At 74.9% G+C, this 115,343-nt stretch carries 85 protein-coding genes and 1 pseudogene (1 of these 86 cut by a window edge); 41 read left to right on the top strand and 45 right to left on the bottom strand.

Annotated features, from left to right (window positions below; translation table 11 throughout):
- Positions 1-249 precede the first annotated feature (249 nt).
- A complete protein-coding gene (locus tag OG767_RS11110; RefSeq protein WP_107156381.1) occupies positions 250-621 on the bottom strand; it encodes a helix-turn-helix transcriptional regulator in 372 nt (123 codons plus the stop codon).
- Between the two features lie 167 nt (positions 622-788).
- Between OG767_RS11110 and OG767_RS11115 the strand changes: the two genes are divergently transcribed.
- From OG767_RS11115 to OG767_RS11125, 3 genes are all read left to right on the top strand, one after another.
- Positions 789-1,940, top strand: coding sequence for a trypsin-like serine protease (locus tag OG767_RS11115; protein WP_405093322.1), 1,152 nt, complete (start codon positions 789-791; stop codon positions 1,938-1,940).
- 147 nt (positions 1,941-2,087) lie between these two features.
- Positions 2,088-3,224: a transporter substrate-binding domain-containing protein gene (locus tag OG767_RS11120; RefSeq protein WP_405093323.1), complete on the top strand. Its 1,137-nt coding sequence runs from the start codon at positions 2,088-2,090 to the stop codon at positions 3,222-3,224.
- Entirely contained in the window at positions 3,188-4,228 is a 1,041-nt protein-coding gene (locus tag OG767_RS11125) for a hypothetical protein (RefSeq protein WP_405093324.1), read from the top strand. Before OG767_RS11120 ends, OG767_RS11125 begins: the two co-directional genes overlap by 37 nt.
- Before the next feature lie 38 nt (positions 4,229-4,266).
- Here the strand turns inward: OG767_RS11125 and OG767_RS11130 are convergent, their stop codons facing one another.
- Both OG767_RS11130 and OG767_RS11135 read right to left on the bottom strand, forming a co-directional pair.
- Positions 4,267-5,010, bottom strand: coding sequence for an SAM-dependent methyltransferase (locus OG767_RS11130; RefSeq protein ID WP_405093325.1), 744 nt, complete (start codon positions 5,008-5,010; stop codon positions 4,267-4,269).
- Between the two features lie 44 nt (positions 5,011-5,054).
- On the bottom strand, positions 5,055-5,594 hold the full coding sequence (locus OG767_RS11135) for a phosphatase PAP2 family protein (RefSeq protein ID WP_405093326.1): 540 nt from the start codon (positions 5,592-5,594) through the stop codon (positions 5,055-5,057).
- 320 nt (positions 5,595-5,914) lie between these two features.
- Here OG767_RS11135 and OG767_RS11140 point away from each other — a divergent pair, with 320 nt between their 5' ends.
- Together OG767_RS11140 and OG767_RS11145 are read left to right on the top strand one after the other, a co-directional pair.
- On the top strand, positions 5,915-9,265 hold the full coding sequence (locus tag OG767_RS11140) for an ALF repeat-containing protein (RefSeq protein ID WP_405093327.1): 3,351 nt from the start codon (positions 5,915-5,917) through the stop codon (positions 9,263-9,265).
- 4 nt (positions 9,266-9,269) lie between these two features.
- On the top strand, positions 9,270-9,761 hold the full coding sequence (locus tag OG767_RS11145; protein WP_405093328.1) for a hypothetical protein: 492 nt from the start codon (positions 9,270-9,272) through the stop codon (positions 9,759-9,761).
- A gap of 57 nt (positions 9,762-9,818) precedes the next feature.
- On the opposite strand, the gene OG767_RS11150 is transcribed toward OG767_RS11145, so the two are convergent.
- Positions 9,819-10,802: an NAD(P)-dependent alcohol dehydrogenase gene (locus OG767_RS11150; protein WP_405093329.1), complete on the bottom strand. Its 984-nt coding sequence runs from the start codon at positions 10,800-10,802 to the stop codon at positions 9,819-9,821.
- 100 nt (positions 10,803-10,902) lie between these two features.
- Between OG767_RS11150 and OG767_RS11155 the strand changes: the two genes are divergently transcribed.
- From OG767_RS11155 to OG767_RS11170, 4 genes are all read left to right on the top strand, one after another.
- Entirely contained in the window at positions 10,903-11,610 is a 708-nt protein-coding gene (locus OG767_RS11155; RefSeq protein ID WP_405093330.1) for a TetR/AcrR family transcriptional regulator, read from the top strand.
- 297 nt (positions 11,611-11,907) lie between these two features.
- Positions 11,908-13,041 (top strand): hypothetical protein, encoded by a 1,134-nt coding sequence (locus tag OG767_RS11160; RefSeq protein ID WP_405093331.1) that lies wholly within the window; start codon positions 11,908-11,910, stop codon positions 13,039-13,041.
- 96 nt (positions 13,042-13,137) lie between these two features.
- Positions 13,138-14,139, top strand: coding sequence for a hypothetical protein (locus OG767_RS11165; RefSeq protein ID WP_405093332.1), 1,002 nt, complete (start codon positions 13,138-13,140; stop codon positions 14,137-14,139).
- A gap of 54 nt (positions 14,140-14,193) precedes the next feature.
- A complete protein-coding gene (locus tag OG767_RS11170) occupies positions 14,194-14,673 on the top strand; it encodes a cupin domain-containing protein (RefSeq protein WP_405093333.1) in 480 nt (159 codons plus the stop codon).
- Here OG767_RS11170 and OG767_RS11175 read toward each other — a convergent pair.
- Positions 14,652-17,954: a hypothetical protein gene (locus tag OG767_RS11175; protein WP_405093334.1), complete on the bottom strand. Its 3,303-nt coding sequence runs from the start codon at positions 17,952-17,954 to the stop codon at positions 14,652-14,654. The two genes, OG767_RS11170 and OG767_RS11175, sit on opposite strands and share 22 nt — an antisense overlap.
- Positions 17,955-18,226: 272 nt before the next feature.
- Here OG767_RS11175 and OG767_RS11180 point away from each other — a divergent pair, with 272 nt between their 5' ends.
- Both OG767_RS11180 and OG767_RS11185 read left to right on the top strand, forming a co-directional pair.
- A complete protein-coding gene (locus OG767_RS11180) occupies positions 18,227-19,129 on the top strand; it encodes a sulfotransferase domain-containing protein (RefSeq protein WP_405093335.1) in 903 nt (300 codons plus the stop codon).
- Positions 19,130-19,161: 32 nt separating this feature from the next.
- Positions 19,162-19,872, top strand: a complete 711-nt coding sequence (locus OG767_RS11185; protein WP_405093336.1) for a helix-turn-helix domain-containing protein — start codon at positions 19,162-19,164, stop codon at positions 19,870-19,872.
- Here OG767_RS11185 and OG767_RS11190 read toward each other — a convergent pair.
- The 5 genes from OG767_RS11190 to OG767_RS11210 all read right to left on the bottom strand — a co-directional run bounded on the left by OG767_RS11190 (position 19,854) and on the right by OG767_RS11210 (position 22,154).
- On the bottom strand, positions 19,854-20,432 hold the full coding sequence (locus OG767_RS11190; RefSeq protein ID WP_405093337.1) for a dihydrofolate reductase family protein: 579 nt from the start codon (positions 20,430-20,432) through the stop codon (positions 19,854-19,856). The genes OG767_RS11185 and OG767_RS11190 overlap by 19 nt on opposite strands.
- An 80-nt stretch (positions 20,433-20,512) precedes the next feature.
- The gene (locus OG767_RS11195) at positions 20,513-20,869 is read right to left on the bottom strand and encodes a nuclear transport factor 2 family protein (protein WP_405093338.1); all 357 of its coding nucleotides are present in this window, start codon (positions 20,867-20,869) and stop codon (positions 20,513-20,515) included.
- Complete coding sequence (locus OG767_RS11200; RefSeq protein WP_405093339.1) at positions 20,847-21,317, bottom strand: SRPBCC domain-containing protein; 471 nt, start codon at positions 21,315-21,317, stop codon at positions 20,847-20,849. The genes OG767_RS11195 and OG767_RS11200 overlap by 23 nt, the downstream gene beginning before the upstream one ends.
- A complete protein-coding gene (locus OG767_RS11205) occupies positions 21,314-21,637 on the bottom strand; it encodes an ArsR/SmtB family transcription factor (protein ID WP_405093340.1) in 324 nt (107 codons plus the stop codon). The genes OG767_RS11200 and OG767_RS11205 overlap by 4 nt, the downstream gene beginning before the upstream one ends.
- A gap of 91 nt (positions 21,638-21,728) precedes the next feature.
- Positions 21,729-22,154, bottom strand: a complete 426-nt coding sequence (locus OG767_RS11210; protein ID WP_405093341.1) for an iron chaperone — start codon at positions 22,152-22,154, stop codon at positions 21,729-21,731.
- A 217-nt stretch (positions 22,155-22,371) separates the two neighbouring features.
- Here OG767_RS11210 and OG767_RS11215 point away from each other — a divergent pair, with 217 nt between their 5' ends.
- The 6 genes from OG767_RS11215 to OG767_RS11240 all read left to right on the top strand — a co-directional run bounded on the left by OG767_RS11215 (position 22,372) and on the right by OG767_RS11240 (position 28,452).
- Complete coding sequence (locus OG767_RS11215; protein WP_405093342.1) at positions 22,372-22,911, top strand: DinB family protein; 540 nt, start codon at positions 22,372-22,374, stop codon at positions 22,909-22,911.
- Positions 22,912-22,997: 86 nt separating this feature from the next.
- Positions 22,998-23,612 (top strand): dihydrofolate reductase family protein, encoded by a 615-nt coding sequence (locus tag OG767_RS11220; RefSeq protein WP_405093343.1) that lies wholly within the window; start codon positions 22,998-23,000, stop codon positions 23,610-23,612.
- A 47-nt stretch (positions 23,613-23,659) separates the two neighbouring features.
- Entirely contained in the window at positions 23,660-24,520 is an 861-nt protein-coding gene (locus OG767_RS11225; RefSeq protein ID WP_405093344.1) for a hypothetical protein, read from the top strand.
- A gap of 91 nt (positions 24,521-24,611) precedes the next feature.
- Entirely contained in the window at positions 24,612-25,943 is a 1,332-nt protein-coding gene (locus OG767_RS11230; RefSeq protein WP_405093345.1) for a hypothetical protein, read from the top strand.
- Positions 25,944-25,984: 41 nt separating this feature from the next.
- Positions 25,985-27,217, top strand: a complete 1,233-nt coding sequence (locus OG767_RS11235; RefSeq protein WP_405093346.1) for an AAA family ATPase — start codon at positions 25,985-25,987, stop codon at positions 27,215-27,217.
- Positions 27,214-28,452, top strand: coding sequence for a DUF2201 family putative metallopeptidase (locus OG767_RS11240; protein ID WP_405093347.1), 1,239 nt, complete (start codon positions 27,214-27,216; stop codon positions 28,450-28,452). Before OG767_RS11235 ends, OG767_RS11240 begins: the two co-directional genes overlap by 4 nt.
- A 15-nt stretch (positions 28,453-28,467) precedes the next feature.
- On the opposite strand, the gene OG767_RS11245 is transcribed toward OG767_RS11240, so the two are convergent.
- Positions 28,468-29,364 (bottom strand): LysR family transcriptional regulator, encoded by an 897-nt coding sequence (locus OG767_RS11245; protein WP_405093348.1) that lies wholly within the window; start codon positions 29,362-29,364, stop codon positions 28,468-28,470.
- A 114-nt stretch (positions 29,365-29,478) separates the two neighbouring features.
- Here OG767_RS11245 and OG767_RS11250 point away from each other — a divergent pair, with 114 nt between their 5' ends.
- Positions 29,479-30,423, top strand: coding sequence for an FAD-dependent oxidoreductase (locus tag OG767_RS11250; RefSeq protein WP_405093349.1), 945 nt, complete (start codon positions 29,479-29,481; stop codon positions 30,421-30,423).
- Between the two features lie 92 nt (positions 30,424-30,515).
- Here the strand turns inward: OG767_RS11250 and OG767_RS11255 are convergent, their stop codons facing one another.
- The 6 genes from OG767_RS11255 to OG767_RS11280 form a co-directional block, all read right to left on the bottom strand.
- On the bottom strand, positions 30,516-30,956 hold the full coding sequence (locus OG767_RS11255; RefSeq protein ID WP_405093350.1) for a VOC family protein: 441 nt from the start codon (positions 30,954-30,956) through the stop codon (positions 30,516-30,518).
- The gene (locus tag OG767_RS11260) at positions 30,953-31,633 is read right to left on the bottom strand and encodes an HAD family hydrolase (RefSeq protein WP_405093351.1); all 681 of its coding nucleotides are present in this window, start codon (positions 31,631-31,633) and stop codon (positions 30,953-30,955) included. Before OG767_RS11260 ends, OG767_RS11255 begins: the two co-directional genes overlap by 4 nt.
- Positions 31,630-32,190, bottom strand: a complete 561-nt coding sequence (locus OG767_RS11265; RefSeq protein ID WP_405093352.1) for a hypothetical protein — start codon at positions 32,188-32,190, stop codon at positions 31,630-31,632. The genes OG767_RS11260 and OG767_RS11265 overlap by 4 nt, the downstream gene beginning before the upstream one ends.
- A 60-nt stretch (positions 32,191-32,250) precedes the next feature.
- Entirely contained in the window at positions 32,251-35,406 is a 3,156-nt protein-coding gene (locus OG767_RS11270) for a hypothetical protein (RefSeq protein ID WP_405093353.1), read from the bottom strand.
- 238 nt (positions 35,407-35,644) lie between these two features.
- Entirely contained in the window at positions 35,645-35,827 is a 183-nt protein-coding gene (locus tag OG767_RS11275; RefSeq protein WP_405094192.1) for a DUF397 domain-containing protein, read from the bottom strand.
- Positions 35,828-35,831: 4 nt separating this feature from the next.
- Positions 35,832-36,713, bottom strand: a complete 882-nt coding sequence (locus OG767_RS11280; protein WP_405093354.1) for a helix-turn-helix domain-containing protein — start codon at positions 36,711-36,713, stop codon at positions 35,832-35,834.
- Between the two features lie 297 nt (positions 36,714-37,010).
- Here OG767_RS11280 and OG767_RS11285 point away from each other — a divergent pair, with 297 nt between their 5' ends.
- Both OG767_RS11285 and OG767_RS11290 read left to right on the top strand, forming a co-directional pair.
- Entirely contained in the window at positions 37,011-37,994 is a 984-nt protein-coding gene (locus OG767_RS11285) for an FAD-binding oxidoreductase (protein ID WP_405093355.1), read from the top strand.
- 70 nt (positions 37,995-38,064) lie between these two features.
- Entirely contained in the window at positions 38,065-39,075 is a 1,011-nt protein-coding gene (locus OG767_RS11290; protein WP_405093356.1) for a sigma-70 family RNA polymerase sigma factor, read from the top strand.
- Between the two features lie 30 nt (positions 39,076-39,105).
- Here OG767_RS11290 and OG767_RS11295 read toward each other — a convergent pair.
- Positions 39,106-39,339, bottom strand: a pseudogene (locus OG767_RS11295) (hypothetical protein); the annotation flags it as partial.
- 330 nt (positions 39,340-39,669) lie between these two features.
- Between OG767_RS11295 and OG767_RS11300 the strand changes: the two are divergent.
- Positions 39,670-40,458, top strand: a complete 789-nt coding sequence (locus OG767_RS11300) for a winged helix-turn-helix domain-containing protein (RefSeq protein ID WP_405093357.1) — start codon at positions 39,670-39,672, stop codon at positions 40,456-40,458.
- A 150-nt stretch (positions 40,459-40,608) separates the two neighbouring features.
- Here the strand turns inward: OG767_RS11300 and OG767_RS11305 are convergent, their stop codons facing one another.
- The gene (locus OG767_RS11305; protein ID WP_405093358.1) at positions 40,609-45,000 is read right to left on the bottom strand and encodes a S8 family serine peptidase; all 4,392 of its coding nucleotides are present in this window, start codon (positions 44,998-45,000) and stop codon (positions 40,609-40,611) included.
- Positions 45,001-45,258: 258 nt separating this feature from the next.
- On the opposite strand from OG767_RS11305, the gene OG767_RS11310 reads away from it, so the two are divergent.
- Both OG767_RS11310 and OG767_RS11315 read left to right on the top strand, forming a co-directional pair.
- The gene (locus OG767_RS11310) at positions 45,259-45,825 is read left to right on the top strand and encodes a winged helix-turn-helix domain-containing protein (protein WP_405093359.1); all 567 of its coding nucleotides are present in this window, start codon (positions 45,259-45,261) and stop codon (positions 45,823-45,825) included.
- Positions 45,826-45,854: 29 nt separating this feature from the next.
- Entirely contained in the window at positions 45,855-47,318 is a 1,464-nt protein-coding gene (locus OG767_RS11315) for a cryptochrome/photolyase family protein (RefSeq protein WP_405093360.1), read from the top strand.
- 4 nt (positions 47,319-47,322) lie between these two features.
- On the opposite strand, the gene OG767_RS11320 is transcribed toward OG767_RS11315, so the two are convergent.
- From OG767_RS11320 to OG767_RS11345, 6 genes are read right to left on the bottom strand one after another with little or no spacing between them, the layout of a single operon-like run.
- Positions 47,323-48,495, bottom strand: a complete 1,173-nt coding sequence (locus OG767_RS11320) for a trans-sulfuration enzyme family protein (protein WP_405093361.1) — start codon at positions 48,493-48,495, stop codon at positions 47,323-47,325.
- Positions 48,492-53,756, bottom strand: coding sequence for an amino acid adenylation domain-containing protein (locus OG767_RS11325; protein WP_405093362.1), 5,265 nt, complete (start codon positions 53,754-53,756; stop codon positions 48,492-48,494). The genes OG767_RS11320 and OG767_RS11325 overlap by 4 nt, the downstream gene beginning before the upstream one ends.
- Complete coding sequence (locus OG767_RS11330) at positions 53,753-54,775, bottom strand: TauD/TfdA family dioxygenase (protein WP_405093363.1); 1,023 nt, start codon at positions 54,773-54,775, stop codon at positions 53,753-53,755. Before OG767_RS11330 ends, OG767_RS11325 begins: the two co-directional genes overlap by 4 nt.
- Positions 54,772-55,767 (bottom strand): TauD/TfdA family dioxygenase, encoded by a 996-nt coding sequence (locus tag OG767_RS11335; protein ID WP_405094193.1) that lies wholly within the window; start codon positions 55,765-55,767, stop codon positions 54,772-54,774. The genes OG767_RS11330 and OG767_RS11335 overlap by 4 nt, the downstream gene beginning before the upstream one ends.
- Positions 55,768-55,820: 53 nt before the next feature.
- Positions 55,821-59,033 (bottom strand): amino acid adenylation domain-containing protein, encoded by a 3,213-nt coding sequence (locus OG767_RS11340; protein ID WP_405093364.1) that lies wholly within the window; start codon positions 59,031-59,033, stop codon positions 55,821-55,823.
- Complete coding sequence (locus OG767_RS11345) at positions 59,030-71,086, bottom strand: amino acid adenylation domain-containing protein (protein ID WP_405093365.1); 12,057 nt, start codon at positions 71,084-71,086, stop codon at positions 59,030-59,032. The genes OG767_RS11340 and OG767_RS11345 overlap by 4 nt, the downstream gene beginning before the upstream one ends.
- A 927-nt stretch (positions 71,087-72,013) precedes the next feature.
- Here OG767_RS11345 and OG767_RS11350 point away from each other — a divergent pair.
- Positions 72,014-75,229 (top strand): hypothetical protein, encoded by a 3,216-nt coding sequence (locus OG767_RS11350; protein WP_405093366.1) that lies wholly within the window; start codon positions 72,014-72,016, stop codon positions 75,227-75,229.
- 62 nt (positions 75,230-75,291) lie between these two features.
- On the opposite strand, the gene OG767_RS11355 is transcribed toward OG767_RS11350, so the two are convergent.
- Entirely contained in the window at positions 75,292-76,338 is a 1,047-nt protein-coding gene (locus OG767_RS11355; protein WP_405093367.1) for a zinc-dependent alcohol dehydrogenase family protein, read from the bottom strand.
- Positions 76,339-76,493: 155 nt separating this feature from the next.
- Here OG767_RS11355 and OG767_RS11360 point away from each other — a divergent pair, with 155 nt between their 5' ends.
- The 12 genes from OG767_RS11360 (at position 76,494) to OG767_RS11415 (ending at position 90,140) form a co-directional block, all read left to right on the top strand.
- Complete coding sequence (locus tag OG767_RS11360) at positions 76,494-77,762, top strand: cytochrome P450 (RefSeq protein WP_405093368.1); 1,269 nt, start codon at positions 76,494-76,496, stop codon at positions 77,760-77,762.
- 144 nt (positions 77,763-77,906) lie between these two features.
- On the top strand, positions 77,907-78,356 hold the full coding sequence (locus tag OG767_RS11365; protein ID WP_405093369.1) for a helix-turn-helix transcriptional regulator: 450 nt from the start codon (positions 77,907-77,909) through the stop codon (positions 78,354-78,356).
- Positions 78,357-78,608: 252 nt separating this feature from the next.
- Positions 78,609-81,041: a nitrate- and nitrite sensing domain-containing protein gene (locus tag OG767_RS11370; RefSeq protein WP_405093370.1), complete on the top strand. Its 2,433-nt coding sequence runs from the start codon at positions 78,609-78,611 to the stop codon at positions 81,039-81,041.
- Between the two features lie 17 nt (positions 81,042-81,058).
- Positions 81,059-81,463 (top strand): roadblock/LC7 domain-containing protein, encoded by a 405-nt coding sequence (locus OG767_RS11375; RefSeq protein ID WP_107156703.1) that lies wholly within the window; start codon positions 81,059-81,061, stop codon positions 81,461-81,463.
- A gap of 49 nt (positions 81,464-81,512) precedes the next feature.
- On the top strand, positions 81,513-82,706 hold the full coding sequence (locus OG767_RS11380) for an ABC transporter substrate-binding protein (RefSeq protein WP_405093371.1): 1,194 nt from the start codon (positions 81,513-81,515) through the stop codon (positions 82,704-82,706).
- 3 nt (positions 82,707-82,709) lie between these two features.
- Positions 82,710-83,582: a branched-chain amino acid ABC transporter permease gene (locus OG767_RS11385; protein WP_405093372.1), complete on the top strand. Its 873-nt coding sequence runs from the start codon at positions 82,710-82,712 to the stop codon at positions 83,580-83,582.
- A gap of 11 nt (positions 83,583-83,593) precedes the next feature.
- Entirely contained in the window at positions 83,594-84,598 is a 1,005-nt protein-coding gene (locus OG767_RS11390) for a branched-chain amino acid ABC transporter permease (protein WP_405093373.1), read from the top strand.
- Positions 84,595-85,332: an ABC transporter ATP-binding protein gene (locus tag OG767_RS11395; RefSeq protein ID WP_405093374.1), complete on the top strand. Its 738-nt coding sequence runs from the start codon at positions 84,595-84,597 to the stop codon at positions 85,330-85,332. Before OG767_RS11390 ends, OG767_RS11395 begins: the two co-directional genes overlap by 4 nt.
- Entirely contained in the window at positions 85,332-86,105 is a 774-nt protein-coding gene (locus OG767_RS11400) for an ABC transporter ATP-binding protein (protein WP_405093375.1), read from the top strand. The genes OG767_RS11395 and OG767_RS11400 overlap by 1 nt, the downstream gene beginning before the upstream one ends.
- 33 nt (positions 86,106-86,138) lie before the next feature.
- A complete protein-coding gene (locus tag OG767_RS11405) occupies positions 86,139-86,972 on the top strand; it encodes a class I SAM-dependent methyltransferase (RefSeq protein ID WP_405093376.1) in 834 nt (277 codons plus the stop codon).
- Positions 86,973-87,057: 85 nt separating this feature from the next.
- A complete protein-coding gene (locus tag OG767_RS11410) occupies positions 87,058-88,725 on the top strand; it encodes an FAD-dependent oxidoreductase (RefSeq protein ID WP_405093377.1) in 1,668 nt (555 codons plus the stop codon).
- A complete protein-coding gene (locus OG767_RS11415; protein WP_405093378.1) occupies positions 88,722-90,140 on the top strand; it encodes an ATP-binding protein in 1,419 nt (472 codons plus the stop codon). Before OG767_RS11410 ends, OG767_RS11415 begins: the two co-directional genes overlap by 4 nt.
- A gap of 42 nt (positions 90,141-90,182) precedes the next feature.
- Here OG767_RS11415 and OG767_RS11420 read toward each other — a convergent pair whose 3' ends face one another.
- From OG767_RS11420 to OG767_RS11430, 3 genes are all read right to left on the bottom strand, one after another.
- Positions 90,183-91,010, bottom strand: a complete 828-nt coding sequence (locus OG767_RS11420) for a DUF72 domain-containing protein (protein ID WP_405094194.1) — start codon at positions 91,008-91,010, stop codon at positions 90,183-90,185.
- A gap of 278 nt (positions 91,011-91,288) precedes the next feature.
- A complete protein-coding gene (gene prfH / locus OG767_RS11425; RefSeq protein ID WP_405093379.1) occupies positions 91,289-91,894 on the bottom strand; it encodes a peptide chain release factor H in 606 nt (201 codons plus the stop codon).
- On the bottom strand, positions 91,891-93,009 hold the full coding sequence (locus OG767_RS11430; protein WP_405093380.1) for an RNA ligase RtcB family protein: 1,119 nt from the start codon (positions 93,007-93,009) through the stop codon (positions 91,891-91,893). The genes prfH and OG767_RS11430 overlap by 4 nt, the downstream gene beginning before the upstream one ends.
- 114 nt (positions 93,010-93,123) lie before the next feature.
- Between OG767_RS11430 and OG767_RS11435 the strand changes: the two genes are divergently transcribed.
- Together OG767_RS11435 and OG767_RS11440 are read left to right on the top strand one after the other, a co-directional pair.
- Positions 93,124-93,879, top strand: coding sequence for a peptidylprolyl isomerase (locus tag OG767_RS11435; RefSeq protein WP_405093381.1), 756 nt, complete (start codon positions 93,124-93,126; stop codon positions 93,877-93,879).
- Between the two features lie 85 nt (positions 93,880-93,964).
- Complete coding sequence (locus OG767_RS11440) at positions 93,965-94,942, top strand: DUF2804 domain-containing protein (protein ID WP_343442418.1); 978 nt, start codon at positions 93,965-93,967, stop codon at positions 94,940-94,942.
- 43 nt (positions 94,943-94,985) lie between these two features.
- On the opposite strand, the gene OG767_RS11445 is transcribed toward OG767_RS11440, so the two are convergent.
- The 12 genes from OG767_RS11445 to OG767_RS11500 all read right to left on the bottom strand — a co-directional run bounded on the left by OG767_RS11445 (position 94,986) and on the right by OG767_RS11500 (position 108,926).
- Positions 94,986-96,362: a glycosyl hydrolase family 18 protein gene (locus OG767_RS11445; protein ID WP_405093382.1), complete on the bottom strand. Its 1,377-nt coding sequence runs from the start codon at positions 96,360-96,362 to the stop codon at positions 94,986-94,988.
- 102 nt (positions 96,363-96,464) lie between these two features.
- Positions 96,465-98,141: a discoidin domain-containing protein gene (locus OG767_RS11450; RefSeq protein ID WP_405093383.1), complete on the bottom strand. Its 1,677-nt coding sequence runs from the start codon at positions 98,139-98,141 to the stop codon at positions 96,465-96,467.
- A 147-nt stretch (positions 98,142-98,288) separates the two neighbouring features.
- Positions 98,289-100,550, bottom strand: coding sequence for a catalase (locus OG767_RS11455; RefSeq protein WP_405093384.1), 2,262 nt, complete (start codon positions 100,548-100,550; stop codon positions 98,289-98,291).
- A 93-nt stretch (positions 100,551-100,643) separates the two neighbouring features.
- Positions 100,644-101,303, bottom strand: a complete 660-nt coding sequence (locus OG767_RS11460; protein ID WP_405093385.1) for a 4'-phosphopantetheinyl transferase — start codon at positions 101,301-101,303, stop codon at positions 100,644-100,646.
- Positions 101,300-102,133, bottom strand: a complete 834-nt coding sequence (locus OG767_RS11465) for a metallophosphoesterase family protein (protein ID WP_405093386.1) — start codon at positions 102,131-102,133, stop codon at positions 101,300-101,302. The genes OG767_RS11460 and OG767_RS11465 overlap by 4 nt, the downstream gene beginning before the upstream one ends.
- Positions 102,134-102,187: 54 nt before the next feature.
- A complete protein-coding gene (gene pip / locus OG767_RS11470; RefSeq protein ID WP_405093387.1) occupies positions 102,188-103,144 on the bottom strand; it encodes a prolyl aminopeptidase in 957 nt (318 codons plus the stop codon).
- Between the two features lie 43 nt (positions 103,145-103,187).
- Positions 103,188-103,562, bottom strand: coding sequence for a hypothetical protein (locus tag OG767_RS11475; RefSeq protein ID WP_357303829.1), 375 nt, complete (start codon positions 103,560-103,562; stop codon positions 103,188-103,190).
- A 92-nt stretch (positions 103,563-103,654) separates the two neighbouring features.
- Positions 103,655-105,187: a hypothetical protein gene (locus OG767_RS11480; protein ID WP_405093388.1), complete on the bottom strand. Its 1,533-nt coding sequence runs from the start codon at positions 105,185-105,187 to the stop codon at positions 103,655-103,657.
- 119 nt (positions 105,188-105,306) lie between these two features.
- Positions 105,307-106,266, bottom strand: coding sequence for an anti-sigma factor RsbA family regulatory protein (locus OG767_RS11485; protein WP_405093389.1), 960 nt, complete (start codon positions 106,264-106,266; stop codon positions 105,307-105,309).
- On the bottom strand, positions 106,263-107,090 hold the full coding sequence (locus OG767_RS11490) for an MEDS domain-containing protein (RefSeq protein ID WP_405093390.1): 828 nt from the start codon (positions 107,088-107,090) through the stop codon (positions 106,263-106,265). The genes OG767_RS11485 and OG767_RS11490 overlap by 4 nt, the downstream gene beginning before the upstream one ends.
- A gap of 23 nt (positions 107,091-107,113) precedes the next feature.
- Positions 107,114-108,223, bottom strand: coding sequence for a hypothetical protein (locus OG767_RS11495; RefSeq protein ID WP_405093391.1), 1,110 nt, complete (start codon positions 108,221-108,223; stop codon positions 107,114-107,116).
- 187 nt (positions 108,224-108,410) lie between these two features.
- Entirely contained in the window at positions 108,411-108,926 is a 516-nt protein-coding gene (locus OG767_RS11500; protein WP_405093392.1) for a 2'-5' RNA ligase family protein, read from the bottom strand.
- A gap of 89 nt (positions 108,927-109,015) precedes the next feature.
- On the opposite strand from OG767_RS11500, the gene OG767_RS11505 reads away from it, so the two are divergent.
- Complete coding sequence (locus OG767_RS11505; protein ID WP_405093393.1) at positions 109,016-109,525, top strand: DinB family protein; 510 nt, start codon at positions 109,016-109,018, stop codon at positions 109,523-109,525.
- Here the strand turns inward: OG767_RS11505 and OG767_RS11510 are convergent.
- Positions 109,509-110,486, bottom strand: a complete 978-nt coding sequence (locus OG767_RS11510; protein ID WP_405093394.1) for a glycoside hydrolase family 88 protein — start codon at positions 110,484-110,486, stop codon at positions 109,509-109,511. The genes OG767_RS11505 and OG767_RS11510 overlap by 17 nt on opposite strands.
- A gap of 134 nt (positions 110,487-110,620) precedes the next feature.
- Here OG767_RS11510 and OG767_RS11515 point away from each other — a divergent pair, with 134 nt between their 5' ends.
- Positions 110,621-111,004 (top strand): SCP2 sterol-binding domain-containing protein, encoded by a 384-nt coding sequence (locus OG767_RS11515; RefSeq protein ID WP_405093395.1) that lies wholly within the window; start codon positions 110,621-110,623, stop codon positions 111,002-111,004.
- Positions 111,001-113,073, top strand: a complete 2,073-nt coding sequence (locus OG767_RS11520) for a glycogen debranching N-terminal domain-containing protein (protein ID WP_405093396.1) — start codon at positions 111,001-111,003, stop codon at positions 113,071-113,073. Before OG767_RS11515 ends, OG767_RS11520 begins: the two co-directional genes overlap by 4 nt.
- Positions 113,074-113,093: 20 nt before the next feature.
- On the opposite strand, the gene OG767_RS11525 is transcribed toward OG767_RS11520, so the two are convergent.
- The 3 genes from OG767_RS11525 to OG767_RS11535 form a co-directional block, all read right to left on the bottom strand.
- Positions 113,094-113,801, bottom strand: coding sequence for a Pr6Pr family membrane protein (locus tag OG767_RS11525; RefSeq protein ID WP_405093397.1), 708 nt, complete (start codon positions 113,799-113,801; stop codon positions 113,094-113,096).
- Between the two features lie 23 nt (positions 113,802-113,824).
- A complete protein-coding gene (locus tag OG767_RS11530; protein WP_405093398.1) occupies positions 113,825-114,793 on the bottom strand; it encodes a hypothetical protein in 969 nt (322 codons plus the stop codon).
- A 116-nt stretch (positions 114,794-114,909) separates the two neighbouring features.
- Positions 114,910-115,343: the 3' portion of a DinB family protein gene (locus OG767_RS11535; protein ID WP_405093399.1), read on the bottom strand. 91 nt of this gene lie beyond the right edge of the window; only the last 434 of its 525 coding nucleotides appear in the window; the start codon falls outside the window, past its right edge; its stop codon occupies positions 114,910-114,912.

A 115,343-nucleotide genomic window follows, 5' to 3' on the forward strand; every position in this document is an offset into this window, starting at 1 on the left:
TGTTATCGCGAACATCGACGTGAGTAATTAGAACACATCGATGTCGACGACCGCGCGGCGAGCGGGCCGGGCATTCGGGCCGGAGCTTCGGGCACGGCTCGGGCAGGCCACGGCCCGAGCCGTCGCCCGGATCGGTCGAGCGACCCGCCCGGAGGCAGGGCGGACCGGTTCTCCGCCCTGGTCCGCATCAGGCTCGGCGCGCCTGTCACCCGGCGTGCACGGCGACTCCGCCGGGGGGCAAGACGGCGCTCAGCGCGTCCGCTTCGTCGCCCGCTTGCGCGGCGGGGTCAGCAGGTCGGCGATGGCGGCGATCGCGGACGGCACCACCCGGTAGTACGCCCAGACCCCGCGCTTCTCGCGTTCGAGCAGCCCGGCCTCGGTGAGGATGCGCAGGTGATGGCTCACCGTCGGCTGGGACAGCCCGAGCGGGGCGGTCAGGTCACTCACCGACGCCTCACCCTCCGGGGCGGACTGGATCAGACTGATCAGCCGCAGCCGAGCCGGGTCGGCGAACGCCTTCAGGACGCCCGCGAGGCGCTCGGCGTCGGCACGCTTGATCGGCTCGCCGGTCAGCGGCGAGATGGACGGCATCGCTGTTTTCGCAGTTCCCACGCCCTCCATAGTCGCACCGACACCATCAATGGGACGGCAAAACCGCCGACCATCACCGGCGGTGAATCTCCGCGGGACCGGGCGGAGCGCCGGACGGGACCACATCCGAAGATCGGATGACCTAGTCTCGGCCCTCCATGCCGGTCGATGAACACACCACGCGGGGAGTCAGGAAGATGCGATTCAAGCGACATGCGGCGCGCTGGGGGTCGGCCCTCGCGGTCGCGATCGTCGGTGCGAGCATGCTGAGCGGCGCGGCCGCGCAGGCGGTTGGCGGGGCCGCGCCCGTCGCGGACGGGACCTACGCGTTCACCGCCAAGGTGGAGAACGACCTGCGGGCCTGCACCGGGGCGCTGGTGGATCCGCTGTGGGTGCTGACCGCCACCACGTGCCTGGCGGAGGATCCGCAGACGGTCCCGGCGGGCGCACCGCCACGCCCCACCACCGTCACCGTCGGCCGGACGGACCTGTCCTCGACCGGCGGGCACCGGCTCGCCGTGATCAGCGTCGTGCCACACCCGACGCGCAACGTCGTCCTGCTGCGCCTGGAGAAGTCCGCCACCGGCGTCGCGCCGGTGACGATCGGCACCGCCCCGGTGGTCGACGAGCAGCTCACCGCGGCCGGATACGGCCGCACCGCCACCGAGTGGGTCCCGGACCGGCTGCACGCCGGCGACGTCACCGTACGGGGCGTCGCCGCCGCCTCGGTGGAACTCGACGGCACCGCCTCCGGAGCCACGCTCTGTCGTGGTGACGCGGGCGGCCCGGCCCTGCGTACGGCCGCCGGGGTGGTGACCCTCGTCGGCGTGCACGACCGGTCATGGCAGGGCGGCTGCCTCGGCGAGACCGAGACCCGCCGGACCGCCACCGCCACGCGGGTGGACGACCTGGGCGACTGGATCGTGGCCGGCAAGGCGACCGTCCCGCTGGTGATCGGCCTCCGGGCCCGGGTGAACTCGCGGTACGTCACCATGGGCGGGCACCTGACCACCCCGCTGATCGCCAGCCGCACCACCATCGGCGCCTGGGAGAAGTTCGACCGGATCGACGTCGGCGGCGGGTACGTCGCCCTCTACTCGCGGACCGTGAACCGGTACGTGACCGCGCCGGTCAACGGGGGTGTCGCGCCGCTGATCGCCAACGCCGCCGCGCTCGGCGCGTGGGAGAAGTTCACGCTCGTCCGGAACAGCGACGGCAGCACCAGCCTGCTGGCCAACGCCAACAGCAAGTACGTCTCCGCCGACAACGGCGGGGCGAACCCGCTGATCGCCAACCGGGCCGAGATCGGCCCATGGGAGAAGTTCGACGTGGTCGAGTCCGCGTACTGACGACCGACCGGCCGGCCAGGGGCACCGACATCTCCGGTGCTCCTGGCCGGTCGGCATCCCGACCCTCATGGCGGCTCGTCCCCGCCTTGCCACGGACCCGACAATGGAACCGCTGACGCCCACCGGGCGCAACGGGGGAGGGCACAGGTGAATCAGGCAGGCGAGCCGGCCCCGTCCGGGCCGACGCCGGGCGCGTCGTCGCGGACCACCCGGATCCGTCAGCTCCGGCTGGTGGGGCTGGTGGTCGTGCTGGCCCTCCTCGCGGCGGCGATGATCCCGATCGTGCTCCAGTTGGGCCCACCGACCCGCGACGACCTGATGGAGCGGGCCGGTCTCAAGGGCAAGGCGCAACTGCTCATCGGGCTCAAGGACGACCAACCCGGGGTCTCCCAGCGACTGTCGAACGACGTCTGGAAGGGTTTCGACGTCGACATCGCCTACCTGATCGCCGGCTACCTCGGGTTCGACCGGTCCCAGGTGCGGTTCCTGCCCATGGAGAGCGAGGACCGGGCCCGCCGCCAGGCCCGCGACCGCGACGGGTTCGTCACCGTCGACATGGTGATCGCCTCCTACAGCATCACGAAGGAGCGGGAAGAGGAGGAGGGGGCCGTCTTCTCCGCGGCCTACCTGCAGACCGAGCAGTCGGTCGTGACGCTGGCCAGCGACAAGGGCCCGGTGAGCAGCCTGGAGGATCTGGCCGGTCGGACCGTCTGCACGCTGACCACCTCGACCGCCATTCCGCGCCTGCGTCAGGCCCGGGCGAAGCCGATCGGCCGGAACCGGATCAGTGAGTGCGTGCAGGAGCTGCACGACGGCAAGGTGGACGCGGTCAGCAGCGACGCGGCGATCCTCGCCGGCTTCGTCACCGGCGACCGGTCGGGCGACGAGGGTCAGCGCTTCCCGAGCCTGCTCCGCAACGCCAAGCCGCTGCGGCACTGGGACATCGGCGAGTCGGCCGCGGAGAAGTGGGGCGTCAACACCGGCCCGAACGAGGCGCTCCGCGACCTGGTGGATCTCGCGCTCGACGACTCGGCCACGAACCCGCGGAACTCGGCCTGGGAGCAGGCGTACGACGCCAACTTCCGCTGGCAGCAGCGTTTCAACCTCCCGCAGCCGGTCGCGGTACAGCAGCAGCCCGACCCCAGGAAGGTGGAGGTACGGCAGTGGCCGTGGGAGAGGATCGCACTGCCGGCCCCGGCATCCTCCGGATCACCGGCGGCCCGGCCAAGAGCGGCCGGCCCCGCCGGATGGCCGGGGCCCGGCAGGCGCAGCAGTGGCTGCTGACGCTCCTCCCCGCGTTTCCCGTCCTGCTCCTGGTGCTGCGGCTGTGGCAACTCAGCCGCCAGGACATGTCGACGATGCTGCTGCTGGTGCAGTACGTCAGCCCGCTGGGCCTGCTCAGCGCGCTGCTGATCGCGTTGGTCTGGGCCTTCCCACTGGTCGTGCTGATGTTCGGGGTGCTCGGGCGGCTGCTGCGGCTCAGCGCCCCGGAGCGCTTCGACCCGGACCGGTCGCTGCTCGCCTCCTGGACGGCGCGTACCCCCGGCTGGGTGGCCACCGCGGCGGTCGCGCTCGGCGCGCTCACCTGGCAGCTCCGCTTCCTGCCGACCCTGCTGATGCTGGCGCTCTGCCTGCTCGCGCTGCGTACCCGCTACCTGTATCCCGACCAGCCGAACCGGATCCTCCTGGTCAGCGTGGCGATCCCGCTGGCCGTGGCGGTGCTGGAGTACGCCGCGCTGGCCCCGGCCGCGTGGGCGGCGCTGCACGTCGGTGAGCCGACCACCGCCGTGCTGCTGGTGGTGCCGCCCGCCGCCACCGTGCTGCTCACCGGCGCGATCCCCGGGTGGATCGCGCCGGCGGTCACCCACGGCCTGGCGTACGCGGTCGCGGCCGTGCTGCCGCTGGTGACCGGCGCGGTCTTCCTGGCGGCGCCGGTGCTGCCCACCACCGCGGTCGAGGTCGCCCCACCGGTCTCCGAGACCGCGACGGGGGGCGGCGAGGTCGCCCCGGAGGTGGTGCTCGGTGCGTTGATCACCGTCACCGACACCTCGACGATCATGCTGGACCGGGCGGCCGTCGTCCGGTTCCTGCCCAACGACCACGTGCGTTCGCAGGTTCTCTGCCCGCAGGCCCGTGCGGTGCCGTACGGCGTGGTGGCGGTGCACGGCTGGCCGGTGGAGGAGACCGTGCTCGACTGGATGATGCTCCGGCGGCCGGTCACCGTGCGGGACGTTCGCTGCGACGGCCGTCTCCCCGCCGGGGACCAGCGCGGCCGGGCCCCGCGTTGACGGTCGGTCCGTCCCCGTGGCGGTGTGGCGACCGGTGGTCAGGTGCGGCGCAGCACCAGGGTCGCGAAACCCAGCAGGTTGCGGTAACCGCGCAACCATCCGTCCCGGTGCGCCCGGGCGACCGTGAGCGCCTCGGCGGCGTCGGGGTGGCCGGGGTTGTCGAGCGCCCACTCGGTGAGCGAGCCGACCCACGACCATTCGTAGTTGTCCCACTCGGCGGCGTCGCTGAGGTGCGCGTACACCGGGGTCCAGCCGGCCTCCTCGGCGGCGTCCACCAGGCCGGCGAGGTCGGTGTGGTCCTCCGGTTTCGCCTCCAGCGCGGCCAGCGCCTCCGGCGTCGGCGGCGCCTGCCAGAAGCCCTCACCCACCAGCAGGATCCCGTCCGGGTTCACGTGCCGGCCGGCGGCCCGCAGCGTCCCGGCGAAGCCGTCGAAGATGTGCGTCGAACCCACGCACAGCACCAGGTCGTAGTCGCCGTCCGGCACGTAGCCGCGGGCGTCGCGTTCGTGCAGCGTCAGCCGGTCGGCGAGGCCGCGCGTCTCGGCCGCCGCGGCGGCGTGTTCGAGCGCGTGGTGGCTGACGTCGACGCCGTCCGCGTGGCCGTCCGGATAGTGGGCGAGGGCCTGCATGGCCCAGGCCGCCCGCCCGCAGCCGAGGTCGAGGATGCGCGCCGCCGGCCGCCGGTCCGCCCGGCGCAGGAGCCGGTTGACGTTGACGCCGGAGACCGGCGCCGCGATCGGGTGGTGCGAGTGCGCGATGTCACTGAGTCGTTGACGATCCACGGTTGACAGTGAACACCAGCGGCCGGGCGCGACGTCGGCACATTTCATGGGGCCGGGTCGGGGTGCGGCCGGAACCGGCGCGCGAAGCGGCGGGTCGTGACCGCGACCGTGACGACGGCGACGGCGGCGACGAGGGCGCCGGCGGCGATGTCGCCGGGGTAGTGCACGCCGGTCCAGACCCGGGCGAAGCCGATGACCACCGCCAGGATCGTGAGCACCGCGCCCCAGCGCCGGGACAGGAAGACGCCGACCGCGAGGGCCAGGGTGAACGCGGCGGTGGCGTGGTCGCTGGGCAGCGACGGACCGGTCGCGTGCGGGATCAACTGGTGCACGTGATGGGTCTGGAACGGCCGTACCTCGGTGCTGAGCGCGGCGGTCACCCGGCCCAGCGCGAACGCGAGCGCGAGCGCGGCGAGCACGCGCGCCACGGCGCCGGCGGCCGGCCGGCCGGCGCGGACCACCGGCACCACCGCCAACGCCCCCAGGAGGTAGATCAACCAGACCGCCGCCCACTCGAACGCGTCGTCGACGGCGTCGACCCGCCCCGCCCCGGCGTTGATCACCTGGAACAGGTGGTAGTTCACGACGCCACCGCCCCTCCTCGGCTGCCCGACCCGTGTCCGGGTGGGCTTCCACGCTCGCACACGGGCGTCGCCGCAGGCCGGGAAAGCGCCGAATTCCGCACGCCGGCCCGGGGGCGCGCCGCCGCGGTGCGCCCCCGGGACCGGCGGGTATCGACGATTGTGGTGGTTCGTCCACACGGGACATCGCGCTGCTCCCGGCGAACATAGCCTGGCCGCGCCGGAACTCCTTTGCCGGCGTTGCCAGTGGACGAACGGGGGAACAGGCCGTGAGAGGTCGCCGAAGGCGCCCGGGCGGGACGACACTACGTGCCGTCATCGCCATGACCACCACCATGATCGTGACAGCGACGACGTTCGCGTCACCGGCCAGCGCGGCGGATCCGCTGACGCCGGCGGACCGGGCCCGTTGCGTGGAGCTGATGCGCACCGGCGGCCCCGCCGTCTCGCGGGCGGCCGAGGTCGCGTTGACCGGCTCGGACGCGGACCTCCGCGAGTTCCTCGACACCGGCTATTCCGAAGCGGTGGCGCACGACAGCCGGGCCGTGGTGGAGCAGTACCAGGAGATCGGTGGGTCCAACACGAGGCAGGCGGCCGAGGCGGCGTTGGCCGGCACCCCGGCCGACGTGCAGCGGTTCCTGGAGAGCGGCTACGAGGCGCCGCTCGCCCTCGACCTGCGGGTCCGCGCCGCCCAGGTGATGACCGTGGGCGGTCCCCAGGTGAAGGCCGCGACCCAGCGCGCGCTGACCGGCACCCCGGAGGACCTGGAGCGGTTCTTCTTCCTGGAGCTGGGCAACGCGCGGATGCTCGACGACCGGGTGCGGATCGGCCAGATCATGACCGCCGGTGGTCCCGCCGTCCGCGAGGCCGCGCAGCAGGCGCTCGCCGGCACCGACCGGGACCTGCGTGACTTCCTGGTCCGCGGGCAGCACGTGGCACGGGCCCGGGACCAGGAGGTGAGCACGCTCACCCAGTTGGTCAGCCAGGCCAAGGAGGCCGGCGAGATGGCGGCCGAGGAGACCGAGGCCGCCAAGAACGCGTCCGCGCAGGCGGTGGAGGCGGCCCGGCTGGCCAAGGCCGCCGCCGAGCGCGCCAAGGCGGAGACCGAGGCGGCCCGCGAGTCGGCCAAGCGCGCGTCCAGCGCCGCCGCCCGGGCGGCGGACGCGGCGGCCCGGGCGGCCGACGCGGCCCGCACCGCGGTCGGCGCCGCGCGGGCGGCCAACAACGCCGCCCGGCTGGCGTCGAACGCCGCCGCGCGCGCCGCCTCGGCGGCCACGCTCGCCGGGCAGGCGGCGTCCCGCGCGTTCGGCGCCGCCGCCAACGCGGCGACCGACGCGACCAAGGCCGCGGCGGCCCGCACGGCCGCCGCCGAGGCACGCCAGGTGGCGGTCAACGCCCGCAAGGCGGCCGACGCCTCGCTCGCCGCCGGCAACGCGGCCCAGGCCGCCAGCGGCGCGGCATCCGCCGCGGCCAGCGCCGGCAACAACGCCGCCGCCGCGGCGACGGCGGCCGCGGCCGCCGGCAACTACTCCAACGTGGCGGCGGCGGAGGCCGCGCGGGCCCGGGCCGCCGCCGCGGCGGCCCAACGCAACGCCGCGGCGGCGACCCGCGCCGCGAACGCCGCCGAGCGGTTCGCGCTGAAGTCGGCGCAGGCCGCCCGGCAGGCGTACCAGGCGGCGTTGGACGCGGCGAAGCACGCGGAGGCAGCCGCGGTGGCCGCGGACGACGCCGCGGCGCACGCCGGCGAGGCCGCCACCGCAGCGGCTCGGGCGACGGCGGCCGCCACCGCCGCGACCACCGCCGCGAACACCGCGACCGAGGCGGCCAACCAGGCCGTGCAGGTGGAGGAGGACGCGCGCCTGGCGGACGCCGAACGCCTGGCCGACCAGACCGAGGAGGGCAAGGCGGACGCGGCCGAGGCGCGCGTCGCCGAGCAGGAGCGACTGGACCGGGCCGCGGCGGACGCCGCGGAGGAGGCGCGGCTGGACGAGCAGACCCGGCAGTGGCTGGCCGAGGCCAGCGCCCCCGGCGCCTCGTCGGAGGTCGTCCTGTCCAGCGGGCGTCGGGCCGCCGCGCGTCTGATGACCACCGGCGGCGACTGGACCCGGGCGGCGGCGGGCGCGGCGCTCGCCGGCTCCGAGGCCGATCTCCGCAGCTTCCTCGCCACCGGGCGGGAGGCCGCCGCCGAGGAGGACGACCGGATGAAGGTCCGGCACATCGCCGCCACCGCCGACAAGCCGGCGCTCAAGACGGCGGCGGAGACGGCGCTGACCGGCTCGCACGACACCGTGGTCACCTTCCTGGAGACCCGGGAGTACCCGGGCAAGGACACCGACGACCGGATCAGGATCGGTCAGTTGATGACCGCCGGCGGTACCCAGATGAAGGCGGCGGGGCAGGCCGCGCTCAACGGCACCCCCGCCGACCGGCACGAGTTCCTGACCACCGGGCAGTACGCCGCGGCCGAGCTGGACGACCGGGTCCGGGTCGGCCAGATCATGACCGCTGGTGGTCCGGAGGTGAAGTCGATGGCCCAGATCGCGCTCACCGGCCCCCGGTCGTACCTGAAGGACTTCCTCACCGACGGGCAGTTCCGCGCGCAGCGTCGGGACGCCGAGACGGCCACCCACATCGCCCGGGTCCGTGGTCTGGTCTCCGAGGCGCTGCGGTACGCCGCCGACGCCCGCCGGGACGCCGCGGAGGCGCAGCGGGTGGCGGCGGTCGCCCGCAAGGCGGCCCAGGACGCGGCGCGCTACGCCGAGCAGGCCGCCACCGCGGCCAGCCAGGCCGCCGGTTACGCCGACCAGGCCCGCACCTCGGCGCAGCAGGCGGCGGCGTCCGCGGTGCAGGCCGCGGCGTCGGCGCAGGTGGCCCGCGACGCGGCGGCCGCCGCGCAGCGGGACGCCCAGGCGGCGGCGCGGTCCGCCGCGACGGCCGACGCCGCCGCGGCCCGGGCCGCCTCCTACGCCGACGCCGCCCAGCGGGCTGCCGCGCAGGCCCGCGCCTCGGCGCTGGCCGCCGGCAAGAGCGCGCAGGAGGCGGCGGCGGACGCCCTGGCGGCGCTCGACGCCGCGGTGCGGTTGCAGCGGGAGGAGCAGTCCCGCGGCGGCCCCGAGCAGAGCCCCTGGGAGGTGCCGGTCCCGGGTCAGGACCCGCCACGGGACCCGCCGTTCCGACTGGGCAACCAACTGCTCGGCAACAACCTGCTGGCCCAGGCGGCCGTCAAGTTGTGGGGCGGCCAGTGCTTCGCCGGCCAGAAGCAGATGATCTGCTACGGCGTGCAGACCCCGAACGGGCGGCCGATCACGATCGGCGACTACCTGCTCTACCCGGACTCGTCGAGTGAGCTGCTCCAGACCGTGAACGCCGAGGCCGCCGAGCGGGAGGCGCTGCGCCAGGCCGGCGTGGACGCCGGGACGTACGGCCCGGACCTGCTCGAACACGAGGCACGACATTCCGATCAGTGGCAGCACTTCAGCCCGCCGAACTTCCTGGCGCTCTACTTCTCCGGCACCGCCCTGTCGTACCTGCTCACCGGCACCGACGGCGACGCCAACCCGTGGGAGATCGGGGCCAATCCCTGGAAGGGCGGATACTGGGAGCATGGCAAGGAACCGGCGCAACCCAGCTGGCTCGAACCGGTGGCCAAGTGCATGCTGGGTCTCTGCTGGTGAGCCGATGCTGAGGCCGTCCCGGCTGATCCGGGTGGCGGGCGTCCTCGCGACGCTCGCCACCGTGGCCACCGTCTCCGCGTGCTCGCCGGCCGCGAAGCGGGTGACCGCGGTGCGCCAGGTGGACGGGCAACCCACGATGCTGATCGTCGGCTGCGACACGTTCGACGCGGACCGGGTGAGCGTCTCCACCGAGGGGGTCTCCCCGCCGGTGCAGTGGGACGCCGACCGCGGCGCCGGCGGGGCCGTCGACGAGGTCCGGTTGTTGCAGTCGCCGTCGGGGTGGACGGTCGACGGGCAGACGCTCACCGCGTTCCAGCCCGGTACGGAGTACACCGCCTCCGCCTTCGACAGCGGGCAGGGCACCGTGCCGGTCCGCTTCACGCTGGCGGAACTGGCCGCGCTCCCGCCGGATCAGGTCCTGGTCGGCGAGCCCGGCGGCAAGCGGAAGGCGGTCACCGAGGACGCGTTCCGCCGCGCGGCGAAGAAGTCCTGCTGACGGCGGAGGAGTGCCGGTCGGGGCCCGGACGGGCCTCGTCCGGCACTCGTTCGCGGGTCAGCCGGTGATGACGACCTTCGCGCGGGCGTGCCCGCCTTCGAGGTAGCGGAGGGCGGCGGGCACCTCCGCGAGCGGACAGGTGCGGTCGACGACCGGTGTGAGGTGGCCGGCTTCGGCGTGGGCGCGCAGCGCGTCGAGGTGTTGCCGACCGGGTGTCGTGGCGAGGACGACGATGCGGTGCCGGACGAGCGGCGCCACCAGCCGGCCACGCGTGAGCAGCCAGACCGGTCCGACGAGGTGGCCGCCGCGGTAGACGCCGCCGCCGGAGAGCACCAGCGTCCCGGTCGGGGTCAGCGCGCGCCGCAGCGCGGTGAGCGAGCGGTTGCCGACCAGGTCGAACACGACGTCGTGGCGGCGCGGGTCGCGGGTGAAGTCGTCGCGGGTGTAGTCGATCACGTGATCGGCGCCGAGCGTGCGGACCAGGTCGACGTTGCGGGTGCTGCAGACCGCGGTCACTGTCGCGCCGAACGCCTTGGCCAGTTGGACGGCCAGGGTGCCGACGCCGCCGGAGGCGCCGTTGACCAGGACGCGCTGCCCGGGTTGGACCCGCCCGGCGTCGCGCAGCCCCAGCAGCGCGGTGGTGCCGGCCAGCGGCAGCGCCGCCGCCTGCTGCGGTGTCAGGTTCGCCGGCGCCGCCGCGACCAGGTCCTCGGGTACGCACACGTACTCCGCGAACGCGCCGTTGGCGTCGCCGAGGTCGCCGTAGACCGGGTCGCCCACGCGCACCTGCCGGACGTCGGCGCCGACGGCCTCGACCCGGCCGGCGAAGTCCCGTCCGCGGATGCGGGCCCGGGGCCGCGTGCGCCCCATCGCCAGTCGCGCCAGCCACGGGTCGCCGCGCGTGGCGTGCCAGTCGTACGCGTTGAGCGCGGCGGCCTCGACCCGCACGCGCACCTGGTCGGCGGTGGGTTGCGGCACCGGAACGTCCGCCAGCGTGAGCGTCTCCGGCGGGCCGTACCGGTCCTGGACGATCGCCTTCATCGTGCCTCCTAGGTGTACGCCGTACACCTATGGTCGGTGTACGGCGTACACCTGTCAAGACGGTTAGTGTTCAACCACCGCCGCCGGGAGCGAGGACGAGATGGCTGAGCAGGCCGACGTGGCGCGCCGGGCGCCACTGAGCAGGGCACGGATCCTGCGGACCGCCGTCGCGCTCGCCGACGAGGCCGGCATCGCCGCCCTCAGCATGCGCAACCTCGCCCAGGAGTTGGGCGTCGTGCCGATGGCCCTCTACAAGCACGTGGCCAACAAGGACGAACTGCTCGACGGCATGATCGACGCGGTCGTCGCCGAGATCGACCCGCCGGCCCCCGACGGCGACTGGAAACACACGATCCGCCGACGCGTGCTCTCCGCGCGACAGATGCTCCGGCGCCACCCCTGGGCGTCGCTGGCGATCGAGACGCGCGACGCCGCGACGCCCGGCGTCCTGGCCTACCTCGACTCCATGGTCGAGGTGTTCCGGGCCGGCGGGTTCTCCGTCGACCTGGCACACCACGTGATGCACGCGATGGGCAGCCGGATCCTCGGCTTCAGCCAGGAACTGTTCGACGCGTCCCGGCGCGCCGGCCGGTCCGGCACGTCCGGGCCCGAGCCGTCGGCCGCGTTCCCGCCGGAGGCCGCCGCGCGGTTCCCGCACCTCGCGGAGGTCGCCGGGGCGGCATCCCACGAGGACGGATCGGTGGTCGGTTCGGGCTGCGACGACCAGTTCGAGTTCGAGTTCGCGCTGGACCTGCTGCTGGACGGCGTCGAACGGCTGCACCGGCAGGGCTGGACGTCCTCACCCTGATCCGGCCGGCGACCCGCCCGGGAAGGGGCTGGTCCGGCCGGAAGCCGGCCGGCGTCCGTGTGCACCCCGGCTGGCACGCGGGGCTGGCGTGGCGGGAGAGGGATGTTCCTCACGAATGCGGGTATCCCGCCGCCGATCAGGCGCGGGAGACCGACGTACAGCCGAGAGTCGCGGGAGGAAGCGATGGAAACGGCGTCCTCACCGGCGGGGCGGACGGCTGAGACTCCCGAGGTGGACGTGCCGGGGGGCGAGGGGGAGAGTCGAGCGGCGTCGACCGCGTTCGACCTCGGCTGGTCGATGGCGAAGGCGTTCGAGATCGCCGTCAGCGGGACGCTGGCTCGGACCTGGGACAGCGACACCACCGAACGTGCCCTGCCAGGTCTTGGCGCACTCAGCCCTCGACAACGGCTGGAGGCGCTGCTCGACGAGATCAACATGGGGACGGAGAAGCTCCACCGGTCCGTGCCGGTTTCGTCAGTCGCGCCTACCCTGGATGATGTCCGGTCCGAACTGGAGGACGTCGGCCCCGGCGGGCCGGGCATGGACCGGCTCGTCGCCGCCCTGCGCCGGACCCACGTCGACCTCATGAGATGGTGCCAGGCGACGGATCGACGGTACGGCACCGCCTACCTGCTCGGCCGATCACTGGCCGACGCGGCGCGGCACCGGCGTCGGGAGGATCCGGCGAGCATCGAGAAATCGTTCAGCCATGGTCGTCAGCATCAACGTGGCCAGTGGCTCACCGAGCTGTCGAGCGCTCTGCCGGAGTACGCGGCGAGCGTGGTCCGGGAGTCCCTCATGTTCTGGACCGGTGCGGTGGCCGACGCCTGCCGGGATTCCCGCCGGAAGGCAGACCGCCTGTCGGCGCTCAACAATCAACTCAACGCGCAGGCCGACCTGTGGCGGAGCATCCTGACCGGGGTCCTCGATCCGCGTAACCTCCTGGTCGAGCAGAACAACGCCGCCATCCTCAGTCGGATGACGCTGACCTACCGCGATCTCCTCGGTCTCACCATCCGGAGACTGTGGTGGCCGGTCGTCCTGCCGGTGCTTCTGGTGGTGGGCGCGGTGGTGATCCTGATGGCTCTCACCTCTCAGGGATCTGCCGTCACCAGGACGGCCACTGCGCTCGTCGCGGTCGGCGGCGGGGCGTTCGCCGTTTGGCAGTCGGCCGCCCCGGCGACCGTCGCCGCCTTCGCCCGGTTCAACCGGCCGCTGCTCGATCAGGAACTGGTCGCGGAGATGTCCCGGCAGGCGAGTTGGCCCCTGGCCAAGGCGGTCGGCACGCGTACCGGCAGCGCGAGGCGGATACGTACCGGACGTCTCCGACGCCGGGCGGAGCGCGGCGGGGCCGTGCACGGGCCCGGCGACTATGTGCCGGCGCTGTCGGACGGCCGGTCCCCTCTCGGACGACCTGATCGGGACGGCTGATCCCGGGTCGTGGCGGGTTGGACCGGGATACCTCGGGTGTCGCACCCGCGACGTAGCCTCTCCCCGTCGTGGAGCGAGCTACGGGGAGGCTACGCGATGGGCGACTGGGACGGCGTCGGGCTGCTGCGCGGCGGCGACGTGGCACAGGTTCGGGCGCGGCTGGCGGCCGGGGCCGACCCGCTCGCGCCGTGCTGGCAGGGTGGCCGCACGATGCTGCACGAGACGGCGGAGTCCGCCTCGCCGGCGGTGGTGGCAGCGATGGCCCGGGCGGCACACGACCTCGACCGGCCCGCCGACGGGCGGTCGGCGCTCTGGCTCGCGGTGCACGCCGGCCGCGCGGACAACGCCCGGGTGCTGGCCGACGCCGGAGCCGACCCGTGGTTGCCGATGATGGCGGGGTGGTCGCCGGGGCGGCTCAGCCTCGCCGGTCCGGAGCCCGCCCTCTTCACCGGCCGCCCGGCGGATGTCGCGCTGACCCCGGCCGAGGCGGGGGTCGCGGCCCGGGCTCCGCGGCTGCGCGCCACGTTCACCGGGATCCATCTCGAGGGCACCGGGCTGCTCAGCGTCGCCGGCATCGACACCGCCGACGTGGTCCGGCGTCTGCATGCCACTACGGCGACGGAGGATGACCTGCTCACCCGCTACGACGTGGAGGTGGACGAGGACTTCGACCCGGACGCCGACCCCGACGCCTGGCGCTGGCTGGAGGACATCCACGATCCGCTGCTGATCGGGGGCACCGACGTGCCCGGCGGATGCGTGCTGACCCAGCCGTGGGGTTACCAACCGCAGACGCTCGTGGTAGGCCGGGCGGTGTCCGCCGGGACGATCGCCTACGGCCTGTTCGCGAACCCGAAGAGCGGCAATCAGGGCAGTGTCTTCACCGATGCGCCGACTCCGGCGAGGGACCTGCACCCCGGCGGCGAGCCGTGGGAGGACGCGACGCCCGACGAGATCCTACTGAGCTACCTGTACCGCGGCACCCCGGCTGCCTACGCCTGCGCCTACGTGGGCCTGGAGCCGAGGAGCGCACGCCCGGTCACCGGCCCGCCCGACACGTGGATGCTGGTGCCCGAGCGTGACCCCGAGCACCGGTGACACCGCCGGCTCAGCCCTCGCCACCCAGAACGCACCGAGTGACCGGAGACGCCGATGACCTACCCGCCGCCGCGCTACCTCGGGTCCACTGGCGAGGCCAACGCGACCTACCGCCCGGCCGGCGCCGCACCCGACCTGCGGCATGCGAGCGGCGGCGGGGCACACTACCTGGCCACCGGCGCGACCACGAACGGCCGGTTCGGCCTCTACCGGTGGGACATGGGCGCGACGCCCAGCGGCCCGGCGCCGCACTTCCACCGCAGCATCTCCGAGTCGTTCTTCGTGCTCAGCGGCGTCATCCGCATCTACGACGGGCGGCGCTGGATCGACTGTGGGCCGGGCGACTTCGTCCACGTGCCGGAGGGCGGGGTGCACGCGTTCCGCAACGAGTCCGGTCGGCCCGCGTCGATGCTGCTGCACTTCGCGCCCGGCGCACCCCGAGAGGGCTACTTCGAGGGGATCCGCGAGCTGGCCGAGATGAGCGAGGAGGAGCGGACGGAGTTCTTCCTCCGTCACGACACCCACTGGGTGTGAGCTGCCTCCCGCATGTCGACGCCGTACGCCTCCTCCCGCACGTCGGCGTCGGGGTGCCGGCGCAGCCCGGTCAGCAGGCCCCGCCACGGCTCCGGCCACCCGGAGACCGCCCCGTGCCGGACCAGCGCCACCGCGAACAGCCCGCCGGCCAGGTCACCCCGGCCGGCCAGCCGCGCCACCACGTCGTCGAGCCCGGTCAGGTCCGGCCAGTCCGGGAGGGCGCGCAGCCGCGCGCCGACCCGCCCGGCGGCGCGTACCGCGAGGACGGGCCGGCCCGCGCAGAGCGCCGCGACCTCGTCCAGGTTGTCCAGCCGGCCGAGGTCGACCAGCAGGCCGGCGGCCGTGCCGACGAAACCGGGCCGGCCGGCGAGCCATCGGGCGGCGTCGACGAGCGCGGTCCGTTCGGCGTCGGCCGGCCGGTGCGCGACCCGGACGGCAGCGCCGCGGGCGAGCACGTCGACGCGCCGCCGGGCGGGTCGGTCGGCGGCCGGGTCGCCGGGCCGGTCGTCGGCGGCGTCCCGGTCGACCAGCCGCGCCAGCGCGACGCCGAGCACCTCGTCGCCGCCGGCCCGCAGCAGGTCGGCCACCGCGAGGTCGACAAGCGTCTCGTCCAGGTCGGTGAGCCGGTCGACGACCAGGTCGGTGACGTCCGCCAACCAGGGCGCCCATTCCCCGAGCCGATCGAACGCGGCGCGCCGGACCTCCCGGTCGGGGGCGCGACACGCCTCGACGACGAGCGCGGCGTAGCGGGGCCGGTGGCGTTCCGGGAGCCAGTACGGATACGCGCCGAGGACCGCGCGTCGTTCCTCGCGGCTGCCGCCGACCGCGGCCCGCAGGACGGTCCAGCTCGCCTCCGGGGTCAGTCGCTGCCGGGCGGCGGAGACGATCGCCGCCCGCAGGTCCCGGTGCGTTCCCGCATCCAGGTACGCGTCGCGCAGCGTCGCCATCGCCGCGGGCGGCCCGTAGCGGGCCAGCAGCCGGGCGGCCTCCTTCCGGCTGGTGAGCTTCGCGGGCCCGGTCCGCAGCAGCGCGCCGAGCAGGTCGACCAGCCGGGACGGCGGGACGTGCCGGGCGGCGCGGGCCGCCGCGTACAGCGCGACCCGGGCCCGGTCGCCGTCGGCGTGGCGGAGCAGCACCGGCAGCGCCTCGTCCGGGCGGTCGGTCCGGACCAGCGCACCCAGCGCCGCCTCGGCAATCGGCACCTCGGGCGCGTCGAGGTGGCGCCGCACCAGCGTCCGCCCGGCGTCGCCGAGGCCGGCGGCGGCCCGGATCGCCGACGCGCGTTGCCACACGACGTGGCCGGTGTCGGCGACGACCAGCTCCTGCAACTCCACGAAGCGGGCCTGCTGGCGGGGCAGCCAGCGGGCGGCCCCCGGCGCGTGGCCGGGCACCCACCGGATCCCGGACTCGACGAACCGGCCGCGCGGGCGGCGGCCCAGCGCCCGGTCGAGCAGGTCGGTGCGGACGCGTCCGACCGTCTCCCAGACCACGTGCAGCGTCACCGCCGACGCGTCGACGCCGAGCACCTCGGCCACCCGCTCGGCGCGGGTGGCCGGGTCGGCGAGCCACAGCGCGATCGCCGTCCGCGCCACCGCGGGCAGCGTGTCCCGGGCGAGCGCCCGGCGCAGCAGCCCCTGGAGCGCGGGCAGTCGCCAGGCCCGCCTGCCCAGCGCGTACGTGAGCGCGAAGAGCGGAGCGTAGTTGCCGCGCCTCATGCCGGCCTCGACCCAGCCGCGCAGCCGCTCGAAGACCATGGTCTCCTGCCCGCGCCGCAGCACCTGGTCGAAGCGGCGCAGCACCGGCACGGTCGCGCCGCTGCTCACCCGGTCGACGGTGAGCAGCGCCCATCCGCGCAACGGCGCCACGTCGACGTGGTGCGCCAGCACGTCGACGGCGAGGTGGCTCAGCGCCGACGTGGTGGCGGCCGAGGCGTCCCGCGCGTCGACCGCGTCGGTGGTCACCCGCGTCAGCCCGTCGGCCGTGTCGGCGGTGAGCAGCGGCGCGACCCGGGACAGCGCGGTGAGCGCGGAGGCGCGTACCGGATCCTGCTCGTTGCGCAGCCGGGCGAGCCGGGCGACCAGCTCGGCCACCACGCGCGGGTCGCGGGAGCGGCGGGCGGCGGCCACCAGCAGCGCCCAGCCGGTGGCCCGCTCGTCCGCGTCACCGGAGCGCACCGCGCCGTCCAGCGCGGCGGACGCGTCCGGCCAGGGCAGGTAGGCGCTCCACGCGCGGACGTCGGCCTCCCGTTCCCGGATCCGGGGCAGGCCGAGTACCCGGGTCGCCTCCCGGACCCGGACCGTCGCCGGCAGCACGTCCATGACCTCGGCGGCCGGCACCAGCAGCGTGGTGTCGGTGCCGGCGAACGCCAGGTCGTACAGCTCGCCGCGCCGGTGCGGCGCGACGGCGTCGAGCAGCGCCGCCAGGCTCCGGCCGTGGTCCCGGAACCGGGCGGCGAGCGGTGCCAGCTCGTCGGTGGGCAGCACCGCGAGGCGTCGCAGCAGCGCCGGCGGCGGCGTGGTCCGGGCCACCCAGGCCGCGCGTCCCGGCGTGGCGAGCAGGCGTACGACGCGGGCCGCGTCGTACGCGGCGAGCCGCCCGTACGCGACCGGCGGGCCGGGCAGCGACCGCTCCGGCGCGTACCGTTCGAGCAGGTCGAGCGCTTCCGCCGGGTCGCATCGCAGTACCGCGCCGGCGACCTCGCCCCAGATCCGGGCGCGTTGCTCGGGCGGGGCCGCGGCCAGCCGCTCGCGGGTCCGGGCCAGCAGCGTGCCGGCGTGCCGCCGGACCAGCCGCTCCAGGCTGAGCGCGTGTTCCAGGTCGGGCAGCAACGCCCGTACCGTGTCGGTGCCGCAGGCCGGCAGCAACGCGGCGGCCTCCTCGTCGCCGAACCGGTCGCGTACCTCGGTGATCAGCGCGTCGGCGACGGCCGGCACCGGCCGGCGGCGCAGCGTGCGGTAGACCCGCCGCCGGTCGACAGCGGCCCGGTCGGTGAGGTCGCCGGCGGGTGTGCCGGCGCGCAGCGCCCCGGCGAGCGCGGTGGCCCGGATCGACGGCAGCGGGTCGTGGGTCGCGGCGGCGACGGCGGCGTCGTCCCGGACCACCAGGGCGGCGATCAACGCGAGCCGCCGGGCGTAGGCGTCCCCTCCGCGGAGGTCGGCGCAGACCCGGGCGCGGTCGGGCGCGGTGCGTGCCCAGTCGGCGAGGTGGCGCATCCGGGCCCGGTGGGGGAGTGGGTCGAGCGACGTCAGCAGCGCGCGGGTGGCGGTGAGCACGACGCACATTGTGCCGGTGGGTGTCGCGCCCCGGGTGCCGGCCCGACGCCGGGCGGACCGGAATCCCGCGCGCCCGCTATTCCTGCAATTCCTATGTAAATTGCGGATTTTCAGCTTACTCTCAGGTCTGCTCCGATTGACATTAATGGGACCGTCGGGGATATTCCTAGCGGCGCATCGGGGCGCGGGGCGAGCGGATGGAGTCTGCGGATTCCGGCTGTGCGACATGCGCGTAGGTGTCGGTATGCCCTGCTCCGCGGGGCGCGGATAGGTTTGGAAAAATGATCAATCGCGCCGTCGAATTCGCCAAGCACAATACGCCGAACTCCATGCGCGTCGCGGCTCGGCGGGCGCAGATGGAAACGCGCAACACCCGGATGCGGCTCACCGTGCCGGTCGTTTCCCGCAGCGAATTCGACAACATCTTCCACTGCACCGTCCGCAAGACGGGCAGCCAGTGGATCAAGGCGTTGTTCAGCGATCCGACCGTCTACCGTCATTCCGGGCTGCTGCCGTACGACCCGCGCTTCTACTCCGGCGGCGCGACCGCGCCCGTCCCGCGCGGCCGGGTCGGCCTCGCGATCTTCCTGTCCCACCGCCGGTTCGAGGCGGTGCCGAAGGCCGGCACGTACCGCGCCTTCTTCGTGATCCGCGACCCGCGCGACGTGGTGGTGTCGAGCTACTTCTCGCTGCGGAACTCGCACGCCCCGATGGGTGACATCCCGCAGGCCCGCAAGGCCCTCCAGGAGAAGTCGAAGAAGGAGGGGATGCTCTACGTCATCGCCCGCCTCCGCGACAAGAAGCAGTTCGGGCAGATGCGCTCGTGGGCGGTGGCCCCGCCCGCGGAGACGTTCCGCCTGTTCCGCTACGAGGACCTGACCGGCGACCGGCAGGCCGAAGAGGTGGACCGGCTGATGCGGCACTGCGGCATCACGCTGCCGCCGTCCGACCTGACCGCGCTCCTGGCCCGCTACAGCTTCACGAAGATGAAGAAGGACAAGGAGACGCCGGGCCGGATCTCCCACTACCGCAAGGGCGCGGCCGGCGACTGGCGCAACCACTTCGACGACGACATCTACGCCGCCTACACCGCGGCGGCCGGTGACCTGGCCGAGGTGCTGGGCTACCCCGCCCGCGACGCGGTCGCCGCCCGGCCCGACGGGCCGGACCCGGCGGCCCGGTAGGGGTTGTCGGCCGAGCGCCGTATCCTGCTGCCGTGGCACTGCGGTTCACCACGCGCGCGTCCGACTCCGGGTGGGTCGACACGGTGTGGACCTGCGCCAGCGGGCCGGTCACGGAGATGACGTCGGTGGCCACCGCGTGCTGGGGCCTGGTCTTCTGGCGGTGCGACGGCCGGCCGTACGCGAGCGTCTCCGGGCCCGAGACCGGCGCGGGCGTCGCGCCGGTGCCGGCGGGCGCCGCCTTCGTCGGCATCGAGTTCGCGGTGGGGACGTCGCTGCGCGTCCTCCCCGTCCCGGCCCTGGTCGACCGCGGCGCCACGCTGCCCGACGTCACCCGCCGGACGTTCCGGCTGGCCGGCGACCGGTGGGAGACACCGGGCCCGGACGACGCCGAGGCGCTCGTCGAGCGGCTGGTCCGCGCCGGCGCGGTGGTCCGCGACCCGTTCGTCGCCGAGCTTCGCCGCGGCCACCGCCCCTACGCGTCGCCGCGCACCGTGGAACGTCGGTTCCGGGCGGCGACCGGGCTGACCCAGGGCGCCGTGCGGCAGATCGAACGCGCCCGGGAGGCCGCGGCGCTGCTGGCCGCCGGCGTCGCGGTGGCTGAGGCGGTCACCCGGCTCGGGTACGTCGACGAGCCGCACCTGGCCCGCGCGCTGCGCCGGTACGTCGGGAGGACGGCGGGGCAGTTGCGCGCGGGCGGGGGCCGACCGATCGCGCTGGACCTGGGTCAGCGGACCACGTCGTAGATCAGCTTCAGCACGCCGTTCGAGTAGGTCTCGGACTCCCGCAGCCGCACCGTCTGCTTGTCCTTGTCGGCAGTGCTGAACAGGCGCTTCCCGGCCCCGAGCAGCACCGGGAAGACGAGCAGGTGGTACCGGTCGATCAGGCCGGCGTCCGACAGACGGCGGGCGAGTTCCGCGCTGCCGTGGATGAAGACCGCCCCGCCCTCGCCCCGTTTGAGCGCGGCCACGTCGTCGGTCGAGCGCAGGATCGTCGTCGGGCCCCAGCCGTCGACGAGCGCGTCGTCGGGCAGGCCGGACGAGACCACGTACTTCGGCAGCTCCCGGTAGTCGGCGTGGTCGTCGGAGTCCCGCCAGACCGGCGCGAACGCCTGGTAGCTGCGGCGACCGAACATCAACGCCGTGGTGTCGGCCAGCTCCTCGCCCTTGAGCGAGAAGGCCTCCGGCACGAACTCGATGTCCCGCACCACCCAGCCACCGCTGCGATGCTCCTCGCCCGGCCCGCCGCCGGGGGAGTCCACCACGCCGTCGAGGGACAGGAAACCGGTATAGACAAGATCACGCATGGGGGAATGCTAGGAATCCGGGCCGCCCACTGTCTTGTACGGAAACGACACGCCGCGCATCGGGCCGGGCCGGGCCGGTGTCAGGGCAGCGGGACCACGTAGGAGTCGACGCGGGCGATGAGCCCGTCGCGGAACGTGAACAGGTCGTTGAAGGCGAAGCGGAACGGCCCGTGCGCCACGCTGACCCCGCGCCCCTCGCCGGTCACCACGACGACGGGGCCGTCCTCGTGCACCCGCTCGACGTCGAGCCGCGGGCTGCCGGCGAACGCCGGGTTCTCGATCTCGCCGTCGAACTCCGCCCGACCCCGGGTGGTGCGGTGACCGTGGATGACCCATTCCACGTCGTCGGTGAGCGTCGCCAGGATGCGCGGGTGGTCGCTGGCCCGGAAGCCGGCGAAGTATTCGTCGACCAGGTCACGCTGGCTGATCTGCGGCACTGTCGGCTCCTTCGGCGGAAAGGTGGGCGGCGAGCGCGTCGAGGATCGAGGCGAGCCCGTCCGCGGCCCGGGCGGTCCGCAGCTCCGGCGGGAGCCGGCGCTGGTGGACGGTCAGTTCGGTGCCCTCGCCGGCGGGCCGGAGCGTCACGGTCGTGCGCAGGCCGGTCACCGGTTCGTCGAAGACGAGTTCACGTGGCGGGTCGAGGCGCACGTAGACGAAGCGGAGTCGGCGGGTCGCGCCGTCCGGGGCGCGGGTGTCGAGCGCGAACTCGCCGCCGGGCCGCGCGTCCACGGTCACCGACCCGGGTGGCACCTCGGCGTGTGAGCCGCCCCAGAACGCCGCGAGGCCCGTCGGCGTGGTGAAGGCGGCCCAGACCCGGGCCGCCCCGGCACGGAGGTGTCGACGGGCGATCAGTTCGTCGCCGTGCCGCTCGGCGCGGGCGGTCACCGGCTGCCCGCCCCGTCGTCGAGGTGGCGGTCGAGCGCGTCAAGTCGGTCGTCCCAGGCCCGGCGCTGCTCGTCGAGCCAGGCGCCGAGCGGCGCGAGCCGGTCGGCCCGGAGCCGGCAGGGCCGCCGGGTGCCCTCGCGGCGTTGCTCGACCAGGCCGCAGCGGCGCAGCACGCCCACGTGGTGGGAGATCGCCTGCGGGGTCAGGTCGAACGGCTCGGCCAGCTCGCCCACCGTGGCGTCACCGTGGGCGAGGCGGGTCACCAGGGCGCGGCGGACGGGGTCGCCGAGCGCGGCGAACGCGAGGTCGAGGTCGGACACGCCCCCACCCTAACGAAAACGACCGCTTTCGCAAGCATCTGTTTGCGAATGGGCGGCGGGGTGGCGGATCGACCACCCGTCGACGCGCACGTCAGGAGACCGCAGTCCGCACCAGCTCGGTGAGCTGCTTCTCCACCGCCGGGCTCCACCGCAGCAGCGCGAACGACGCCGGCCACATGTCACCGTCGTCGAGGTTGGCCGCGTCCTGGAAGCCCACCGTCGAGTAGCGGTAGTTGAACTTCCCCGAGTCCTGGAAGAAGACCACGATCTTGCCGGCCGCGTTCGCGTACGCGGGCATGCCGTACCAGGTCTTCGGCGACAGCTCGGGAGCGGCGGCGGTGATCGTCACGTGCACGCGCTCGGCCAGCTCGCGGTCGGCCGGCGCCATCTGTGCGATCCGGTCGAGGACCGCCTGCAACTCGTCGGCCTTCTTCCCGCCCTTCTTCCCCTCGGCGCGCAGCTCGGCGGCGCGCTCCTTCATCGCGGCGCGTTCCTCGGCGCTGAAGCCCTCGCTCATCTCGGTTCCCCCTCGTTCCCCGGCGGTCGACGTGACGTCGCCCCGCTCAGCAGAAACGCTACGACCGCCCCTACCCACCCCGCTTCTCGATTCCTGATCGCTTCCGGGAGCAAGGCCGGGCCCCCGCTTAACGCCTCCGGTATAGGAGGGGCCCCTTCTCACGCGTCAGGCGCAACGGGGGACAGCCGGCAGCGGCACGGCGGCCTATGATCCGGCGATGACTGAGGTGACGGCCACCCCCACCGAGGCCGAGGCGTTGCTCTCGGTCCTGGAGCGCAACCGGCGGACGTTCGCCTGGAAGACGTCCGGGCTCGACGAGAAAGGGCTGTGCGCGACCACGGCCGCCAGCTCGATGACGCTCGGCGGCCTGGTCAAGCACATGGCCCTGGTCGAGGCGGACTGGCTGGCCGTCAAGCTGGCCGGCGAGGAGCACGGCCCCCCGTGGGACGGCGTCGACTTCGAGGCCGTCCCCGACTGGGAGTGGCGCACCGGCGCAACCGACGCTCCGGGCGAGGCGCACGCGTTGTGGCGGGCCGCGGTCGAGCGCTCCTGCGTCCTGGTGGCGGCCGTGACCGAGGAGCGTGGCCTGGCCGGGCCGGCCTCCTTCACCTGGCCGGACGGTCGCACGCCCACCGTCCGCGCCATGCTCCTCGACATGATCGAGGAGTACGCGCGTCACACCGGACACGCCGACCTGCTCCGCGAGGCGGTGGACGGGCGGGTCGGCGAGGGCGCGCCGCCGGACTTCACGATCTGAGACGTGACCCGCCGACGAGCCGATGAGTTTGGCATGCGACGGCGGTCCACCCGTCGACATCACCTGGAACATGAAGGAGCACCACGATGGCGAAGGTCGTCTCCACGTTGTTCATCTCGGCCGACGGCGTCGCCGAGATCGACCCGGACTGGCACTTCCCCTACTTCGACGACAACATGGGCCGCGCCGTCACCGAGGACTACGACACCTCCGACGTCCTGCTGATCGGCCGTGAGACCTACGACAGCTTCGCCGGCGCGTGGCCGGGCCGGGAGGCCGAAGGCGGCGACGACGCGCCGTTCGCCAAGCAGCTCGGCGACATGCGCAAGGTGGTCGTCTCCCGCCAGCCGCTGGAGTTCTCCTGGCGCAACTCCGAGCTGGTCCAGGGCGACCTGGTCGACGCGGTGGCGGCGCTCAAGGCCGACGCCGGCATCAAGGGCATCCTCATCCCCGGTTCGATCTCGGTGGTGCAGCAGTTGCTCGCCGCCGGGCTGGTCGACGAGCTGCGGCTGCTGGTGCACCCGGTGGCGGCCCGCAAGGGACGCAAGCTGTTCGACGAGGGCGACCGCCCGTACCACCTCCGGGTGACCGCGACGGAGGCCTATCCGACGGGCGTCATCCGGGTCATCTACGCGCCGGCCGACGCACCGGGCCAGGCCGGTTACGACGACGCGAAGGAGCAGTTGGCCACCGGAAGCTGAACGCGCGGGGCAGCGGCGGGCCCGCACGCCGTGGCAAGATCCGCGGCGTGCGCCGCAGCCCGTTGCTCCTGACCGGTGCGGCGGCATGCGCCGTGCTGCACGCCGTCGGCGTCCTGGCGGCGCACCCGGTGTGGCGCGGCGCCGAGGTGCTGAGCCTGGCGTTGCTGCTCGCCTACGCGCTGGCCCGTGGCCTGCCGACCCCGCGCTGGCCGGTGCCGGTGGCGCTGGCGGTGCTGCTGGTGGACGCGGTCCGCACCATGCCGGCAGCGCCCGGCACGCAGGAGTTCGGCTGGACGGTGTACGGCCGGATCGAGCACGTCGACGTCACGGCCGGCTTCGAGGCGGCCCTCACCGCCTGCGGGGCGGCGCTGGCCGCGACCGTGCTGCTGCTGGTCGGGTGGCGAGCCCGCGTCACGCGTGGCCCGGTGGTGGCCGCCGCGCTGGTGGCGGTGCCGCTCCTCGGGTACGCGCTGGTCCGGGTCGTCGAGCTCCGGCGGGACCTGCTGGCCGAGCAGCGGTCGCGGCCGGGTGGTCCGGACGTGGCGGACGCGGTGGGCGCGCTGGTCCTGGCGGTCCTTCCGGCGCTCGCCCTCGCGCTGACCGCGCTGGCGCTCGCCGTGCTGCTGGTCGGCCGGGGGCGCCGGCTCGCCGCGGCCGGCGCTGTCCTGCTGTCGCTGGTGGCGTGGCCACTGATCGACACCAGCATCGACGCGGTGCGGCTGCCCGTCCCGACGTTCACCGAGGCCGGGGTGTTGTACGCCGTCACGCCCACGGCGACGCTGCCGCAGCCGGTGCCGGCGCTCGCCGTGCTGGTCGAGCTGACCGCGTACCTGCTGCTCGTCGCCGGCCTCGCCGGAGCCGGCCGCGGCGCGCCCGCGGCGCCCGCGCCGGCGGCCGGTCCGGGGTAACCGCTGGCGGTCCGCCGGGCGCGCCGCTACGATCCTCGGCGATGACTCTCTCGTGCAGATTGGGGGCCCGGTTCGCGCAAGGTGAGTGCTGATGCGCTCCCCGGCCGCGAACGCGGATTCCCGCCTCTCCCTCTGGCAGCGGGTGCGTGAGTACGCCGTCCTGCCCGACATGATCCAGGCCGCGACCGCCCGCCGTTCGGTGGGCGACTGGGCCGGCGCCTGTGCGGTCACCCGTGTCGACGTCGATCTGAGCCTGCGCGCGGTCGTCCACCGGCACGGCCGCGAGCTGGCCGCGCGGCTCCGCGACGACCTCCGGCACCTGGTGCCCGACCTGTTGCGCTGGCACCTGCCGAGGACCGCCCCGGACGGGCTGCTGCGTCCCGGGCTGACCGTCACGCTGGCCCGGTACGGCCCGCCCGGCCGGGGCGGCACCGGGGCGGCACAGCTCGTGGCACGGACGCCGCCGGCGTGGGCCGACGCCGGGCAGCGGATCAGCCTGGCGGTGTGGGCCGGCCCCGGCGACGACGCGGCGGCCCACCCGCATCCCCGGCCCGACCGTCGCTTCCGACTCGACCTGCACCGCCACCTGTGGGACGCGCGCCGGGCAGGTGAGCTGCGGGTCCGCTCCGGCGCCGACCTGCCGGCGGTCGACCCGGCGGGTCCGGCCCACGGATATCCGGCACACCGGTGGCCGGCCGAGGCGGCGCTGCTGCTCCGGGCCGAGGAGTCGACCGGCGAGGCGGTGGCGGTGCGGCTCGGGTCGCGTCGCCGCCTGATCCTGCAACGCCGGGGCGGCGGGTGGACGGCCCGGTCGGGCCGGTCGACCGCGCTGCCGGTACTGCCGGACGCGGCGACCCGGACACCGCCGGACGTGGAACTGCTGCGCCATCGGATGATCGAGCTGGACCGGCTGCACCCGCTTGTGGCGTCGGCGCTCGCCCCGGGCGCTCCGGCCACCGTCCGGGCCCGCGACGACCGGCCGGGAGACCAGCCCCGCCTGGTCGACTGCCGTGGCGCCCGGCACCGGATCGGCCTCGTCGACGGTGTGCTCGCGCCGCTGGACCACGACCCGGCGGAGGTACGCCGGGAGGAGCTGCTCGCCACGCTCACCGGTACGCCGCTGCCGTGCCTGCGCGCGATCGACGAGGCGCACCGCCGGCCCGAGTCCCTGCCCGACATCCGCGCCCGCCTCGACCACGGCGACCTGCCCGGCGCGGTGGCGGCGGTCGAGGCGCTGCTCGGGCCGGACGCGCTGCTGCGCCACGGTGAGCTGCGCGCGGAGCTGGAGGACGCCGCGCTGCGGCGGATCAGCCACGGGCTGTTCCGGGCCGGGCTGGCCGGCCGCTGCCCGGTGCCGTCCACCCGGGACCCGCGATCCGCCTCGGACCGGCGTTCCCACCCTCGTCACGCCCTTTTCCGCTGACCGGGCCGCAGCCCGTCACGAACCCCCCAAGGTGATCTCCCATGCCCCCTGCCGTCATCCGGACCGACACCCACCCGCCGGCGCAGCTCGATGTCGCCGCCGACCTGATCGCCCTGCTCGGGACCAGCGCCACCGAGCTGCGGCCCGACCCGCAACTGGAGGCGCTGACGCTGGCCGTGGCCGCCGACCTGCCGGTGCTGCTCTGGGGCGCGCCGGGGATCGGCAAGACGGCCGCGTTGACCCAGCTCGCCGCGTCCCTGGACCTGCCGCTGACCACGGTGATCGCCAGTGTGCACGAACCGTCCGACTTCGCCGGTCTGCCGGTCGTCGGCGACGACCCGGCCAACCAGGGCGTGCCGATGGCGCCGCCGGACTGGGCGGTGCGCCTGGTCCACGCCGGCCGGGGACTGCTGTTCCTGGACGAGCTGTCGACCGCCCCGCCCGCGGTGCAGGCGGCACTGCTCCGCCTCGTGCTGGAACGACGCGTCGGCAGCCTGCGCCTGCCGCCCGGGGTCCGGATCGTGGCCGCCGCCAACCCGCGTACCTCGGCCGCCGACGGCTGGGAGCTGAGCCCGCCGCTGGCCAACCGGTTCGTCCATCTTCAGTGGAGCCACGACCACGAGGTCGTCGTCCGCGGTCTCGGCGGCACCTGGCCCCGGGCGGCCCTGCCCCGGCTCGACCCGGCGCGGCTGGCCGGCGCCGTCGAACACGCCCGCCGCGCGGTGTGCACGCTGCTGTCGGCCCGCCCGACGCTTGTGCACCGGTTGCCGACCAGCGAGGCCGGCCGGGGCGGCGCGTGGCCCTCGCCGCGTAGCTGGGAGATGGCGCTGCGGCTGATCGCGTTCGCCGCCGCGGCGGACACCTCCCGGGACGTGCTGTCCGCGCTGGTCCGCGGCGCGGTGGGCGACGGACCGGGGCTGGAGCTGCTGGCCAGCCTGGACCGGATGGATCTGCCCGACCCGGAGGAGGTGTTGGCCGATCCGCTCGCCGCCACCCTGCCCGAGCGGGGTGACCTGCGCCAGGCCGTGCTGGACGCGGTGGTGGAGGCGGTCCGTCGACGCCCGGAACGCGCCCGGTGGGACGCGGCCTGGACACTGCTCGGCCGGGCGGCGGAGACCGGCGCCCCGGACCTGGTGGTCGTGCCCGCCGCCACGCTGGCCCGGCTCCGCCGCGAGGACTGGGACGTCCCGCCGGTGATCGACCGCCTCACCCCGGTGGCGTCGCTGTCCCGGGGCGCCGACGAGACGGCGGCCCGGGTCGCGGCCGGCCGATGAGCGCCACCGTCGTCCTCGACCGGGACAAGCTGCTCACCGCCCGCCTGTACGCGGCGCGGGTCCGCCCCTACCTGGCCACCGCGCTGTTCGCGCTGCACGTGGTCGAGTCCCGCCGGGTGCCCACGATGGCCGTGGACCGGCACTGGCGTTGCTACGTCTCGCCGCTGTTCGTGGCCCGTACGCCGGTGGCGGACCTCGCCGCCGTGTGGGTGCACGAGGTGTCCCACCTGCTGCGGGACCACCACGGCCGGGGTGACCGGTTTCTCCGGGAGCACGGGCTGACCGGGGCCGCGGAACGGCTGCGGGTCAACATCGCCGCGGACTGCGAGATCAACGACGACGCGTACGGCGACGGGCTGGTGCGGCCCGCGGATGCCGTCGAGCCCGGCTGCCTGCGCCTGCCCGAGGGGCAGTTGATGGAGGAGTACCTGCGCCAGTTCCGGCTCGGGCCGCTCACCCAGCACCTGGCCTGGCTGGACTGCGGCAGCGGCGCCGACGGCCTGGACCGGGCGTGGGACCTGGGATCGGACGGCGCGCACGGGCTCACCGAGCAGGAGCGGGACGCGGTGCGGTTCCGGGTGGCCGAGGGGATCACCGGCCGGCCCGGGACCGCGCCGAAGGGCTGGCGGCGGTGGGCGGAGGAGGTGTTCCACCCGCCGCAGCCGTGGCGGGAGCTGCTGGGCGCCGCCGTCCGTTCCGCGGTCTCGGCCTCCGGGGCGGGCGACGACTACACCTACGGCCGGCCGTCGCGGCGCTCGGCCGGTGTACCCGGTGTGGTCCTGCCGGCGCTGCGCCGCCGGCCACCGCGCGTCTGCGTGGTCGTCGACACCTCCGGCTCGGTCAGCGACACCGAACTGGGCAGCGCGCTGCTGGAGGTCGCCGCGATCGCCCGGGCCGTGGGCGGACGCCGTGACCTGGTCACCGTGCTGCCCTGCGACGCCGCCGCGCACCGGGTGCTGACGCTGTGCCGGGCCGAGGACCTCCCGCTGGTCGGCGGCGGCGGGACGGACCTGCGTACCGGATTCGCGCGGGCGCTGCGGGACGCCCGGCGCCCGGACGTCGTCGTCGTGCTGACCGACGGGCAGACGCCCTGGCCCGCCACCCGGCCCTCCTGCCGGACCGTGGTGGGCCTGTTTCCCCGGCCGGTGCGGTGGAGCGAGCAGGACCCGGATCACGTGCCGGACCCGCCGCCGGACTGGGCGCGGGTGGTGACCATCGGTTCCCCGGGCCGGTGAGCGCGGCGGTCCGGTTCAGTCGAGCAGCGCCAGCAGCGCGTGCAGCGCCGGGTTGGTGCTGTCCACCGGCCAGGCCAGCCCGACGTCCACGGTGGGCGTCGGGGCGGCGAACCGGCGCAGCCGTACGCCGGGCAGGCGCAACGCCCGCGCCCGACCGGCCGGCACGGCCGCGACCACGTCGCCCTCCGCCACCGCGCGCAGCAACTGCTCGTCGTCCGGTTCGTGCCGGACCAGCCGGAAGCCGCCGCGCGGCCACACCTGGGCGATGGTCCGGTCGAACATGCCGGGCCCGTTCTCCCGTGGCCACATCACCGCCGGCAGGTCGACCACCTCGGCCCGGCCGATCCGGCGGCGGCCGGCGGCCAGCGGGTGGCCCGCCGGCAACGCCAGCAGCAGCTCCTCGGTGTCGACCGTGCGGCAGGCCAGCGCCGGCTCGTCCACCGGCGGCCGGACGAACGCCGCGTCCAGCCGGCCGGCGAGCAGGCCGGCCACGTTCGGCGCGGTCCACGCCGTCTCGGACACCACCTCGACACCGGGGTGGGCGGCCCGGAACCGGGCGATCAGCGTGTCGACCCGGCCGCCGCGCGCCGACCGGGTGTACGCCAACCGCAGCCGACCACCCCGTCCGCGCGCCAGGTCGCGGATGCGGGCGGTGGCGGCGTCCACCTCGGCGAGCAGCCGGGCGGCCTCGTCGGCGACCCGGGCGCCGACCTCGGTCAGCGTGCAGCCCCGGCTGGTGCGGTGCACCAGCGGCACGCCGAGCTGCCGTTCCAGGGCGCGGATCTGCTGGCTGAGCGCGGGCTGGGCGATGCGCAGCCGGGCCGCCGCGCGGGTGAAGTGCAGCTCGTCGGCGAGCACCACGAACGAGCGCAGCCGGCGCAGGTCCGACCAGGCGCCCGGGGCCTCGACCATGCCACCCATCATAAGCGCCGCTTATCGCCGCCGGTCCGATCCGTCTTGGACGGCACCGTCTCCCGGGGGTCACCATCGGCAACACATCGACGGTACGGGCGAGGGGAGCGGACCATGGCGACAGCGGACGTGGTGGTGGTCGGCGGCGGGGTGATCGGGATGACCGCGGCGGTCACGCTTCAGCGGCGCGGCGCGCGGGTCACCGTGCTGACCGCCGACGACCCGGCGGACACGGTGTCCACGGTGGCCGCGGCGGTCTGGTACCCGAGCCACACGGAGGCGGACCCGCGGGTGCTGCGCTGGGCCCGGGACACCCACGCCGAGCTGCGCCGCCAGGCCGCCGACGGGGTGCCCGGGGTGGTGGACCGGCCGACCCGGATGTGGTTGCGCCGCCCGTACGCCGGGCCGCCCTGGTGGGCCGACGCCTGCGGTGACCTGGTGGTCGAGCCGGCCCGGCCGCCGTACACCGCGCTGCTGCGGTTCACCGCGCCGACGGTGGAGATGAACCGCTACCTGACCTGGCTGCACCGGCAGGTGGCGGCCGGTGGCGGCCGGATCGTCCGGCGTGCGCTGGACACGCTCGCCGAGGCGTACGAGATCGCGCCGACCGTGGTCAACGCGACCGGCCTGGCCGCCGGCCGGCTCGCCGCCGACCCGGCCGTGCACCCGGCGCGCGGGCACATCGTGCTGGTGGCGAACCCCGGCCTGACCGTCTCGGTACGCGACGAGGACGACCCGGCGGGCGTCACGTACGTGCACCCGCGCCGGCACGACGTGGTGCTCGGCGGCACCTACCAGCTCGGGGTGGGGCACACCCGGCCGGACCCGGAGACGGCGGCGGCGATCCGGCGTCGCTGCGTCGCGTTGGTGCCACGGTTGGCGGACGCGCCGGTGCTGGGGGAGCGGATCGGGCTGCGACCGGTTCGGCACGGCGGGCCCCGGGTCGAGCGGGATTCCGGCGGTGGGCGGCTGGTGCACGCGTACGGGCACGGTGGTGCCGGGGTGACGCTGTCCTGGGGCTGCGCGGCCGAGGTCGCCGACCTGGCCCTGGCGGGCTGACGCTCCGGTGGCTGCGTCGTTCGCGGAACGTCCCGGAGCTGGCCGGCGACTGATCAGCCCTCGGCGCCTGTCGACCTGAGAGCGTGGACGACTCAGTTCAGGTGCTCGGCCAGCGCGACGATGATGCCGCTCGGCCCACGTAGGTAGCAGAGCAGGAAACTGTCCTCGAAGCGCGTCACCTCGCCGACGAGTTCCGCGCCGTGCGGGCGGAGCCGGGCGAGCGTGTCCTCGATGTCGTCGACGGCGAACATGACGCGGTGCAGGCCCCGCGTGTTGGCCGGGGTGACGCTGGGCTCGGGCACGATCGCCCGCGGCGAGTGGTACGTCGCCAGTTCGAGCCGGCCCGGCGCGTCCGGGATCCGCATCATCGCGATCTCGCTGCGCATGTCGTCGAGCCCGACGACCTTCCCCGCCCAGCTTCCCTCGATCGGCATCCGGCCTTCCAGCTCCATGCCGAGTGCGGTGAAGAACGCGACGGCGGCGTCGAGGTCGTCGACGACGATGCCGACGTTGTCCATGCGCTGAATCGTCATGTCCCCGAGGGTAGAACGGCGGACCGACGGCCGGCGTTGTGTGCCGCGACCAGGCCCGGCAGTTCGTCGAGCGACCCGATCCGGAACAGGCAGCGCTGCGCCACGGCCGGCAGGTCGAGGATGTGACCCCACGGGCCGCGCCGGATCAGGCACGCCGGCATGCCCGCCGCCATGGCCGCGCCCGCGTCGTTGTCGGGCCGGTCGCCGACGTACAGGATGGACGACGGGTGATGGCCGGCCTCGCGGACCAGCCGCGCGAAGAACGCCGGCGCCGGCTTCGCCACGCCCCAGCCGTGCGACGTGCCGATCACGTCCACCGGAAGGTCGAGCGCGCGCAGGCTCGCCTCGGCGTGGGCCGGCTGGTTGCCGGCCAGGCCGACGCGCAGTCCCTGACCCTTCAGCGCGGTCAGGCACGCCCGCGCGTCCGGGTAGAGATCCTCCTCGTCGAACGACTCCGGCCGGCCGGCGGCGGCCCGACGCGCCAACTCGGCCGCGAGGTCGAAGTCGGGCCGGAAGGTCCGGAACGCCTCCTGCCAGTCCTGTCCCCGGGCGATCACCGCGCCGAGGACGGCGGAGAACGTGTGCCGGGGCACGCCGAACCAGTCCGCCCAGTCCGCGAACTCGCGCGACTCGTCGAGGATCGTCCCCCCGACGTCGAAGAAGACCGCCTCGATCATGCGAGTTGCTCCGGTCCGGTGACGTCGCGGCGCTTGAGCTTGGCGCGGCGGCCGTCCGGGTGGTGCCAGACGACGCCCTCGTACGCGGGATGCGCCAGCAGCCACTCGCGCAGACCGGCCGCGTCGCGCGGAACGTCCAGCCGGTCGGCGTCGGCGTGCGCGACCAGCGCGTGTCCGCGTACCCCCTCGGGGTTGCCGTTGATCTTGGGGCCGATCAGCTCGAAGGTGCCGGGGCGGGGCTCGCCCGCGTGCGCGGCCAGGGCCTCGGCGTGGTACTTCGCGAACGACGACCGTGCGATCGGCTCCCAACCGACGGTCTTGCCGGTGGTCCCGTCGGTCATGACCGGTCGGTAGCCGGGCGGCTGGGCCTTGCCGGGCTTCACCTCGCGCCGCGCCCACCACGTGCCGTCGGTGTCGAGCAGCACGCAGGTGCCGTCGTACTTGCGGGTGGCGACGCCCTCGCCGTCGAGCACCCACCGGCACTCGGGGTCGACCTCGTCGAGGACGCGTCGGCGGTCCTCGGGGTCGCGGCGGAACAGCGTGGGGATCTTACGCATGTCGACATGGTCGCACCGGGCACACCGGCGACGCGACGGGATTGCGCCGCTGTCGGGGCCTCACCGGTGCTCCTGACCCACCGGTCCCCCGTGGGCGCGCCGACGAACCGACAGCAGCAGCCCGGCGGCGGCCAGCACCGCGCCGACCCCGGCGGCCCAGCCGGCCAGGCCCGTCGGGATGCCCAGGTAGACGGTGATGCCGAGGATCCGGGACAGCCCCCACGGCAGCAACGCCATCTGGTCGTTCCAGACGGTCAGCGCCCGCTCCGGGCCGATCCAGGCGACCAGCCCGGCGAGCACCGCGAGCGGCACCCCGGCGGCGGTGAGCGTCAGCCCGGCGGCCCGCCGGCGGCGCATGCCGTACCGGTCGCGCAGCACCAGCGCGGTCGCCACGAACAGCCAGCAGAACGCCGCCACCGCCACGGTGAGGTAGACCGACCGGCGGGCCGGCTCGGCCCAGAACACGAACCAGTAGCCGCCCGGCCCGCGCCCGGCCAGCACCGCCAGCAGCAGCACGCTGCGCAGCAGCGCCACGCCGCCGAGGACCGCCCACAGCCCGAACGGGTCCCGCCGACCCACCGCCAGGCGTGCCACCAGCGCGAACAACGCCCACCCGCCGAGCGTGACCAGCAGGTGCGCGGGCGCGGCGAACCAGGTGAACACCAGCCGGCTCGCCACCAGCACTCCGGCCGGGACCAACCAGACCAGCACCCGGTCCAGCCGGGCCGACGGCACCGGCAGCGCCGCCACCCGCCACGGCCGCAACGCGCCGACCAGCAGCGCCCGCGCCGCCGCGCCGCCCGGCCCGCGCCCACGCAGCCCGAGCGCCACCACGGCCACGACCAGGACCAGCAGCGCCCGCGCCGCCCAGGCCATCGCCGGGTCGTGGTCCGCCCGCTGCGCGCCGAGGTCGGCCGCCGTGAAGCGGTACGCCGGCAGGTCGACGTCCCCGCCGTAGCGCTGCCGGTGCCGGTCCCGCGCCTCCCGGTACGCGGCGGCGGCCGACCGCCAGTCGGCGTACGCGGTGCCGGAACCGGTGTCCAGCCACTGCGCGTGCCGCAGCACCATGGTCCGGTAGGCGGCCAGCGTCACGAACAGGTCCACCTGGTAGTCGAGCGTGTCGACGAAGCGTTCGCGCAGCGCGCCGTCCCGCCACGTGGCCGGGTCGGTGCCGGCCACCAGTTCCCGCATCCGCCGGGCGGTGGCGACCGCCGCGCCGCCCTCGGCGACCGCCGCGTCGACCCGGTCGCCGGTGACCGCGTAGATGCTGTCCAGCGCCGCGGAGTCACCGGTCGGGATGTCCCACTCGAAGATCCACATCATCGGCGGCGGTTCCAGCCCGAGCGCCCGCACCGACGTGTCCGCGTACGGGCCGATGTAGAGGCCGGTGGTGACCGCGGCCCGGGACAGCGCCATGGCCTGCCCGATCGCCGCGACCGTGGCCGGGTCGGCGGAGAACGTCCGATACGCCCAGTCCGCCGTCACCCGCGCCGGATCGGCGTCCGGGTCCCAGGCCAGCCGCGCCACCGCGTACGTGTTCAGGTCGTAGAGCTGCCAGAAGCCGGCGCGCAGGTAGAGCGACATCGGCCCGGCGCGCAGCGGCCCGCCGTCCTGGGTCCAGTTCCACACGCCCTCCACGTGCGGGTTCGCGGCGAGGAACGCGCGCAGCGCCGCCCGGTGCAGCGGGCCGAGGTCGTTGGGCAGCGCGCCGAAGCCCTCGAACTCGCGCCGCGCCTGGAACTCCACGATCCGCCGGTGCGCGCCGACGCGCAGCGTGGTGTTCAACGGCAGGTGGCTGTAGAAGTCGCCGAGCGTGTACTTGGTGGACACCATCAGGTGCGGATCGTCGAACCCACCCAGCACCTCGGCGTACGCGTCGGGGTTGGTGTGCAGGTCGCCGACCGCGCCCACGCCCACCGTCCAGGTGCGGAAGATGATCTCCTTGTCGACCGTGGCCGCGGTGTCGAGCAGCGCCCGCAGCATCGCGCGCACACCCTCGGCGGTGGTGACCGCGAGCTTCGAGCCGTAGTCCCAGCCGCTGCCCGCGTACACGTCGCCGCCCTCGCCGACGCGGACCATCAGGCCGGCGACGAACGGCATGCTCGCGAACAGCTCGGCCAGCCCGGCCCGGTAGACCGCCCAGAGCCGGGGGTCGGTGGTGTCCAGCCCGCCCACGGTCCGGTCCAGGTACGCCTGAAGCGGCGGCGACACCGCGAGCATGTCGGTGAGCAGGAAGACGCGCAGGCCCATCTGGTCGGCGTACCGGAGGACCGGCCCGAACGCCGCCACCATCGCGCGGGCCCGGTCGACGTGCGGGTCGCCGGCCGGGTAGACCGCGTGCCCGTCGCCGACGCCGGCGAACGTCACGTACTCCAGGAAGCCGGGCACCACCACGCCGTTGTAGCCCTGCGCCACCGCGTGGTCGACGAACTGCCGGAACTGCGCGTCGATGCGGGCCACCGCCGCGGCGTCCACCCACGGCGCCCGGGGCAGCACCGCGGGCGAGACGATGTCGGTGTTGAGGCGGTAGTCGTCGCCGGCCGCGAACGCCGCCCGGTCCGGTTCGCGCCCCACCGAGCCCGCGTCGGTCAGTCGCAGCCCCAACCGGGGCACCACCGGCCGGCCGGCCTCCGCCGCCGGCAGCACCTCGGCGCCGGAGCGGATCCGGTCGGCCAGCCGGTAGAGCCCGGCCGTGACGCCCGCCAGGTCACCGGTGACGGTCAGCTCCGCCGCGCGGGCGTCGATCCGGTACGCCTCCGGCGCGTCGCCGGCCCGCAGCTCCGCCCGCAGCGTGGTCACCGCCGACAGGTCCGGCGGCGGCGCCGCCCCCGCGCCCGAGGCCGTGCCGCCCGAGGCCGTGCCGTCCGGAGTCGTGCCGTCCGGAGTCGTGCCGCCCGAGGGCGTGCCGTCTGGAGTCGTGCCGTCCGGCGTGGTCAGGGTGATCTTGGGGCGGGGGCGGCCCCGGGCGGCGAGCGCGTCGGCCACGGCTGCGGCGGCCTTGACCGTGCGGAGCTGGTCCGCCACGACGATCGAGGCCAGCGGCGGCACCGGGGCCGGCGCCCGGGGCGGCGCGGCGACGGCCGTCTCGGGTGGCACGTCGGCGGGGGTGTGGCTCAACCCCAGCGCGCCGTCGACGCCCCAGGCCACGCCCGCGCCGAGCAGCAGCACCACCATGACGGCGGCGACCAACGGGTACGGACCCCGAACCTGAGCCACGCTCGCATCGTAGTGGCGGCGGCCCGCTCGCCGGACGGGAGATCTTGGAACGTTTGGGCCCTCATCGGGGCCGTTTTCTTCCAAGATCTATACGAATCCAATGATGTGGAACGGCAATCTCGTGGGATGGGAGTCGGCTCGCTGTTCAACGGCGACGTGTCGCTGATCCACCGTGTGGTGGGCCGTCCGCCGGTGCGGGCGGGCAGAGAATCTGCCCGCCCGACTCGCCGTCACCGCTTCACGTCAGGTTGTCGAAGCGGCCGGTGCGGGTGGCCGCGACGAACCGGGTCCAGCTCGCCGGGTCGAAGCTCAACGACGGCCCCTGCCGATCCTTGGTGTCCCGCACGCCGACCGAGTCGGCGAACCCCGCCACCTCGACGCAGTCGCCCTCGCCGCCGGACCGGGACGACTTGCGCCACACCCCGTCACGTTCCATGGGTCATCTCCTTCGCGATCTCCGTGATCAGCTCACGGGACTCATCGGCGTCGAGCGTCCGCTCACCGAGCGAGCGCCACGCGTCCTCGTAGGTCTGGATCTCGTGTGGCTTGTCAAGGTAGACGGCACCACAGGGCCCGTCCATGTAGATGGTGGTCGGCTCCTGCTCCCGCACATCGGTCGGGAAGTCGAGCATGGTGAACGTGCCCGCCGCGGCCCAGCGGTGAAGACCGACGCTGAGCGGAAGCACGCGAATGCTGATGTTGTGCCGCTGACTGGCCACCACCAGCGAATCGAGCTGTCGGGCCATCGCGGCCGGATCGCGCAGTGGTCGGCGCAGCACCGGCTCGCCAAGGATCACGTCGAGGAAAGGCGCCCGGGGCACCGCGCGTGCCAGCAGTCGCTGTCGCCGAAGCCGCACGTCCACCTTCGCCTGTCGCTCGGTCTCGCTCATCTGCGGATTGTCGGTGGCGATCACCTCGGTCATGTATTCGACGGTCTGCAACAGGCCCGGCACGAGATTGGCCTCGTACTTCCGAATCTTGGTGGCGGCGGATTCCAGCCCGACGTACAGCTTGAACCAGTCCTTGACCGCCTCGCCGTAGCTGTGCCACCAGCCGTGGGCCTTGGTCTCCCGGGCCAGCGCCCGCATCGTCTCGATCGTTTCGCGGGACGCGCCGTACACCCGGCACATCGCCTCCACGTCGTTCGGATGCATGGAGACCTGGCCCGTTTCGTAACGCCAGATCCGGGGCGTCGACCATTCCAGTTCCTTGGCCGCCGCGCTCACCGTGATGTGTGCGTCCTCGCGAATCTCTCTCAGATATCTGCCGAGTTGCCTACGCGGGACGGTGCTTCCCGAGTCGTCCACGTCATCTCCTCTGTTGTTGTCGCGTAAGGCACCTCATCCCTTGGTCCGCATTCTGCGGCAAAACATTGCCTCCGGCCAGCACCGAATTGACCATCGTGGGGCGCCTGTCGCGACGCGGCGGCGCCCGCCCGGGGCGGGCACCTGTTCCGGAACCTCATCCCGGTGCCCGCCCCGATGTCGGTCCCCAGTCGACAGAGGAGACGTGATGATTCACATGACCGCGAACCGTCTGCTCCCGCACCACGTCCGTGCCGCCCGGTGGGATCAGGCGGCGGGTGTCGACGTCGGGCTGTTGCCGTGACCGACGAGGCCGGCCGGTTCTGGGCGGCGGTCGAGAACCGCTGTCCCGGGTTGCTGCCGGAGGCGGATGCGCCGCTGCTGCACGCCTCGCTGCTGCGACTGATCGACGGTGGCGACGACCGGTCGGCACGCCTGGCGTCGCTGCGGGTGCTCGGCTGCGCGTACCGCAGTCTTGGTTTGCGACCCTGGCACGCGGCGGTGATCGGCGGCGCGTTGCCCGGTGTGCGGTGGTGGCGGGTGTGGCGGCTGGTCGAGCGGACCGCGGCGCGGGTGGGCGACGGCCCGGCCTGGTGGCCGGTCGAGGTGGTCGACCACGACCGCGCCGTCGATGGCGTCGCGGTGTTGACGGTACGACCGTGGCGGCGGCTGCCCCACCGACCCGGGCAGGCGGTCCCGGTGTGCACGCCCCACCACCCGGGACGGTGGCGGTGGCTGTCGCCGGCCAACGCGCCCCGCCCGGACGGCACGCTGGAGTTCCACGTCCGTGCCGTCCCCGGCGGGGCTGTCTCACACAGCCTCGTCGAGGAGGTGCGCCCCGGGGACCTGCTGCACCTTGGCGCACCCGCCGACACCGGCCTGGAACTGACCGACGGCACCGATGATGTGCTGCTGGTGGCCGGTGGCACCGGCCTGGCGCCGCTGCGCGCCCTCACCGAACAGGTCGCCGAACAGCCGCACCGCAGGCGAGTGACGCTCGTCCTCGGCGCGCGCACGTTCGCCGACGTCTACGACGCCATCGCCCTGGACAAGCTCCAACAGGCCCACGACTGGCTGACCATCGTGCCCGCCTTCTCCGACGACCCCGAGGCCGCCCCCGCCGAGCAGGGCACCGCCATCGCGCTGGCCATCCACCACCACCGGCCCGGCCACCACGTCCACGTCTGCGGCCCACCCGCCATGAACACGGCAGCCCGTCGCTGGCTCACCATCGCGGGGGTGCCCGCCGACCACCTGCACCTACCGACGATCGGGGAACGGTGACGGCCGTCCGGATGTCAACTCGCGTCGTGCGTGTTCGCATTCGCGCAGCGAGTGGGCTAGTTTCGAACGTGTGAACGAGGTGGCGAGCGTCCCCGTCGAGGCGCAACTCGAGGCGTACCGGTCGGAGCTGACCGGCTACTGCTACCGGATGCTGGGCTCGGCCTTCGAGGCCGAGGACGCGGTGCAGGACACCTTCGTCCGGGCCTGGCGCAACTTCGACCGGTTCGAGGGGCGCTCCGCGTTGCGGACCTGGCTGTACCGGATCGCCACGAACGTCTGCCTGAACATGACCGCCAGCGCGCAGCGCCGCGTCCGGCCGATGGATCTCGGTCCCGCAGGCAGCGGCACCGCCGCCCATCCCGGCGAACCGCGCCCGGAGCAGATCTGGGTGGGCCCGGTGCCGGACGACCGGGTCCTCGCCGAGTCCGGCGACCCGGCCGACGTGATCGCCGGGCGGGAGTCGGTCCGGCTGGCGTTGGTCGCGGCGTTGCAGCACCTCCCGCCGAAGCAGCGGGCCGTGCTCATCCTGCGCGAGGTGCTGGCCTGGTCGGCCCAGGAGGTCGCGGACCTGCTCGACACGTCGGTGGCGAGCGTCAACAGTGCGCTGCAACGGGCGCGGGCCACGCTCGCGTCGACCGGCGCCGACACCGACGTGCGCCGGCCGCTGGACGAGGAGCAGCAGGCGCTGCTGGCCCGCTACGTGCGCGCGTTCGAGTCGTACGACCTCACGGCGCTCACCGAGCTGCTGCACGAGGACGCGACGCTGTCCATGCCGCCGGTGCCGTTGTGGCTGCGCGGCCCCGACCACATCACGGCGTGGATGACCGGCACGGGTCACGGCTGCCGGGGATCCCGGCTGGTGCCGGTGGCGGCCAACGGCATGCCGGCGTTCGGGCAGTACCGGCCCGGCCCCGGCTCAGGGCACGTGCCCTGGTCGCTGATCGTGGTGGGGCTCTCCGGCGGCCGGATCACCTCGCTCAACCACTTCCTCGACACCGAGCGCCTGTTCCCGCTCTTCGGCCTGCCGGACCGCCTCGACGAGGGTGTCGGCGAGCCCCAGCAGGCCGGCCAGGTCGCGTAGGGCCGGACCGGCCCCGCGGGTCTCCCACCGCCACCCGAACCGCTTGGCGGTCAGCCGGAGCCGGGCCAGCGTCTCGATGGTGACCAGGTCGGGTCGGGTCACCGCGGACACGTCGCAGATCACCACGCCCCGGTCGCGGCCCCGTAACGTCTCCGCCAACTCGGCGCAGCGGACCGCGACGTCCGCGCGGGTCGGCGTCGTGCCGGGCAGGCGGAACACGAGGGTGGTCACGCGGATCAGACCGGCGTACGCCCGGATTCTCATCGGCTCCGGCCGGATCCACCGGCCCGGCGGCGTACGCCGACCCGAGTCCTTCTCGGACGCGTGCCGACCGGCCGCAATTTCCGCCGGTCATCTCGCCGAACGCAGTTACATCGACGTTAACTGCTATACCAATCATCGTTGGGCGGCTATATGATCCCCGGTAGCTCGCCCCGTAGCCTCACGAAACCGCAGCTCCAGCACGCTTCAGGCCGTCTCCGCACCAGGTGCGCCGCAACGCTCCACGCCCGGTGGCCGGCCCGATCCGCCGCGTCGAAAATGTCGCGGTAATTGCCGGCGCTGCGCCCCAGCCTGCCGGAAAGGTGGGAACGGATGACCGTGATCCCGTCCTTGGTCATCGGCATCGCGTCCACGGCGGCCGAACGCCGGCAACTCGCCCAACTGTTGGGCGGCACCGAGACGTTCCTGATCGTCTCCAGTGCCCATCAGGCGCGCCGGTTCCTCGACCTGGTCCGCCGCCCGGCTATCACGCGGCGGGTCGTCAGCCCCGCCGCCGACAGCGACGTGCCGGCCGATCCCCGCACCGGGACGCCGGCCCCACGGGCTGATTCCCGGACCGGGACGCCGGCCCCGCCGGTCGACCCGTCGGCCGGATCGGCCGACCCGCCCGCCGGTTCCCCGACCGGGTCTCCGCTCGATCCGTCCGCCGACCCACCCGCCGGTTCCCCGGCCAGGTCTCCGCTCGATCCGTCCGCCGACCCGCCCGCCGGTTCCCCGGCCAGATCTCCGCTTGATTCATCGGCCGGGCCGCCCGCCGGTTCCCCGACGACCGGGTCGTCGGCCGAGGTGGCGGACCGGTCGCCGGTCGACTCGTCCGGGCCGGAGCTGGCCGTGGACTCCGACCGGCGGGTGCTGCGCTGGCGGGAGCGGGAGGTCGGGCTGACGCCGCTGGAGCACGACCTGTTGGTCTGCCTCGCCGGCATCCCGGGTCAGGTGTGGACGTACGCCCGCCTGCACCGTGCCGTCTGGGGCAACGACCACCTCGGTCGGGGCTCCGACATGCACTCCGTGGTCCGCCGCATCCGGCACAAGCTGGCCCGCCTGAACGCCCCGACCACGATCCACGCCGTCCGAGGCGTCGGCTTCCGCCTGACTCCCTGACCCCCTGACCCTTCCCGCGATCTTGCACTTATGGTCTTCGAGTTGCCCCTTTCGCGCGTCTTGCACGGGCCGGAAGTGCAAGATCGACGTGGACGAGGGACGGCCCGCCCGGTGCGGAGCGCCGGGCGGGCCGTCCACGTCATGCTGCGGTCAGCAGCGGGTGGGGGAGAGGGTGAAGTCCTCGACCGTGGGCGTGGTGGAGTTGATCTTCGTCGGACGGGTCTGGGGCTTCCAGCCGTCCTTGGCGACGATCAGCGTGAGCGGGTTGTTGCGCCGGTCCATCCAGTAGGCGTACCGGCCGTCGGCGTCGGTGGTGAACGTGTAGGAGTTCGCCCACGAGTCGACCTGCACGGTCGCGCCCGGCAGCGGGGCGGTGGCGCCCTGGCAGCTCTTGCCGGAGACCGTGCCGGACAGCTTGCCCCAGGTGGTCGGCGGCTGCGCGACCATGGTGACCGCCACCGGCGCCACCGTGTACGGGGTGTTCTCCTTGATCACGATGGACGCCGAGTACGTGCCCGGCTGGTCCACGTTCGCGGTCATGCCGACCGTGACCGTGACCTTCGCGCCAGGTGCCAGCGTCACCTTCGACTTGTCGACGGTCAGCCAACTGACGTCGGCCGCCACCTCGGCGCACTCGGAGAAGCCGGGCAGGACCTCGCTGTCCTTGGTGGCGGTGAAGCCGCCCGACGAGCCGCCGACCTTGTAGAACCCGCAGGCCGCGCCGCCCCGGTAGCGGGGCGCGTTGGCGTTGGGCAGGTTGGCCCAGGAACTGGTCGCCGGGTCGTACGCGAAACCGGCGTTGGTGATGGCGCCGCCCTGCGACCCGCCGACGACCAGCAGCTTGCCGTTCGCCACCGCATACGACGCGGCCCAGTTGTCGGCCGGCGCGTCGGCGATGGCGGTCCAGGCGTTGGCGCCCGGGTCGAACGCGTAGCCGGCCTTCTGCGAGTTCGTGCCGTCGTTGCCGCCGGTGCAGTAGACGGTGCCGTCGATCCCGCCGCAGGACAGGAACGCCACCGACTTCGGGTAGGCGGGCAGAGTCTCCCAGGTGTTGGCGCCCGGGTCGTACCGGACGACCGAGTTGGACATCGGCAGGCAGCTCGCCGTGGTGCAGCCGCCGACCGCGTACAGCTTGCCGCCCGCGACGGCCTGGCCGGCGGCCGACCGGGGCGCCGGGTTGCTCGCCTTCGCGGTCCAGGTGTTCGCCGCCGGGTCGTACGACCAGGTGGCGCCGTCCGGGCCGGAGGCGCCCCAGCCGCCGGTGGCGACGATCTTGCCGTCGATCACGCCGACCGTCATCGCGGTACGGGCGCCGGGCAGGTCGGCGATGGCGGTCCAGGTCTGCGCGATCGGGTCGTACCGGTAGTTCTTCGCGCTGGACGTGGTGCCGTCGCCGCCACCGATGGAGTAGACCTTGCCGTCGACGGTGACGACCCGGTTGTCCATCACGTTCGCCGGGTAGCCCGGGACGGCGGTCCACGGGTCGGCCTGGGGACCGGCCGGCGCGACCGACGTCGAGGACTTGCCGGACGAGCGGGCCGCGAACGAGGTCGCCGCGGTCAACCGCTGCGCCGGTGCGCCGGTCGAGCCGAGCAGCGCCTGCTCGGAGAGCCGGGACCCGTCGGCGCGTTGCAGCACGAACCCGCCGTCACGCTCGCTGAACTCGACGTCGACCGGCGCGCCGCCGGTGTTCGTGACGGTGAACGTCTTGCTGACCTTGCCGCTGGGCATCCGGGCCGTCCCGGTCAGCGACGTCGGCTGCACCGACAGCCGGCCGGCGGCCAGTTGGAACGTCGCAGTGGTGGCCCAGTCCGTCTCGACCGTGACCTGCTTGGTCTGGCTCACGTAGTTGCCGGCGCTGGCGGTGAACGGGTGCGTGCCGGTCAGCGACGAGAACATCCAGTAGAAGCCGTCGGGCAGCTCGGTGTCGTCCGGGGTGGCGACCGTGGTGGCCTTCTCCGCCGGGCGGTCCTTGCTGGTCACCGTGGCGCCGTTGACGTAGCTGTTGTCGTTCTTGTCGCGCACGTGACCGAGCACCAGGCCGCCGTCGACCGGCTTGCAGACCAGCTTGCTGCCGATCAGCACGTTGTCGACCTCCCACCACCACTCCCAACTCGCGTCGTAGTAGTGGAAGCGGACCCGCACCTGCGACTGGTTCGCCGCCTGCGGGATCGGCACCTCGGTCACCTTGCCGCGTACGTCGGCCGCCTGCCGGAGCACGTTGCTCCAGGTGGTGCCGCCGTCGAGGCTCAGGTCGACGTCCGCGCGGTCACTGTTCAGCCAGTTGTAGTCCTGGTTGAACCGGATCACCGGCGTGCTCACCCCGGTCAGGTCGACCACCGGGCTGACCAGCGAGGTGTCCTGCCTCCCGCCGTTGCCGTAGTTGTCGCTGTCGATGATGGCGAAACGGCCGGTGCCGCCGGTCAGGTTGCCGCGCTCACCGGCGTCGGTGAACTCCCAGACCTGGCCGGAGCCGGCGTTGTCCACCACCGACCAGCCGTCCGGCACACCGGTGCCGTCGAACGTCTCGTACTCGCCGTCCGAGCTGACCGTGTAGCCGGGGGCGGTGGCGCACTTCTCCGGGTCCGCCGGCACCGCGACGTTCGCGGTCAGGTTGCCGGTGCCGACCGTGACCTCCTTGGTGACCGTGAGGTAGCCGGCGTACTGCGGCTCGACCGTGAGCCGGTAGGTCGACCCGGCCGGCACCTTCAGGCTGTAGCGACCGGTGGCCGGCGTGGTGTAGTCCGAGATCGGCGTGCCCGCCACGCTCACCTTCGCGTAGAGCGGCCAGCCGTGCCCCGACCCGTCGGTGACCTGCCCGCTGACCGTGACGCTCGGCACCGCGGTGAGCACCACGTCGAGCGTGGTGGTGGTGTTCTTGGTGACGGTCGCGGTCAGCGTGCGGCTCGCGTACCCGAACGCGGAGACCACCACCTGGTAGTCGCCGGCGGGCAGCAGCGAGGAGTAGGTGCCGTCGGCGCCGGTGGTCAGCGTCCGGTCCGCCGCGCCGGTCAGGGTGACCGTCGCGCCGGGGACCGCGGCGCCGGCCGCGTCGGTGACCTTGCCGGCCAGCGTGCCGTTGTCGCCGATCGGGGCGGCGGCGAGCAGCGCGAGCGCGTCGAGGCGACCCTCGCCGTAGACGTTGTTGTCGTCCGCGGTGCCGCCGCACTGCGTGTCGGCCTTGTCGACCGCCGCGCCGTCGAGCAGCGCGCGCGTCCCGGCGACGTCACCGACAAGCGTGGGCGCCGCGGACCAGAGCAGCGCGATCGCGCCGGCCAGGTGCGGCGCCGCCATCGAGGTGCCGCTGATGCTGGCGTACGAGTTGTCCGGCACGCTGGAGCGGACGTTGACGCCGGGGGCGGAGATGTTCGGCTTGATCTCGCCGTTCTGACCGGTGCCCCGGGACGAGAAGCTGGCGATGTTGTTGTTGATGTCGTACGCGCCGGCCGAGTAGTTGCTGGCCAGGCTGCCCGGCGAGCCGCTGGTCTGGCAGGCCGGACCGTTGTTGCCGTTGGACCAGACACCGAAGATGCCGGACGCGGTCCACGCGTCGGTGACGTCCTCCATGAACGGCTCGTTGGACGGCTGCGTGGTGCCCCACGAGTTGTTGATGATGTTGGGCCGCTTGCTGGCGTCCGGGTTCTCGCCGGCCAGGTCGGTGGGCTCCAGCATCCACTGGCCGGAGGAGATCAGCGCGGCGTCGGTCGGGCAGCACCCGTTCGCGGCGATCCACTTGACCTCGGGGGCGACGCCGATCTGGTTGGCGCCGTCCGAGCCGGCCATGGTGCCCATGGTGTGGGTGCCGTGCCCGTCGGAGTCGCACGGCCCGTCGTCGCACTCGCCGGCCGCGTCGTACCAGTTGTAGTTGTGGTCGAACGTGCCGTCGCCGTTGTTGCCCCGGTACGCGTTCACCAGCGCCGGGTGGTCGAACTGGACACCGCTGTCGATGCTGGCCACGGTGATGCCGGCGCCCTTGACGCCGTACTGGGACCAGACGTCGTCGGCGTTGATGTTGGCGATGCCCCACTCCAGGGCGTTCGTCGACTTCTGGTCGGTGCCCGGGGTGGTCTCCGGCAGCTTGTACTCCACCGGCGCGTAGATGCCGTCCACCTCGGTGTGGGCGGCGAAGTTCTGCGCCATGGTCAGCGACCCGCCGGTCACCTTGATGGCGTTGGTGGCCCAGAACGTCTGGTACTTCGTGCCCGAGCGGTCCAGCTCGGCGCGGATCTTCGCCTGGCTCTCGGCGGCGGTCTTCTTGAGGGCCGCGGCGACCGCGGCGCCCCGCTGGTTCCAGTCCTTGACCGCGCCGGCCTTGCCCAGGTCGGCCTGGTCGCCGAAGTGGATCCAGAAGTCGCCCTCGCTCTTGCCCTGGAGCTGCCGGGTCAGTTCGGGACGGATCTTGTCGCCGGCCGACGCGCCGGCGCCAATCTGCGCCTGCGCCGGGGCGCCGGTGGCGGCCAGCGCGGTCGCGGCGAGCAGCAGGGCGGTGCCCGCGCTCACCAGCCGCCCGGCCAGTCCCGTTCGGTGTGGACGTCTCAGCATCGGTGCTGCCTCCTCCGATGACCCGCGCTTGATCGAGCCACGACAGAAGGGCCAGGAGACTGCGCTCCCGACTGGTCACACCGGTTTGAAACGAACCCCCCAGGCCCCCTGGGCGCCGTGCGGGTCTACGCCGGCCACCCGAGTGGACACTATGATCGACACCAACGGGCGATCAATGACCGTACGTAAGCAACTTGTCACCAACAGGTCCCCGACTCGGTGACCCGGTTGACAGTCACTGTCACGGTGGGGGGCGGCGTGACGACGGACGACCCGGACGCGACGTCCCCCGGCACCGACCCGGCGGGGCACCACTTCTCGCTTGTCATCGGCGTGACACCGTCACCCGCCGAACGGCTCCGGCTCACCGAGCTGCTGGGCGGCGTGGCGCCGCTGCTGCTGGTCGCCGACCTGGACGAGCTGCGCGAGGTGATCGCTCCCGAGGAGGATGGTAGGCGGCGGCCGGCGTCCACGCATCCGGAGGCGGCGGGGTCCCCGCCCGACCCCCGGCCCGACGGCGCGCTGGTGATCGACGTGGCCCGGTCCACCGCCCGCTGGGCCGGCCGGCAGGTCGCCCTGACCCGGCTGGAGCGTGACCTGCTGGCCTGCCTGACCACCGAGCCGGTGCGCGTGTGGAGCTACCCGGAGCTGCGCCACGCGGTCTGGCACGACGCGCCGACCCAGCGCCGCGCCGACGTGCAGTCCTTGGTCAAGCGGTTGCGCCGTAAGCTCGGCGAGCTGGGCACCGGCGTCACCATCGTCGCGGTGCGCGGCGTCGGGCTGCGGCTCACCGATCACCATGGTCCCCGGATCCGGGGCGGTTGACGCCTATGCTCCACACAGGATTCCGTCCGGTGCGAAAGGGGCAACAGCGGGAGATGGCACGCTGGCGTTGGCTCCTGGCGGACCAGCTCGGTCCCCACTTCCTCGACGACGACGCGCAACGCGTCCTGCTGGTGGAGAGCCGAACCCTGTTCGCCGCCCGCCCGGTGCACCGGCAGAAGGCGCACCTGATCCTGTCGGCGCTGCGGCACCGGGCCGCCGAACTCGGCGACCGGGCCCGGCTGGTACGCGCCGACACGTTCCGGACGGCCCTCACCGACCTGGGTGAACCGGCCGAGGTGGTGCACCCGTCGTCGCGGGCGGCGCTCGCGTTCGCGCGTACCGTCGACGGGTTGGCCGTGCTGCCGCCGCGCGGCTTCGTGACCGACCGCGCCGACTTCGCGGCCTGGGCCGACACCCGGCGAGGCCGGCTGCGGATGGCCGACTTCTACCGGTACGCGCGGGACCGGCACGACGTGCTGCGGGACCTGCCCGCCCCGGCCGGCCGGTCCCGTCGCCGGCCGCCGACCGACGTGCCGCCACCGCCGCCGATCGTCGAGGACGACATCGACGCGGCGGTGCGCCGGGACCTCGACCGTTGGCAGGCCGAGGGGATCCGCTTCGTCGGCCGGGACGCACCGCGCCGCTACCCGGCCACGCACGCCGAGGCGCAGGCCCGGCTCGCGCACTTCCTCGACCACCGGCTGTCCGCGTACGCCGACAGCGAGGGCGTGCTCAGCGACGCCGACGGGCTGCTCGCGCACAGCGTGCTGTCGTCCTCGTTCAACCTCGGCCTGCTCGACCCGGAACCGGCGATCCGTGCCGCCGAGCGCGCCGGCCGCGCCGGGACCGCGCCGGCGGCGGCGGTGCACCGCTTCGTGCGCGGCCTGTTCGGCTGGCGGGAGTTCCTGTGGCAGCTCTACTGGTACTTCGATCCGCGCTTCCGGGGCGCCGACTGGCTCGCCGCCACCCGGCCGTTGCCGGAGTGGTTCGACCGGCTCGACGCGGACGCGGTGGAGGCCCGCTGCCTGGCCGACGTGCTGGCCGGCGTCCGGGACACCGGCTGGGCGCACCAGACCGCGCGGCTGACCGTGCTCGCCAACTACGGCCTGCAACGCGGCTGGCGTGCCGCCGAGCTGGCCGACTGGTTCCGGCGCAGCTTCGTCGACGGCACCGACTGGGTCATGAACGCCACCGTCATCGGCATGAGCCAGTACGCCGACCTGGCCCGCATCGACACCAGGCCGTGGGCGTTCGACGGTGGTCACCTGGACCGCATCGGCGACCACTGCGGCGGCTGCCGGTACGAGCCGAAGCAGGTGCTCGGCGACGACGCGTGCCCGTACACCGGTGGGTTCGAGGCGTTCCTGCACCGCAACCGGGAACGGCTCGCCGGTGACCCGCGGCTCGCCGCCGACCTGGCCGCGCGCACCGACCCGCAGCGGCGCGACGCGGTGCTGGCCCAGGAGGAGAAGCGCGCCGACGAAGCGCCCTGAGCCGTCAGGCCGGCACCCCGTCGAGCGCCTCCAGGAAGTCGGCCACCAGGTCGGCGGTGTCCTCGATACCGGTGGAGACGCGTACCAGACCGTCCGCGATCCCGGCGGCGGCGAGCTGCTCGGCGTCCACGATGCCGGCCCACATCGAACGCGGGTGCACCACCAGGGTGCTGACGCTGCCGAGGCTGGCCGCCCGCTTCGCCAACCGCAGCCCGGCCAGCAGCGCCGCCGCCCCGGCCCGGCCGGCGGCCAGCTCGACGCCGAGCACGCCGCCGAAACCGGTCATCTGCCGGCGGGCCAGCGCGTGCTGCGGATGCGAGGGCAGCCCCGGGTAGCGGACCCGGGCCACCGCCGGATGACCCGCCAGCGCCTCGGCCAGCGCGAGCGCGTTGGCGTTGTGCCGCTGCACCCGCAGCGGCAGCGTCCGCAGGCCGCGCAGCAGCAGCCAGGCGTCGACCGGGCCGAGCGTGGCGCCGGTGACGATCGCCGTCCGCCACACCCGCTCGACCAGGTCCGCGCCGCCGACCACCACCCCGGCGGACACGTCGGAGTGCCCGCCGAGGAACTTCGTGGCGCTGTGCCAGACCAGGTCCGCGCCGGCGGCCAGCGGACGCTGGTTGACCGGCGTGGCGAACGTGTTGTCCACCACCACCAGCGCGCCGGCCGCGTGCGCGGACGCCACCACGGCGGCCAGGTCGGTCAGCTCCAACAGCGGGTTGCTCGGCGTCTCCACCAGCACCAACCGCGTCTCCGGCCGCAGCGCCCGGACGAACGCGTCCGCGTCGGTCTGGTCCACCTGGGTGTACGCGACGCCGAAGCGCGGCAGCAGCCCGGTGGCCAGCGAGGTGGTGCCGCCGTAGGTGCTGCGTTGCACCACCACGTGGTCGCCGGTGGCGAGCAGGGCCAGCGCGACCGTGCTGATCGCGCCCATCCCGGACGCGGTGACCAGCCCGGTCTCCGCGCCCTCCAGCTCGGCCACCACGGCGGCCACCTGCGCGTGGTTCGGGTTGCCGTAGCGGGTGTAGAACGCGCTGCCCCGCGTCTCGGTGGCGATCTCGGTGAACCGCTCGTCGGACTCGGCGCTGAACGTGGCGCTCTGCACGATCGGCGGCGCGACCGCCCCGCCGGGAACCAGGCCGTCGTCGCCGTGTACCGCGGCGGTGCCGAAGCCGGTCATCCGCGCGCCACCCGTTCCACCAGCGCCCGGTAGCTGCCCAGCGCGGTGAACTCCGGCAACGTCAGGTCGCTGCCGTGGCGCTGCCGCAGCAGAGTGACCAGCCGCAGCGCGCGCAGCGAGTCGCCACCGGCGGCCAGGAAGCCGGTCGCCGGGTCGCGTGGCGCGGTGCCGAGCACCTCCTGCCAGGCCACCGCCACCCGGTCGGCCCACTCCTGCCGGGCGTCGCCGCCGGGCGCCGGCGTGCCCCCGGCCACCGGTGGCAGCGGCGCGTCCGGGTCGGCGGCCAGCAGCCGGCGGAAGCCGTCGGCCAGCGCGTCCACCCGATCGGCCGGGACGTGCCGGTGGTCGTACTGCACCATCAGCCCGAGCCGCCCGTCGGCCAGTTCGGCGTCGACGGCGAGACTGAACGCCACGTCCACGGTGACGCCCCGGCTGTCCACGACGCGACTGCCGGCGTCGACCGGCCGCGGCGGGAAGTGCGTCCAGTTGAAGAAGTGGTCGAAGCGCGGCCCCGCGCCGCCGGCCCGGACGATCTCGGCGAGCGGGAAGCGGTGGTGCCCCATCAGGTCCCGTTCGGCCCGCCACGCCTCGGCGGCCAGCTCGGCCACCGACCGGGTGCCCAGCGCCAGGCGCACCGGCAGCGTGTTGAGGAACAGTCCGAGCGTGGCGGCGCTGCCCTCGCCCTCCGGCCGGCCGCCGACCACCAGGCCGCTGACCACGTCGTCCCGGCCGGCCAGCTCGCCGATCAGGCGCAGGTGCACGGCGAACAGCCAGGACTTGACCGGCACCCCGGCCACCCGGGCGACCTCGGTGACCCGTTCGGTGGCGCCGGCCCGCAGCGGCACCCGCTGGGTGGTCGTGGTGCGCGGCTGCGCGCCGCCGAGCAGCAGCGGCGGCGCGGCACCGGCGCCGTCCAACCAGAACCGTCGGGTCGCCGCGTCGGCCAGGGCTGCCCGCTCGGCGGCCACGTACTCCCGGAACGGCAGCCCCGGATCGGCGGCGGCGGTCACGCCGGCCCGCTCCCGGTCGTACGCGTCGAGCAGGTCGGTCAGGAACAGGTGCAGGCTCCAGCCGTCCAGGACGCTGTGGTGCTCGGCGACCAGCAGCGTGAACCCGTCGGCGCCGGTGCGGACCGCGTGCAGCCGCAGAAGCGGCGGCCGGGCCCAGTCGAACGGGCGGCGGCGCTCCTCGGCGACCAGCGCGTCGACCCGGGCCTGCCGGGCCGGTGCGTCCACCCCGGTCAGGTCCGTCACCGGCAGCTCGACGGGCACCCGCGCGTGCACGAGCTGCAACGGTTCGGCGTACGTGCCGAGCGCGAAGCCGGTCCGCAGCACCGGGTGGGCGTCCACCAGCGCGGCCAGCGCCCGGCGCAGCGCCGCCACGTCCAGCGGCGCGGCGACCCGGTGCGCGGTGACGTTGTGATAGACGGCCGGGTCGCCGGTCAGCTCACCGTGGTAGACCATGCCGAGCTGGAGCGCGGTCATCGGGTACGCGTCGGCCAGCCCGTCCGGCAGCCGGTCCCGGTCGGCGGCGGTGACAAGCGTGTAGCGGCCGTCGTGGGCGGCCGGCTCGGGCGCGACCCCGTCCAGCGTGATCCGGCCGTGCGCGACGAGGTCCCGGATCGTCTGGTGCGTGAAGATGTCGTTGAGCTGGAACGACAGCCCGCGCTTCTGCGCCGCGACCTGCATCTGGATGCTGCGGATGGAGTCGCCGCCGAGCGCGAAGAAGCTGTCCGTGACGCCGAACGACGCCACCCCGAGCACCTCGCGCCACGCCTCGACCAGGATCTCCTCGGCGCGGTTGGCTGGCGTCTCCGCCGGGTCGCCGGCCGGTCGGTCCAGCCGGGGCGCGGGCAGCGCGGCCCGGTCCAGCTTGCCGTTGCGGGTCAACGGCAGCTCGTCGAGGACCACCACCGCGGCCGGCACCAGGTGCGCCGGAAGTCGCTCCGCGAGCCACTCCCGAGGCGGCGCGACGCGCCCCGCGGCGGGCGCGGCGTCCACCACCGCGCCCCCGGCGGCGGCGTACCCGGGGCGGACCGCGTGCAGCGTGTGCCGGTCGGTGCCGGTCAGCAGGTCGTCCTGGCGGGTGACCACGGTGAAGCCCCGCGCCTCCAGCAGCGCCACCAGCCCGGCCAGCCGGCCGGCGGTCGCCGTGCCCGGCGCGTCGTGCACCTCCATGGCGACCTGCGCGACAAGCGGCCAGTGCCGGTCGTCCAGCCCGGCCAGCACGTCCGCCTCGGCGCGCTGCACGTCGATCTTCAACAGGTCGATCCGCTCCGGCGCCAGCTCGTCCAGCACCGCCGAGAGCGGCCGGACCGGCACGGTCAGCTCCCGGCCGGCGAAGCGCTCGGCGAGCAGCTCGTCCGCGCGGTCGAGCAGCAGGTCCCGCTCACCCGCTCCGGCGTCGCGCTCGTTGGCCAGGTACCGCTTGATCACCCCGACCTCGGCGTCCGGGTCGGCGTACGCGGCGTGACCGGACATCATCGAGTAGCCCGGGTAGTAGGTGAACGAGACCTCGCCGGCCGCCCGCGACAGCCCGTACGCGTGCACGGTGGCCGGCACGCCGAACCCGTCGACGTTGCGGCTCAGGACCTCGGCCACGGCCGGCACCGGCTCGAACGCGTGGATCGTCGCGTCCGGGCAGACCTGGTGCACGAAGAGCGAGAACATGCCGATGTTGGCGCCCACGTCGAGCACCGTCGCGCCGGGCCGCAGCACGATCCCGTCCCGCAGGTAGACCCGCTGCACGAAGATCTCGTCGTACAGGTAGCGGGTCTCATGCGGGTTGATGCCGGCGACCCGGTCGAGGTCGAGCGCGACGCCGGCCCGTGGCCGGACGTAGGCGACCAGCCGGTCGCCGTACCCGTCGTCGTCGCGGGCGACCACCGCGGCGTCGGCCACCTCCGGATGGCCGCGCAGCACGGCGGCCACCTCGCCCGGCTCCACCCGGAAACCGTGGATCTTCACCTGGTCGTCGAGCCGGCCCAGGTAGCGCAGCCGCCGGTCGGCGTCGAAGCGCACCCGGTCGCCGGTGCGGTAGACCCGCTCGACGCCGCCGTCGGGCAGCGGCAGCTCCACGAACCGGCGGGCGGTCGCCGACGCGTCACCGAGGTAGCCGTCGGCGAGCTGCGGACCGACGACGCACAGCTCCCCGGCCACCCCCGGCGGCACCGGACGCAGCCGCTCGTCCAGCACCCGCACCGCCACGCCGGGCAGCGGCCGGCCGATCGTCGGCGGGTCCCCGGCGCGGATCTCCGCCGCCGTGGTGTCCACCGTGCACTCGGTCGGGCCGTACAGGTTGACCGCGCGAACGCCCGGCCGCGCCGCCACCTCGGCCCACAGGTCCTCGGGCACCGCCTCGCCGCCGAGCAGCAGCAGGCCGGGCAGCCGGGTGTCGCCCGCGCCGGCGAGTAGGATGCGGAGCTGGGCGGGGGTCAGGTCGAGCACGTCCACCCGCTGCTCGGCCAGCGTGGCGGCGAGCGCGGCGCCGTCGCGGCGCACGTCGTCCGGCACCAGGAACAGGGCACGGCCGTGGGCGAGCTGCACGAGCTGCTTCACCGAGGCGTCGAACGTCAGCGGCGCGTTGACCGCCACCCGCAGGCCCGGCGCGCGGTCCGCGTACACGGTGGACTCCAGCGCACCGGTCAGGTGCGCGGCGGCGGCGTGCGACACCCGGACCGGCCGGGGCGTGCCGGTGGAGCCGGAGGTGAAGATGACGTACGCCGGATCGGCCGGGGCCGGCGCGGTCGCGGGCGGCGGGCCGCCGCCCGCGACCAGCTCGGCCACCGACACGGTCGCCGGGCCCCGGTCGCCGACCACGCACTCCGCGCCGACCGCCGCGAGCTGCGCGGCCAGGCGCGGCACCGGGGCGTCCGGGTCGAGCGGCACGAACACCGCGCCGGCCCGCAGCACGCCGAGGAACGCCACCACGGTCTCCCGGGAGCGGAGTGCCAGCACGCCCACCGGCCGGCCGGCCAGGCCGCGCGCCGCCAGCGCCGCGGCCAGCCGCGCGGCCCGCGCGTCCAGTTCCCCGGCCGGGTACGCGCCGTCGGCGGCCACCACCGCCGGGGCGTCGGCGGCCATCCCGGCCAGCCCGGCGTCGAGCAGGTCGACGAGGGTACGCGTCGGCGCGGTCCCCGCCGTGCCACCGGCCCCGGCCAGCCAGCCGGCCTCCCCGGCGCCGAGCACGGCCAGCGGAGCGTCCCCGGCCAGCGCGGCCGGCAGGCTGCGCAGCACCGCCACCAGCGAGTCGAGCAGCCACTGCCCGCCGGTCACCCGCAGCGTGACGTCCTCGTCCCCGGGAAGCACGGTGAGTCGCGGCCCGGCGGGCGGGGGCGGGACCGGCACCTCCACCGCCGTCCCGCCGAGCGCGGTGACACCGGCCGGCGCGACGGTCGGCTGGACCGCGAAGCCGGCCACCGCGCCGGTGCTGTCGTCGACCGGGTCGACCAGGTGGAACGTCTCGTCGGCGATGACCTCGGCGGCGCGTACCGTGGTCAGCAGTTCGGCCGGGTCGGTCGGCAGCGGCAACGCCAGCCGCAGCGGCCCGTAGCCGCCCAGCGGGCCGACCACGCCGCCGGTGCCCTCGGCCTGCCGGCCGTCGTGCCAGCGGGCCAGCACCAGATCCGTCTCCTCGGCCCCGTCCGGCGCCTCGGCCCGCCGGGCCACCGCGAGCGCCCACGCGGCGAGCAGCAGCGTCCCGACGTCGCCGTCGGCGGCGCGGGCCGTCGCGGCCAGCTCGGCGGCCGGCAACGCGGTGGTGACCGTCGCGTCCGGGTCGTCGCCGTGCGGCTCGACCAGCCGTGCGGCCGGTGCGCCCGGGGCGGGCGCGGGCGCCTGGTCGCGCTCCTCGACCTGCCACTCGGTGACGTCGAGGAACTGCAACGCCTCCGGGTCGGCCGGCGGCAGGTCGCCGGCGTACGCCTGGGCCAGGTCGGTGAGGAGCAGGCGCAGGCTGGCCGGGTCGGCGATCAGCGGGGTGGCGGCCAGCTCCAACGCGTCGTCGGTGAGCGTGACCGACAGCTCGCCCTGCGCGCCGACCGGGACGGTCCGGTCGTCGTCCACGTCCTGCAACGGCACCCGCAGCCCGGGGTGGTGCACGAGCGTCAACCGCAGCGCCTCGTGCCGGGCCACCACCTCGTCGACGGCGGCCTGCAACCGGGCCCGGTCGAGCGGCCGGTCGAGCCGGACCCGGGCCCGCACCAGATCCTGCTTGCCGGACCAGGCCAGTCGCTGGACCGGGGACAGACGGTATCCGTTCACCACACACTCCGGTTGACGTAGAGGTCGGACATGGCGACCAGGATCTGCCGGTCGCCGGTGAAGGGCTCCCGGCCGTGGGTGGCCAGGAAGTTGTCCACCACCAGCACGTCGCCGCGCCGCCACGGCACGGAGAGGGCGTGCTGCCGGTACAGCTCACGGATGCCGGTGACCACCTCGTCGGGGATCGGCTCACCGTCGCCGTGGTACGCGTTGCGAGGCAGCCCCTCCGGGCCGTACTCGCGCAGCAGCGCGTCGGCCACCTCGGGCGGCATGTTCGACACGTGGAACAGGTGGGCGTGGTTGAACCACACCGTCTCCCCGGTCCGCGGATGGGTGGCCGTCGCCTGCCGCCGCGCCACGGTCCGCAGCCCGTCGTCGCCCAGCCAGGTGAACTCCGTCGCCGACGCGGCGCAGTACGCCTCCACCTCCGCCCGGTCGGTGGTCTGGAACGCCTCCTGCCACGGCAGGTCCAGGTGCGGGCCGTAGTTGCGCACGTAGCGCACGCCGTCCCGGCCGAACCGCTCCCGCACCTCGGCCGGGATCAGCGGGGTGATCACCCGTTCGGCGGCCAGCGGCGTCGCGCCGCCGTCCCCGGTGGCCGGCTGCGCGCAGTGGAAGAACAGGTGCGTCGGCCAGTTGTGCGAGTACGACATCTCGTGGTGCAGCGGGATCCACTGGGCCGCGTTGAACTCGGTGGAGGTGAACACCCGGTCGGCCACCTCGTGCCGGGGCGCGGCCCGCTCCAGGTAGCCGAGCAGCTCCGGACCCACCGCCCGGGCGGCCCGGCCGAAGTCTTCGGCGCTGCGCACGTCGAAGCCGCGGAAGAACACCGCGGCGTGCCGGTCCAGGTCGGCCAGCAGCTCGGCCCGTCGCCCGGCGAGCCAGCCGGCCAGGTCGAGGTCCGGCACGGCGGCCTCGACCAGCAGCACGAAGCCGTCCGCGCCGAGCGTGGTGCGGCGGGTCACCGGCGCGGTGACGGTGCCACCGGCGGCGCGGCGGCGGGGACCGGGGGCGCTCATGACGCACCGTCCTCGGTGCGCTCGTCGATCAGTTCGGGCGCGGCGACCGGGTCGGCCATCGCGGTGAGGATCCGCCGGGGCGGGGTGAACGGCTCCCGCGCGTGCGCGGCCAGCATGTTCTCCACCAGCAGCACGTCACCGACCCGCCAGTCGAACGAGCGGGTCTCCGCCGCGTACGCGGCGCGCAGCTCGGCCAGCACCCCGTCCGGGATGGGCGTGCCGTCCCCGTACGCGGTCTGGTAGGGCAGGTCCTCCTCGGCCAGCGCGGCCCGCAACCCGGCGCTCACGTCCGTCGGCAGCGACGTGACGTGGAAGAACAACGCGTGGTTGAACCAGGTGCGTTCCCCGGTGACCGGGTGCCGCCGGACCGCCGGGCGCACCTGCCGGGTCCGCAGTTGCGTGTCGCCCACCCACTCCACGTCGATCAGCGCCCGCGCGCAGTACGCCTCGACCTCGGCACGGGAGTCGGTCTGGAACGCAATCTGCCAGGGCAGGCTGATGCCGGGCAGGTAGTTGCGCCGGTAGAGCACGCCGCGCTCCTCGAACTCCGCGACCGTCTCCGGGCGCAGCCGGGCCAGCACCCGGCGGCTGTCCGCCAGCGGCGTACGCCCACCGGCGGCCGGGGCCACCTCGCAGTGGAACACGATGCGCAGCGGCCAGGTCACCGTGTAGGACTGCTCGTTGTGCAGCACGATCGGCTGGTCGGCGGGGTGCTCGGTGGAGGTGTAGACGCCCTCGGTGACCCGGCTGCGCGGCGAGGACCGTTCGCCGTACGCCAGCACGTCGTCGGAGAGCGCCGCCATCACGGTGCGGAAGTCGTCCGCGCCGGCCACCGCGAAGCCGCGGAACAGCACCGCGCCGGCGCGACGGGCCAGCCCGTCCACCTCGTCGCGGTGCCCGGCCAGCCAGCCGGCCAGGTCGACGTCGGGCACGTTGGCGTGCACCAGCGCCGGCAACGGGCCGTCCGGCCAGTCGGTCCGTACGTCCACCATGTTCCGTTCCCGGCCGCGGCGGGGGACGGGCCGCGCGACCCGGATCTGATCGGTCATCTCTCACTCCCAGCGGTGTCGGCGCAGTCGGCCAGACTGCGCCGGGGGTCGGCGGCGGCGGTACGCAGCAGCGCGGTGAGGCGGCGGTGCCACGTCATCACTCCGTCGTGGTCAAGCAGGTCGGTGCGGTAGGTCCAGAGCGCGTCCAGCGCGTCCCGCCGGTCGTCCAGCCAGAGCGTCAGGTCGAGACGGGCCGCGTCCGGGGTCAACTCCACGCCGGTGAACTCGCCGCCGACGGCGCTGCGGTGCCGGGCCGGCGGCGCGTTCTGCACCCCGAACGCGACCTGGACGAGCGGGTTGCGGCCCGGTCGACGGGCCGGGTTGAGCCGCTCCACCAGCAGGTCGAACGGGACGTCCTGGCGGGCGGCGGCGAACAGCGTGACCCGCCGTGCCTCGGCCAGCAGTTCGGCGAACGTCCGGTCCGGGGCCGGGCGCAGCCGCAGCGGTAGCGTGTTCACGTGGCAGCCGACGCTGCGCTCGGCGGCGACGCTGGTGCGGCCGGCGAAAGCCACGCCGACCAGCAGGTCGTCCCGGCCGGTGGCGGCGCCGAGCAGCGCCGCGAACCCGGCCAGCCCGACCATGTGCAGGCTGGCCCGGTGGGCGCGGGCCAGGTCCCGCACCGCCATGGCGGTCGCCGGGTCCACGGTGGTCCGCAGCGCGGCCCCGGGGCGGGCGTTAACCGGGGCCCCCTGCTCTACCGGAGGCGTTAAGCGGGGGCCCGTCCTTACCTCCAGCAGGGTGGGGGCGCCGCGCAGGTCGGCCAGCAGCTCGTCGGTCGCGCGGCGGCCGGCCGGCCCGGCCAGCCAGGCGCGTTGCGCGGCGGCGAGGACGGCCGGGCCGGGCACCGGCTCGCCGGGCGGCGCGTCCGGGTCGTCGTAGGCCGCCGTCAGGTCCCGGACCAGCACCCCGAACGACCAGTCGTCGGCGACCGCGTGGTGCACGACCAGCAGCAGCGCCTCGGCGCGACCGTCGCCGTCGGGCAGCAGGTACGCGCGCAGCAGCGGCCCGGTGGCCAGGTCCATCGGGGCGCGCGTGCCCTCGGCGGCGAGCCGGGCCAGCCGGGCGTCGAGCGGTGCGCCCGGGTCGGCCGGTGCGACCACGAGGTCCGGCCGGGCGTCCGGGCGTACCACCTGCACCGGTCCGTCCGGCCCGGCGGGCAGGACGGTGCGCAGCGCGGGATGCCGCTCGACGACCCGGTGCAGCGCCCGGGTCAGCCGGTCCGGGTCCAGCGGCGCGGCGAACCGGATCGCGAACGCCAGCAGGTAGGACGTGTCGGCCGGGTCGAGCCGGTGCAGGAACCAGAACCGCCGCTGCGCCGCGGACAGCGGTGCGGGCCCGCCCGCCGGCTCACCGGCCGCGTCCCCGTCACCGGCCGGCCCGGTGGTCGTCGGCGGGCCGGTGACGTCCCCGCCGCGCCACCCGGGGTCCACCGGCGTGCCGTCCGGATCGGCGGGCACGTCGATCCGGGCGGCCAGCGCGGCGACTGTCGGATGGGCGAACAGGTCGCCGGGGTGGACCCGGCGGCCGGTGGCGGCGGTCAGCCGGGTGGCGCAGCGGACCGCCAGCAGCGAGTCGCCGCCGAGCGCGAGGAAGTCGTCGTCCGGGCCGGTCACCGGCACGCCGAGCAGTTCCCCCCAGACCGTCGCGACCAGCGCACCGGTCGGGCCGAGCGCACCGGTGTCGGCGGCGGAGCCGAACGTCGGCGTGGGCAGCGCGGACCGGTCCACCTTGCCGTTGGGCAGCGTGGGCAGCCGGTCCAGCCAGAGCACGGCCGCCGGCACCAGCGGCGCCGGCAGCACCTCGGCCAGCCGGGCCCGCACGTCGTCGCGCCGCTCGCCGACGAGGTAGCCGACCAGCAGCGGGTCACCGCTCGGACCGGGCCGGACGGCGGCGGTCGCCTCGCGTACGCCGGGCAGCGCGGCGAGCCGGGCGGCCACCTCGCCCAGCTCGATCCGGTAGCCGCGCAGCTTCACTTGGTCGTCCAGCCGCCCCAGGTAGGCCAGTTGCCCGTCCGGACGCAGCCGCACCCGGTCGCCGGTGCGGTACATCCGCTCGCCGGGGCGGAACGGGTCCGGCCGGAACCGGGCCTCTGTCTCCGCCGGCCGATCCAGGTAGCCGCGGGCCAGCCCGGCGCCGGCCAGGTACAACTCGCCGGTCTCGCCGGGCGGCACCGGTCGGCCGTCCGGGTCGAGCACGTACGCCCGGGTGCCCGGCAGCGGCCGGCCGATCGGCGGGTCGCCGTCGTCGCGCGGCACCTCGGCCCAGGTCGAGTACGTGGTGTCCTCGGACGGGCCGTACAGGTTGCACAGCCGGCGCACGTGCGGGCGGGCCCACACCCGGGCGGTCAGCGCGGCGGTGAGCGGCTCACCGGCCAGGCAGACCGTGCGGACGCCAGGCGGCAGCGCGCCGGCGGTGAGCAGTTCGCCCATCGCCGCCGGCACGGTGTTGACGAGCGTCACCGGCAGCCGGTCCGCGCCGGGCGCGGCCAGCGCCAGCACGTCGTCGACAAGCAGCACCCGCCCGCCCCAGGCCAGCGGCCCGAAGATCTCGAACACGGACAGGTCGAAGCAGACCGAGGTGGCGGCGAGCATGCCGCCCAGCTCGGTGTCGTCGAACGTCTGCCGGACCCAGTGCAGCAGCACCGACGCGGAGCGGTGCTCGATCGCCACGCCCTTGGGCCGTCCGGTGGAGCCGGACGTGTAGATCACGTACGCCAGGTCGGCCGGCGTCACCGGGGTCGCCGGGTCGGTGCCGTCCGCCGCCGGGTCGAGCCGGTCGGTCAGCACGGTCGGGCCGGCGAACCGGCCGGCCAGGTCGGCGCGGGTCAGCACCAGCCGGGCCCCCGAGTCGGCGGTCATGAACGCCACCCGGGCCGCCGGGTACGCCGGGTCCAGCGGCACGTAGGCGGCGCCGGCCTTGAGCACGGCGAGCAGCGCGACCACCAGTTCCGGCGTACGCGGAAGGCAGACGCCGACCCGGTCGGCGCGTGCCACACCAGCGGCGAGCAGCACCCGCGACAGCCGGTTCGCCGCCTGGTCGAGGTCGCGGTAGGAGAGCGTGGCGTCGCCGTGCCGGACCGCCTCCGCGTCCGGGGTGCGGGCGGCCTGCGCGGCGACCATCCGGTGCAGGCAGTCCACCGTGGCCGCGGTGCCGCCGGTACGCCGGGCGGCGCCGCGGCGGGTCGGGCCGGGTCGGGCGGGCGCGCTCACCGGCCACCACCCCCGATCGCCGCCGCGAGCCGGCGGTCCGCCTCCTCCTGGATGCGGTCCTTGTCGGCGAGCACCACGCGGCCCGGGTCGTTGTCCGGCAGTTCGTCCTCCAGCCGCCGGATCCGTCGGTACGCGATGCCGGCGGCGGCCAGCGCCAACGCGCAGAGCCCGGCCAGGATCGCGGCCAGCGCCATGCCCCGGCCCGGCCCGGTGCCGACCAGCCCGGCGAGCGGACCGTCCGGCCGGGCCAGCGGGGCGAGCACGTGTTCGGCGAGCGGCCCGGCGCTGAGGAACCCGGCCGGCACCATCAGCCAGGACAGCATCTGTGCCATGGCCAGCACCCGGCCCTGCAACTCCAGGCCCACCTTGGCCTGCACGATGGCCAGCCAGTGCGTGTTCACCAGCGCGGTGGCCAGGCCCATGCCGAACAGACCGAGCGCCGGGAACAGCGGGTCCGGCCGCAGCCCGACGGTGAGCAGCGAGACGCCGAGCAACACGACGCTGGCCAGGATGCCGGTGGTCCGCCGAGCGGTGCCGCCCCAGACACCCATCAGCACCGACCCGACCACCATGCCGACGCCGCTGGCGGCCAGCACCCGGCCCAGCACCGCCGGGTCGCCGAAGGAGAGCGTGAGCGGCGTGACCAGCACCTCGACCATGGCGAAGAAGTAGTTCAGCGACGCCACCAGCACGACCAGGGCGACCAGCCCGTGCCGGCGGACGATGAACCGCCAGCCACCCAGCACCTCGCGGCGGAACGGCTCCTCCCGGCGCACGAAGAGCGTGTCCGGGAAGCGGACCGACAGCGTGACGGTCACCGCCACCGCGAACGTGACCAGGTCGATCACCACGACGCCGCGCAGCCCGACGGCGAGCACCAGCGCGCCGCCGACCAGCGGGGCCAGCACGGTGCTGGTGGCGGTGCCGAGCGCGACGATGCCGTTGGCCCGGCCGTAGTAACGCTTCGGCACGAGCTGGGTGACCGCCGCCTGGTAGGCGGGTTGCTGGAATGCGGTGGCCACGGCGGTGACGGTGATCGCGGTGAGGATGTGCCAGAGGTGGAGCTGGCCGAGCCAGAGCAGCAGCGCCAGGCTCACCGTGCCGGTGGCGGCCAGGCAGTCGGCGAGCACCATGATCCGTCGGCGGTCCCACCTGTCGGCGAGCGCGCCGGCGATCGGGGAGAGCACCACGGCCGGCAGCAGCGCCAGCACGGTGGCGGTGGCGAACAGCGAGACCGATCCGGTGCGCTGGTAGACCCAGAGCCCCATGCCGAACGCGGTCAGCCCGCTGCCGATCAGCGAGACGAGCTGGCCGATCGCGACCAGGTAGAACACCGCCAGGCTGGGCGTCGCCGGCCGCCGCGCCGGGACGTCCGCCGCGGGTGCGGTCCGGGGCGCGCTCCGGGCCGCCCCGACCGGCCGCGCCTCGACGGGTACGCCGGTGGGCCGGTCGGCTTCCGCGGGCGCGGCGGCGGACCGGTCCGGCACGGGGGCGCAGTGCGCCAGGATGATCGCGGCCAGCTCGGCCGGTTGGTGCTTGGCGAAGTAGTGCCCGGCCCCGTCGATCACCGCCAGCGACACCCGGTCGGCGAAGAACTCCCACTCCAGGTAGCGCTCCTGGTACAGCTCGGTGGCCCGGTCGCCGCTGCCCACCACGCAGACCAGCGGCGCGGACAGCTTCCGGGGCAGTCCGGTGGCGTAGACATCGGTGTAGTAGTCCTCGCCCCGGGCCGAGTCCGCCAGCACCACGCGCATCACGAAGTCCTTCTCGGACTCGTCGAAGACCTCGGTGAAGAAGCCCATCGCGCGCAGCGACTCCAGCGTCCGCCGCTTCGACGCCCAGCGCTCCACCGGGAACCACCGGCGCAGCCAGCCGAACACCCGGCCGGGCAGCCGGGGCGCGGGGAAGTGCGCGCCGATCACCACGCCGGTCACCTCGACGCCGGCCGCCTCCAGCCGGCGGGCCAGCTCCACCGCCTCCGCGCCGCCGACGCAGTGCCCGTACACCGCGACCGAGCCGGTGATCTGCTCGACCGCCTCGGCCACGCAGCGGTCCACCAGCTCGTCCAGGTCGAGCATCGGCTCGTCCGGGCGGTTCAGGTCGTGGCCGGGGCGCTCCAGCGCGTACAGCGACACGCCGGCCGGCAGGGCGTCCGCCAGCGGCTGGAACGTGATCGCGGAGCCGCCGCCGAACGGCACGCAGAGCAGCGTCAGCGTGTTCGGGGTGCCCGGCCGGGCCGGGGTCAGCTCGTGCAGCAGCTTCCCGGCCGAACCGCCGGTGGCGGTCAGGTGCTCGGTCAGCGCCCGGATGGTCGGGTGCCGGAACAGGTCGAGCACGCTGATCGCCGGGTCGCTGCCGGCCAGCGCCTTGATCGCCCGGAACGAGTCGCCGCCCAGGTCGAAGAAGTCGTCGTCGATGCCGACCCGGTCGTAGCCGAGCACCTCGGCCCAGCGCCGCGCCAGCGCCGCGCGCAGCGGCGTGTCCGGCTCACCGGCGCCGGCCGCGGCACGGTCACGGCGGGGCGCGGGCAGCGCCGCCCGGTCGACCTTGCCGTTGGCGTTGAGCGGCATCCGGTCCAGCGGTACGAACGCCGACGGCACCATGTAGTCCGGCAGCCAGGTGCGCGCGTACGCCCGCCACGGCGCCGGGTCGGCGGCGAAGTCGGCCGTCACGTCCCGCCCGGCGTCCGGCTCCGGCCCGTCGGTGAGCGTCAGGTACGCCACCACGGCCTTCTCGCCCGCGTCCTCGCGGACCACCACGGCGGCGTCGCGGACCGCGTCGTGCCGGCGCAGCACCGCCTCGATCTCGCCCAGCTCGATCCGGAACCCGCGCACCTTCACCTGCGAGTCGCCCCGGCCGAGGAACTCGATCCGGCCGTCGGCCAACCGGCGGCCCAGATCGCCGGTGCGGTACAGCCGCCCGCCGCCGGCCGGGTCCGGCACGAACCGCGCGGCGGTCAGCGCCGGATCGGCATGGTAGTCCCGGGCCAGCCCCGGCCCGCCGAGGAAGATCTCACCCGGCACGCCGACCGGGGCCGGATCGAGCCCCGGGTCGAGCACGTGGACCCGCATGTTGGCGATCGGGCGGCCGATGGTGGGCCGGGTCTCGTCCGGGGTGATCCGGTCCATGGTGGCCCAGACCGCGGCCTCGGTCGGGCCGTACAGGTTCCACAGCGCCTCCACCCGCTCGGCCAACTGCCGGGCCAGCGGCGCGGGCACCGCCTCGCCGCCGCAGACCGCGGTCAGCCCCGGCGTGCCGGTCCAGCCCGACTCGATCAGCAGCCGCCAGGTCGTCGGCGTGCCCTGGGCCAGCGTGACTCGCTCGACGGCGAGCAGCGCCGCCAACCGGGGCGCGTCGTACGCGACGTCGCGGTCCACCAGCAGCATCCGCGCGCCGACCACCAGCGGCAGGAACAGCTCCGGCACGGACATGTCGAACGCGAAGCTCGCCATCGCCAGCATGGTGCCGTCGCGGGTCAGACCAGGCCGCTCGCGCATGGTGGCCAGCGTGTTGACCACCGCGCGGTGGCTCACCCGGACGCCCTTGGGCCGGCCGGTCGAGCCGGACGTGTAGATCAGGTACGCCAGGTGGTCCGGCCCGGCCGACGACGGGACGGCGGTGTCCGGCTCCCCGGCCGGGTCCGCGCCGGTCACCACCGTGCCGGCGAAGTCGAGCCGGTCGGCCAGGGCCGGCTCGGTGACCAGCACCGCGGCGCCGCTGTGCGTCAGCACGTACCGCTGTCGCTCCACCGGGTACTCCGGGTCCACCGGCACGTACGCGCCGCCGGCCTTGAGCACGCCGAGCAACGCGACCGGCAGCTCGGCCGAGCGGGGCAGGCAGACCGCGACCGGCACGTCCGGCCCGACACCGGCCCGGCGCAGCCGGTGCGCGAGCCGGTTGGCGCGGGCGTCCACCGTGGCGTAGTCGAGCGTGGCGCCGCCGAACGTCACGGCCGGCCGGTCGGGCCCGGTCGCCACCTGACGCGCGAACAGGTCGACCAGCGTCGGCACCCGGTCGGGCGGGGTGTCCCAGCCGGCCGGCGCGGCGGTGTCGTTCCACTCGGCGAACCGGTCGCGCTCGGCGGCGGTGAGCAGCGGCAGCGCTGCCAGCCGGGTGCCCGGGTCGGCGCCCGCGGCGGCGAGCAGTGTCTCCAGGTGCCCGACCATCCGGTCGGCGGTCGTCGGGTCGAACAGCGCGGTGTTGTACTCCAGCCGGAACCGCAGCCCCTCGCTCACCTCGTACGCGTACAGCGCCAGGTCCTGCTGGGCGATGCCCGGCTCGACCGCGAACGGTGTCATCCGCACCCCGGCCGCCGCCACGTCCCGCTGCTCGGGCACGTTGAGCAGGTTGAACATCACCTGGAACAGCGGGTTGCGGCTCAGGTCGCGGGGCGCGTCGACCAGGTCCACCAGCCGCTCGAACGGCACCTCCTGGTGGTCGTACGCGCCCAGCGCGGTGCGGCGGACCCGCCCGAGCAGCTCGGCGAACGTCCAGTCGCCGTCCAGCACGGTCCGCATCGGCAGCATGTTGACGAAGAAGCCGACCATCGGCTCCAGCTCGGCCCGGACCCGGCCGGCCACCGGCGTGCCGACGCAGACGTCGCGCTGGCCGGTCCAGCGCCACAGCAGCGTCTGCCACGCGGCCAGCAACGTCATCGCCAGCGTGACGCCGTGCCGCTGGCTGAACCGGCGCAGCGCGTCGGCGGTCGACGGGGGAAGCACCAGCGTGCGGACCGCGCCGTCGAACGTCTGCACCGGCGGACGCGGCCGGTCGGTGGGCAGGTCCAGGACGGTGGCCGCGCCGGCGAGCTGCCGCCGCCAGTACCGCAGGTCCGGGTGGTCCGGATCGGCCAGCCGGCCACGCTGCCAGCGCGCGTAGTCGCCGTACTGGACGGCCAGTTCGGGCAGCGGGTCGCCGCCGCCGGCGCGGGCGGCGGCGTAGCGGGTGGCCACCTCGTGGGCCACCACGCCGAGCGACCAGCCGTCGGAGACGGCGTGGTGCATGGTCAGCGACAGCACGTGCCGGTCGTCGGCGACGCGCAGCAGCACGGCCCGGAACAGCGGCCCGGTGGCCAGGTCGAACGGTCGCCGCACGTCGGCGGCGAGAGCGGCGTGCACCCAGCCGGGCACCGCGGCGGCCACCGCGGGCTCGACGATGCTCACCGGCGCCGCCGGGTCCGGGTCGGTCGGCGCGGTCCGGACCGGCAGGTCCACCGGCCCGGCCGGGAGCACCCGCTGCACCGGGTCGCCGTCCGGCCCGAGCGGGAACACGGTCCGCAGCGCCTCGTGCCGGCGCACCAGCCCGGCCAGCGCGGTCCGCAGCGCGTCCAGGTCGAGCACGCCGTCGAGCAGCAGCGTGGTGCCGACCGTGTAGGCGTTCTGCGCGTACGCCTGGTCCAGGAACCACAGCCGGTGTTGGCCGGAGGAGAGCGGCGCCGGGCCGGCGTCCGGCTCGGCCCGGGGAATCCGCCCCCCGGCGTCGGACGCGACGCTCGGGTCGGGTGGGCCCGCCACAGGCGGCGTCGCCGGCGCGACAGCGGTCGGCTCGTCGTCGGCGGCGGTCGCGGCGTCGACCGGGACCGCCACGGGCGGCGTCGTCGGCACGGCGGCCACGGTCGCCGGCAGTGCCGCCGCGAGCGCCGCGACGGTCGGCCGGGCGAAGACGGTCTCCAGCGGCACCGCCACGCCGAGGCGGGCGCGCAGCCGCACCACCACCTGGGTGGCGAGCAGCGAGTGCCCGCCCAACTCGAAGAAGTCGTCGAACGCGCCGATCGGCGCGATGCCGAGCAGCTCGCTCCAGACCGCCGCCACCGCTTCCTGCCCCGCCCCCTCCGGCGCCACGAACGCGCTGCTCAGCGCCGGCCGGTTGCCCGTCTCCTCCGCGCGCTGATGCACGGAAAGAGTGGCCATGGCGCCCGGAATAGCCACTCTTTCCGTGAAACAGGCTCCGGCGTCGGTGGGGGTGCGGGAGGCGGGGGCGATCCAGTAGCGGTGCCGCTCGAACGGGTAGCCGGGCAGCGGCACCCGCCGGGTGCCGGTGCCGTGGAAGCGGTCCGTGTCGACCGGCACGCCGGCCAGCCAGAGCCGCCCCACCGCGTCGAGCAGCGTCGCCACGTCGTCGGACTCGGCGCGGGGATGCCGCATCGCCGCGACCGCCCGGGTCGGCGGCAGTCCGGCCAGCCGGGCCAGGCCACCGAGCGCGTGCCCGGGGCCCACCTCGACCACGACCGCGTCCTGCTCGGCGAGGAACGCGGCCGATTCGGCGAACCGGACCGGCTCGCGCAGGTGCCTCACCCAGTACGCCGGATCGGTGACCAGCCCGGGGGTGACCCGCCCGCCGGTCAGGTTGCTGAGGTAGGGGCGCTGCGGTTCGGCGTACGCGACCCGGGCGGCGTGCGCGGCGAACTCGTCAAGCACCGGGTCGAGCAGCGCCGAGTGGTAGCCACGTGTCACCCGCAGCGGGCGGCAGTCCACGCCCTCCGAGGTCAGCCGCTCGCGCAGCCGCCCGACCGCCGCCGGGTCGCCGGAGACCACGCACAGCTCCGGGGCGTTCACCGCGGCCAGCGAGAGTCCCTCGTCGAGCAGGCCGGTCACCGTAGCCTCGGGCCGGCCCACCGCGAGCATTGCCCCGGCCGGCGTACGCGCCACCAGCTCGCCGCGTATCCGCACCAGGCGCAGCGCGTCGGCGAGCGGGAAGACGCCGGCCAGGCAGGCGGCCACGTACTCGCCGAGGCTGTGCCCGACCATCAGGTCCGGGGTGACGCCCCGGGCCAGCAGCGTGCGGGCCAGCGCGTACTCGGTGACGAACAGCGCGGGCTGCACCAGCTCCGGGCGGGCCAGCAGCTCCTCCGCAGCCGGGTGCCCGCCGGGCGGCGGGTCGAGCACGGCGCGCAGGTCCCGGCCGAGGTCGTCGCCGAGCAGTTCGGCGCACGCGTCCACCTCGGCCCGGTAGGTCGGCTCGGCCCGGTAGAGCCCCGCGCCCATCGCCACGTGCTGGGCGCCGTGCCCGGGGAAGGCGAACACCAGCGTCCGCCGGCCCTCCGGACGGGCTCCGGTGAACCGGCGGGCCGGCGTGTCCAGGGCGGACACCGCGTCGGCCCGGTCCGCCGCCACCACGTACCGGCGGTGGGTCAGCGCCCCCCGGCGGCCCAGCGTCGCCGCGACGTCCGCGAGCCGCACCCCGGGATGGGCGTCGAGGTGGTCGCGGAGCTGTCGGGTGGCGGTCTCCAGCGCGGCCGGGGTGCGCGCGGACAGCGTCAGCAGGCGCGGCCCCGGCGCGGGCGGGGCCGCCGGGCCGGGCGGCGCCGGCGGCTCCTCCAGCACCACGTGCGCGTTCGTGCCACCCATGCCGAACGAGCTGACCCCGGCCCGGCGCGGACCCTCGGCGACCCACGGCCGGGCGGCAGGCTCGAAGCGGAACGGGCCGGTCTCGACGTCGATCGCCGGGTGCGGCCGGTCCACGTTGACGGCCGGCGGCAACGTCCGCGTCCACAGGGCCAGCACGGTCTTGATCAGACCGGCCACCCCGGCCGCCGCGTCGGTGTGCCCGATGTTGGCCTTGACCGAGCCGAGCGCGCAGAAGCCGCGCTCGTCGGTGCCGCGCCGGAACGCCTCGGTCAGCGCGGCCACCTCGATCGGGTCGCCCAGGCTGGTGCCGGTGCCGTGCGCCTCCACGTAGCCCACCGAGCGGGGGTGCACGCCGGCCGTGGCCAGCGCGCGGCTGATCACCTCGACCTGGCCGGCGACGCCCGGCGCGGTGTAGCCGGTGCGGCGGGCCCCGTCGTTGTTGATCGCCGAGCCGCGGATCACCGCGTAGACCGTGTCGCCGGCGGCGACGGCGTCGGCCAGCCGCTTCAGCACGACGACGCCCACGCCGCTGGACTCGATGCTGCCGCGCGCGTCGGCGCTGAACGGGCGGCAGTGCCCGTCGGGGGAGTAGATGCCGCCGTCGTGCCAGAGGTAGCCGCGCCGCTGGGCCGGGAAGACACTCACGCCGCCGGCCAGCACCACGTCGGACTCGCCGGCCAGCAGGCTCTGCCGGCCCAGGTGCACGGCCACCAGCGACGTGGAGCAGGCGGTGGCCACGGTGACCGCCGGCCCGGTCAGGTCGAGCTGGTACGCGACGCGGCTGAGTAGGAAGTCCTTGTCGTTGCCGAGCGAGAGCTGGTGCTCGCTGAGCCCGCCGGTCAGCTCCGGGTGGCCGCTGAGGTGGTCGAGCAGGTAGGAGCTGCGGCCGGAGCCGGCGAACAGGCCGACCCGGCCCGGGTGGCGGGACGGGTCGTGGCCGGCGTGCTCCAGCGCGTGCCAGGCGCACTCCAGCAGCAGCCGGTGCTGCGGGTCCAGCGTCTCCGCCTCCCGCGGGGTGAAGCCGAAGAACGCCGCGTCGAACTCGTCGACGCCGGGCAGGAAGGTGCCGGTCCGGACGTACGCCGGGTCGTCGATCCGGGCCGGGTCCGCGCCGTCGGCGAGCATCTCCTCGACGGTGAACTCCTGGACCGACTCCACCCCGTCGCGGATGTTCGCCCAGAACTCCTCGACGGTCCGGGCGCCCGGGAACCGGCCGGCCATGCCCACCACCGCGATCGGCCCGTCCGCCGGGGCGGCGGACGCGGTCGCCGCGCGCACCGGCGGGGCCTGCGGCGTCACGCCGGTCGTGGTGACCGTGACCAGGTACGCGGCCAGCGACTCCACGGTGGGGTGGCGGAACAGGTCGGTGGCGGTCAGCACGTCACCGAGCCGGGCACGCAGCCGGTCCAGCACGGCCAGCAGCCGCATCGAGTGGCCGCCCAGGTCGAAGAAGCTGTCCCGGGTGCCGACCTGCTCGACGCCCAGCACCTCGCGCCACACGTCGGCGACCAGCCGCTCCAGGCGTACCCGGTCGGCATCCCACCGGTCCGGCGAGCCCGCCGTCGCGGTCGTCGGGCCGGCCGGCGCGGCGGCCCCCAGGCCGGGCGGGGCGGCGCTGTCGGCGCCGCCCGGGGCGGCGGGACCGGTCGGCGTGCCCGGTGCGGTGGCGCGACGGGCGGCCGGGACGTCGGTCGGGCCGGGCGCGGGCAGCGCGTCGGCGTCCACCTTGCCGTTGCCGGTCAGCGGCAGCGCGTCCAGCCGTACGAACGCGGCCGGCACCAGCCAGGACGGCAGTTCGGCGGCGAGCGCGGCGCGCAGCTCCGCCGGGTCTCCGGCGTCGCCGGCCAGGTACGCGACCAGCCGCGGGTCGGTCGGGTCGTCGTGGCGCAGGTGGACGGTGACGTCGGCGGCCGGCCGGTGTCGCCGGACCGCGGCCTCGATCTCGCCGCACTCCACCCGGTAGCCGCGCACCTTGACCTGCCGGTCGGTGCGGCCCAGGTATTCCAGGACGCCGTCCGGGCGGCGGCGGGCCAGGTCGCCGGTGCGGTAGAGGCGCGCGCCGGGCACCCCGGAGAACGGATCGGGCAGGAACCGCCCGGTGGTGCGGTCGGGCTGGCCCAGGTAGCCGCGGGCCACCCCGGCCCCGCCGACGTACAGCTCGCCGACCACGCCCACCGGCGCCGGGTTGCCCCAGCCGTCGAGCACGTACAGCGCGGTGTTCGCGATCGGCCGGCCGATCGGCACCGAGCCGTCGGCCGGCGTGTCCGGCGCCACCTCGTACGCGGCGCAGCCGACCACTGTCTCGGTCGGCCCGTACTCGTTGACCAGCGCGGTCCCTGGCGCGTGGGTCCGCCACGGCGCGACCTGGTCGGCCCGCAGGTTCTCGCCGCCGATGACGAAGCACCGGGTGCGACCGGCCAGCTCGTCCGGGCGGAGCTGGTGGGTGACCAGTTCGAGCTGGGCGGGTGTGATCTTGACCAGGCCGAACGGCGTGCTGGTGTCGCGCAGCGCCTCGCCCAGCGCGGCCGGGCCGAGGTGCTCGCCGATCATCCGGACCGTGGCGCCGGCGGCCAGCGGCACCAGCAGGCTGGTCACGGTCAGGTCGAACCCGACCGAGGAGTGCAGCGGGACCACGTCGCCGGGGCGCAGCCGGTATGCCTGGGCGGCCCAGCGCACGTAGTTGGCCACCCCCCGGTGGGTGACCATCACGCCCTTCGGTCGGCCGGTCGAGCCGGACGTGTGGATGACGTACGCCAGGTCGTCACCGGTCGGCACGGGCCGGCGGCGCGGCCGACGCCGGGGTCCACCGCCGACGCGCTCCGCCCCGGCCCCGGGCACCGGCGCGTCCGGCCCCGGCACCAGCAGCGCCGCGTCGCCGGGCACCAGGTGCGCCAGGTCGGCGCAGGTGAGCACCACCGACGCGGCGGTGTCGTCCATCAGGTGCCGCAGCCGGGCGGGCGGGTTCGCCGGGTCCATCGGCACGTAGGCCGCGCCGGCCCGGAGCACCGCCAGCACCGCCACGGTGAATTCGACCGCGCGGGGCAGCAGCACGCCGACCAGGCCACCGACACCGACGCCCCGCGCGCGCAGCGTCTCCGCCAGCGCCTCGGCCCGCGCGTGCAGCTCCCGGTAGCTCAGCGCGGCGTCGCCGTCGGTCACCGCCACCCCGTCGGGGGTACGCCGGGACTGCTCCTCGATCAACGCGTGCACCAGCTCGTCCGGCTCGGCCGGCGTGGCGGTCCGGTTCCACTCGCCGACCAGCCGCCGGTGCTCGGCGGGGGTCAGCATCGCGGCCGAGCCGACCGGCGTGTCCGGGTCGGTCAGCAGCGCCGCCAGCAGCGTCCGGAAGTGGCCGGCGAGGCGGGTCATCAGGTCGGCGTCGAACAGGTCGGTGCGGTACTCCAGCACGGTCCGCAGACCCCTGTCGTCCTCCCGGACGGCCACCGTGAGGTCGAACTTGGCGGTCTCGACCGGCACCTCGACGGTGCTCACCTGGAGACCCTCCAGGCAGGGCGGGGCGGTCTCCCGGCCGTACACGAACATCACCTGGAACAGCGGGCTGAAGCCGGCCCGGCGGGCCGGGCGCAGCGTCTCCAGCACCGTCGAGAAGGGCAGTTCCTCCCGGCTCAGCGCGTCGAGGACGGCGACGCGCACCCGCTCCAGCAGCGTGCCGAAGGACGGGTCGTCGTCCAGTCGGGCCCGGATCGCGACGGTGTTGAGCAGCAGGCCGACGAGCTGCCGCGTCTCCGGGCCGCGGCGGCCGGACACCGGTGTGCCGACCACGACGTCCCGCGCGCCGGTCCACCGGGCCAGCAGCACGTGCAGCACCGCCAGCAGCACCATGTACGGCGACACCCGCGCCCGCCGGCAGTACGCGGCCAGGTCCCCGGTGGGCACGTCCAGCGGCACCGACAGCGTGGCGCCGGCCCTGGACGGAACCGCCGGCCGGGGGCCCCGGGTGGGCAGGTCCAGCGCGGCGGGCGCGCCCGCGAGCTGCTCCCGCCAGTAGTCGAGCTGGGCGGACGCCTCCGCGCCGGCGAGCCACTCCCGCTGCCGGCGGGCGTGGTCGCGGCAGTCGCCCTCGACCGGGTCGAGCGCGGCCGGTCGCCCGGCCCGGTGGGCCGCGTAGAGCCGTTCCCACTCCTCGTGCAGCAGGCCCAGCGACCACTCGTCGACGGCGACGTGGTGGAACGTCAGCAGGAGCACGTGCTCCTCCGGCGCGCAGCGCACCAGATCGGCCCGGAGGACCGGCCCGTGGGCCAGGTCGAGCGGGTCCCGGGCGGCCGCGCGCAGTCGGGCGTCCACCTCCCGGTCCCGCTGCCAGCTCGGCAGTCCGCTGAGGTCGTGCACGCGCAGCAGTCCCGGGCGCGGTTCGTGGACCACCTGGACGAGCCGGGTGTCCGTGCCGTCGCCGCCCGGCTCCGGGACTCCGGCGCCCGAGGCGGCGCGGGGCGGCTCGGGCGCGAGCGTGGTCCGCAGCGCGGCGTGGCGGGCCACCAGGTCGTCGAGCGTCATGGACAGCGCCGCCACGTCGAGCGGGCCGTGCAGCCGGTAGGCCAGCGGCACCAGGTAGCCGGCCGAGTCCGGGTCGAGGCGGTCCAACTGCCACATCTGGCGCTGCGCGGCGGTCGCCGGCGCGGGACGGTCGGAGCTGTCTCTCGCCGGTGGGGCGGGAACCGTTCGCCGGGGCCGCAGGACGTCGGTCATCGCCTCCGCCTTCGTCGCTGCCGGCCGTCGAGTGGACCGCATCCGGACGCGGGCGGTCGCCGCGCCGGACCGTCCGGCCGGGATGATGGAAGATCAGGATTCCTCGATGGGGAACCGGGCTCATCATGTCACCGGCGATCTTTGTCCGCCGATCCCCGAATCGTGCCGCCGGTCGGTGCTTTCGGTGTCGAGCGCTGCACGTTCGGCCAGTTCCTGAAGGGCGGTAAGAAATGTGATTGCGCCGGCTCGGCGCGCACTCCGGGCCGGTCTCCGGGGTGATGTCGCTCGTATCGGTCATCGGGAGCTTCCGCCACCTCGACACCACTGTGGAGGGATATGCCGGATGCGGGACACGGGCCGCGGCCGGGTCGTGCCAACTGGTCATCTCGGCTGTTCACGACTGCGTTGACAGCGTGATCTTCAATGGAATACGGTTCGTGGCGAGGCTGGCGAGGTTTCCGGTCGCCGACAATCAGTGTGCGCGTTCCGGCACCAGCCCGCCGATTTCTCGCGATCAATTCGGCAATTGCTCCGGCGACCCCGCCGCTGTCGGATTTTCACGGTTCGCCGAAAACGCTTCCCCCGCTCGGCGCTTTGTGTCGCCATTTGACGCCCCGACGGTCGCCCGCCGGTCACCACTCCGCTCTCCGCCGCCGTGCCGAGGGTGGAATCGATCATGGTGGACGGACCGGACGGCGCGGGACGGCCCGAAAGGCGCGGCGGGGGCCCGGGCGGTAGGCGTCCGGCCGGCCGATCGGTGGAGCGGGGCCGCCGTGTGGCCGGAATTGATGACGAGCGGTCGATTACCGGTGCGGCGGCGTATCGCGAGAACTCCTTGCCTCCTACGGTGACGTCCGGCACGCGGACGGAGGGAAGTCGGGAGCCACCCGAGGGGCGCCGTCCGGGCGGACAGGGAGAGTTGTCTCGATGCGAGTTTGGAGTCGCGCGGTAGCGGTGCTCGCCGCCGGCGCGGTCGTGGTGGCGGGGGTGCCGGCGCTGGCCGGCGTCGTCACCGTCACCGACGCCGGTGTCACCGGGCGCACCGGCGCCCAGGCGACGGGGGGCAGCGCCGCGCTCGGCGCCGCCCGGACGGTCGCCACCAGGGCGCAGGTCACGCCGGGGGACACCCGGCTGATGCCGAGCACGCCCCGCACCGACACGCCGCGGATCACCAACGGCGAGATCACCGACATCGAGGTGATCGGCAACCGGGTCTTCATCGCCGGCACGTTCACCTCGATCGCGAACGTCGGCGGCACGGCGATCGCGCAGAAGTCGCTGGCCTCGTACAACCTGGACACCGGCAAGGTGGACACCGGCTTCAAGCCGACCATCGACGGCGCGGTGGCGGCCGTCGAGGCGTCGCCGGACGGCACGTCGCTCTACATCGCCGGCTCGTTCAACACGATCAACGGCGTCACCAAGCGCAAGATCGCCCGGCTCAACCCGACCACCGGCGCGCCGGTGGCCGCGTTCACCGCGACCGCCAGCGCGCGGGCGACCGCGCTGGCCGTGAGCCCCACCGCCGTCTACGTCGGCGGCCAGTTCGCCACCGTCAACGGCGTCGCCCGCAGCGGCCTGGCCGCGCTGAACCCGACCACCGGCGTCGTCGACACCGCGTTCAACCTGCCGGTCACCGGCGGCATCGGCGTCGGCGGCATGCTCACCGTGCAGCAGCTCAAGCTCACCCACGACCGCAGCAAGCTGCTGGTCGTGCACACCGGCCGCCAGATCGCCGGGCAGGACCGCTACGGCGTGGCCCTGATCGGTACGGCCAGCAAGGCGCTGCTGCCGTGGCGGACCCGGCTGTGGGAGGACAACCTCTCCTTCGTCGGCGGCATCCAGCGCGTCTTCGCCGGTGACATCGCGCCGGACGACTCGTACTTCGTGGTGACCAGCGGCTCGGGCGGCGACCGGCCGCCGATCAACGACACCGCCATCGCGTACTCGCTGACCGGAAACGACCACGTCGAGCCGCTCTGGATCTCCCGGCACTTCGACAGCATCTACTCGGTCGCGATCACCGCCACCGCCGTCTACGTCGGCGGTCACTTCAGCTGGCAGGAGTCGCCCACCTCGAACGTGCCGTGGCCCGGGCTGGACAACGTCGGCTACGGCACCGGCCAGGGCCTGAGCGGCTACGGCCTCGGCGACCAGGTGGTCCGCCGCGACCACCTCGGCGCGCTGGACCCGCTCACCGGCACCGCGCTGGAGTGGAACCCCGGCTCCAACTCGTACGAGGGGGAGAAGGCGATGCTGGCCACCGCGCGCGGCCTGCTGGTCGGCGGCGACGGCAACGTCAAGGGCGGCAAGACGACCGGTCGGGTCGCGTTCTTCGACATGTCCAAGGAGCCGGCGCCGTCAGCGCTGGACACCACGGTCACCACGCCGATCGAGGGCGCGGTGAAGCAGGCCGGCGAGTCGTTCGACCTGGGTGGCCAGGCGCTCGCCCCGGCCGGCGTGTCCAAGGTCCAGGTCGAGGTCATGGACCGCAACAGCGGCAAGTACCTCCAGGCCGACCTGACGACCTGGGGTGCGTTCAAGTCGCTGAACGCCACGGTCGCCGCGCCGAACGCCACGTCCACCACCTGGAAGCTCCCGGTGTCGCTGCCGGCCGGCGTCTACCAGATCCAGGCGAGGACGGTCGGCCGCGACGGGGCCGGCGACACCACCAAGGCGATCAAGAAGATCGAGGCGTTCCGCTTCGACGACCTGCCGCCGGCCACCCGGATCACCGCGCCGACCGCCGGCCTGATCGCCACCCAGAGCTTCGTCGCCACCGGCACCGCGACCGACGACAAGGGCGTCAGCTCGATGATCTACTCGTTCCGCACGCCGGACAACCGGTACCTGCAGGACGACGGCAGTGTCGCGGCGGTCTACAACACGTTCCGGGGTGAGCCGGACGTGCTCGGCGCGACGTCCGCCACCTGGCAGTACGAGGTGACGCTGCCGACCGAGGGGCAGTGGCGGATGACCGCCACCGCGGTCGACACGGCCGGACAGAGCGACCTGCGCGGCGACACCCGGGACTGGACCGTCTCGGCGACCGGTGTCCCGCCGACCGTGGCGATCACCGCGCCGGTGGCGATGACCCCGCCCACCGCCGCCGCGCCGCTGACCGTGGCGCCGGGCGCCACCGTCACGTTCGCCGGCACCGCCGCCGACGAGGACGCGCTGAAGTCGGTCGAGATCTACCTGCGCAACAACACCACCCGCGAGGCGCTGGCCGCGGACGGCACCTGGGGCGCCGACTCGGTCGCCGCGTACCACCGGATCTCGCCGACCAACCTCGACGCCGCCACGTTCGACTGGTCCTTCACCACGGTTCCGCTCACCCCCGGCGTCTACGACTTCCGGGTACGCGCCACCGACAGGCTCGGCCTGACCACGTCCAACACCAACCTGGGCCGGCTCACCGTCACCGCGCAGGTGCCCGGCGACGCGTTCCCGAACGGGCTGCTCAGCTTCACCGGGACCGACCAGAACGTCGACCGGCTGCACCTCGACCTGGCCGGCACGGCGACCGACGACAAGGGCGTCAAGGCCGTCCGGGTGGCGCTGCGCGACCTGGACACCGGCCGGTACGCCCAGCCGAACGGCACGATGGCCGCCGCGTTCGCCACGCTCGACGCGACGCTCGCCGCCCCGAACGCCACCAGCACCACGTTCACGCTCCCGGTCGACCTGCCCACGAAGGGCAACTACAGCGTCGAGGCGTGGGCGGTGGACACGGCCGGCCAGCAGGACGGCTCGACCAGTGGCGCCACCGCGAAGTACCTGGTCTACCCGGGTGACGCCGACCCGACGCTGGAGCCGAGCATCACGCCGGTCGAGGGCGAGGTCTACCCCGGTGGCCGGATCGTGGTGACCGGCCGGGCGGTCGACGACGTCGGCATGCAGAAGGTGGAGTTGCAGATCACCAACGCCGCCGGGCAGGGCATGAACGCGGCCGGCACGTTCGGCCGGGCGGGCACCTGGATCGCGGCGTTCCTCACCAGCCCGGGTTCGCCGGGGTCGAACTTCGCGTACACGTCGCCGGTCGTGCCGGCCGGCACGTACACGGTGACGATCCGGGGCATGGACAACTACGGGCAGTACCAGCAGCCGGTCCGTACCGTCTCGGTGACCGTCACCGACTGATCCCGGTCGGCCGCGGGCCGGTCCGCGTCGGGTCCTCCCGACGCCGGGCCGGCCCGGCGCCGTCAGGGGCGGACGAGCCGCATCCCGGCGGTGGCCGGCCGGTCCATGGTGGCCAGCGCCGCGGGCGCGTCGGCCAGCCCGATGACGCCGGTGACCAGCTCGCCGGGGCGCAGCACCCCGGCGGTGACCAGCCGCAGCAGCTCGGGATAGGCGTGGGCCGGCATCCCGTGGCTGCCCCGCAACTCCAGCTCGTGGGCGATCACCAGGTCCATCGGCAGCGCGGGCCGGCCCTGCGCGGCGGGCAGCAGCCCGACCTGCACGTGCCGGCCGCGCCGGCGCAGGCCCTCGATCGAGGCGACGCAGGTCGCGTGACTGCCCAGCGCGTCGAGCGAGAGGTGGGCGCCGCCGCCGGTCGCGTCGCGGACCGCGGCGGCCACCTCGCCGGGTCCGCCGAGCGCGGACCCGTCCAGGCAGACCGCGGCGCCGCTGCGCCGGGCCAACGCCAGCGCGGCGGGCGCGACGTCCACGGCCACCACCCGGGCGCCGCTCGCCGCCGCGATCATCACGGCGGACAGGCCCACCCCGCCGCACCCGTGTACGGCCACCCACTCGCCCGCGGCCACCCGGCCCTGCGCGACCACGGCCCGGAACGCGGTGGCGAACCGGCAGCCGAGCGCGGCGGCGGTCCCGTCGTCCACCTCGTCCGGCAGCCGGACCAGGTTGACGTCGGCGTGCCGCACCGCCACGTACTCCGCGAACGAGCCCCAGCCGGTGAAGCCCGGCTGGGTCTGCCGCTCGCAGACCTGCTGGTCGCCGGCGAGGCAGGCGGGGCACCGCCCGCAGGCGCAGACGAACGGCGCGGTGACCCGGTCGCCCGGCCGCCAGCCGCGTACGTCGGCGCCGACCGCGGCGACGACACCGGCGAACTCGTGCCCGGGCACGTGCGGGAGCCGGATGTCCGGGTCGTGGCCCTGCCAGCCGTGCCAGTCGCTGCGGCACAGCCCGGTCGCGCCGACCCGGACGACCACCCCGTCGCGCGCCGGGGCGGGGTCGGCCACTTCCCGCACCTCGGGCCACGCGTTGAACTCCTCGAACACCACCGCCCGCATCCCACCATCCTCCCCCGCGCCTGGTGTGCGGAGGGCAAGGGGCAGGGCGCAAGTTGCGGGAAAGCGGCAGAAATATATTGATGCCGGCAAATCTTGACGCGTGTTCGTGTGGTGGCGCACGGTAAGGAAAGCGGCCGGTAGTGCAGGAGGCGGTCATGCGGTTGAATCCGTTCGCGGGAGCGTATCTCACCGACCCGGCCGGCGTCTGGGCCCGCCTGCTGGCCGCCGACGGCGGCGTGCACCACGACGAGGAACTCGGGTTGTGGCTGATCACCCGGCACGCCGACGTCCGGCGGGCGCTGGCCGACGCGCGGACGTTCGGCAACGCGCTCACGCTCGCCCCGGTGTACGACATCTGCCCCGAGGCGCTCGCCCTGGTCGCCGGCATCGACGCGCCACCCACCACCGCCGCGGCCGACCCGCCGGTGCACCCCCGCACCCGCCGGGCGCTGCGGGTCACGTTCGCCAACACCCCGGAACGGGTGGAGCAGCGCTACGGCCGGATCGTGCGTCGCCGGGTGGACGAGCTGGTGGCGCGGCTGGCCACCCGGGCCGGCGACGAGGTCGACCTGGTCCCGGCGTTCACCGCCGAGCTGCCGCTGCTGGTGCTGCTCGACATCCTCGGCGTGCCGGCGGGCGACGTGCCGCGCATCCGGGCCTGGGCGGACGGGCAGATCGCCCTGATCTGGGGCAGCCCCGACCCGGCCGAGCAGGTCCGGCTGGCCGGTGGGCTGCTGGAGTTCTGGCACTACTGCCAGGACCTGGTGCGGCGCCGGCTGGACGGCGGCGGTGACGACTACGTCGCCGAGCTGCTGGCGTACCGGGGCGGCGACGACGAGGTGCTGACCGTCGCCGAGGCGTCGAGCATCGTGTTCAACCTGCTGGTCGCCGGGCACGAGACCACGGCCGGGCTGCTCGCCCACGCGGTGGACCGGGCGCTGTCCGAGCCGGGCCGGTGGCGCTCGCTCGCCGAGCGCCCGGAGCGGGTCCCGGCGTTCGTCACCGAGACGCTGCGCTTCGCGCCCGCCATCGACGGCTGGCTGCGGGTCACCAACCACCCGGTCACGCTGGGCGGCGTGGCCATCCCGGCCGGGGCGCGCTGCCTGTTGCTGATCGGCGCCGCCAACCGGGACCCGGCGGTGTTCGGCCACCCGGACCGGTTCGACCCGGACCGGCCGGACGCGCACGACCACCTCTCCTTCGGTCACGGCCCGCACTTCTGCATCGGCGCGGCGCTGGCCCGGCTGGAGGCGGGCACCGCGCTCACCCGGCTCGCCGCGGCCCTGCCGGGCCTGCGGCCGGCCCCGGGGCATCCCCGCGTCTTCCGGCCCAACCTGGCGTTCCGCGCGCACCGCGGGCTGCCGGTGACCGTCGCGCCGCCGGTGCCGACCGACCGCCGTCCGGTCGCGCGGCCGGTGGCGTGACCGGGCGGCGTCGGCGGACACGCAGCGCAGTCACGTCTTCACACCCGTACGCCGGTGGGTTAAGAATGACCCCCTGCGAACGCCCAGTCATCGCCCGTCCTCGATCTGCTGCCGATGCCGGTCCGGCGTCGCGAAGGTGAGCACATGGATCGCACGCCCGCGTCGAGCGCCGCTCCCTCCGCCGCCAGCCGCCAGTTCCGTGCCGAACTGCGCCGCTGGCGGACCCGGCGTGGCCTGACCCAGCGGGCGCTGGCCGAGCGGGTGCGGTTCAGCCGGGAGACGGTCGCCGCGGTCGAGTCCGGCCGGCGGTTCGGCAGCCAGGAGTTCGCCGTCCGGTGCGACGAGGTGCTCACCACCGGCGGGCGGCTCGCCGAGCTGTGGCCGCAGGTCGCCGCCGAGCAGTTGGCGGCGGACGGCCGGCGGGGGCCCCGGCTCGGCGAGGTGGACCCGGTCGGCCCACCGGCCGCGCGGCGCGATCCGCGCGATCCGCAGGCGGTGGTGGCGGCGATCGACGAGCTGCGGGAACTCATCGGTCAGGTGCTCGGACAGCCCGAACCGGAGGGCCCGCCGCCGTCGGCGGCCAATCGGCACTGACCGGGGTCGATGCCCCGGTCGGGGTTGCCGTCGGCGTCGCCGCCTCTGGGTACAGATGCTGGTACGGCCTGTTTGTACCACGGTCGGGTCTGGCCTCGGCGCGCGGCTTCCGGCGGAATGAGACGTGCAATCCGCAAGTGCAGATAGAAGTTTGCCGATCAGCGCGGGGAGTCAGCAGTGGCGTCGAGCACGAGGTCCCACGCGGCCCGACCCTACCCGCCCCGCCGCCGTCGGTGGCGCATCGGCGGCCGGATGCGCCTCATCGTGGCGGCCCCGCTCGTCGCCGTGATGGGTTTCGCCGGCCTGGCACTGACCGAGAGTGCCCGACAGACCGCCCGCGCCAGCGATCTCGGCCAGCTCGCCCAGCTCGGCGCCGAGGCGGGTGGCCTGGCCCACCGGTTGCAGTACGAACGGATCGTCGCCGCCGACCTGCTCACCCGGGGCGCCCCCGACCAGCAGGACGCGTTCGCGGACGCCACCACCGCCACCGACGCGGCGGTCGCCGGATACCGCCGGCAGCGGGCCCGGGTGCCCGCCGGCACCGCCGCCGAACAGGCCGTCCTGCCGCGGATCGACGCGGCGCTGGCCAACCTCGCCCCGCTGCGCGCGCAGGTCCGCACCGCCGAACGCGCCTCGGTCTCGGCGATGACGTTCAGCTACCGCATCGTCATCGCCGACCTGCTCGGCCTCCGGGAGAGCGTCACGCTCGGCGTGGTCGAGCCGCGGATCGCGGACGGCATCCGCGCCTCCGCCGCGTTGTCCAAAGTGGCCGAGGCGGTCGGCCAGCAGCAGGTGGCCGTGCTGCGCGCGGTCACCGCCGGCCAGGTGACGCCCGCGCTCCAGCAGGACATCACCGCCGCCCGGACCGGCGTCACCGAGGCGTCGTTGGCCTTCCAGGCGCTCGCCCGGCCGGCCTGGCAGGGCTGGTGGGAGCAGGCCGGCAGCGGTGAGAACGCGCTGCGGCTGCAACGGCTCCTCGACCAGGTGGCCCGGACGGCGGCCGGCGACCGCCTCGAACTGGACCTCGGCACCTGGCTCACCGCCACCCAGCAGTGGGCGGTCCGCCTGGCCGAGCTGCGCCTACGGGTCGACGGGGCGGTGCTCGACGACATCCGGGCCGCGCACGCGGACCAACGTCGCCGGACCGTGCTGGAGGCGGCGGCGGCCCTGCTGGCCCTGCTGCTCACCGCGCTGGTCACCTGGGCGGTGGCCCGCCAGATCACCCGGCGGCTGCGCCGGCTGCGGGACGCGGCCAACGCGGTCGCGTTCGAGCGGCTGCCCCAGGTGGTGGCCCGGCTCCAGGAGCCGGACAGCGCCTCGGTCGACCCGGACGACCTGGCCCGTCGCCAGGCCGTCGACGCGCTGGAGGTCTCCGGCGACGACGAGATCGGCGAGGTCGGGCAGGCGTTCAACGCGGTGCACCGGGCCGCCGTGCGGACCGCCGCGGAGCAGGCCGTGATGCGGGCCAACACGGCGGAGATCTTCATCCACCTGAGCCGGCGGGAACAGCGCCTGGTCGACGCCGTGCTGGCCCAGGTGGACCGCGTCGAGCGGGACGAGACCGACCCGGACCGGCTGCACCAGCTCTACGCGCTGGACAACCTCGCCACCCGGATGGGCCGGATCAACGCCAGCCTGCTCGTGCTGGGCGGGGTGGGCGTCGGACGGGTCCGCCACCAGGACGTGCCACTGCCGCAGGTGCTCCAGGCCGCGCAGAGCCAGATCGAGCACTACGCCCGCATCCGTCTCGGCCTGGTCGACGGCGACGTCGCGGTGGCCGCCGAGTCGGTCGACGAGGTGGTGCACCTGCTGGCCGAGCTGATGGAGAACGCCACCGGCTACTCGCCGCCGGCGACCGAGGCGTGGGTGACCGGCCGGAGCCTCGGCGACCGGGTGATCGTGCAGATCAGCGACGAGGGCGTCGGCCTGCCCCCGCACCGGCGGCAGCAGCTCAACGACCTGCTCGCCCAACCGCCCGCCATCGACGTGGCCACCGTGCGGGCGATGGGACTGGTCGTGGTGGGGCAGCTCGCCACCCGGCTGGGCGCCGCCGTGCAGCTCCGGTCCGGGCCGCGGCGCGGCACCATCGCCGAGGTGGCCCTGCCGGCCGCGCTGCTCCGGCCGCTGCCGCCCGAGGAGTTCCTGCTCACCCCCGAGCGACCGTCCCGCCGGGCGGCCCGCGCCACGGTCGCGTCCCCGGTCGTGCCGGCCACCGTCGTGCCGGCCACCGTCGTGCCCACCGGCGCGCGGCCCGCTGTGGTGCCCGCCGGCGCGCGGCCCGCCCCGCAGCCCTGGGCCGGTGGCCCGGCCGCCGACCGGGCGCTCCCGGTCGCTCCGGTGTTCCAGCCGGCGTCGTCGTCGGCCGCCGACGCCCCCACCGAGGAGCTGATCATCTTCGACCAGGTCAACCACTGGTTCCAGGCCGACCGGCCGGGCGACGCCGCGTCCTGGGCCGGCCCGGCGGACGACGCCTGGCGCACCGCGGCGCGCGCCGACGAGCCCCGGGTCGCCGGCACCACCACGTCCGGGCTGCCACGCCGGCAGCCGCAGGAACACCTGGTGCCCGGCGGTGTCCCGGCGCCCCGGCAGGCCACCGAGCACCGGGACCCGGCGCGGGTGGCCACCGCCATGGCGGCGTACGCCCGCGGGGTCGCCGGCCGCCGGACCAACCTGATCACCAACTGACCCGACAGGGAGTGCACGTGACCGACCACCAGGATCTCGGCTGGCTGCTGGACGCGTTCGCCGAGCGCGCCGCCGAGGTCACCCACGCGATCGCCATCTCCAGCGACGGTCTGATGGTGGCCGCCACCCGCGGCCTCCCGCCGGACCGGGCCGACCAGTTGGCGGCCACCGGCAGCGGGCTGGTCAGCCTGCTGCGCGGGGCGGCGGCGTTCTTCGACGCCGGCGCGGTGATCTCCAACGTCACCCAGCTGGAGGGCGGCTTCATGTTCTCCATGGCGTTCAACGACGGCGCCTCCCTGCTCGTGCTCGCCGATCCGCGGTGCGACGTCGGCAAGGTCTCCTACGAGATGGCCGAGTTGGCGAACCGCATCGGCGACGCGCTCACCCCCGCGGCCCGGGCGGCCCTGAGCCGCAGCCGCTGACCGCCGGCGTCCCGCCGGACTCCGCACCCCTGACACCAGGAGAGACACCATGTCCCTGACCCTGACCCGGCGCAGCCGTGCCCGCACCGCGGCGCTGCTCGCGCTCGTCCTGCTCGCGGCGCCCGCCTGCGCCGACGACGGCCCGGCCGCCGGCCCCGGCGGCACCGTCAAGATCGGCCTGCTCGCCTCGCTCTCCGGCACCTACCAGTCGGTCGGCAAGGACATCCGCGACGGTTTCCAGCTCTACCTGTCCGCGCACGACGGGAAGCTCGGCGGGCGGACCGTCGAGCTGGTCGTCGCCGACGAGGGCAACGGCGCGGCCACCGCCGTGCCCGCCGCCACCAAGCTGCTCAAACAGGACCGGGTGGCGGCGCTCACCGGCATCGTCGGCGGCGGCTCGGTGGCCGCGGTCCAACCGCTGCTCACCGAGACGAAGGTGCCGTTCGTCGGCTCCAACGGGCGGCCGGAACTCAAGGATGTGTCCCGGGTCTGGCACACCTCCTACCTCTCCGACGAGCCCGGCGAGGCGATCGCGGCGCACGTGCGCGAGGACGTCAAGGGCAGCGTCTACGCGATCGGCCCGGACTACCAGGGCGGCTGGGACGAGCTGCGGGGCTTCACCGAGGCGTACGCGAAGGCCGGCGGGAAGTTGGCCAACCCGGACGGCAAGACCACGTTCACGCCGTTCCCGGCGACCACCAACTTCACCCCGTACTTCGCCCGGATCAAGGCGTCCGGCGCGGACGCGGTCTACACGTTCTACGCCGGCAGCGCCGCCGTCGACTTCGTCAAGCAGTACGCCCGCTCGGAGATCAGGGACGTGCCGCTCTACGCCGCCGGCTTCCTGACCGAGGGCGGTGTGCTCGACGCGCAGGGCGACGCCGCGAGGGACATCTACTCGGTGCTGAACTACTCACCGGACCTGGACAACGCGGAGAACCGGGCCTTTGTGGCCGCCTGGAAGGCCGAGCACGACGGCTCCCCGACGACGTACGCGATGGCCTCCTACGACGCGGCGGCGGTGCTGGACCGGGCGATCGCGGCGGCCGGCGACGACGCCACCCCGGACCGGATCAACGCGGCAATCGGTCAGCTCGGGCAGATCGCCAGCCCGCGCGGCACCTGGCAGTTCTCGCCGACCACCCACGCCCCGGTACAGAAGTGGTACCTGCGTCAGGTCCGCCCGGACGGCCGGGCGCTGTCCAACACCGTGGTCGGCGACCTCGCCACCGTGGGCGGCTGAGACGTGCCGGTCGACCCGTACGTCGTCCCGGCCGTGGACGGGGTCGCCTACGGGCTGCTGGTGTTCGTCGCCGCGTCCGGGCTGGTGCTCTGCTTCGGCGTGGCCGGCATCCTGAACCTGGCCCACGGCACGCTGTTCGCGATCGGCGGCTACACCGCCGCCGCGCTGCTGGACGGTGGCTGGGCCAGCCTGGCGCTCGCGCTGGCGGTCGGCGTGCTCGCCGCCACCGCCGCCGGCGCGCTGGTCGCGGTGCTGCTCACCCGCGTCGCGGCGGCCGGGCACCTCACCCAGGCGCTTGTCACCTTCGGCGTCGCGCTGGCCGGCGGCAGCCTGCTGGTGGCCGCGTTCGGCCCGGACGACCCGCCGGTCCGGGTACCGGCCGCGCTGGACGGGTCGGTGGCGGTGGCGGGGCACCGCTACGCCGCGTACCGGCTGGTCTTCATCCTGGTGGCCGCGTTGCTCGCCGGCCTGCTGCACCTGGTGGTGCGTCGCACCCGGGCCGGCATGCTGGTGCGGGCCGCGGTCGACGACGCCGAGATGGTCGCCACGCTCGGGGTGAGTCCGGCCGTGGTGCGGTTCGGCGTGCTGGCCGCGGCCGGTGCGCTGGCCGGGGCCGCGGGCGTGCTCGGCGCGCCGATCATCGGCCCGGGGCCGGGCACCGCCGACGCGGTGCTGCTGCTCTCCCTGGTCGTGGTGGTGCTCGGTGGCCTCGGCTCGATGAGCGGCACGCTGCTCGCGGCGCTGGCGGTCGGCCAGATCCAGACGCTCGGCGTGGCGCTCGTCCCGTCGGCCGCCCCGTTCCTGCTCTTCGCCGCCATGGCGGTGGTGCTCGCGGTCCGGGCCCGCGGCCTGGCCACCGCCCGGCGGGCGACATGAGGGACCGGGCGGTGCGGGCGCTGCGCGTGGCCGTCGCCGTGGCGGTGCTGGTCGGCCTGGTCACCGCGCCCTGGACGGTGGACGACTACACCGTGGCGTTGCTGGCCCGCACGCTGGCGTTGGGCCTGGTCGCGGTGAGCGTCGCGCTGCTGACCGGCGTCGCCGGGCTGCCCACGCTCGGCCAGACCGCGCCCTACGCGGCCGGCGCGTACGCCGGCGCGGTGGTCGGCGGCCAGCTCTCCGACGTCGGGCCGGTGCACCTGCTCGTCGCGGCCGGGGCGGGGGCGGCGTTGGCCGTGGTGGCGCTGCCGCTGGTGCTCCCGGCCCGTGGCGTGGTGCTCCTGATGATCACGCTGGCGGTCGGCGAGTTGGCGGTGGTCCTCGCCGGCCGGTGGACGTCGGTGACCGGCGGCACGGACGGTCTCGCCGGCATCGCCGCGACCCGGCCGCTGTGGGGCCTGCCGGTGCTGGCCACCGACCGGGCCCGCTACCTCTACACGCTGGTGGTGGTGGCGGTGCTGGCCGGCCTGGTGCTGCTGGTGCTGCGCGGCCGGGTCGGGCTGCTGCTGCGGGCCGGCCGGGACGACGAGGCGCGGCTGCGGGCCAGCGGACACCGGGTGGCGGCGCACGTGGCCGGCGTCCACGTCGCCGCCGGCGCGATCGCCGGCGCCGCCGGCTCGCTGCTGGTCACCGCGCAGCAGTACGTCTCGCCGGCCGACTTCGGGTTCGACACCTCCGCGTTGCTGCTGCTCGGCGTGGTCGTCGGCGGGACCGCCTCGGTCGGTGGCGCGCTGGTCGGCGCCGTGCTGGTGGTCGCCGCCCGGGACTGGCTGTTCGGCGCGTTGCCCGGGCAGGCGCCGCTGGTGCTGGGCCTGGCCTTCGTCGTGGTCGCGCACCTGCTGCCCACCGCCCGCCGCACCCGGCGGGCCGGGCGTGCCCGGCCACCGTCCGCCCCGGACGACGCGCGTCCCGGCGACGCCCGCCGGCCACCCGCCGTGACCGGGGTACGCGCATGACGCCGCTGCTCACCGCCGAGGCGGTCACCGTGCGGTACGGGTCGCTGACCGCGCTGGACGGCGTCGACCTGCGTCTGCCGCTCGGGCAGCGGCACGCGCTGATCGGGCCGAACGGCGCGGGCAAGACCACGCTGCTCGACGTGGTGGCCGGCGCCACCCGGCCGACCGCCGGCCGGATCAGGCTGGGCGGGCGCGACGTCACAGGGCTCGGGCCGGCCGCCCGGGCCCGGCGCGGCGTCGGCCGGATCCACCAGCGGCCCGCCGTCTGGGGTTCGCTGACCGCCCGGGAGAACGTGCTGGTCGCCGCGCTGCCCCGGTGGGCCGGCCGGTGGCAGCCGGCGGCGCGGCGGCGGGCGGCCGGGCGTACCGCGGACGCGCTGCTGGACCGGGTCGGCCTCGGCGACCTCGCCGCGACGCCGGCCGGGCAGTTCGCCCACGGGCAGCGCCGGCAACTGGAGATCGCGGTGGCGCTGGCCGGGCGGCCCCGGCTGCTGCTGCTCGACGAGCCGGCCGCCGGGCTGTCCGCGGCGGAGGTCGGCTGGCTGGTGGAGTTCCTGCGCGGGCTGCCCCGCGCGGTCGCGGTGCTGCTGGTCGAGCACCGGCTGGACCTGGTCTACGCGCTCTGCGACACGGTGACCGTGCTGCGCGACGGCCGGACGCTCGCCACCGGGTCGCCCGCCGAGATCCACGCGTCCGGCCCGGTCCGGGAGGCGTACGCGGAGGGAGTGACGTGATGCTGCGCATCGACCGGCTCCGCGCCGGTTACGCCGGTGGCACCGTGCTGCACGAGGTGAGCCTCGACGTGCGGCCCGGCACGGTGCAGGTGGTGGTGGGCCGCAACGGCGCCGGCAAGAGCACGCTCGTGCACTGCGTGGCCGGCCTGGTCCGGCCGCACGGCGGGCGGATCGAGCTGGGCGGCGTACCGGTCACCGGCCGGCAGCCGCACCGGATCGCCCGCGCCGGGGTGGGGCTGGTGCCGCAGGGCCGGCGGGTCTTCTCCCGGCTGACCGTGGCCGAGCACCTGGTCCTGGCCGCCGCGCCGTGGCGGGCGGCGACGCCGGGCGGCGAGGGCTGGACGGTCGCCCGGGTGCTGGAGCTGCTGCCCCGGCTCGCCGACCGGCTGCGGCACCGCGGCGACCAGCTCTCCGGCGGCGAACAGCAGATGCTGGCGATCGCCCGGGCGCTGCTCGGCCAGCCCCGCGTGCTGCTGCTCGACGAGCCGTGCGAAGGGCTCGCACCGGACCTGGCGCTGCGGGTCCGCGACCTGGTCCGGTCGCTGGCCGGGGCCGGGCTGACCGTGCTCCTGGTGGAGCAGCAGATCCGGCACGCGGTCGAGGTCGCCGACCGGGTCGCGGTGCTGGAGTACGGCCGGGTGGTCTACGACCGGCCGGCCGACGAGGCCCGGGCCGACCCGGGCGCGGTGGCGGCGCTGCTCAGCGTCGCCGCGGTCGCGGAGCCACCGGCTCCCCGGCCCCGGCCCGGGCTGCCCACGCCCTCGGGCCCGTGAACCGCCCGACCGCGACCACAGGAATGAGGAACGATGCCGACCGACGTCCCCGAGACCGAGTCCGCCCCCGGGACCGACTACGCCTTCGACACCGGCGCCGCCGACGCGGTGCCCCAGCTGCACGCGCTCGAAGCCTTCCTCGACCCGATCACCACCGGCCGGCTCGCCGCGCCGCTGCTCGCCCCCGGCGTCCGGTGCTGGGAGGTCGGCGCCGGCGGCGGCTCGGTGGCCCGCGCCATGGCCGCCGCCGTCGGCCCGACCGGCCGGGTGCTCGCCACCGACCTCGACCTGACGCACCTGCGGCCGGCCGGCAACCTCGACGTCCGCCGGCACGACGTGCGCCGGGAGCCGCCGCCGGGGGACGGGTTCGACGTGATCCACGCCCGGTTGGTGCTGCTGCACCTGCCGGAGCGGCGCCGGGTCCTGCGCACGCTGGCCGGCGCGCTCGCCCCGGGTGGGTGGCTGGTGGTCGAGGAGTTCGACTGCACCGCGCCGCTGCGGGTGCTCACCGCGCCGAGCGACGACGCGGCGAAACTCTTCGCCCAGGTCACGGACGCGATGCTGAGCATCCTCCAGAGCCACGGCGCGGACCTGGCCTGGGCGCAGGACGTGCACGCCGAACTGGCCACCGCCGGCCTGGTCGACGTCGACACCGTCAGCCACGCGCAGAGCTGGGCGGGCGGCTCGCTCGGCATCTCGCTGTACGGCACGAACTCCCGTCAACTCGAACCGGAACTGCTCGACGCCGGGCTGTCGCCGGGCCAGCTCGACGCGTTCCGGCGGCTGCTGCGTGACCCCGGGTTCGCGGCGATGTCGTACCAGTTCGTGTCCAGCCGGGGCCGGCGTCCGGGTCCGGTGCGGCGGTGACGCGCGGGCCTCGGCGTAGCGGGCTCCCCGCCGAGGCCCGCGCCACCCGGTCTGGTGGTGCGGGTCGGCCTCGGCGGGTGCTTGGATGGACGGCATGCCCAACCCCGCGATCCTCACCGTCGACGACGACCCGGCCGTCTCCCGGGCGGTCGCCCGCGACATCCGGCGTCGCTACGGCGACCGTTACCGGGTGGTCCGGGCCGACTCCGCCGAGGCGGCGCTGGACGCGCTGCGCGAGTTGAAGCTGCGCGGCGAGCAGGTGGCGGTGCTGCTCGCCGACTACCGGATGCCGCAGATGAACGGCATCGAGTTCCTCGAGGCGGCGATGGACCTGTTCCCCGCCGCGCGCCGGGTCCTGCTCACCGCGTACGCCGACACCGACGCCGCGATCAACGCGATCAACGTGGTGGACCTCGACCACTACCTGCTCAAGCCGTGGCATCCGCCGGAGGAGAAGCTCTACCCGGTGCTGGACCAGCTCCTGGCGGCATGGACCGCGGAGGGCGCCACGACCACGCCCGAGCTGCGGGTGGTCGGGCACCGCTGGTCGGCGCCGTCGTTCACGGCGCGTGACTTCCTGGCCCGCAACCTGGTGCCGTTCCGCTGGGTGCTCGCCGACGAGCCGGAGGGCGCCGGGCTGCTCAGCGCCGCGGGCGTGACCGCTGACGACGTACCCCTGGTGGTGACCGCGGACGGCACGTCGCTGGTGCGGCCGACGACGGCCGACCTGGCCGCGCGGGTCGGCCTCGCCACCACGCCGGCCGCCGAGTTCTACGACCTGGTGGTGGTCGGCGCCGGCCCGGCCGGGCTGGGCGCGGCGGTCTACGGCGCCTCGGAGGGGTTGCGGACCGTGCTGATCGAGCGGCGGGCGACCGGCGGGCAGGCCGGGCAGAGCAGCCGGATCGAGAACTACCTCGGCTTCCCGGACGGCGTCTCCGGCGCCCAGCTCACCGACCGGGCCCGCCGGCAGGCGCTGCGGTTCGGCGCGGAGCTGCTCAGCGCGCGCGAGGTGGTGTCGCTGGAGAACGCGGGCGGCGCGCGGGTGCTGCGGTTCAGCGACGGCAGCAGCGTCGCCGCGCACACCGTGGTGCTGGCCACCGGCGTCTCCTACCGGATGCTGCCGGCGCCCGGGCTGGCCGAGCTGACCGGGCGTGGCTGCTTCTACGGCTCGGTGGCGAGCGAGGCGCCGAGCTGCTCCGGGGAGGACGTCTACATCGTCGGCGGGGCGAACTCGGCAGGCCAGGCCGCCGTGCACTTCTCCCGGTACGCCCGCCGGGTGCACCTGCTCATCCGCGGCGACGACCTGTCCCGGTCGATGTCCAGCTACCTGATCGACCAGATCGCCCGGATCGACGCCATCGAGGTGCACCCGTGCACCGAGGTGGTCGGCGGCGCCGGGCAGGAGCACCTGGAGCGGGTGACGCTGCGGGACATGCGCACCGGGGAGACGCGCGAGGTCGACACCTCGTGGCTGTTCGTCTTCATCGGCGCGGAACCGCACACCGACTGGCTCGACGGCGCGGTGGTCCGGGACCGTCGGGGCTTCGTGCTGACCGGGCCGGACCTCACCCGGGGCGGCCACCGGCCGGCCGGTTGGTCCCTGCCGCGCGACCCCTACCACCTGGAGTCCAGCATGCCGGGCGTGTTCGCCGCCGGGGACGTGCGGGCCGACTCGGTGAAGCGGGTCGCGTCGGCGGTGGGGGAGGGCGCGATGGCGGTCTCGCTGGTGCACCGGTACCTGGAGGCGCAATGAGTGCTGATCGGCTCAGCCCCGACGAGCTGCGCGGGCTGTTCCTGTTCGAGTCGCTGACCCCGGAGCAGCTCGCCCACCTGGCCGAGCACGGCCGGGTGGAACGGCGCCGCGCCGGCGAGGCGGTCTACGTCGAGGGCGAGCCGGCGAGCTGCTTCTACGTGCTGCTGGACGGCACCGTGGCGATGCACCAGCGGGTCCAGGGCGACGAGGTGGAGGTGAACCGCACCAGCCAGCGTGGCGTCTACGGCGGCGCCATGCAGGCGTACGTCGGCGACCCGGCCGAGCAGCGCTACCGCAACAGCCTGCGCGCGGTCACCGACTGCGCGGTGTTCGCGCTGCCCGCGGCGATCATCGCGGATGCCATGCGCGGCTGGTTCCCGATGGCCACCCACCTGCTGGAGGGGTTGTTCGTCGGGATGCGCAACACGCAGACCATCGTCGGTGAGCGGGAACGGCTGCTGGCGCTGGGCGCGCTCTCCGCCGGGCTCACCCACGAGCTGAACAATCCGGCGGCGGCGGCGGTCCGGGCCACGTCGGCGCTGCGCGGCCGGGTGGCGAAGATGCGGCACAAGCTCGCCATGATCGCCGACGGTCGGCTCGACGGGCGGCGCCTGCACGACCTGGTCGCGTTGCAGGAGGAGGCGGTGAAGCGGGCCGCCGCCGCGCCCACGCTGTCGCCGCTGGCGGCCAGCGACGCCGAGGACGAGCTGGCCGACTGGCTCGACGAGCACGGCGTACGCGGGGCCTGGGAGCTGGCCCCGACGCTGGTGGCCGGCGGGCTCGACACCGGCTGGCTGGCCCAGGTCGACGCCGCGGTCGGCGGCGACGACCTGGAGTCGGCGGTGCACTGGATCACCTACACCATCGACACCGAGCTGCTGATGGGCGAGATCGACGACGCGGTCACCCGGGTCTCCGGGCTGGTCGGCGCCGCGAAGCAGTACTCCCAGCTCGACCGCGCGCCCTTCCAGACGGTGGACGTGCACGAGCTGCTCGACGCCACGCTGGTGATGCTCCAGGCGAAGATCCCGGCGGGCGTGCGGGTGGTCCGGGAGTACGACCGGAGTCTGCCCACGGTGTCGGCGTACGCGGCCGAACTCAACCAGGTCTGGACGAACCTCATCGACAACGCGCTGGGCGCGATGGCCGGCGAGGGCACGTTGACGGTGCGCACCGGCCGCACCGACGAGCGGCTGACGGTGGAGATCGCCGACACCGGTCCGGGTATCCCACCGGCGGTCCGGCCGCGCATCTTCGAGCCGTTCTTCACCACCAAGGCGGTCGGCGAGGGCACCGGTCTCGGGTTGGACATCTCGTACCGGATCGTGGTCAACAAGCACCACGGCGACATCCGGGTCCGGTCGGAGCCCGGCGACACCCGGTTCACGGTGCTGCTGCCGCTCACGCCGGCCTGACCGGGCGCGGGTGTCCGGCCGACGTCGGCCGGGCGGCGAGGGTCAGAACAGCGTGGCCGGGCCGACCGGGACCGGCTCGGGCGGCGGCGCCAGCTCGGGCAGGCGGGCGCGGACCTGGTCGTGGAAGCGCCGGGCCAGCTCGGGGGCGTCCGCGTTGTCCGGCGTGTGCACGAACACGGTCGGCGAGCGGCCCTCGCGCAGCCAGCCGACGACCACGTCCAGCCACGGCTGCCAGCCCTCGACCGTCGCGGCCGGGTCGTCCCGGCCGAGATAGCGCACCACCGGCCGGTCGGTCAGCGCCCCGGTGCGCAGCGGCAGGCGCGGCTTGCGCGTCCACGCCTCCCGCTCCGCGTCGCTGGTCGGCGGCGTCCGGAAGAACGCGGTGGTGTCGAACGGGACCCACTCCGCGTCGGCCCGGCCGAGCATCCGCTCCAGCAGCCGGACCGCGTCGGGGTCGGTGAAGAAGGCGGGGTGTCGGACCTCGACCGCGTAGCGGTGGGTGGCGGGCAGGGTACGCAGGAACCGGTCGAGGTCGGGCACGTCGGTCGGGCCGAACGAGCCGGGCAGTTGCACCCAGAGCAGGTGTGCCCGCGGACCGAGCGGTTCCATCGCGTCCAGGAACGCCCCCAGCTCGGCCTCGCCGCCGGTGAGCCGGCGCTCGTGCGTGACCACCTTCGGCAGCTTCGCCAGGAAGCGGAACTCCGGGTCGGTCTGTTCCGCCCAGGACGCCACCGTCTCCCGGGCCGGGGTGGCGTAGAACGTGGTGTTGCCCTCGACCGCGTCGCACCAGCCGGCGTACGCGCGTAGCCGCTCACCGGCCGGCAGCGGGTGCGGCAGGAACCGGCCTGCCCAGGACCGGTGCGTCCACATGGCACACCCGACGTGCAGCCGCATCCGGCCTCCTCCCGCGCCGCGTCGGACGGGGACCGCCCGAGCCGGTGCCCACCGTATCCGGCTGGGACATCGGGCCGTATCTCGGCACCGGTCACCGTGCGTGACCTCGGCGGAGGAACAATCGGGTCCGAGTCGTTATACCTGAGCGTCATTTTTATGACTCTCAGGTATATCGCTTCACGCTCTGCGATGCCGCCGGCCCCGACCCGCCGGGAGCGGTCCAGTGGTTCGCGCCGGGCCCGGACCGGCGCGCGTCACGGCCGTTCCACCCGCGTCGGTTCGCCCCGGACCAGCTCGTCGTGGGTCCGCCAGCGGGCCGTCGCGCCGTCGCGCCGGGCGGCCTCGTCGTCCTCGGCGACCCGCCGGCGCAGCAGCTCGACCGCGATCCGACGGTTGAGGTGCAGGTGCCGTTCCGTGTCCACCACCACCGTGTGGCCGGACGGGCGGTGCGTCGCCCGGACGGCGGTGCTGGCCTTGTTCCGGTGCTGCCCGCCGGGCCCGCCGGTGCGGCAGGGCACGAACGCGACGTCGCGCTCGTGGAACGGCGTGGCTTCGGCGTCGGCCCGGTACGGGCGGGCGGTGACGTACCAGTTCTTGCGCCCGTGACCCGGCCGGTAGGGGCTGGGCGCCTGCCAGCAGAGCGTGCCGGTCCAGCCGGCGGCGAACGCCTCCGCGCCGGCGCCGGTGATCCGCAGCCGCACCGACCGCCAGGTGCCCGGCCGGTCACCCGGCACGCTCTCCACCCGGGTCGTGCCCAGGCGGTGCCGGGAGGCGTCGGCCTCCAGGCGGGACAGCAGCCGGGCCAGCGCCCACGCGCACTCCGCCGGCCCGCGCCCGGCGGACAGGAACAGCTCCGTCACCGCCGCCCCCGGCGGCGACCCGGCGCGACATCAGGCGTCTTGTAGGTGACCAGGGGCACCGTGGTGGTGACCGGGGTGGCCAGGTCGTGGGCCACCAGGTCGCCGATCACCTGCTCGATCCGCTTGTACGCGGTGGGCGCCTCCTCGAACAGCAGTTGCCGGTCGCCGCACACCACGATCGAGCCGACCGGCGTGCGGCGCAGCTCCTCGACGGTGTGCTTGGCCTTGCCCCGGCGCAGCGCGTCGGCGCGGGACATCTTCCGGCCGGCGCCGTGCGCCACCGAGTGGTTGGCGTCCGCGCCGGCATGCGCGGCCACCAGGTGGGACGGGGTGCCCCGGGTGCCGGCGACCAGCACGTCCCGGTCGTCGCCGGGGGCCGCGCCCTTGCGGTGCAGGTAGTGCCCGTCACGGATCTCCACCAGGTTGTGGCACTGGTCGACGACCGGCTCGGTGGGCTCGGCGCCCAGCGCGTACGCGACCCGGGCGGCCAGCAGCCGCCGGTTGAGCGAGCCCCACCGGACGGCGTCGTCGTGCCGGGCCAGGTAGGCGTCCGGATCGGGCGCGGGGCCGGCGCCGTGCGCCTCGGTGTGCTCGCGCAGGATGTGTTCGCCCAGCCCACGTGACCCGGAGTGCACCACCAGCACCAGGTCGCCGGTGGCCAGCCCGAGCCGCGCGGCGTGCTCCGGCGCGTCGAGCGCGCCGACGCGGGCCAGCTCGACGAAGTGGTTGCCCCGGCCGACCGTGCCGAGGCCGTCGAGGTGGCCGGCGGGCACGTCGCCGGTCAGCACCGACCAGGCCGGGTCGTCGGCGTCCCGTTCGGGGTGCAGCGCACGGTCCAGGTCGGGGAAGCGGGCGGCGAGCCGTTCCGGTACGGCCCGGCGCAGCGCGATCGGGAACACCGCGATGCCGCAGCCGATGTCGGAGCCGACCAGGAACGGGTAGAGCACTGTCGAGGCCATCGCGGCGCCGATCGGGGCGCCCTTGCCGGGGTGCAGGTCGGGCATGGCGGCGACGTGCGTCATGCCGTCCAGCGCGGCGACCTGGTGGCACTGGTCGAGTGCGGCGGACTCGATCCAACTGCCGGGGGAGGAGAAGACGGAGACGGAGGCAGGCACGGACCGTCACCCTCCCGGACCCCGCCGCGCCCGGCAACCGACTTTCGTCGACATCGGGTCACCGGCTCCATAGACTCCGGTCGTTCTGGTACCACGAGTCCAGGGAGGACCCACGTGTCGAGCGAAACCCGACCGCACGCCGCCCCGCTGCTGGCCCGCCTCGCCGGGGTGACGGTGGCCGCCGTCGCACTGGTCGCCGGCTCCGCCGTCGCCGCGACCGCGGCCCCGGCCGCCGACCCCGCACCGACCAAGGGGCCGTGCGCGTACACGCCGACGCCGGACGAGCCGGCGGCCCGGCCGGTGCCGCTGCCGCCGGACCCGCGCCGTACGCCGGACCGGGGCACGGTTCGGGTCACGCTGCGCACCAACCAGGGGCCGATCGGGCTGACCCTCGACCGCGAGCAGGCGCCGTGCACCGTGCAGAGCTTCCTGCACCTGACCCGGCACCGGTTCTACGACCGGACGCCCTGCCACCGGCTCACCGCGTACCCGACGCTGACGGTGCTCCAGTGCGGTGACCCGTCCGGCACCGGCGAGGGCGGCCCGGGTTACCGGTACCGCGACGAGCTGCCCACCGACCTGCCGCCTGCGCCGACCGACCCGACCGGCGTACGCCGCCTCTACGCCCGCGGCACGCTGGCCATGGCGAACGCCGGCCCGGACACCAACGGCAGCCAGTTCTTCCTGGTCCAGGCCGACTCGGCGCTGCGCCCGAACTACACCGTCTTCGGGCGCGTCGACGCGGCCGGGCTGGCCACGTTGGACCGGATCGCGGCCGGCGGCATCGCCGCCACGCCGGAGGACCCGGCGCCGGTGGACGGCGCGCCGGCCCAGCCGGTGGAGATCTGCCGGGCCAAGCGGGGTCGCTGACGGCGACGGCCCGGCGGAACGGCGGACGTCCCGCCGGGCCGCCGGGCGGCTGACGTCCCGCCAGGCCGCCCGGTAGCCTGCGGCGATGACGCACGAGCGGGAGATCACCGAGCCGGTCGACCTGTGCCGGCCGGACGGGCGGCTGAACCCGGCGGCGGTCGGGTGGAGCCGCCGTCCGCTGCACCGGTCGAACCTGCGCGGCTGGGGTCGGGCCAAGCGGTGGGAGCACTGGGGCGTGGTCACTCCGACGCACATCCTCGGCCTGGTCGCGTCCTCCCTGGACTATGCCGGCGTGCAGAGCCTCTACCTGCTCGACCGGCGGACCGGCCGGGAGACCGTCACCGAGGCGGTGGTCCCGTTCGCCCGGGGTGCCGTGTTGCCGCCGGTCAGCGGCGCGGGGGCGGTCCGGGCCCGCGGTGGCGGACTGGTCATCGAGGTGGACCAGGGACCCGACGGCAGCGCCATCCGGGCCACCGCGCCCGGCGTCGAGGTCGACCTCACGGTGCCGCTGCCACCGGGGCACGAGTCGCTCGGCGTGGTGGTGCCGTGGAGCACCCGCCGGTTCCAGTACACGGTCAAGGACGTGGGTCGCCCGGTGCACGGCACGCTGCGGGTGGACGGCACCGCGTACCCGGTGGGCGCGGAGTCGTTCGCGGCGCTGGACCACGGTCGCGGCAAGTGGCGGTACGCGGTGCGGTGGAACTGGGCGGCGGGCAGTGGGCCCGGCCGGGCGATCCAGCTCGGCGGGACGTGGACCGACGGGACCGGCTCGACCGAGAACGCGGTCTTCGTCGACGGACGGCTGCACAAGATCGGGGACGACCTCGCCTGGCGGTACGACCGGGCCGACTGGCTGCGGCCGTGGCGGATCACCGGCGACCGGGTGGACGTCACCTTCCACCCGTTCCACGAGCGGGTGGGGCGCACCAACCTGGTGGTGCTGGCCGGCGAGACCCACCAGTGCTTCGGGCACTTCACCGGCTGGGCCGCCACCGACGACGGTGCGCGGGTGGACCTCGACGGCCTGGTCGGCTGGGCCGAGGAGGCGCGTAACCGCTGGTGACACGCGTCCCCACCGGGTACGGCGGGGACGCGTGTCCGGGCGGTCAGGCCGGCAGCCGCCAGACCTGGTTGGCGCCGCCGAAGCAGTCCCAGATCTGCAACCGGGTGCCGTCGGCGGAGCTGTTGTCGGTGGCGTCCAGGCACCGGTTCGACACCGGGTTGCGCAGCGTGCCGTTGCTCTGCGCCTGCCAGACCTGCGCGCCGGTGCCGTTGCAGTCCCAGAGCTGGATCTTCGTGCCGTTCGCGGTGCCGGCGCTGGTCACGTCGAGGCACTTGCCCAGCGACCGCAGCGTGCCGTCGCCGCCCACGGTCCAGCTCTGCGCGGCGGTGCCGTTGCAGGTGTAGAGCTGGATCGCGGTGCCGTTGGCGGTGCCGGCGGCGGCGACGTCGACGCACTTGCCGCCGATGCCGGTGATCGGCCCGGTCCGCCCGGACGGCGGTGGGGTGGTGCCGCCGCCGGTGACCGTGTCGTAGATGGCGCTGACCAGCGACGTCGCGCCGGTGGTGTCCTGGGACAGCTCCCAGTTCATCATGCCGCCGGCGTTCGCCAGGGCCCACTGCGTCTTGCGCTTGACCGTCGGGATGCCGTTGTAGCACTGCTGCGCGCCGCCGGCCGTGGTGCAGTCCCGGTTGGCGTTGGCCGGGTCCATGCCGACCAGCGCGGCGTACGTGTAGTAGCCGGGCCGGCTGTAGAACGGCACGCCGAGCACCGCCTTGGCGGCGGGCAGGCCGCGCGCCTTCCACCCGTTCACGGCGGCGATCGACCAGTCGTAGTTGGCGTGCGGGCTGCCGCCGTCGTACGCCATGATGTTGAGCCAGTCGACCGCGCCGAAGACCGCGGTGGGTACGCCGTTGACGTAGTACCCCTCGGCGACCACGGCGGCGGTGAGCAGCTTGCCGCGGCTGTGCAGGGCGCTGCCGAGCTGCTGCATCAGCAGCGTGTAGTTGCTGGCGGACGCGCCCGGGTCGGGGTACTCCCAGTCGATGTCGACCCCGTCGAGGTTGTACTGGTTGACGAAGGCGACCACGTTGTTCACGAACGCCCCGCGGGCGCCGGAGTTGGCGGCGAGCGCCTCGAACGCGGAGTCGTCGCCGTCGTTCCAGCCGCCGATGGCGATGGAGACCTTGACGTTGTTGGCGTGCCCGAGCGAGACCAGCGAGGAGAGTTTGCTCGGGTTCTCCACCGCGCGCAGGCTGCCGTCGCCGTTGGGCAGCACGAAGGCGTAGTTGACGTGGGTGAGTTTGCCGTACTGGATGCTGGTGACGCTGCCGCTCCACGACGGCAGGTAGCCGACGCTCTTGAAACCGTTGGGCAGCACCACCGCCTCGGCGGCGGACGGGGTGAGAACGAGCGTCGCGGCGGCGGTGGCCAGCGCGAGCGCACCGGCGGCGAGGCGGCGCCGGAGGTGGGGTGTGGGCATCGAGGGCCTTCCCGGGGGACGGGGGCGGACAGGGGGTGTTCCTCGAGGTGGACCAAATATTAAAGACTATTAACTAAGCCGTCAACGACGGACTTCGATGAGTCAGGCGGCGTACGCGGAGAGTTGCGCGAGCTGTCCGGCCGGCCAGCCGGTGTTGCCGGTGAACCGCACCCGCAGGTACCGGACCGGGGTGGCGGTGAACGTCAGCGTCGCCTGGTTGCCGGTGGCCGGGTCGAACCGGACGCCGACCGGCCCGGTCAGCGTGGTGAACGTCGTGCCGTCCGTGCCGCCCTGCACCGAGAGCGTCTGGGTCCGCGCCTCCCAGCCGGCCGGCAGCGCGAGGAGCAGGCGGGCCGCCGGCCCGGTCGCGCCGAGGTCGACCTGCCACCACTGCGGAAACGCGCCGTTGGCCGACTCCCAGTACGTGCCCCGGTCGCCGTCGACCGCGTTGCCGGCGCCGAACGGCCCGTTCTGCTGGCTGCTCGCCGACGCCGGCCGGCCGGCCGCCAGGTCGCCGCCGGGCGGCTGCCCGCCCCCGGTCACCGGCGGCGTGGGCCGCACCGCCGTGAGCGCCAACTGGCCCTTGAGCATCCGGCCACCGTCGGCGGTGATCCGCAGGTAGTAGTCCGCCGAGCAGGCGGTGCCGTCCTCGTCGAGCGCCCGGATCCCGGTCCCGGCCGGGGTGGCCGCCGCCGTCTCGCTGGTCTTGGCGATCTGGTTGCCCTCGTTGAACTCGTCGAACATGGACACGTAGAGGCCCTGCGCGCCGAGCCGCACCATGTTGTAGAGGTGCCGCCAGTAGAAGTCGCCGTGCCGCCGGTGGCCGGCGGACAGGTCGCCCGGCATCACGCAGGGCTGGTAGTCGATGCCGTGCGCGGCGCAGTCGGCCAGGTCGGGCACGTTGACGTTGGCGTGGAACCAGTCCAGCCCGTCGAGCGTGCCGGTGCGCCCGACCATCCACGGCGACAGCATGTCGAACGCGTGGTAGACGTCGGCGAAACCGGGGCGGGAGTCGTTGATCCCCTGCCGCCAGTACGTCGGCACGCCACCGATGACGTAGCAGCCCTGCGCCTTGAGCCACCGCACCACGTCCAGGCAGGCGGCGGGCGCGAACGGCCGGCCGTCGTCGGCGAAGCCGAACCCCCACACGCAGACCACCGGCTTGCCGTTCTGCCGGGCGTACGCCGGTGAGGCGGTGTGCGCCGACATCTTCGTCGCCCAGTCCTCCTTGAGCTGCGACTGCATCGCCGTCCAGCCGGTCACGTCGTACATCACGTAGAACCTGCGGCCGAACCGCTCCGCCGCCGAGCGGACCTTCACCGCCATCGCGTCGCGGGTCGGCCCCTCGTCACCGAACGGGTTGAACCGTTGTAGCGCCGCGGTGTCGCAGCCGTACTCCCGCATCCAGCGGAAGTGGGTGTCCACGGTCTGCTGGTCGTAGGAGGAGAAGAGCGTGGCCGGCCGGCCGTCGCCGAGGTTCGGGTAGGCGGTGGGGTAGCCGCGGTCGTACTCCCGCATGTCCGGCCAGGACACGATCGTGGTGTTCGCCGGCGAGGGGGACTGGAACCGGTCCCGGCTCCAGTGCCACCAGCCGCCGATCGGGGCGCCGTCGCCGGGGCAACTGAACCAGCCCTGGTAGCCGACGGAGACCTTGCCGACCACGTCGCCGGGGGGACTGGCGGCGGCTGCGGGGGTGGGGGAGAGCGCGAGGTCGGGCAGCGCGGCGAGCGCGGACCCGGCCACCACGGACCGGATCAGGGTACGGCGGGTGGGCGCCATGCGGACCGCTCCTTCGAGGGGGAGGAAGAAATTGACGGTCATCATGGCAGTGCGCGACATGGAACTGCAATACTCGGACAGATCGATGAAACAAGCAGCGTGAAGGGCGGCCCGCCGGTGGCGGACCGCCCCTCGATCGTGCGTCGGTCAGGCGACCGAGGCCGGGAACCGCTCCCAGACCCGGTGCGCCGCCATCAGTCGCTGCACCGACTCCAGCGCCTCGGCGCCGGAGCCCCCGGTCACCACGCCCGGCGAACCGGCCACCCCGGTCAGTCGCAGCACCTCGGCGCCGGCGCCCCACGCGCCGATCGCCTTGGCGTGCCGCCACGCCTCCTCGACCAGCAGCGACACCCGCGGGTCGACGGCGGTCGCACCCGGCGCGCCGGCCTTGGCGTCCCGCGCCGGCAACGCGTCCGGCGCCGGCGCCGGGGCGCCGGCCAGCAGGACCGCGTCGAACTCGACGGAACGGGCGGTGGCGAACGTACGCTGCACCGGCAGCCCGCCCACCGTGCCGCCGTGCGCGGCGATCAGCAGCGGCACCATGCCGGCCGAGAACACCGCGCGCTGGACCTGCGCGACGTCGTCGAGGTCACCGTCGGCGTCGACCACGATGCCCACCATCCGGCCGTCGGCCGGCCACTCCCGGCCGACCTGGGACAGCGCCGGGCTGGGCTGCACCTCGGCCAGCGGCACGGTCGGCTGCGGCGCGGGCAGCCCCAGGCCGGTGGCGACCTGCTCGCAGAGCGCCGGGTCGATGTTGGCCAGGCACTGGAGCTGCCGCTCCTTGATCGCCTGGTGGTAGCACTTGCCCAGCTCGAACGTGTACGCCCGGACGATGTGCTCCTTCTCCACCGGCGACATGCTCGCCCAGAAGAGCCGGACCTGGCTGTAGTGGTCGTCGAAGGAGGCCGGCGCGGCCCGGACCTTCGGCGCCTCGGCCACCGTCACCGGCACGTCGACGAACGCGTGCTCCCGGTCACCGGCCGGGAACGGGTTGCCGCCGTCGAGCGAGTTCGGCCGGTAGGGCGCCACCCCGGCGTGCACCGCCTGCTGGTGGAAGCCGTCCCGGAGCATGTCGTTGACGTCGGCGTGCGGCCGGTTGATCGGGATCTGGGTGAAGTTCGGCCCGGCCAGCCGGGTGAGCTGGGTGTCCAGGTACGAGAAGAGCCGACCCTGCAACAGCGGGTCATTGGTGACGTCGATGCCCGGCGGCAGGTGCCCCAGGTGGAACGCCACCTGCTCGGTCTCGGCGAAGAAGTTGCGCGGCGTCTGGTTGAGGGTGAGCGTGCCGATCGCCTGCACCGGCGCCAGCTCCTCCGGCACGATCTTCGTCGGGTCGAGCAGGTCGATCCCGGCGAACGTCTCCTCCGGCGTGTCCGGGAAGACCTGGATGCCCAGCTCCCACTGCGGGTACGCGCCGGCCTCGATGGCGTCGTACAGGTCGCGGCGGTGGAAGTCCGGGTCGATGCCGTTGATCAGCTGCGCCTCCTCCCACTCCAGCGAGTGCACCCCGAGCTTCGGCTTCCAGTGGAACTTGACGAGCACCGTCGCGCCGGCGTCGTCGACCAGGCGGAACGTGTGCACGCCGAAGCCCTCCATGGTCCGGTAGGACCGCGGGATGCCCCGGTCGGACATGTTCCAGATGGTGTGGTGCTGCGCCTCGGTGTGCAGCGAGACGAAGTCCCAGAACGTGTCGTGCGCGCTCTGTGCCTGCGGGATCTCCCGGTCCGGGTGCGGCTTGGCGGCGTGGATGATGTCCGGGAACTTGATCGCGTCCTGGATGAAGAAGACCGGCATGTTGTTGCCGACCAGGTCGAACGTGCCCTCGTCGGTGTAGAACTTGGTGGCGAAGCCCCGGGTGTCGCGGACCGTGTCCGCCGAGCCGCGCGAGCCCAGCACGGTCGAGAAGCGGACGAAGACCGGCGTCTCGCGCCCCTTCTTCAGGAAGCCGGCGCGGGTGACCTGCTCGGCCGCGCCGTTGGCGACGAAGACACCGTGCGCGCCGGCGCCGCGGGCGTGCACCACCCGCTCCGGGATCCGCTCGTGGTCGAAGTGCATGATCTTCTCGCGCAGGTGATGGTCCTGGAGCAGCACCGGGCCGCGCGGGCCGGCCTTGAGCGAGTGGTCGGTGTCGCGCAGCCGGGCGCCGTTGGCGGTGGTGAGGTACGCCCCCTGCTGCCCCTTGGCGATCTTCGGCACACCGGTCTCCGCGCCGGTCGGGGTACGCGTGTCCGGCGCGCCCTGCTCGTCCTTGGGCGGCAGCGGGCCGTGCGGCGCGGTCGGCTCCTCGAGCGATGGTGGGGCGCTGCCCGGCGCACCCGGTACGTCCGGCGTCAGCGCCTCGCCGACCTTCTCGGCAGCGGCCTCGACGACACCCTTGACGACCTGGGCGGGCTTGCTGGATTCCATCAGGACCTGTCCTCCGTTGCGGTGAAATGACCAGGCCCCTCCGGCCCTACCCCCGACGGGGCGGGACAAACAAGGATCACCCGGACGGAGTGGTCAGCGGTGCGGCACGACCACCGCGGTCACCACCAGCCCGCGCTCCACCAGCCAACGGCCGTCGAGCACCTCCAACGGCGGCCCGCCGTCGGTCCGCGCGCCGTCGACCAGCACCCGGGCGGCGAACCGGCCGGCCGGGTCCAGCGTCAGCTCCGCCTCCTCGAAGCCGAGCCACCGGCTGGTCAACGGGTACCACGCCTTGTAGACGGACTCCTTCGCGCTGAACAGCAGCCGGTCCCAGTGCACGCCCGCGTCGGCGGCGCGCAGCCCGGCCAGGTGCGCCGGCTCGCCGGCGACGGTGACCGCGTCGGCCACCCCCTCGGGCAGCGGCCCGTGCGGCTCGGCGTCGATGCCCAGCCCGGCCAGCGCGGCGGCCGGGGCCACCACCGCCGCCCGGTATCCGGCGCAGTGGGTGATGCTGCCCACCACGCCGGCCGGCCAGAGTGGCTCCCGCCGGGGGCCGGGGCGGATCGGGGCCGGCGGGTACCCGAGCCGGGCCAGCGCCTCCCGCGCGCAGCGCCGGGCGGTGACGAACTCCTGACGGCGGCTGGCCACCGCGCGGGCCACCAGGTCCTCCTCCCCGGGGTACGGCTCGTCGCCGGCCCGGTCGGCGAACGCCTCGACGGCCACCGCCGCCGGCGGCAGCAACGCCTCGATCACGGGGTGCCGCCGAGGATCCGCCGCATCGGGCGCGGCTCGTCGCCCCGGCGGCCCCACTCCCGCGGGTAGCCCAGCGACACCTCCTCGAACCGCACCCCGTCGTAGTGGGTGGTGCGGGGGATGTGCAGGTGACCGTAGACCGCGACGGCGGCCCGGTGCCGCACGTGCCAGTCGGCGCTGCGCACGGTGCCGCACCACTGCGCGAACTCCGGGAACCAGAGCACGTCGGTGGGCTGGCGGACCAGCGGCCAGTGGTTGATCAACACGGTCGGCAGCGCCGGGTCGGTCGCCGCCAGCCGCCGCTCGGTCGCCGCCAGCCGCGCCCAGCACCACGACTCCCGGTCCGGGTACGGGTCGGGATGCAGCAGCATCTCGTCGGTGCACACCACCCCGGACTCGTACGCCACCCGCAGCGACTCCTCCTTGGTGGACGTGCCCGGGGCGCGGAACGAGTAGTCGTAGAGCAGGAACAGCGGGGCCACGGTGACCGGCCCGCCCTCGCCCCGCCACACCGGATAGTCGTCCTCCGGGGTGAGCACGCCCAGCCCCCGGCACATGGCGACGAGCGCCTCGTAGCGCGCCACCCCGCGCAGCGTCACCGGGTCGGTGGGATGGGTCCACAGCTCGTGGTTGCCGGGCACCCAGAGCACCCGGGCGAACCGGTCGCGGAGCTGCGCCAACGTCCGCTCGATGTCGGCGAACAGCTCACCGACGTCGCCGGCCACGATCAGCCAGTCGTCCGCCGACTCCGGTCGCAGGCCGTCCACCACCGCCCGGTTCTCCGGGTACGACACGTGGAGATCACTGACCGCGTACAGCGCACCCGTCATTCGGCCGATCTTGCCAGCGACGGTCCCGAATGGCCAGGCGCGGGACGGCGGTGTTCAGCCGATCAGGTCGGCGACCCGGTCGACGGCGCGCAGCAGCTCCCGCGCGATGCCCGGCTCGGCCGCCGAGTGGCCCGCGTCCGGCACGATCCGCAGCTCCGCCTCCGGCCACCGGCGGGCCAGGTCGTACGCGGACACCGGCGGGCAGCACAGGTCGTAGCGGCCGTTGACGATCACGGCCGGCAGGTGGCGGATCCGGTCCACGCCGTCGAGCAGTTGGCCCTCGGTGAGGAAGCCGCCGTGCAGCGCGTAGTGCGACAGGATCCGGGCGATCGGCAACGCCCGCTCGTCGGCGGTGAAGTGTTCGAGCACCGCCGGGTCGGGTCGCAGCGAGGAGTTCACCGCCTCCCACCGCCCCCAGGAGCGCGCGCAGGCCCGCGCCACGTCGGCGTCCGGGCCGTGCAACCGCCGGTGGTAGGCGGCCAGCACATCGTCGCGTTCGGCCGGCGGGATCGGGGCGACGAACCGCGCCCACTCCTCGGGCTGGAGGTGCCGCAGGCCGCCCTGGTAGAACCAGTCCCGCTCGCTGCGCCGCAGCAGCAGCACGCCGCGCAGCACCAGGCCGGTCACCCGGTCCGGGTGCGCCTGCGCGTACGCCAGGCCGAGCGTGACGCCCCACGAGCCGCCGAACACCAGCCACCTGTCGATGCCGAGCCGCTGCCGGATGGTCTCCAGGTCGGCCACCAGGTGCCCGGTGGTGTTGGCCCGCAGCTCGCCGAACGGGGTGCTGCGGCCCGCGCCGCGCTGGTCGAACAGCACCGCGCGGTAGCGCCCGGGATCGAAGAACCGCCGCGCCGCCGGCACCAGACCGCCGCCGGGCCCGCCGTGCAGGAACACCACGGGTACGCCGTCCGTCCGGCCGACCTCCTCCACGTGCAGGACGTGGCCGTCACCGACCGGGACCCGGTGGGTGGCGTACGGCTCGACGGGCGGGTGGAGGGCGACTCCGGTCATGCCCGGTGATTCTGCCCGCCCGACCCGCGTCGCGTGGGCCCGCTCAGCAGGCGACGTTGCCGCCGAGGTTGTCGAGCAGCGCGTCGGCGACCCAGCCCGAGACACCGGTGGTGGTGTCCCGCAGGTAGGTCCAGGTGTAGGTGGTGTGCCCGTTCGCGCTGACCCGGTCGCCGCTGGCGAAGCAGTGGAAGTCGACGTTGTGGCTGAGCTGGCCGTAGCCCAGGGAACCGCAGGTGGTGTGCGGGCCGCTGCGGATGTTGACGTTGGTGGCGTTGAAGAGCTGGCCGAACTTGGTGTCCACGTTGGAGTGGGAGTGGCTGCAGCTCGCGCTGGCCGGCGCCGCCGCGCCCACCACCGCGACCCCCGCCGCGGCGACGGTCAGGAGCGCCGCCGCGCCGATCGAGGATGCCTTCCGCATGTCGAACCCCCGAAGTCGAGGCGGCAAATTGATCCACATATTTGCATATCGCAAACGCGGGTGGCAAGGGCGCCGGCCGGTGGCCCTGACCGTCAGGCCGGGGCGCGGACGCCGGTGTCCGGCCCGGTGGTCTCCGCCTCGGGCACCGCGCGGGGCGCCGACGCCCGCACCGCGAACGCGTCGAAGCTCGGCCCGTCCAGCCGCTCGATGAACGGCTCGGCGCGCGGCCGGTCGACGTCGTCCCGCTCGGCCTCCGCGCGCCCGGCCCGGGGCCGGTCGTTCTCGTCCCGCTCGACCTCCGCCCGGTCGACGTCCGCCCGGTCGGTGTCGGTCCGCTCGACCGGCACCGACTCGGTCGCCGCCGTGACGGTCCCCATCAGTCGGGCCGCCACCTGCGGATACTCGGCGGTCTCGCCACCACCCGCGGCAGCCGCCATCACCGCCGCCGCGGCCAGGTCCGCCACCCGCTTGGCCTCCCGCTGCACCCGGGCCCGCGTCTCCTTGGCGTGCTGCTCGGCCAGCTCCGCCGCGCGCCGCGCCTCGTCCAGCCGCCTGGTCTCGGCGGTCAGGTCCCGGCGTACGCCGACCAGCCGTTCCTCCAGCTCGGCACCGGCCCGCTCGATCGTGGTGATCTCCCCACGGGCCTGCTCCAACTGCTTGCCGACGGTCTCCAGCTCGCTCTTGAGCTGGGTCAACGCCTCCTGCCGCTGCTGGATCTCCCGCTGCACGGCGGTGAGCTGCACCTGGTGCGCCGCGGTCTCCTCGTCGGCCCGCTCACGCACCTCGGTGGCGTACTGCTGGGCCTCGGCGACCAGCGCGGCGATGTCCCGCTCGGCGGCCGTCGCCCGGTCGGCCAACTCCTGCTCGGCCGCGGCCCGCCGCTCGTCCAGCTCGCGGGCCATGGTCGCCTGCCACTGGGCCAGCTCCTGCTGGGCCTTGCTCCGGTTGGCCTGCACCTCCTGCTGGATCTGGGTGCGGGCGGCCTTCACCAGCGCCTCGGACGCGGACCGGGCCTGCTCGACCTGCTGCGTGGTCTGCTCGCTGATCCGCTTCGCCTCCTGCTGGGCCCGGTCGTGCACGGCCTGACCCTCGGCGCGCAGCTTCTCCGCCAGCTCCCGGACCGCGGCCAGCTCCGCCTGCGCGGCGACCCGGCGCTCCTCGTCGGCCCGCTCCTGCTCGGCCCGGCGGCCGGACAGCTCCTCCTCCAGCTCGCGCCGGTCCCGGGCGGCCTGCTCCTGGGCCGCGGTCAGCACCCGCTCGGCCTGGGCCTGGAAGTCGTCGGCGCGCTTGGTGGCCATCTCGGTGATCTGGCCGGCCTGCTTCTCGGCCAGGTCGAGGATCTGGTCGACCATCGGGCCGAGGTCGCGGAACGACGCCCGGTCCACCGCCGTCGGACGGTCCCGCAGCTCGACCGTCTCGGCCTGCGCCCGCTGCACCTGCGTGGTCAGGTCACGGATCTGCGCGTACGCCCGGTCCCGGGCGGCGGTCAACGCGCCGATCTCGCCGTCCATCTGCTCGACGTACCGGTCGACCTGCCGTTTGTCGTAGCCGCGCAGCGCCGGGTCGAACCGCGGTCGCGCGGACACGTCGTCGTGGGGTGCGAACGGTTCCTCACCGTTGGACATGCGCCATCCTCCGTCGGTTCGCCAGCGCCAGGCCGCGGGGCACGATGAGGCGCAACGGTACCGTGTGCGCGCGCGGCGCTCGCCCCGCCCCGCCCCCGGCCCGCCGGTCGGTCCGACGGTCAGACCGGGAAGTGCGGATTCCCCGCCGTCAGGCGGATGGTGAAACCGTCGGCGTCCCGGTGGTGCGTCACGTGGTCGCAACTCTGGTGGCTGATCCACAACCCCAGGCCACCCTCGGTGCCGTCACCGGCCGGCAGCAGCCCGGCGTACGGGTCCTTGGGGCCGGCGCCCCGGTCGTGGACGCTCACCACCATCCGGTCCGCCGCGCACCACAACCGCAGGCGCACCGGCGGCGTCCCGTGCCGCGTCGCGTTGCACACCACCTCGCTGACGGCCATCACCAGGTCCTCGACGCCGTCGGGCGGAAGGTGCCCCGGGTCGGCGGCGCGTACCGCCTCGCGGGCGTGGGCCGGCGTCGGGTCGGTCAGCTCGACCAGCGGCGTGGTGTGCTGAACCGGGTCCAGCGGGGCCGGCGGGCACTCGGCCAGATAGGTCGACGGCTCGGTGTAGGCGCCGGTCGCCTCGTGACCGCCGTCCGGCCGGGCGATCCGCGGATGGGTGCGCATCACGTCGGCCAGCACGCGCGGCGACGCCACCCGCCGGTCGTAGGCGCAGATGCCCCAGAGCGGGAAACCGTCGTAGGCGTGGTTGATCGCCGACTCGTAGCGGGCCCACGCGTCCCAGGTGGCGCCGAGCAGCGCCGGCGGCAGCTCGCCGACCATCCGGAGCTGCGCCCGGCCCAGCGTGGCCGAACCGAGCCACTCCCGATAGGCCCGGATCGCCGCGGCGGGCCGGGCGTAGACGCCCCCGCCGGGCAGGAAGGCGACGTCCGCGCCGACGGGCAACGCCCGGCGCACCAGCTCGGCGTGCGGCGCGTCCAGGCTCACCGCGACGCGTTCGCCGGCCTCGATGCCGCCCAGCAGGAACGGCAGCGCCACGGCCAGCAACTCCTCGTCGGAGTCGTAGAGGAGCGCCTCGTGGAAGTAGCCCACGTGGCCGGCCGCCGCGCCGGTCCTCACCGGACCACCTCCACCCGTACCCCGGTCAGGCCCAGCAGCTCGACCAGCCGGGCCGCGGCCGGCCGGCGGGTGCGCAGCACCGCGACCGCGTCGTGCCGACGGGCGTGGTCGCGCAGGTGCAGCAGGCTGCGGTGGTCGACGAAGCGCAGCCGGGTCGCGTCGAACACCAGCCGCCCGGCCGTCGGGCGCGGATCGGCCCGCTCCAGCGCGGCGGCGAAGAGCCGGTGGGCGGTCGGGTCCAGCTCGCCGCCGAGCGCCACCACCGCGTCACCGCCGCCGGCGTACAACCGGAACGGCACGCCGGTGTTGGTCTCCGGATGCATGCAGGCCAGCTCCGCGATCGCCGCGTCGCCGAGCACCCGCCGGTCGTAGGCGCAGACCGCCGACATCGGCCGGTGCCGCAGCCAGTGGTCGATGCGGTGCTCGTAGCGGGCGAAGGCGTCGCGCTGCGCGACGGTGCGGACCAGGCTGGTCGCCTCGGCCAGCACCCGCAGGCCGGTGTGGCCGGCGGCCAGGGCGTCGGAGGTGGCCCGCACGTACGCCTGCACCTGCCGCTCCGGGTCGACGACCTCGTCGTGTCGGTAGGCGTGGCCGACCGGGAACAGCCGCGCCGCGCCGCGTCGCCGCGCGGCCTCGAAGCCGGGCACCGAGCCCAGTCGCCGGGCCATGGTGTCGGCCTCCTCCGGGCCGACCAGCCAGACCTGCTCGCCCGCGGCGAGACCGGTGGTGACCTGCTCGACCGCCCAGGCGTGGAACACCGCCGGGTCGTCGTAGGCGAGGCAGGCATGGCCGTGGCGCGGGTCCGTCAGGCCCCCGTCGATCACCGGCTCCACCTCATCGACCCATTCTATGCCGCGACGAACTGGAGATCGCGCCAGGCGGTGGCGTCGAGCGGCGGGTCACCCAGCGCGAAGTCGGCCCAGTTGTTCCAGTACGCGATCGCGTCCACGTCGGTCTGCTGACGCAGCCAGCCCACGTGGTCCCGGACCGCCTGCGCCCGGCCGGCGCCGGTGGTGTCGGCGGTGGTCCGGCTCAGCCCGTACTCGGGCACCAGCAGCCGGACGCCGGGACAGGCGGCGCGCACCCTGCCGAAGGCCACCCCGAACATCCGGGAGGCGGGCCAGTACGCGGCGGTGTCCCGCGAGAAGCAGTCCACGCCGTAGTGCGTCATGCCCGGATAGGCCCAGTCGGCCGGGTTGCCGCCGCCCTCGTCCAGCCAGTAGCGGGTGACGATCGGGCCGTGCCCGAGCACCCAGCGCCGGTTGGGGTGCCCGGCCACGAGCTGGGTCACCCGGCCCGCGGTGGCCCGGTACGTCGCCGGCGTCACGTCGCCCATCGGTTCGTGGTACCAGGTCAGGTAGATCGGCCGGCGCAGGCCGTCGAGCCAGCCCGCCAACTGCTCGACGTCGTCCTTCCAGGAGACGTGCATGACGGCCGACGGCGCGTCGACGAACTTGCCGGCGTCCAGCGCGGGCAGCTCCGGCAACGCGTCCGCGTCCGGGCCGTCGGTGCCGTAGTCACGCATGTAGCGGATGTCCGGGTAGTCGGCGACCACCTGCCGGGTCCGGGCCCCCTTCTCGGCGCTCATCCCGACCAGCATCGGCACCGTCAGCGTGAGGGTGCCGGCGCCGGTGCGGCCGGCGGCGTCCCGCGCCGTCGCGGTCACCGTGACCGGGCCCCGGCCGGCCAGGACGGTGACCGTGAAGCTGGTCGGGTCGGTCCCGCTCGGGGTGACCGTCACGCCGGGCGACGTGCTGGTGAGCTGGATGGTCAGCGGGACGCTCAGGTCCACCCGGACCGGAGCGTCCCAGGCGGCGCCGGTGGGGTCGCTGACCCGGCCGGCGACGGTGAGCAGCCGCGAGTCGGGGTGGTAGGCGTCGACCCGTACGGTGGTCGACTGCCCGGGCAGCAGGACGGTCCGGGTGGCGGTGACGGAACGGATCACGGGTGCAGCCATCGCGGTCTCCTTCGGTGGGCTCGTCTGCGCTCCGGCCGCACGTCCTCGGGTGGCCAGAATGGCTCTGACCTGCGCTTTCTTCAGCTTGCCCCGGTTCGGCGCGAATCGCCACGGGTGGGCGCAGATGGCGCGAAACCCGGCCTCCGGGCCGGCCGTCCGCCGCCCGCGGGAGCCGGGGGAGCGCGGATCAGGGAAGCGGTCGGGCGATGTCGCGGGCGTGGTCGGTCACGGCGGCGCCGACCACGGTGGCGGTCAGCGGCAGCACCTCCAGGCAGCGACGCACCGCGGCGGCCATCAGCGGGTTCGGCACCCGCATGGAGAGCGTGCAGTGCGGCACCCAGCGCCCCGGCCGGTAGTGCTCCACCACGTCGACGCCGGCCCGGGCCAGCCGTTCGTGCACCCCGGCGTGGTGGGCCAGCAGCTCCGCCGTGGGCGCCGGCCCGAGCCAGAGCACCCGTCCGACGAACTGGCCGGCGTGCTGGAACTCCAGGCGCAGCGGCGCGGCCACCACCGTCCCGGCGAGCGCTGCGGCCACCCGTTCCGGGTCGAGGCGGGGCGCGACGGCCAGCGAGACGTGCGGGCGGTGCCGCTGCGCCAGCAGCGACCGCATGCTCGGCACCCCCTCGGACTCCAGCAGGTCCCACAACACCCGGATCCGCCGGGAGGCGTCGGTGTCCAGATACAGCTCCAGCGCCGCGACCACCCGACCACCCTAGGCGGCGAGGTTTGCCGCCCCCGCTGGGCGGTACTGCCCCGGGGGACGGCACGAGACGGTGGGGGAGTGAGGCACACGTGGACGTGAACGATCTGCTGACCGAGGCGTACGGGCGACTGCCGGACCTGGTCGCCGGGGCCCTCGACGGGCTCGACCCGGAACAGCTGCGGCGGGCCCCGGCGGACGGGGCGAACCCGGTGGGCTGGCTCGTCTGGCACCTGACCCGGATCCAGGACCACCACGTCGCCGACCTGCTCGGCGAGCGGCAGCTCTGGGTCACCGGCGACTGGGCGGGCCGGTGCGGCCTGCGGCCGGATCCGGACGACACCGGCTACGGCCACGGGCCCGAGCAGATCGCCGCCGTGCGCCCGGAGAACGGTGACGTGCTGCTCGACTACCACCGGGCGGTGGTGGAGCGGAGCGTGGCGTACCTGCGCGGGCTGCGTCCGGCCGACCTGGACCGGGTCGTGGACGAGAACTGGGACCCGCCGGTCACGCTCGGCGTCCGGCTGGTGAGCGTGCTCGACGACGACCTCCAGCACGCCGGGCAGGCCGCCTACGTGCGCGGGCTCATCCGGCGGCGCTGACCACCGCCCGCGCGCGATCCAGCGCGGCCTGCCCGAGCAGGAAGCACGCCTGCGCCTCGGGTGAGGTGCCCGGGCCGGCGAAGTCCGGCGCGCCGCTGACGCCGGTCACCCGCCCGTACCGGTCCACCCGCCGGGCGGCGGCGGCCAGCAGCTCCGCGCCGGTGTCGAACCACGACGGCGGCAGCCAGCCGTCGGCCACCCCGGTCAACGCCGCGTAGCCGAGCAGTTGGGCGGTGTTCGCCTCGCGGAACGTGCCGGGGTCGTCGAGCACGTCGGGAAAGAGGCCGTCGTCGGTGCGGTACCGCAGGCAGGCGGTCAGCACCTCCGTGGCGTGCCCGGCCAGCTCGGCGCGCGTTCCCGCCGGCCAGCCCGACGCCAGGCGCAGCGCCCGGGCGATCCCGGCCACCACCCAGCCGTTGCCGGTGCCCCACGGCTGCGGGCGGTCCAGCTCGCCCCGGTCGGCGTCCCAGCGGGCCGCGTAGAGGCCGGTACGCGCGTCGTGCAGCCGGCGCCGGTGCCCCGTGACCTGGGCGGCGGCCAGCTCCGTCCGGCCGGTCAGCGCGAGCAGCGGCACCACCATGTAGATCGTGTCGGCCCACACCTGGCGGCCGTCGAGCAGGTGGAACAGCGTGCCGTCGGCGTCCCGGGGGGCCCGGCGCGTCAGCCAGTCGAGCTGGGCGTCCAGCGCGGCGGCGTACCTCGGATCGCCGGTGGTGATCGCGGCGTGCCGGACCACCTCGCCGCAGGCGGCGCCGTTCACCGCGCCCACCGACCCGGCCAGCTCACCGAGCCGGCCGTCGGGCCGTTGCCGGGTCACCGCGGCGTCCGCGACGAGCGTCGCCGCGTCGAGGCGGCCCAGGTCGAGCAACGCCTGCCCGGTGATCCCCTGCTCCCAGGACTCCCGCTGCATGGTCAGCAGCGCGAGCAGCACCCGGTCGGTGGCGTCAGTGGTCGTCGACATGGCCGTCCGGTACCCGGTCCGGCTACCGGTCTCACCCGGAGCGGGTGAGTTGGACTCACCCGGGCGGCGGGAACGCTGCGCCCACGGGCGGAGCCGCACGTCGGGCCGCCGCGACGACGCACGAGGGAGGACCGATGAGCACCTCCGCCGCGGAGCACCTGGCCCGGGAGGCGGCCGGCCGGCACCCCGAGCTGCCGGAGACCACGTCCGGCACGGTCCGCCTGGACCTGCGGGAGGGCGGCCGGACCGAACACTGGTACCTGAGCATCGACCGGCAGGACGTCCGGGTGGCCCGCTCGGCCGAGGAGGCGGAGCTGATCGTCCACGCCGACCGGGAGGTGTTCGACCGGATCGCCGCGGGCCGCCTGCACATCGCCGCGGCGCTCCTGAGCAACGCCATCACCGTGCAGGGCAACCTGAGACTGCTGATGACGTTGCGCCGGATCTTCCCCGGCCCGCCGGACGCCCGGCATCCCCGGGACGTGGCCGGCTCCCGCCACCGGCCGGCGGCCCGATGAAGCAGGAACTGGTCTCCGTCCTCACCGGCAACACGTTCGCCATGGGCGACGCGCAGGGCGACATGGAGGCCCACCCGTGCGCGCCGATCGGCCTGTTCTCCTTCGACACCCGGTTCCTGTCCCGCTGGGTGCTGACGGTCGACGGCGAGCGGTTGCAGTCGTTGTCCCGCGACGACCTGACCTACTTCGAGACCCGCTTCGTGCTGGTGCCCGGCGCCGCCAGTCACTACGTGGACGCGGACGTCTCGGTGATCCGTTACCGCTCGCTCGGGGAGACGTTCCACGAGCGGATCATGGTGCTGAACCACGCTGCCGAACCGGTCGACTTCGTCGTACGGATGGAGATCGCCAGCGACTTCGCCGACACCGCCGAGATCCGCCATCCCGCCCCGCGCCGGCCGGCGGCCACCGCCGACCCGGAGCACCGGGAGCTGCGGATCCGCTACCAGCGCGGACGGTTCACCCGGGAGACCCGCGTCTCCAGCACCGCCCCGGTCGAGGTCGACCAGCGGGGGATGACGTTCCGCATCCGGGTCGACCCGAACGGCGCGTGGCACACCGACCTGCACGTCCGAATGATCATTCAGGGCGCCGGGGAACGGGACCTGCGGGCCGACATCGAGGCGCACCGCAAGCGGGTCCGGCAGGGCATGCACGACGACCTGGACCGTTGGCGCGACCAGGCGCCGCAACTCGTCGCCGAACGCCAACCCCTGGCCGCCGCGTACCGGCAGGCGCTGACCGACCTGGCCGCGCTGCGGTACACCCCCCTGGCGTACGCCGAGCGGGTGCCGGTCGGCGGGCTGCCCTGGGCGATGACGCTGTACGGCCGCGACGCGCTGATCACCTGCCTGGAGACGCTGCCGTTCACGCCCGAACTGACGCCGCCGACGCTGCGGATGCTCGCGCTGTTGCAGGGCGGCCAGCTCGACGACTACCACGACGAGGAACCCGGCAAGATCCTCGGCGAGCTGCGGTACGGCGAGGCGGCCGCGTTCGACGAGGAGCCGACCGCGCTCTACTACGGGGCGGCCGACACCACGCCGCTCTTCGTCGTCCTGCTCGACGAGTACGAGCGCTGGAGCGGCGACGCGGACCTGGTCCGGCAACTGCGTCACCCGGCCCGGATGGCGCTGGACTGGCTGACCGAGTACGGCGACCCGTACGGCGACGGCTACCTGCGCTACCAGCCGCGCAACACGGTCAACGGGCTGGCCAACCAGACCTGGCGCAACTCGCCGGAGGCGATCGTCGACCGGCACGGCGTCGAGCCGCCGTTCCCGCGCGCCACCGCCGAACTCCAGGGGTACGCGTACGACGCGCGGATCCGGGGCGCCCGGTTGGCCCGGGAGTGCTGGAACGACCCGGAGTACGCCGAGCGGCTGGAGGCCGACGCGGCGCGGCTGCGGGAACGGTTCAACCGGGACTTCTGGCTCCCGCAGCGGGGCTACTACGCGCTGGCCCTCACCCCCGACGGGGAGCCGGTCGACGCGCTCACCTCCACCCTCGGGCACCTGCTCTGGAGCGGCATCGTGGAACCCGAGCGGGCCGACTCGCTCGCCGCCCACCTGTGCGGGCCGGACCTCTTCTCCGGCTGGGGCGTGCGCACGTACGCCGAGGGGCAGCGGCCGTACAACCCCGTCGGCGCGCACCTCGGCGCGGTCTGGCCGTCGGACAACGCGCTCGTCGCGGCCGGTCTGCGCCGCTACGGGTACGACGCGGAGGCCGCCCGGATCGCCGCCGGCGTGCTCGAGGTGGCGGAGACGCTCGGCGGGTCGGTGCCGGAGGTGATCGCCGGCTACCCGCGCCGGGTCACCAAGTACCCGGTGCAGCTCCCGGCCGCCGGCCGGCCGCAGTCGTGGGCCTCCGGCGGCCTGCTGATGCTGGTCGCGGTCATGCTGGGCTTGCGGCCGTGCGGGGACAACCTGCTGGTGGACCCCGCCATCCCGGCCGGCTACGGCCGGGTCGAGCTGCTCGACGTGCCGGGCCGGTGGGGGCGGGCCGACTCGTACGGCCGGGAACGGGACAGCGGCCGACGGTTGCGGGCCGGCACCCGGAACGCGGCCTGACCCGCTGTCAGCCGCCGCTGTCAGCCGGTGCCGCGGCCCGCCGGTGTCGTCGGCTCGGTGGCCGGGGACGGCGGCCCGCCCGCCGGCGCCGCCGGTGCCGCACCCGCCCGGGCGAGCAGCCGGTCGACGCCCACGAACAGGAGGCCCAGCAGCCAGAACACCGCGGCGAACCCGAGCGCGCTGAGCCCGACACCGTCGTAGCCGAGCTGCCCGGCGTCGAGGAACGGGTACGGGTAGCGGTGCACGACGAGCCCGCGCACCAGCGCGAACCCCAGGTACGCCAGCGGGAACACCAGCCACCAGGCCGCGTACCGGGGGCGCAGCCGGCCGCGCCTGTCGAACAGCGCCCAGTCGGCGATCGCGAGCAGCGGCACCACGGTGTGCAGGAGTTGGTTGCCCCACCACTCGCCCGGCTCACGGTGCGGCTGGGCCATCGCGAACGGGCTCGCCGGATTGGCCAGCACCAGGTGGTAGACCGTGCCGGTGATGGTGATGTAGAGCGTCACGGCGCCCTTGAGCACGCTCGGTGGCTCCGGCCGGTCGCGCGCCGCGCACCAGGCGGCGTAGCCGGCGAGGACACCGACCGCCACGTTGCTCTGGATGGTGAAGTACGGCAGCAGGCCGGTCACCGTGGCCGGGCCGAGCGCGGTGAGCACGATGCCGGCCACCACGCCGAGGACCACGGCCAGGCGGAGGAGGATCGCCGGTCGGCGACGCCGCGGGGTCACCGGGGCAAGTTACCAGCCGGTCGTCAACCGGCGCGCCGGCCGGTCGGGTCGGGTGCGGCGTCGTCAGGTGTCCGGTCGGCGCCGGAGCCGGGGCCGCCCGGTGTCCGCGCGGTGTCGGAGCCGGGGCCGCCCGGTGTCCGCGCGGTGTCGGCGGTGGGGCTGACCGGCGGTTCGGCGGTGGCGGGGGCGGTCGGTGGCCGTACGGTGCCGGCCGGAGGGCCGGACGGCACCGAGGTGGGAACGACACCGGTCGGTGGCCCGCCCGTCGGATGCTCCGCCGGCCCGCTCGGGTCACCCGGGGCCGGGGAGCCGGAGCCGCTCGGCGCACCGGTGCCGTCGAGCAGGGCGGCGCAGTAGCCGGCCACCCGGTCCGGGCCGCCGGCGGCGGCGACCAGCCCGGCGAAGGCCGGGGTGCCCAGCGCACGCCGTCGCTCGGTCCCGGCGACGGCCCGGTACGCGGCGCAGAGCCCGGCCGGGGCGGACGCATCGGGGGCGCCGACGGTGGGACCGGGGACCGGACGGCTCGGGCGGCCCGGGGGCGTGGACGCGGCCGTGGGTCGGGCGCCGGTGCTGGCGCCGACCGGTGGCGCCTCGTCGCGGGTGGTGCCGGGCAGGTTGCCGGTCACCGCGGCCAGCGCGACGCCACCGGTGAGCGACGCGGCAAGCGTGGCGACGGCGAGCTTGACGCCCAGCAGCCCGGCGAACCGGCGGGCCGGACGGCCGCCCGTGGCGGGGCGTCCCGCCGCCGGCCGTCGACCGGGGGTGCCGGCCGCCGGCCGCAGCTCCGGGATGCCGGCCGCCCGACCGATTGCCGGGACGCTCGCCCGGAACGCCGCGACGGCGGCGGTCTCGCCGTCGAGCTCCCCGGCGTCGGGCCCCGCCCGGACGGCGTCGAGGAACCTGACCAGCGCGGGGGGAGCGGTCTGCGCACCGTCGGCGGAGCCGGCGAGCAGTCGCTCGACGGTTTCCTGGTCCAGGCGGGATGCGTCCATCTCGTGACCATCAGCGCCGCCACCTGTGGGAGCGTCACACGCCGGACCCGGCGGGCGGCGTGAGACCGGTCACCCTCACCTGCGCCGCCGCCCCGCCTCGGGGACGGCTGGGGTGGTCAGCCCATGGTCTTCGCGCCGTCGATCGACTCGCGGATGATGTCGGCGTGGCCGGCGTGCTGGGCGATCTCGGCGATCAGGTGCAGCAGCACCCGACGGACCGTCCAGGCGGCGCCCGGCTCGAACCACGGCTCGTCGGGCAGCGGATGCGCGGCGTCCAGGTCGAGCGTGGTGACCAGCGCGTCCGTCGCGGCGGCCACCCGGTCGAACTCGGCGAGCAGCGCGACCAGGGTGTCGCCCTCGTCCATCCGGAACTGGCCGGCCCAGTCGACCGGCTCGCTCCGCATCGCCTCGGCGCCGCCCTCCGCGAAGCGCGCCCAGCTCCGCTCCGTGATCGCCACGTGCTTGACGATCCCGCCGAGGCACAGCTCGCTGGCCGTGCTGCGGCGCGCGGCCTGCGCGTCGTCGAGCCCGGCCACGGTCTGGCGCAGGA

Origin of the sequence: Micromonospora sp. NBC_01392 (assembly GCF_045040125.1) — a bacterium.
Classification (GTDB): Bacteria; Actinomycetota; Actinomycetes; order Mycobacteriales; family Micromonosporaceae; genus Micromonospora.

What these genes read in the sequence shown, in the direction of transcription:
- OG767_RS11110 (WP_107156381.1), bottom strand. Translation starts at nt 621, where the DNA reads ATGGAGGGCGTGGGAACTGCGAAAACAGCGATGCCGTCCATCTCGCCG.
- OG767_RS11115 (WP_405093322.1), top strand. Translation starts at nt 789, where the DNA reads ATGCGATTCAAGCGACATGCGGCGCGCTGGGGGTCGGCCCTCGCGGTC.
- OG767_RS11125 (WP_405093324.1), top strand. Translation starts at nt 3,188, where the DNA reads ATGGCCGGGGCCCGGCAGGCGCAGCAGTGGCTGCTGACGCTCCTCCCC.
- OG767_RS11140 (WP_405093327.1), top strand. Translation starts at nt 5,915, where the DNA reads ATGACCACCACCATGATCGTGACAGCGACGACGTTCGCGTCACCGGCC.
- OG767_RS11145 (WP_405093328.1), top strand. Translation starts at nt 9,270, where the DNA reads ATGCTGAGGCCGTCCCGGCTGATCCGGGTGGCGGGCGTCCTCGCGACG.
- OG767_RS11150 (WP_405093329.1), bottom strand. Translation starts at nt 10,802, where the DNA reads ATGAAGGCGATCGTCCAGGACCGGTACGGCCCGCCGGAGACGCTCACG.
- OG767_RS11155 (WP_405093330.1), top strand. Translation starts at nt 10,903, where the DNA reads ATGGCTGAGCAGGCCGACGTGGCGCGCCGGGCGCCACTGAGCAGGGCA.
- OG767_RS11160 (WP_405093331.1), top strand. Translation starts at nt 11,908, where the DNA reads ATGGCGAAGGCGTTCGAGATCGCCGTCAGCGGGACGCTGGCTCGGACC.
- OG767_RS11165 (WP_405093332.1), top strand. Translation starts at nt 13,138, where the DNA reads ATGGGCGACTGGGACGGCGTCGGGCTGCTGCGCGGCGGCGACGTGGCA.
- OG767_RS11170 (WP_405093333.1), top strand. Translation starts at nt 14,194, where the DNA reads ATGACCTACCCGCCGCCGCGCTACCTCGGGTCCACTGGCGAGGCCAAC.
- OG767_RS11175 (WP_405093334.1), bottom strand. Translation starts at nt 17,954, where the DNA reads ATGTGCGTCGTGCTCACCGCCACCCGCGCGCTGCTGACGTCGCTCGAC.
- OG767_RS11180 (WP_405093335.1), top strand. Translation starts at nt 18,227, where the DNA reads ATGATCAATCGCGCCGTCGAATTCGCCAAGCACAATACGCCGAACTCC.
- OG767_RS11190 (WP_405093337.1), bottom strand. Translation starts at nt 20,432, where the DNA reads ATGCGTGATCTTGTCTATACCGGTTTCCTGTCCCTCGACGGCGTGGTG.
- OG767_RS11210 (WP_405093341.1), bottom strand. Translation starts at nt 22,154, where the DNA reads ATGAGCGAGGGCTTCAGCGCCGAGGAACGCGCCGCGATGAAGGAGCGC.
- OG767_RS11215 (WP_405093342.1), top strand. Translation starts at nt 22,372, where the DNA reads ATGACTGAGGTGACGGCCACCCCCACCGAGGCCGAGGCGTTGCTCTCG.
- OG767_RS11220 (WP_405093343.1), top strand. Translation starts at nt 22,998, where the DNA reads ATGGCGAAGGTCGTCTCCACGTTGTTCATCTCGGCCGACGGCGTCGCC.
- OG767_RS11230 (WP_405093345.1), top strand. Translation starts at nt 24,612, where the DNA reads ATGCGCTCCCCGGCCGCGAACGCGGATTCCCGCCTCTCCCTCTGGCAG.
- OG767_RS11235 (WP_405093346.1), top strand. Translation starts at nt 25,985, where the DNA reads ATGCCCCCTGCCGTCATCCGGACCGACACCCACCCGCCGGCGCAGCTC.
- OG767_RS11240 (WP_405093347.1), top strand. Translation starts at nt 27,214, where the DNA reads ATGAGCGCCACCGTCGTCCTCGACCGGGACAAGCTGCTCACCGCCCGC.
- OG767_RS11245 (WP_405093348.1), bottom strand. Translation starts at nt 29,364, where the DNA reads ATGGTCGAGGCCCCGGGCGCCTGGTCGGACCTGCGCCGGCTGCGCTCG.
- OG767_RS11250 (WP_405093349.1), top strand. Translation starts at nt 29,479, where the DNA reads ATGGCGACAGCGGACGTGGTGGTGGTCGGCGGCGGGGTGATCGGGATG.
- OG767_RS11255 (WP_405093350.1), bottom strand. Translation starts at nt 30,956, where the DNA reads ATGACGATTCAGCGCATGGACAACGTCGGCATCGTCGTCGACGACCTC.
- OG767_RS11260 (WP_405093351.1), bottom strand. Translation starts at nt 31,633, where the DNA reads ATGATCGAGGCGGTCTTCTTCGACGTCGGGGGGACGATCCTCGACGAG.
- OG767_RS11265 (WP_405093352.1), bottom strand. Translation starts at nt 32,190, where the DNA reads ATGCGTAAGATCCCCACGCTGTTCCGCCGCGACCCCGAGGACCGCCGA.
- OG767_RS11300 (WP_405093357.1), top strand. Translation starts at nt 39,670, where the DNA reads ATGACCGTGATCCCGTCCTTGGTCATCGGCATCGCGTCCACGGCGGCC.
- OG767_RS11305 (WP_405093358.1), bottom strand. Translation starts at nt 45,000, where the DNA reads ATGCTGAGACGTCCACACCGAACGGGACTGGCCGGGCGGCTGGTGAGC.
- OG767_RS11320 (WP_405093361.1), bottom strand. Translation starts at nt 48,495, where the DNA reads ATGACCGGCTTCGGCACCGCCGCGGTACACGGCGACGACGGCCTGGTT.
- OG767_RS11330 (WP_405093363.1), bottom strand. Translation starts at nt 54,775, where the DNA reads ATGAGCGCCCCCGGTCCCCGCCGCCGCGCCGCCGGTGGCACCGTCACC.
- OG767_RS11335 (WP_405094193.1), bottom strand. Translation starts at nt 55,767, where the DNA reads ATGGTGGACGTACGGACCGACTGGCCGGACGGCCCGTTGCCGGCGCTG.
- OG767_RS11345 (WP_405093365.1), bottom strand. Translation starts at nt 71,086, where the DNA reads ATGACCGACGTCCTGCGGCCCCGGCGAACGGTTCCCGCCCCACCGGCG.
- OG767_RS11350 (WP_405093366.1), top strand. Translation starts at nt 72,014, where the DNA reads ATGCGAGTTTGGAGTCGCGCGGTAGCGGTGCTCGCCGCCGGCGCGGTC.
- OG767_RS11355 (WP_405093367.1), bottom strand. Translation starts at nt 76,338, where the DNA reads ATGCGGGCGGTGGTGTTCGAGGAGTTCAACGCGTGGCCCGAGGTGCGG.
- OG767_RS11360 (WP_405093368.1), top strand. Translation starts at nt 76,494, where the DNA reads ATGCGGTTGAATCCGTTCGCGGGAGCGTATCTCACCGACCCGGCCGGC.
- OG767_RS11365 (WP_405093369.1), top strand. Translation starts at nt 77,907, where the DNA reads ATGGATCGCACGCCCGCGTCGAGCGCCGCTCCCTCCGCCGCCAGCCGC.
- OG767_RS11370 (WP_405093370.1), top strand. Translation starts at nt 78,609, where the DNA reads ATGCGCCTCATCGTGGCGGCCCCGCTCGTCGCCGTGATGGGTTTCGCC.
- OG767_RS11380 (WP_405093371.1), top strand. Translation starts at nt 81,513, where the DNA reads ATGTCCCTGACCCTGACCCGGCGCAGCCGTGCCCGCACCGCGGCGCTG.
- OG767_RS11395 (WP_405093374.1), top strand. Translation starts at nt 84,595, where the DNA reads ATGACGCCGCTGCTCACCGCCGAGGCGGTCACCGTGCGGTACGGGTCG.
- OG767_RS11400 (WP_405093375.1), top strand. Translation starts at nt 85,332, where the DNA reads ATGCTGCGCATCGACCGGCTCCGCGCCGGTTACGCCGGTGGCACCGTG.
- OG767_RS11405 (WP_405093376.1), top strand. Translation starts at nt 86,139, where the DNA reads ATGCCGACCGACGTCCCCGAGACCGAGTCCGCCCCCGGGACCGACTAC.
- OG767_RS11410 (WP_405093377.1), top strand. Translation starts at nt 87,058, where the DNA reads ATGGACGGCATGCCCAACCCCGCGATCCTCACCGTCGACGACGACCCG.
- OG767_RS11415 (WP_405093378.1), top strand. Translation starts at nt 88,722, where the DNA reads ATGAGTGCTGATCGGCTCAGCCCCGACGAGCTGCGCGGGCTGTTCCTG.
- OG767_RS11420 (WP_405094194.1), bottom strand. Translation starts at nt 91,010, where the DNA reads ATGTGGACGCACCGGTCCTGGGCAGGCCGGTTCCTGCCGCACCCGCTG.
- OG767_RS11440 (WP_343442418.1), top strand. Translation starts at nt 93,965, where the DNA reads ATGACGCACGAGCGGGAGATCACCGAGCCGGTCGACCTGTGCCGGCCG.
- OG767_RS11445 (WP_405093382.1), bottom strand. Translation starts at nt 96,362, where the DNA reads ATGCCCACACCCCACCTCCGGCGCCGCCTCGCCGCCGGTGCGCTCGCG.
- OG767_RS11450 (WP_405093383.1), bottom strand. Translation starts at nt 98,141, where the DNA reads ATGGCGCCCACCCGCCGTACCCTGATCCGGTCCGTGGTGGCCGGGTCC.
- OG767_RS11455 (WP_405093384.1), bottom strand. Translation starts at nt 100,550, where the DNA reads ATGGAATCCAGCAAGCCCGCCCAGGTCGTCAAGGGTGTCGTCGAGGCC.
- OG767_RS11465 (WP_405093386.1), bottom strand. Translation starts at nt 102,133, where the DNA reads ATGACGGGTGCGCTGTACGCGGTCAGTGATCTCCACGTGTCGTACCCG.
- pip (WP_405093387.1), bottom strand. Translation starts at nt 103,144, where the DNA reads ATGACCGGAGTCGCCCTCCACCCGCCCGTCGAGCCGTACGCCACCCAC.
- OG767_RS11475 (WP_357303829.1), bottom strand. Translation starts at nt 103,562, where the DNA reads ATGCGGAAGGCATCCTCGATCGGCGCGGCGGCGCTCCTGACCGTCGCC.
- OG767_RS11480 (WP_405093388.1), bottom strand. Translation starts at nt 105,187, where the DNA reads ATGTCCAACGGTGAGGAACCGTTCGCACCCCACGACGACGTGTCCGCG.
- OG767_RS11495 (WP_405093391.1), bottom strand. Translation starts at nt 108,223, where the DNA reads ATGGCTGCACCCGTGATCCGTTCCGTCACCGCCACCCGGACCGTCCTG.
- OG767_RS11510 (WP_405093394.1), bottom strand. Translation starts at nt 110,486, where the DNA reads ATGTCGACGACCACTGACGCCACCGACCGGGTGCTGCTCGCGCTGCTG.
- OG767_RS11515 (WP_405093395.1), top strand. Translation starts at nt 110,621, where the DNA reads ATGAGCACCTCCGCCGCGGAGCACCTGGCCCGGGAGGCGGCCGGCCGG.
- OG767_RS11520 (WP_405093396.1), top strand. Translation starts at nt 111,001, where the DNA reads ATGAAGCAGGAACTGGTCTCCGTCCTCACCGGCAACACGTTCGCCATG.
- OG767_RS11530 (WP_405093398.1), bottom strand. Translation starts at nt 114,793, where the DNA reads ATGGACGCATCCCGCCTGGACCAGGAAACCGTCGAGCGACTGCTCGCC.